Origin of the sequence: Xanthomonas sp. LMG 8993, from assembly GCF_009835065.2 — a bacterium.
In the GTDB taxonomy this organism is placed as follows: domain Bacteria; phylum Pseudomonadota; class Gammaproteobacteria; order Xanthomonadales; family Xanthomonadaceae; genus Xanthomonas; species Xanthomonas arboricola.
The window spans coordinates 346,029-461,371 of sequence record NZ_QVIF02000002.1 but is presented as its reverse complement, the minus strand read 5'-3'; the positions used below and the strand labels follow the sequence as shown (position 1 = coordinate 461,371).

87 protein-coding genes, 1 tRNA gene and 3 pseudogenes (2 of these 91 cut by a window edge) are annotated in these 115,343 nt (G+C 67.0%); 43 read left to right on the top strand and 48 right to left on the bottom strand.

Features of this window, described 5'->3' with window-relative positions; genetic code table 11:
* The 6 genes and pseudogenes from DYQ94_RS05085 to DYQ94_RS05060 all read left to right on the top strand — a co-directional run.
* Positions 1 to 603, top strand: partial view of a glycoside hydrolase family 3 C-terminal domain-containing protein gene (locus tag DYQ94_RS05085; protein ID WP_126966182.1) — the final stretch only. The gene continues 2,067 nt to the left of window position 1, outside the view; the window shows 603 of its 2,670 coding nt (coding positions 2,068–2,670); its start codon lies beyond the left edge, outside the window; the stop codon is at positions 601 to 603.
* A 46-nt stretch (positions 604 to 649) separates the two neighbouring features.
* Positions 650 to 816, top strand: a pseudogene (locus DYQ94_RS05080) (6-phospho-beta-glucosidase); the annotation flags it as partial.
* Positions 817 to 1,050: 234 nt separating this feature from the next.
* Positions 1,051 to 2,511, top strand: a complete 1,461-nt coding sequence (locus tag DYQ94_RS05075; protein WP_154832432.1) for a glycoside hydrolase family 125 protein — start codon at positions 1,051 to 1,053, stop codon at positions 2,509 to 2,511.
* Positions 2,512 to 2,644: 133 nt separating this feature from the next.
* Positions 2,645 to 4,987: a GH92 family glycosyl hydrolase gene (locus tag DYQ94_RS05070; RefSeq protein WP_160954751.1), complete on the top strand. Its 2,343-nt coding sequence runs from the start codon at positions 2,645 to 2,647 to the stop codon at positions 4,985 to 4,987.
* A 49-nt stretch (positions 4,988 to 5,036) separates the two neighbouring features.
* Positions 5,037 to 6,878: a glycoside hydrolase family 35 protein gene (locus DYQ94_RS05065; RefSeq protein WP_160954752.1), complete on the top strand. Its 1,842-nt coding sequence runs from the start codon at positions 5,037 to 5,039 to the stop codon at positions 6,876 to 6,878.
* 323 nt (positions 6,879 to 7,201) lie between these two features.
* Positions 7,202 to 7,417, top strand: coding sequence for a hypothetical protein (locus DYQ94_RS05060; RefSeq protein ID WP_016904393.1), 216 nt, complete (start codon positions 7,202 to 7,204; stop codon positions 7,415 to 7,417).
* Between the two features lie 72 nt (positions 7,418 to 7,489).
* On the opposite strand, the gene DYQ94_RS05055 is transcribed toward DYQ94_RS05060, so the two are convergent.
* A complete protein-coding gene (locus tag DYQ94_RS05055; RefSeq protein WP_126966186.1) occupies positions 7,490 to 7,819 on the bottom strand; it encodes a RebB family R body protein in 330 nt (109 codons plus the stop codon).
* A gap of 407 nt (positions 7,820 to 8,226) precedes the next feature.
* On the opposite strand from DYQ94_RS05055, the gene DYQ94_RS05050 reads away from it, so the two are divergent.
* A complete protein-coding gene (locus tag DYQ94_RS05050) occupies positions 8,227 to 9,339 on the top strand; it encodes a sialidase family protein (protein WP_126966187.1) in 1,113 nt (370 codons plus the stop codon).
* A 992-nt stretch (positions 9,340 to 10,331) separates the two neighbouring features.
* On the opposite strand, the gene DYQ94_RS05045 is transcribed toward DYQ94_RS05050, so the two are convergent.
* The 3 genes from DYQ94_RS05045 to DYQ94_RS05035 form a co-directional block, all read right to left on the bottom strand.
* Positions 10,332 to 11,063, bottom strand: a complete 732-nt coding sequence (locus tag DYQ94_RS05045; protein WP_160954753.1) for a copper homeostasis protein CutC — start codon at positions 11,061 to 11,063, stop codon at positions 10,332 to 10,334.
* A complete protein-coding gene (locus DYQ94_RS05040) occupies positions 11,060 to 12,124 on the bottom strand; it encodes a glycosylasparaginase (protein ID WP_046346022.1) in 1,065 nt (354 codons plus the stop codon). The genes DYQ94_RS05045 and DYQ94_RS05040 overlap by 4 nt, the downstream gene beginning before the upstream one ends.
* Before the next feature lie 590 nt (positions 12,125 to 12,714).
* Positions 12,715 to 12,978 (bottom strand): hypothetical protein, encoded by a 264-nt coding sequence (locus tag DYQ94_RS05035; protein ID WP_237474913.1) that lies wholly within the window; start codon positions 12,976 to 12,978, stop codon positions 12,715 to 12,717.
* Positions 12,979 to 13,039: 61 nt separating this feature from the next.
* Here DYQ94_RS05035 and DYQ94_RS05030 point away from each other — a divergent pair, with 61 nt between their 5' ends.
* The 3 genes from DYQ94_RS05030 (at position 13,040) to DYQ94_RS05020 (ending at position 16,796) form a co-directional block, all read left to right on the top strand.
* On the top strand, positions 13,040 to 14,524 hold the full coding sequence (locus tag DYQ94_RS05030) for a vWA domain-containing protein (protein WP_237474914.1): 1,485 nt from the start codon (positions 13,040 to 13,042) through the stop codon (positions 14,522 to 14,524).
* 29 nt (positions 14,525 to 14,553) lie between these two features.
* On the top strand, positions 14,554 to 15,126 hold the full coding sequence (locus tag DYQ94_RS05025; RefSeq protein WP_024940204.1) for a sigma-70 family RNA polymerase sigma factor: 573 nt from the start codon (positions 14,554 to 14,556) through the stop codon (positions 15,124 to 15,126).
* A gap of 1,208 nt (positions 15,127 to 16,334) precedes the next feature.
* Entirely contained in the window at positions 16,335 to 16,796 is a 462-nt protein-coding gene (locus DYQ94_RS05020; protein WP_146009950.1) for a hypothetical protein, read from the top strand.
* A 45-nt stretch (positions 16,797 to 16,841) separates the two neighbouring features.
* Here the strand turns inward: DYQ94_RS05020 and DYQ94_RS05015 are convergent, their stop codons facing one another.
* The 9 genes and pseudogenes from DYQ94_RS05015 to pilG all read right to left on the bottom strand — a co-directional run bounded on the left by DYQ94_RS05015 (position 16,842) and on the right by pilG (position 30,144).
* On the bottom strand, positions 16,842 to 17,414 hold the full coding sequence (locus DYQ94_RS05015; RefSeq protein WP_102580834.1) for a GNAT family N-acetyltransferase: 573 nt from the start codon (positions 17,412 to 17,414) through the stop codon (positions 16,842 to 16,844).
* Between the two features lie 235 nt (positions 17,415 to 17,649).
* Entirely contained in the window at positions 17,650 to 18,126 is a 477-nt protein-coding gene (locus tag DYQ94_RS05010; protein WP_024940325.1) for a chemotaxis protein CheW, read from the bottom strand.
* A 35-nt stretch (positions 18,127 to 18,161) separates the two neighbouring features.
* Positions 18,162 to 19,349, bottom strand: coding sequence for a chemotaxis protein CheB (locus DYQ94_RS05005; protein WP_102251500.1), 1,188 nt, complete (start codon positions 19,347 to 19,349; stop codon positions 18,162 to 18,164).
* A gap of 7 nt (positions 19,350 to 19,356) precedes the next feature.
* Positions 19,357 to 21,765 (bottom strand): annotated as a pseudogene (locus DYQ94_RS05000) (hybrid sensor histidine kinase/response regulator); the annotation flags it as partial.
* A 252-nt stretch (positions 21,766 to 22,017) separates the two neighbouring features.
* Positions 22,018 to 26,643, bottom strand: a pseudogene (locus tag DYQ94_RS04995) (Hpt domain-containing protein); the annotation flags it as partial.
* Between the two features lie 113 nt (positions 26,644 to 26,756).
* Positions 26,757 to 28,793 carry a methyl-accepting chemotaxis protein gene (locus DYQ94_RS04990; protein WP_016904289.1) on the bottom strand — a complete coding sequence of 679 codons (2,037 nt, stop codon included), beginning with the start codon at positions 28,791 to 28,793 and terminating at the stop codon, positions 26,757 to 26,759.
* A gap of 39 nt (positions 28,794 to 28,832) precedes the next feature.
* A complete protein-coding gene (locus DYQ94_RS04985) occupies positions 28,833 to 29,363 on the bottom strand; it encodes a chemotaxis protein CheW (RefSeq protein WP_003482487.1) in 531 nt (176 codons plus the stop codon).
* Positions 29,363 to 29,725, bottom strand: a complete 363-nt coding sequence (locus DYQ94_RS04980; protein WP_024940328.1) for a response regulator — start codon at positions 29,723 to 29,725, stop codon at positions 29,363 to 29,365. Before DYQ94_RS04980 ends, DYQ94_RS04985 begins: the two co-directional genes overlap by 1 nt.
* A 17-nt stretch (positions 29,726 to 29,742) precedes the next feature.
* Positions 29,743 to 30,144 carry a twitching motility response regulator PilG gene (gene pilG, locus DYQ94_RS04975; RefSeq protein WP_024711139.1) on the bottom strand — a complete coding sequence of 134 codons (402 nt, stop codon included), beginning with the start codon at positions 30,142 to 30,144 and terminating at the stop codon, positions 29,743 to 29,745.
* Positions 30,145 to 30,382: 238 nt separating this feature from the next.
* Between pilG and gshB the strand changes: the two genes are divergently transcribed.
* Complete coding sequence (gene gshB / locus DYQ94_RS04970; protein WP_102256063.1) at positions 30,383 to 31,333, top strand: glutathione synthase; 951 nt, start codon at positions 30,383 to 30,385, stop codon at positions 31,331 to 31,333.
* Positions 31,330 to 32,205: an energy transducer TonB family protein gene (locus DYQ94_RS04965; RefSeq protein WP_065032655.1), complete on the top strand. Its 876-nt coding sequence runs from the start codon at positions 31,330 to 31,332 to the stop codon at positions 32,203 to 32,205. Before gshB ends, DYQ94_RS04965 begins: the two co-directional genes overlap by 4 nt.
* 85 nt (positions 32,206 to 32,290) lie before the next feature.
* Here the strand turns inward: DYQ94_RS04965 and DYQ94_RS04960 are convergent, their stop codons facing one another.
* The 5 genes from DYQ94_RS04960 to mrcB all read right to left on the bottom strand — a co-directional run bounded on the left by DYQ94_RS04960 (position 32,291) and on the right by mrcB (position 39,195).
* On the bottom strand, positions 32,291 to 33,205 hold the full coding sequence (locus DYQ94_RS04960; RefSeq protein ID WP_160954756.1) for an ADP-ribosylglycohydrolase family protein: 915 nt from the start codon (positions 33,203 to 33,205) through the stop codon (positions 32,291 to 32,293).
* A complete protein-coding gene (tsaB, locus tag DYQ94_RS04955; RefSeq protein ID WP_160954757.1) occupies positions 33,202 to 33,921 on the bottom strand; it encodes a tRNA (adenosine(37)-N6)-threonylcarbamoyltransferase complex dimerization subunit type 1 TsaB in 720 nt (239 codons plus the stop codon). The genes DYQ94_RS04960 and tsaB overlap by 4 nt, the downstream gene beginning before the upstream one ends.
* A 29-nt stretch (positions 33,922 to 33,950) precedes the next feature.
* Positions 33,951 to 35,957 carry a DNA repair helicase YoaA gene (yoaA, locus tag DYQ94_RS04950; protein ID WP_024940333.1) on the bottom strand — a complete coding sequence of 669 codons (2,007 nt, stop codon included), beginning with the start codon at positions 35,955 to 35,957 and terminating at the stop codon, positions 33,951 to 33,953.
* Between the two features lie 255 nt (positions 35,958 to 36,212).
* Entirely contained in the window at positions 36,213 to 36,737 is a 525-nt protein-coding gene (locus DYQ94_RS04945) for a tetratricopeptide repeat protein (RefSeq protein WP_160954758.1), read from the bottom strand.
* A gap of 13 nt (positions 36,738 to 36,750) precedes the next feature.
* Entirely contained in the window at positions 36,751 to 39,195 is a 2,445-nt protein-coding gene (mrcB, locus tag DYQ94_RS04940; protein ID WP_102251495.1) for a penicillin-binding protein 1B, read from the bottom strand.
* A 239-nt stretch (positions 39,196 to 39,434) separates the two neighbouring features.
* On the opposite strand from mrcB, the gene DYQ94_RS04935 reads away from it, so the two are divergent.
* Positions 39,435 to 41,537: a glycosyltransferase gene (locus DYQ94_RS04935; RefSeq protein WP_160954759.1), complete on the top strand. Its 2,103-nt coding sequence runs from the start codon at positions 39,435 to 39,437 to the stop codon at positions 41,535 to 41,537.
* 60 nt (positions 41,538 to 41,597) lie between these two features.
* Here DYQ94_RS04935 and DYQ94_RS04930 read toward each other — a convergent pair whose 3' ends face one another.
* Together DYQ94_RS04930 and DYQ94_RS04925 are read right to left on the bottom strand one after the other, a co-directional pair.
* On the bottom strand, positions 41,598 to 43,112 hold the full coding sequence (locus DYQ94_RS04930; protein ID WP_160954760.1) for a hypothetical protein: 1,515 nt from the start codon (positions 43,110 to 43,112) through the stop codon (positions 41,598 to 41,600).
* Between the two features lie 212 nt (positions 43,113 to 43,324).
* Positions 43,325 to 45,508 (bottom strand): RelA/SpoT family protein, encoded by a 2,184-nt coding sequence (locus DYQ94_RS04925; protein WP_160954761.1) that lies wholly within the window; start codon positions 45,506 to 45,508, stop codon positions 43,325 to 43,327.
* Between the two features lie 290 nt (positions 45,509 to 45,798).
* On the opposite strand from DYQ94_RS04925, the gene pqqA reads away from it, so the two are divergent.
* The 9 genes from pqqA to DYQ94_RS04880 all read left to right on the top strand — a co-directional run bounded on the left by pqqA (position 45,799) and on the right by DYQ94_RS04880 (position 55,259).
* The gene (gene pqqA, locus DYQ94_RS04920) at positions 45,799 to 45,879 is read left to right on the top strand and encodes a pyrroloquinoline quinone precursor peptide PqqA (protein WP_002812057.1); all 81 of its coding nucleotides are present in this window, start codon (positions 45,799 to 45,801) and stop codon (positions 45,877 to 45,879) included.
* A 66-nt stretch (positions 45,880 to 45,945) separates the two neighbouring features.
* On the top strand, positions 45,946 to 46,845 hold the full coding sequence (gene pqqB, locus DYQ94_RS04915; protein WP_160954762.1) for a pyrroloquinoline quinone biosynthesis protein PqqB: 900 nt from the start codon (positions 45,946 to 45,948) through the stop codon (positions 46,843 to 46,845).
* Complete coding sequence (pqqC, locus tag DYQ94_RS04910) at positions 46,842 to 47,594, top strand: pyrroloquinoline-quinone synthase PqqC (protein WP_039515257.1); 753 nt, start codon at positions 46,842 to 46,844, stop codon at positions 47,592 to 47,594. Before pqqB ends, pqqC begins: the two co-directional genes overlap by 4 nt.
* Entirely contained in the window at positions 47,591 to 47,869 is a 279-nt protein-coding gene (pqqD, locus tag DYQ94_RS04905; protein ID WP_104576437.1) for a pyrroloquinoline quinone biosynthesis peptide chaperone PqqD, read from the top strand. The genes pqqC and pqqD overlap by 4 nt, the downstream gene beginning before the upstream one ends.
* A complete protein-coding gene (pqqE, locus tag DYQ94_RS04900) occupies positions 47,866 to 49,005 on the top strand; it encodes a pyrroloquinoline quinone biosynthesis protein PqqE (protein WP_160954763.1) in 1,140 nt (379 codons plus the stop codon). Before pqqD ends, pqqE begins: the two co-directional genes overlap by 4 nt.
* A 62-nt stretch (positions 49,006 to 49,067) precedes the next feature.
* On the top strand, positions 49,068 to 49,580 hold the full coding sequence (locus tag DYQ94_RS04895) for a hypothetical protein (protein WP_054591015.1): 513 nt from the start codon (positions 49,068 to 49,070) through the stop codon (positions 49,578 to 49,580).
* A gap of 60 nt (positions 49,581 to 49,640) precedes the next feature.
* Positions 49,641 to 51,158: a PhoPQ-activated pathogenicity-related family protein gene (locus tag DYQ94_RS04890; RefSeq protein ID WP_160954764.1), complete on the top strand. Its 1,518-nt coding sequence runs from the start codon at positions 49,641 to 49,643 to the stop codon at positions 51,156 to 51,158.
* 330 nt (positions 51,159 to 51,488) lie between these two features.
* On the top strand, positions 51,489 to 52,523 hold the full coding sequence (locus DYQ94_RS04885) for a glucokinase family protein (RefSeq protein WP_160954765.1): 1,035 nt from the start codon (positions 51,489 to 51,491) through the stop codon (positions 52,521 to 52,523).
* A gap of 102 nt (positions 52,524 to 52,625) precedes the next feature.
* Positions 52,626 to 55,259, top strand: coding sequence for a TonB-dependent receptor (locus DYQ94_RS04880; protein WP_160954766.1), 2,634 nt, complete (start codon positions 52,626 to 52,628; stop codon positions 55,257 to 55,259).
* 200 nt (positions 55,260 to 55,459) lie between these two features.
* Here the strand turns inward: DYQ94_RS04880 and hrpA are convergent, their stop codons facing one another.
* Positions 55,460 to 59,590, bottom strand: a complete 4,131-nt coding sequence (gene hrpA, locus DYQ94_RS04875) for an ATP-dependent RNA helicase HrpA (RefSeq protein ID WP_160954767.1) — start codon at positions 59,588 to 59,590, stop codon at positions 55,460 to 55,462.
* Positions 59,591 to 59,680: 90 nt separating this feature from the next.
* On the opposite strand from hrpA, the gene DYQ94_RS04870 reads away from it, so the two are divergent.
* From DYQ94_RS04870 to DYQ94_RS04850, 5 genes are all read left to right on the top strand, one after another.
* Positions 59,681 to 60,238 carry a Dps family protein gene (locus DYQ94_RS04870; RefSeq protein ID WP_024939933.1) on the top strand — a complete coding sequence of 186 codons (558 nt, stop codon included), beginning with the start codon at positions 59,681 to 59,683 and terminating at the stop codon, positions 60,236 to 60,238.
* 394 nt (positions 60,239 to 60,632) lie between these two features.
* Entirely contained in the window at positions 60,633 to 62,429 is a 1,797-nt protein-coding gene (recQ, locus tag DYQ94_RS04865; protein WP_039519542.1) for a DNA helicase RecQ, read from the top strand.
* 138 nt (positions 62,430 to 62,567) lie between these two features.
* A complete protein-coding gene (locus DYQ94_RS04860; protein WP_046343838.1) occupies positions 62,568 to 63,050 on the top strand; it encodes a hypothetical protein in 483 nt (160 codons plus the stop codon).
* A gap of 78 nt (positions 63,051 to 63,128) precedes the next feature.
* Positions 63,129 to 63,533, top strand: coding sequence for a response regulator (locus DYQ94_RS04855; protein WP_039816233.1), 405 nt, complete (start codon positions 63,129 to 63,131; stop codon positions 63,531 to 63,533).
* A gap of 155 nt (positions 63,534 to 63,688) precedes the next feature.
* Positions 63,689 to 64,459, top strand: a complete 771-nt coding sequence (locus tag DYQ94_RS04850) for a hypothetical protein (protein WP_260326066.1) — start codon at positions 63,689 to 63,691, stop codon at positions 64,457 to 64,459.
* A gap of 1,143 nt (positions 64,460 to 65,602) precedes the next feature.
* On the opposite strand, the gene DYQ94_RS04845 is transcribed toward DYQ94_RS04850, so the two are convergent.
* On the bottom strand, positions 65,603 to 66,313 hold the full coding sequence (locus tag DYQ94_RS04845; RefSeq protein WP_016904347.1) for an rRNA pseudouridine synthase: 711 nt from the start codon (positions 66,311 to 66,313) through the stop codon (positions 65,603 to 65,605).
* A gap of 117 nt (positions 66,314 to 66,430) precedes the next feature.
* Here DYQ94_RS04845 and DYQ94_RS04840 point away from each other — a divergent pair, with 117 nt between their 5' ends.
* From DYQ94_RS04840 to DYQ94_RS04830, 3 genes are all read left to right on the top strand, one after another.
* Positions 66,431 to 66,637: a hypothetical protein gene (locus DYQ94_RS04840; protein WP_016904346.1), complete on the top strand. Its 207-nt coding sequence runs from the start codon at positions 66,431 to 66,433 to the stop codon at positions 66,635 to 66,637.
* 519 nt (positions 66,638 to 67,156) lie between these two features.
* Positions 67,157 to 69,325, top strand: coding sequence for a methyl-accepting chemotaxis protein (locus DYQ94_RS04835; protein ID WP_065032677.1), 2,169 nt, complete (start codon positions 67,157 to 67,159; stop codon positions 69,323 to 69,325).
* 443 nt (positions 69,326 to 69,768) lie between these two features.
* Positions 69,769 to 70,134, top strand: a complete 366-nt coding sequence (locus DYQ94_RS04830) for a hypothetical protein (protein WP_126966247.1) — start codon at positions 69,769 to 69,771, stop codon at positions 70,132 to 70,134.
* A gap of 90 nt (positions 70,135 to 70,224) precedes the next feature.
* Here the strand turns inward: DYQ94_RS04830 and DYQ94_RS04825 are convergent, their stop codons facing one another.
* The gene (locus DYQ94_RS04825) at positions 70,225 to 70,650 is read right to left on the bottom strand and encodes a GNAT family N-acetyltransferase (protein ID WP_016904343.1); all 426 of its coding nucleotides are present in this window, start codon (positions 70,648 to 70,650) and stop codon (positions 70,225 to 70,227) included.
* Between the two features lie 26 nt (positions 70,651 to 70,676).
* Positions 70,677 to 71,300 (bottom strand): LysE/ArgO family amino acid transporter, encoded by a 624-nt coding sequence (locus DYQ94_RS04820; RefSeq protein ID WP_160954768.1) that lies wholly within the window; start codon positions 71,298 to 71,300, stop codon positions 70,677 to 70,679.
* 103 nt (positions 71,301 to 71,403) lie between these two features.
* Between DYQ94_RS04820 and DYQ94_RS04815 the strand changes: the two genes are divergently transcribed.
* The 3 genes from DYQ94_RS04815 to DYQ94_RS04805 all read left to right on the top strand — a co-directional run bounded on the left by DYQ94_RS04815 (position 71,404) and on the right by DYQ94_RS04805 (position 73,323).
* Complete coding sequence (locus DYQ94_RS04815; RefSeq protein ID WP_126966248.1) at positions 71,404 to 72,297, top strand: LysR family transcriptional regulator ArgP; 894 nt, start codon at positions 71,404 to 71,406, stop codon at positions 72,295 to 72,297.
* Between the two features lie 228 nt (positions 72,298 to 72,525).
* A complete protein-coding gene (gene queC / locus DYQ94_RS04810; RefSeq protein ID WP_039519526.1) occupies positions 72,526 to 73,200 on the top strand; it encodes a 7-cyano-7-deazaguanine synthase QueC in 675 nt (224 codons plus the stop codon).
* Positions 73,201 to 73,247: 47 nt separating this feature from the next.
* Positions 73,248 to 73,323, top strand: a tRNA-Lys gene (locus tag DYQ94_RS04805).
* A gap of 226 nt (positions 73,324 to 73,549) precedes the next feature.
* Here the strand turns inward: DYQ94_RS04805 and DYQ94_RS04800 are convergent.
* A complete protein-coding gene (locus tag DYQ94_RS04800) occupies positions 73,550 to 73,873 on the bottom strand; it encodes a hypothetical protein (RefSeq protein ID WP_160954769.1) in 324 nt (107 codons plus the stop codon).
* Positions 73,870 to 74,085, bottom strand: a complete 216-nt coding sequence (locus DYQ94_RS04795) for a hypothetical protein (RefSeq protein WP_126966249.1) — start codon at positions 74,083 to 74,085, stop codon at positions 73,870 to 73,872. Before DYQ94_RS04795 ends, DYQ94_RS04800 begins: the two co-directional genes overlap by 4 nt.
* 524 nt (positions 74,086 to 74,609) lie before the next feature.
* Between DYQ94_RS04795 and DYQ94_RS04790 the strand changes: the two genes are divergently transcribed.
* Positions 74,610 to 75,476 (top strand): aldo/keto reductase family oxidoreductase, encoded by an 867-nt coding sequence (locus DYQ94_RS04790; protein ID WP_126966250.1) that lies wholly within the window; start codon positions 74,610 to 74,612, stop codon positions 75,474 to 75,476.
* A 204-nt stretch (positions 75,477 to 75,680) separates the two neighbouring features.
* Here DYQ94_RS04790 and queE read toward each other — a convergent pair whose 3' ends face one another.
* From queE to aspS, 17 genes are all read right to left on the bottom strand, one after another.
* Positions 75,681 to 76,364 (bottom strand): 7-carboxy-7-deazaguanine synthase QueE, encoded by a 684-nt coding sequence (gene queE / locus DYQ94_RS04785; RefSeq protein ID WP_024939946.1) that lies wholly within the window; start codon positions 76,362 to 76,364, stop codon positions 75,681 to 75,683.
* A 42-nt stretch (positions 76,365 to 76,406) separates the two neighbouring features.
* Entirely contained in the window at positions 76,407 to 77,225 is an 819-nt protein-coding gene (gene ybgF, locus DYQ94_RS04780) for a tol-pal system protein YbgF (RefSeq protein WP_024939947.1), read from the bottom strand.
* A 6-nt stretch (positions 77,226 to 77,231) separates the two neighbouring features.
* Entirely contained in the window at positions 77,232 to 77,750 is a 519-nt protein-coding gene (gene pal / locus DYQ94_RS04775; RefSeq protein WP_016904129.1) for a peptidoglycan-associated lipoprotein Pal, read from the bottom strand.
* A gap of 57 nt (positions 77,751 to 77,807) precedes the next feature.
* Positions 77,808 to 79,127, bottom strand: a complete 1,320-nt coding sequence (gene tolB, locus DYQ94_RS04770; RefSeq protein ID WP_024939948.1) for a Tol-Pal system beta propeller repeat protein TolB — start codon at positions 79,125 to 79,127, stop codon at positions 77,808 to 77,810.
* Positions 79,128 to 79,403: 276 nt separating this feature from the next.
* Positions 79,404 to 80,441 (bottom strand): cell envelope integrity protein TolA, encoded by a 1,038-nt coding sequence (gene tolA, locus DYQ94_RS04765; RefSeq protein ID WP_024939949.1) that lies wholly within the window; start codon positions 80,439 to 80,441, stop codon positions 79,404 to 79,406.
* Entirely contained in the window at positions 80,431 to 80,880 is a 450-nt protein-coding gene (gene tolR, locus DYQ94_RS04760; protein WP_016904126.1) for a protein TolR, read from the bottom strand. The genes tolA and tolR overlap by 11 nt, the downstream gene beginning before the upstream one ends.
* Before the next feature lie 235 nt (positions 80,881 to 81,115).
* Positions 81,116 to 81,895 carry a protein TolQ gene (gene tolQ / locus DYQ94_RS04755; RefSeq protein WP_016904125.1) on the bottom strand — a complete coding sequence of 260 codons (780 nt, stop codon included), beginning with the start codon at positions 81,893 to 81,895 and terminating at the stop codon, positions 81,116 to 81,118.
* 11 nt (positions 81,896 to 81,906) lie between these two features.
* Positions 81,907 to 82,365 (bottom strand): tol-pal system-associated acyl-CoA thioesterase, encoded by a 459-nt coding sequence (gene ybgC, locus DYQ94_RS04750; protein ID WP_024939950.1) that lies wholly within the window; start codon positions 82,363 to 82,365, stop codon positions 81,907 to 81,909.
* A 52-nt stretch (positions 82,366 to 82,417) separates the two neighbouring features.
* Entirely contained in the window at positions 82,418 to 83,458 is a 1,041-nt protein-coding gene (ruvB, locus tag DYQ94_RS04745) for a Holliday junction branch migration DNA helicase RuvB (RefSeq protein WP_126966251.1), read from the bottom strand.
* Between the two features lie 39 nt (positions 83,459 to 83,497).
* On the bottom strand, positions 83,498 to 84,616 hold the full coding sequence (locus DYQ94_RS04740) for an SMI1/KNR4 family protein (RefSeq protein WP_104542740.1): 1,119 nt from the start codon (positions 84,614 to 84,616) through the stop codon (positions 83,498 to 83,500).
* A 2-nt stretch (positions 84,617 to 84,618) separates the two neighbouring features.
* Entirely contained in the window at positions 84,619 to 86,526 is a 1,908-nt protein-coding gene (locus DYQ94_RS04735; protein WP_039514603.1) for a potassium transporter Kup, read from the bottom strand.
* Between the two features lie 52 nt (positions 86,527 to 86,578).
* Positions 86,579 to 87,163 (bottom strand): Holliday junction branch migration protein RuvA, encoded by a 585-nt coding sequence (gene ruvA, locus DYQ94_RS04730; protein ID WP_016904121.1) that lies wholly within the window; start codon positions 87,161 to 87,163, stop codon positions 86,579 to 86,581.
* Between the two features lie 157 nt (positions 87,164 to 87,320).
* The gene (gene ruvC, locus DYQ94_RS04725; RefSeq protein ID WP_016904120.1) at positions 87,321 to 87,845 is read right to left on the bottom strand and encodes a crossover junction endodeoxyribonuclease RuvC; all 525 of its coding nucleotides are present in this window, start codon (positions 87,843 to 87,845) and stop codon (positions 87,321 to 87,323) included.
* Between the two features lie 112 nt (positions 87,846 to 87,957).
* Positions 87,958 to 88,686 (bottom strand): YebC/PmpR family DNA-binding transcriptional regulator, encoded by a 729-nt coding sequence (locus DYQ94_RS04720; RefSeq protein ID WP_024940614.1) that lies wholly within the window; start codon positions 88,684 to 88,686, stop codon positions 87,958 to 87,960.
* A gap of 75 nt (positions 88,687 to 88,761) precedes the next feature.
* On the bottom strand, positions 88,762 to 89,439 hold the full coding sequence (locus DYQ94_RS04715) for an alpha/beta fold hydrolase (protein WP_425519006.1): 678 nt from the start codon (positions 89,437 to 89,439) through the stop codon (positions 88,762 to 88,764).
* 235 nt (positions 89,440 to 89,674) lie between these two features.
* Positions 89,675 to 90,202 (bottom strand): GNAT family N-acetyltransferase, encoded by a 528-nt coding sequence (locus DYQ94_RS04710; RefSeq protein ID WP_126966252.1) that lies wholly within the window; start codon positions 90,200 to 90,202, stop codon positions 89,675 to 89,677.
* A gap of 397 nt (positions 90,203 to 90,599) precedes the next feature.
* Positions 90,600 to 92,366: an aspartate--tRNA ligase gene (gene aspS / locus DYQ94_RS04705; protein ID WP_126966254.1), complete on the bottom strand. Its 1,767-nt coding sequence runs from the start codon at positions 92,364 to 92,366 to the stop codon at positions 90,600 to 90,602.
* A 157-nt stretch (positions 92,367 to 92,523) separates the two neighbouring features.
* Here aspS and DYQ94_RS04700 point away from each other — a divergent pair, with 157 nt between their 5' ends.
* Positions 92,524 to 93,291, top strand: a complete 768-nt coding sequence (locus tag DYQ94_RS04700; protein ID WP_104568106.1) for a DUF3011 domain-containing protein — start codon at positions 92,524 to 92,526, stop codon at positions 93,289 to 93,291.
* Between the two features lie 84 nt (positions 93,292 to 93,375).
* On the opposite strand, the gene DYQ94_RS04695 is transcribed toward DYQ94_RS04700, so the two are convergent.
* Entirely contained in the window at positions 93,376 to 93,669 is a 294-nt protein-coding gene (locus DYQ94_RS04695; RefSeq protein WP_016904137.1) for an FmdB family zinc ribbon protein, read from the bottom strand.
* A 452-nt stretch (positions 93,670 to 94,121) separates the two neighbouring features.
* Between DYQ94_RS04695 and DYQ94_RS04690 the strand changes: the two genes are divergently transcribed.
* The 3 genes from DYQ94_RS04690 to DYQ94_RS04680 all read left to right on the top strand — a co-directional run bounded on the left by DYQ94_RS04690 (position 94,122) and on the right by DYQ94_RS04680 (position 100,956).
* A complete protein-coding gene (locus DYQ94_RS04690) occupies positions 94,122 to 95,366 on the top strand; it encodes an MFS transporter (protein WP_126966255.1) in 1,245 nt (414 codons plus the stop codon).
* Between the two features lie 801 nt (positions 95,367 to 96,167).
* A complete protein-coding gene (locus DYQ94_RS04685) occupies positions 96,168 to 98,579 on the top strand; it encodes a TonB-dependent receptor (protein ID WP_126966256.1) in 2,412 nt (803 codons plus the stop codon).
* A 226-nt stretch (positions 98,580 to 98,805) separates the two neighbouring features.
* Positions 98,806 to 100,956 carry a phosphocholine-specific phospholipase C gene (locus DYQ94_RS04680; RefSeq protein WP_126966257.1) on the top strand — a complete coding sequence of 717 codons (2,151 nt, stop codon included), beginning with the start codon at positions 98,806 to 98,808 and terminating at the stop codon, positions 100,954 to 100,956.
* A gap of 153 nt (positions 100,957 to 101,109) precedes the next feature.
* On the opposite strand, the gene bla is transcribed toward DYQ94_RS04680, so the two are convergent.
* On the bottom strand, positions 101,110 to 102,003 hold the full coding sequence (gene bla, locus DYQ94_RS04675) for a class A beta-lactamase (RefSeq protein WP_126966258.1): 894 nt from the start codon (positions 102,001 to 102,003) through the stop codon (positions 101,110 to 101,112).
* 100 nt (positions 102,004 to 102,103) lie between these two features.
* On the opposite strand from bla, the gene ampR reads away from it, so the two are divergent.
* Positions 102,104 to 102,979, top strand: a complete 876-nt coding sequence (gene ampR / locus DYQ94_RS04670; protein WP_126966259.1) for a LysR family transcriptional regulator AmpR — start codon at positions 102,104 to 102,106, stop codon at positions 102,977 to 102,979.
* A gap of 18 nt (positions 102,980 to 102,997) precedes the next feature.
* On the opposite strand, the gene DYQ94_RS04665 is transcribed toward ampR, so the two are convergent.
* Together DYQ94_RS04665 and DYQ94_RS04660 are read right to left on the bottom strand one after the other, a co-directional pair.
* The gene (locus DYQ94_RS04665) at positions 102,998 to 103,498 is read right to left on the bottom strand and encodes a YcxB family protein (protein WP_046343867.1); all 501 of its coding nucleotides are present in this window, start codon (positions 103,496 to 103,498) and stop codon (positions 102,998 to 103,000) included.
* A 50-nt stretch (positions 103,499 to 103,548) separates the two neighbouring features.
* Positions 103,549 to 105,465: an ABC-F family ATP-binding cassette domain-containing protein gene (locus DYQ94_RS04660; RefSeq protein ID WP_126966260.1), complete on the bottom strand. Its 1,917-nt coding sequence runs from the start codon at positions 105,463 to 105,465 to the stop codon at positions 103,549 to 103,551.
* A gap of 177 nt (positions 105,466 to 105,642) precedes the next feature.
* Here DYQ94_RS04660 and DYQ94_RS04655 point away from each other — a divergent pair, with 177 nt between their 5' ends.
* From DYQ94_RS04655 to DYQ94_RS04640, 4 genes are all read left to right on the top strand, one after another.
* Entirely contained in the window at positions 105,643 to 108,027 is a 2,385-nt protein-coding gene (locus DYQ94_RS04655; RefSeq protein WP_126966261.1) for a TonB-dependent receptor plug domain-containing protein, read from the top strand.
* A 237-nt stretch (positions 108,028 to 108,264) separates the two neighbouring features.
* Positions 108,265 to 108,690, top strand: a complete 426-nt coding sequence (locus DYQ94_RS04650; RefSeq protein WP_160954771.1) for a VOC family protein — start codon at positions 108,265 to 108,267, stop codon at positions 108,688 to 108,690.
* Positions 108,691 to 108,964: 274 nt separating this feature from the next.
* Positions 108,965 to 111,352 carry a TonB-dependent receptor plug domain-containing protein gene (locus tag DYQ94_RS04645; protein ID WP_126966262.1) on the top strand — a complete coding sequence of 796 codons (2,388 nt, stop codon included), beginning with the start codon at positions 108,965 to 108,967 and terminating at the stop codon, positions 111,350 to 111,352.
* A gap of 314 nt (positions 111,353 to 111,666) precedes the next feature.
* On the top strand, positions 111,667 to 114,066 hold the full coding sequence (locus DYQ94_RS04640) for a TonB-dependent receptor plug domain-containing protein (protein WP_126966263.1): 2,400 nt from the start codon (positions 111,667 to 111,669) through the stop codon (positions 114,064 to 114,066).
* A gap of 193 nt (positions 114,067 to 114,259) precedes the next feature.
* Here the strand turns inward: DYQ94_RS04640 and DYQ94_RS04635 are convergent, their stop codons facing one another.
* Positions 114,260 to 115,343, bottom strand: the 3' portion of a protein-coding gene (locus DYQ94_RS04635; protein WP_126966264.1) for a cytochrome P450. It continues 110 nt past the right edge of the window; 1,084 of the gene's 1,194 nt are visible here — the last part of the coding sequence; its start codon lies off the right edge, out of view — the gene reads right to left on this strand; its stop codon occupies positions 114,260 to 114,262.

Genomic DNA, 115,343 nt, shown 5'->3' with positions numbered 1-115,343 from the left:
GCCGATGCGATCGTGGCGGCGTGGTATCCGGGCCAGTCAGGCGGCACCGCGATCGCGCGCATGCTGGCCGGCGACGACAACCCCGGCGGGCGCCTGCCGGTCACGTTCTATCGCTCCACCAAGGACCTGCCGCCCTACGTCAGCTACGACATGAAGGGCCGCACCTACCGCTACTTCAAGGGCGAGCCGCTGTTTCCGTTCGGCTACGGCTTGAGCTACACCAGCTTTGCCTACGCCGCGCCGCAGCTGTCCACTGCAACCCTGCAAGCCGGCAGTCCGTTGCAGGTGACCACCACCGTGCGCAATACCGGCACGCGTGCCGGCGACGAAGTGGCGCAGGTGTATCTGCAATATCCGGATCGCCCGCAGTCTCCGTTGCGCAGCCTGGTCGGCTTTCAGCGTGTGCATCTGAAGCCCGGCGAGCAGCGCACGTTGCGCTTCACCCTGGATGCGCGCGCGTTGAGCGATGTGGATCGCACCGGGCAGCGTGCGGTGGAAGCCGGCGATTACACGCTGTTTGTCGGCGGTGGCCAGCCCGGCACCGGCGCGGCTGGCGAGGCCGCAGCGTTCTCGATCTCGGGGCGTTCGCCGTTGCCGAAATAAGTGCGGCATCTGCGCAACATGCAACAGGCGTCGGCTGTCATGGCCGGCGCTCGGCGGCAGCCACCTGGACGCCTGCAAGGCGTTGCTGATCCGCCCGGCGATCGGCACGTAGCCCGTCGCGGCGCATGCTGGCCGAGGTGGTCCGGGCGGCATGCGCAGGACGATGGCCACTGCGCGGGGCCGGCGCACTGGCGCGGGCATGCGGCCGGTTGAAAGCCGGTGCCGCGCGACCGCCGAGGACGCGGACCAGCCACTGCCGCCATGGCCGCAGGCCATGCGTACGGCGCCGAATTGTGCGGGCGCACTATGCACATTCGGCGCACACGTTGTATGGTCATCGGGAATTGGTCATGCAGAGGTCTCATCATCGGCCCGGCACCAGATGCCGCCGCTGCAAGGATGTCCGCTGCGTCGACCGCTTGCTGAAATCCCAGGGAGCTCCAGGTCATGCACACCCGCCGCGACATCCTTCAGTTGCTGGGCGCCAGCGCGGGCGCCGGCCTGCTCGCCGGCGCATTGCCCGCCTTCGCCGCCCCCGTTGCCGGCACCTCCACGGCTGCCGGCAACTTCGTCAGCAAGCGCCCGCCCAAGGCGCAGCGCCGCTTCGTCAGCAAGGCGGTCGAGCAGCAGATCGTGCAGATCAAGGCGCGCATCGCCGACCCCGAGCTGGCCTGGCTGTTCGAAAACTGCTACCCCAACACGCTGGATACCACGGTGGAAACCGGCACCCGCAACGGCAAGCCGGACACCTTCGTCATCACCGGCGACATCCACGCGATGTGGCTGCGCGACTCCTCCGCCCAGGTGCACCCGTATGTGCCGCTGGCCAGGCGCGACCCTGCCTTGCGGCGCATGTTCCATGGCCTGATCCAGCGCCAGGCCGCCTGCATCCGGCTGGACCCGTACGCCAACGCCTTCCTGCCCGATGGCCAGACCCAGCGCCTGAAGTGGTCGCTCAACGACATCACCGAGATGAAGCCCGGCGTGGGCGAGCGCAAGTGGGAAATCGATTCGCTGTGCTACCCGATCCGCATCGCGCACGAATACTGGCGCGCCACCGGCGATGCCGCCCCGTTCGACGACGACTGGCGCGCGGCGATGCAGGTGGTGGTCAGAACCTTCCGCGAGCAGCAGCGCAAGGACAACCGCGGCCCCTACGTGTTCCAGCGCCCCTCGCCGTTGGCGACCGAGACCCTGGTGCTGGAAGGCTACGGCCAGCCGACCCGGCCCAACGGCATGATCCACTCGATGTTCCGCCCCTCCGACGATGCCTGCGTGTATCCGTTGTTCGTGCCGGCCAACCTGTTCGCGGTGGCCTCGCTGCGCCAGCTGGCGACGATGAGCACGGCCCTGCATCGCGATGCCGCGTTCGCCGCCGACTGCACCGCGCTGGCCGACGAAGTGGAAGCGGCGACACGCAAGTTCGGCCAGCAACGCGACGCCGATGGGCAGGCCTACTGGGCATTTGAAGTGGACGGTTACGGCAACCAGTTGTTCATCGACGACGCCAACGCCCCCGGCCTGCTCAGCCTGGCCTACCTGGGCTGCTGCGACCGCGCCGACCCGGTGTTCCTGCGCACGCGCCAACTGGCCTGGAGCGAACGCAACCCGTATTTCTCGCGCGGCAGCGCGGCCGAAGGCGTCGGCAGCCCGCACAGCGGCATGGGCACGATCTGGCCGATGTCGATCATCCAGTACGCGCTGGTCAGCGACGACGACGCACAACTGCGCCAATGCCTGCAGTGGCTCAAGACCACCCATGCCGGCACCGGCTTCATGCACGAGGCCTTCGACAAGGACAACCCCAGCAGCTTCACCCGCGACTGGTTCGCCTGGGCCAACACCTTGTTCGGCGAACTGATCATTGACCTGCACCAACGCAAACCCCAGCTGCTGCGCAGCGCCTGATTTTGCGAAGGGCCCGCCCTTCCAACGTGGAACTGCAGAGCTTGATCTTCCCTTCTCCCGCCGGGAGAAGGTGCCCGAAGGGCGGATGAGGGTACGGCCCGCCCCACTTCGTGACATCCAAGAGCACATCACCATGGCAACACGACGCGGTTTTCTCCAAGGCGCCATCGCGGCGGCACTGTTCGGCAGCGCCGGCCTCTCCGGGCTTGCACGCGCACGCGCCGGCAACTATGCACTGCCGGCCGATGCGCGCACCCGCGCCGAGCTCACCCGCCACGTCGATGTGTTCATCGGCACCGGCGGCCATGGCCACACCTTTCCCGGTGCGACCCTGCCGTTCGGCATGGTGCAGCTGAGCCCGGACACCTACAACGCGGTGTGGGATTCGTGCTCCGGCTATCACGAGTCCGACGGCTCGATCATGGGCTTCTCGCACACGCACCTGTCCGGCACCGGCATCGGCGACATGCTGGATTTTCTGCTGGTGCCCGCCACCGGCGAAGTGAAACTGGTACCAGGCGCACTCGACGCACCGGACAGCGGTTACCGCTCGCGCTACGACCATGCCGACGAAGCCGCCTCGCCCGGCTATTACCGCGTGCGGCTCAAGGACAGCGGCGTACATGCTGAACTCACCGCCACCGCACGCGCCGGCCTGCACCGCTACCACTTCCCCAAGGGCAAGCCGGCGCATGTGCTGCTGGATCTATGCCACGGCATGCAGGACAAACCCGGCATCCCCACCCGCATCACCGACGCGCAACTGCGCGTGGTCGACGACCGCACGCTCACCGGTGGCCGGCGCGTCTATCAATGGGCGCAGGGGCGCTACATCTATTTCGCGATGCGGCTGTCGCGGCCGTTCAAGCAGGTGCAGCTGTACAACGAAGACCAGCCGCTGGCCGCAGGCACGCGCAACGTGGACGGCGTGCACCTCAAGGCCGCCCTGCACTACCCAGATGCCTCAGACGCACCGCTGCTGATCAAGGTCGGCATCTCCGCGGTTAGCGCCGACAATGCGCTGGCCAACCTGGATGCGGAACTGCCCGACTTCGACTTCGCCCGCGTGCATGCGCAAGCCGTGGCCGCCTGGGAAAAGGAACTGGCACGCGTACGCATCGACAGCGATGACGACGCGCAACGCCGCATCTTCTACACCGGCCTGTATCACAGCCTGCTCGCGCCCACCCTTTTCAGCGATGTGGATGGCCGCTACCGCGGCATGGACCTGCAGATCCACACCGCCCCCAAGGGCTATCACAACTACAGCACCTACTCGCTGTGGGACACCTACCGTGCCGCGCATCCGCTGCTCACCCTGGTGCAACCCGAGCGCGTACCGGACCTGCTGCAATGCCTGGTGCGCGGCGCCAACGAATGCCCGGACGGCGTGGGCATCTGGCCGCTGCAAGGCGTGGAAACCGGCTGCATGATCGGCTACCACTCGGCGGTGGTGCTGGCCGAGGCGCATGCCAAGGGTTTCACCGGCATCGACTACACCGCCGCCTGGCCGGCCTACCGCAAGCGCGCCATGGACGACACCACCCATGGCCTGGCGTACTACCGCAAGCTCGGCTATATCCCCGCCGACAAGGTGGACGAAGCGGTCAGCCGCACGCTGGAATACGCCTACGACGACTGGGCCTGCGCGCATCTGGCGCAGGCCGCCGGTGCCACCGACGATGCACGCGCACTGCGCGAACGCTCGCGTAACTACCGCAACGTGTTCAATCGCGACAGCGGCTTCGTGCAGGCGCGTCTGGAAGACGGTAGCTGGGGCACGCCGTTCGACCCGCGCGGCATGGGCCATATCAGCAAATGGCGCGATTTCACCGAATCCAACGCCTGGCAGGCCAGCTTCCTCAATCAGCACGATCTGTACGGTTACATGGACCTGTACGGTGGCCGCGACGGCTTCGTCGCCAAGCTCGACGAGCTGTTTTCCACCAGCTCCGAACTGCCCGCCGATGCGCCACCGGATATCGACGGCCTGGTCGGCCAGTACGCGCACGGCAACGAGCCCAGCCATCACGTCGCGTATCTGTTTGCTTACGCCGGCCAGCCGTACAAGACCCAGGCGATGGTGCGCCGGCTGCTGCGCGAGCAATACCACGACGCGCGCAATGGCCTGTCCGGCAACGAGGACTGCGGGCAGATGAGTGCCTGGTTCGTGCTCAGCGCGCTCGGGCTGTATGCGGTGGACCCGGTCAGCGGCAACTACGTCCTCGGCAGCCCGCTGTTCAAGCGCGCAGAACTCGATGTCGGCAACGGCCGCACGCTGCGCATTGTCGCCAACAACAGCAGCGCGCAGAACGTGTATGTGCAGGCGCTGAGCTGGAACGGCAAACCGACCAACCGCAGCTGGATGCGGCATGCCGACCTGGCCGCTGGCGGCACGCTGGAATTCACCATGGGTGCCAAACCGAACCTCGCCTTCGGCGCGAACAAGGGGGATCTGCCGCCTTCGTTTGCTTGATGTTTGTCCTTACTCGTCACTCGTCACTCGTTACCGCCGAGAATCGCCCATGTTGCGCAGCACCCTCAGCCCCTTCGTCCTGGCCCTCGCGCTAGCGCTTCCCGTCGCCGCCAGTGCCGCCGACACCCACACCTGGCCCAGCTTCGGCACCCAGGGCACGCAGTTCGTGCGCGACGGCAAGCCGTACCAACTGCTCTCCGGCGCCATCCATTTCCAGCGCATCCCGCGTGACTACTGGAAAGACCGCCTGCAGAAGGCGCGCGCACTGGGCTTGAACACGGTGGAGACCTACGTGTTCTGGAACCTGGTCGAGCCGCAGCAGGGCCGGTTCGACTTCACCGGCAACAACGACGTGGCCGCGTTCGTACGCGAGGCCGCCGCGCAAGGCCTCAACGTGATCCTGCGGCCCGGCCCCTACACCTGCGCCGAGTGGGAAGCCGGCGGCTACCCCGCCTGGTTGTTCGGCAAGGACAACATCCGCGTGCGCAGCCGCGACCCGCGCTTCCTCGCCGCCAGCCAGGCCTATCTGGATGCCGTGTCCCAACAGGTGCGTCCGCTGCTCAATCACAACGGCGGGCCGATCATCGCCGTGCAGGTCGAGAACGAATACGGCTCCTACGACGACGACCATGCCTACATGGCCGACAACCGCGCCATGTACGTCAAGGCCGGCTTCGACGACGCCTTGCTGTTCACCTCCGACGGCGCCGACATGCTCGCCAACGGCACCTTGCCGGACACCCTGGCGGTGGTGAACTTCGCCCCCGGCGAGGCCAAAAGCGCGTTCGACAAACTGATCAAGTTCCGCCCTGACCAACCGCGCATGGTCGGCGAATACTGGGCCGGCTGGTTCGACCACTGGGGCAAGCCGCACGCCAGCACCGACGCCAAACAACAGGCCGAAGAGCTCGAGTGGATCCTGCGCCAGGGGCATTCGGCCAACCTCTACATGTTCATCGGCGGCACCAGTTTCGGCTTCATGAATGGTGCCAATTTCCAGGGCAATCCCAGCGACCATTACGCCCCGCAGACCACCAGCTACGACTACGACGCCATCCTCGACGAATCCGGCCGCCCCACCTCCAAGTTCGCGCTGATGCGCGACGCCATCGCCCGCGTCACCGGCGTGCAGCCGCCCGCGCTGCCCAAGCCGATCGCGATCGCGGCGCTGCCGGAGACGCCGCTGCGCGAATCCGCCTCGCTGTGGGACAACCTGCCCGCGCCGATCGCCATCGACACCCCGCAGCCGATGGAGCACTTCGGCCAGGACTACGGCTACATCCTCTACCGCACCACCGTCACCGGCCCGCGCAAGGGGCCGCTGTACCTGGGCGAGGTGCGCGATGTGGCGCGGGTGTATGTCGACCAGAAGCCGGTCGGCAGTGTCGAGCGCCGGCTGCAGCAGGTCGCCACCGATGTGGATATTCCGGCCGGCCAGCACACGCTGGATGTCCTGGTCGAAAACAGCGGCCGCATCAACTACGGCCCGCGCATGGCCGACGGCCGCGCCGGGCTGGTCGACCCGGTGCTGCTGGACAACCAGCAGCTCACCGGCTGGCAGGCCTTCCCGCTGCCGATGCGTTCGCCCGACAGCATCCGCGGCTGGACCCGCACCCCCGTTGCAGGCCCGGCCTTCCATCGCGGCACGCTGCGCATCGGCACACCGACCGACACCTATCTGGACATGCGCGCTTTCGGCAAGGGCGTGGCCTGGGCCAACGGCGTCAACCTGGGCCGCCACTGGGCCATCGGCCCGCAGCGGGCGTTGTATTTCCCGGCGCCGTTCCAGCGCAAGGGCGACAACGCCGTGGTGGTGTTCGACCTGGACAGCACCGCCAAGCCCGGCGTGCGCGGCCTGCAGCAGCAGGTGTGGATCACGCCGAAGGAGTAACCGGCACGCGGGTGGCGGGCCGCTGGCGATCGCGCACCGGCCTGGCCCGGCGTAGCGATCGAAAGCCGCACGCCCATGCCCACCGACGCCCAAACCAACCGCCAGGCAACCCGCCGGGCGCCCCCGGAGCGACGCCCCTTCAGACCGCCGCGCGCCCGCCGCTATCTGGAGGTCCGCTGCCCGCGCAGCGTCTGCTACCAATTGTGGTATCGGACCGATCGCATTCCAGGCAAGATCACCGGCTCACGCCGTTGTGGAAGGCAGTGGCGCATTCCCGTCGTCCTATCGGGCGACGGTCAGATCGTGAGTTCCAGGAGCGTTTCATGTCGTCGTCCACCGTTACGCAAGACCCTGTCTCCGCGGTTCCGGAGCAGACCCAGCACGCCTTCGCCGAACACGTCCACAGCAAGCCCGCGCCCAGCCAGCCGATCGGCAGCACCGAAGCGGCGCACCTGATGACCTTCCTGTGCCAGACCCACTCGGCCAAGCAGCCGCAGATCCTGTTGCCGCCGCAGGCGCGCGACGACGACGCGGCCTGAGTGCGACGACGCTCGCGTCAGCAATGGCAATAGCAACATTGGCGACAGCACTGCCGCTGTCGCCAGCCGCCGTTATTTGCCGGTGTTGAACGCATTGAGCACGGTGAGCAGACTGGTCAGATTGTCGGCGACACCCGCCTGCGCGACCTTCGCGACATCCGCCGCCGAGGCGGTCGTATCAAGGCTGTAGATCTGCATCACGCCCTGGTTGGTGGCGGCCTGCGACAGGGTGTTTTGCTGCTGTTGTACCGATACCGCGTTCTGAAACAGGATGTCGGTCGAATGCGCCATGCTCTGGTAGATCGTGCTCGTCGCCATTGCAGGCGCCTCGCCAATGACCTTGACGTTGGACTGCGTGACAGCATCGGTGATCTGGTCGTTGACTGATGTTGGAAAAGCCATACGTGTGCTCCTGAGTGGACGGATACACGGCGCTGCGCGTTGTTGCACGCCAATCGGCCCTGACAGCCGGTCGCAGCTGTTTACCGCGTCGCAGTGCGCCGACCAAACACCAGGCACACCGCACACCGTGTCATCTCGATAACGGCCTGCTCGCGCACGACTGAATCCTCGCAACGCCGCTTCGCGATGGACGTCGCAGGCGCAGCAAAGTCCTGCGTCATGGCGGTGTGCAGGGTCAACGCGGTCAGGCCGAGTGCGGCCAGCCAGCGCAATGGGGAGAGCGGGTGTCATGACATCGCGGCGCCTCGCAGTGGTCGGTGACCACGGCCGCCTGGGATGACCGGGGAACATGGTATTTAATAGATAATAAATAGGTATCTTTAAAATCCGCACAGGACTTCACCACGATGCTCCCGTCACGCCTGCTGACCTGCCTTGTTGCGAGCCTTGCCGCCTGCGCAGTTCAAGCCGAATCGCCCATGCCGACGCCCTCACCCATCGTGCTCAGCGAGTTCATCGCCGACCCGGCACCGACACCGCAGGCGCACGCCTCCACGCTGCTGGAAACCCGCGACGGCACGCTGCTGGCGGCCTGGTTCGGCGGCGCGCACGAGGGAGCGGCCGATGTCGGTATCTGGCTCGCACAACGCGGCGCGCAGCACTGGCAGTCGCCACGACGCATCGCCGATGGCGCGCACGCAGGCACCAATGGCGCCGCGCTGCCGGCCTGGAATCCGGTGCTGTTCCAGTCCGGCACCGGCCCGGTGCAGCTGTACTACAAGCTCGGCCCAAATCCGCGCGATTGGTGGGGACTGCGCACCACTTCCGATGACGACGGTGCGCACTGGTCGCCGTCGCAGCGCCTGCCCGACGGCATTCTCGGCCCGATCAAGAACAAGCCGGTGCAATTGCCGAATGGACGCATCCTTGCGCCCAGCAGCAGCGAAGACCGCGGCTGGCGCGCGCATCTGGAATGGAGCGACGACGACGGCGCGCACTGGCAGCGCGGTATGCCGCTCAACGACCCGAGTGTGATCGGTGCGATCCAGCCCAGCGTATTGCTGCACGCAGACGGGCGCGTGCAGGTGCTCGGGCGCAGCCAGCAGAACAGGTTGTTCAGTACCTTCTCGCAGGATGGCGGCCTGCATTGGCAACCGATGCAGTTGCTGGATGTGGAGAACCCCAACTCCGGCACCGACGCGGTGATGCTGCGCGACGGCCGCGCCCTGCTGGTCTACAACCCCGGCATCGCCGGCAAGGACTGGTGGGATGGTCGCGGCACGCTTGCGGTGGCGCTATCGACCGACGGCGTGCATTGGCAACGCGCCCTCACGCTGGAAAACAGCGCAAAAGACGAGTTCTCCTATCCGGCGGTGATCCAGACCCGCGATGGTCTGGTCCATATCAGCTACACCTGGAAGCGCCAACGCATCAAGCATGTCGTCCTGGATCCGACACGACTCGGCAGCGAGGCAGATGACATGAGATCGCCGCAGTCATTGCCCGGAAGTGTGCAATAGGTCGAACGGTCGAGGGCGCGGTGCCCTCGCCGCTTGCGGGATACGCCGTAGACCCGTCCACTGGGGGCTCGGTGGCGGCATCCATGCCGTCACACGATCCCTCAACCGGCGAGGACACCGCACCAGAGAGTTGGTCGATTGCTTTGTTTAAAACCTTGCGCACCGACCATCTCGGCTGGTCCTTGCCCGCTCACCGTCGCGGGACCTTACGCGGCATGGATGCCGCGTAAGAGCCTACATGGACGTACTTGCGGCGTGTCCCGCGAGGGTGGGCGGGCAAGGGCCCTGCAACCAAGCACCAGATCAGACGCTTTGCTTTCGCTGCTTCCACAGTGCCTCGTCTGCGCTCAACACAACATGCTCTTGAGCTCGGCCGCCGTTTCAACGCAGCAAAGCTTGGTGGTCGTGCACACAAGCAACTCGCCGACCGCCGCTCCTGCTCTTGTCCACGCACGCCGACCATCTCGACAGGTCATTGCCCGCCCACCGTCGCGGGACCTTACGCGGCATGGATGCCGCGTAAGAGCCTACAAGGACGTACTTGCGGCGTGTCCCGCGAGGGTGGGCGGGCAAGGGCCCTGCAACCAAGCACCAGATCAGACGCTTTGCGTTGGCTGCTTCCACAGTTACCCGTCTGAGCTCAACACAACATGACCTCTTGAGCTCGGCCGCCGTTTCAACGCAGCAAGCCTGGTGGTCGTGTGCTGATAGAACTGCACAAGCGACTCGCAGACCGCCGCTCCTGCTCTTGTCCATGCATACCGACCATCTCGGCAAGTCCTTGCCCGCCCACCGTCGCGGGACCTTACGCGGCATGGATGCCGCGTAAGAGCCTACAAGGATGTACTTGCGGCGTGTCCTGGGATGGTGGCGGGCAAGGGCCCGGCAGCCAAGCTACAGCTCACATGCCACGTCTTCGCTTCACCTAAATTGCCCCGCCCCAGCGTGCAAAAAGGTCCAGCTCACGTGCTCCACAATCGGCACACAGCGCCTCACAGCTCTTGCAACACCCCCACGATCTGCCGCACACGCGCCACATCGGTACGCTGGTAGTCGCCGCCCAGATCGGTGATATACGCGTGCGGCGCATGCACCTGCGCCGCAACCGGCCCACGTGAGGAAGCATGGAATTCGCGCGCGCCGGTGTTGGCGCGCAGCGCACGCACATTGCTTTCGGACACGCCCGCACCCGGCATGATGCTGATGCGGTCGCCCGCCTGCCGCACCAATGCGGCAATGGTGTCGACACCTTCAAGCGCGCTCGCACGCGCACCGGAGGTCAGCACGCGCTCGCAGCCCAGCGTGATTGCATCTTCCAGCGCGCGCGACGGATCGGCACTGACGTCGATCGCACGATGAAAGGTCACGCCCAGCGAACCGGCTGCGGCGATCAACACCCGCATCGTGCCCATGTCGACCTGCCCGTGCGGATCCAGCGCGCCCAGCACCACGCCATCGCAGCCCAGCCGCACGCATTGCTCCACATCGCGCCGCATCACCTCGACCTCCGCCGCGTCGAAAACGAAGTCGCCCACGCGCGGACGGATCAATACGTATAGCGGAATCTGCAATCGCTCACGCACCACCGCCAGCGTGCCGAGGGATGGCGTCAGCCCGCCGCCATCCAGGCCCCCGCAGAGTTCGACCCGCATCGCACCGCCTTCCTGCGCCGCCAATGCCGACCCCACCGAATCGGCGGCCACTTCCAGCCCCAACGCACTCATGCTGCAGGCTCGGTGGTGTAGTGGCTTTCGCCGGGCACCAGCAGATCCTGCCGCTGCGCATCGCAGACCGCGTAACTGAAACCCTTCTGGATCGCGAACGCGCCCACCTCGCCGCGCTTGTTCATCGCCAGAAATCCTACCTGCAAGGTGCGGGTGAGTTCGGGCTTGCGCCGGATCAGCCGCATCACCACCTCGCGGCAGGCATCGGCCGGCGATTTGCCCTGGCGCATCATTTCCACCACCGCAAAACTGCCGACATTGCGTATCACCTCTTCGCCGACGCCGGTCGAGGTCGCACCGCCCACCTCGTTGTCCACGTACAGGCCCGCTCCAATGATCGGGCTATCGCCAACCCGGCCGTGCATCTTCCACGCCATGCCGCTGGTGGTGCACGCGCCGGACAGGTTGCCGTGCGCATCCAGCGCCAGCATGCCGATGGTGTCGTGATTGTCCTTGCCGCCTGGCAGCTTCGCATCGCGCCAGGCGCGGTTTTCGATATTGGCTTCCGGCGAATACTTCGAGGTCTTCAACCACTCTTTCCACGCCGCTTCCGAGCTGGGCGTGAGCAGCTTGGTCTGCGGAAATCCCTGCTCCAGCGCGAACTGCCGCGCGCCATCGCCGACCAGCATCACATGCGGGGTTTTTTCCATCACCGCGCGCGCCACCGAAATCGCATGCACCACATCTTCCAGCGCCGCCACCGAGCCGCAATTGCCCAGGTGATCCATGATGCAGGCGTCCAGCGTCACCCGGCCGTCGCGGTCCGGATAGCCGCCCAGCCCCACGGTGGGATTGCTCGGATCCGCTTCGGGCACGCGCACGCCGGCTTCCACCGCATCCAGTGCGATACCGCCGCTGCCAAGGATTTTCCAGGCCGCCTGATTGGCGGCAATGCCGAAATCCCAGGTGGAAATCACCCGCGCCGCGCCGCGCGGCAGCGCGGTAACGCGTCCGGCCGTGCCGGCACCGGCGGCCGCCTGCGCACGTGCGCCCCACCCGGCCAGGCCGGAAGCGATCGCACCAAGCGTGGCGCTCTTGAGGAAGTGACGACGTTGGATCATCCGGGCGAACTCCATGCAGGAAGAAGACAGGCAACCGCACTGCGCGGCCACAGCCTTCCATCATGCGGCAGCACCGCGCGCGGATAAACCGCCTTGCGGCGCCCAGCAGTGCGGATTCGCGCATAACGCGCAGCACTCACTGTAAAGCCCCTCTCCCACAGCGGCGAGAAGGCACGGCTTACGCGCCACTGGCGCGCGTGCCTTGGAGCGCCCGCGCTGCTGGCGCGGGCCGGGACGCAGAGCGGAGGTCGGGGTGAGGGTACGGGGCGAACGGCACCGCCCTGCACCGCCGTGCCCTCATCCGGCGCTAGGCGCCACCTCCTTCCAATGGGAGAAGGGAAGCATCAAGCCCCTCTCCAACGGGAGAGGGGTTGGGGTGAGGGTACGAGGCAAGTGATGCCCATCGCCCAACCCTCCCCAGCGGGCACTGCACCGCAGCACTCAGCAGCGATCGAAAAAAATCTTCACCCCAGTTAACCCCGTTTGCCGCACTGGCCCGTTTAGTCAACAGAGGCGCAGTGCACGGCGACCTCGGGCTGTCCGTTGTTCACCCATCCCTCTTCGCCACGCAAAGGATTCCCCATGCCCCGTCACAGCCTTCTTGCGCTCGCCTTGCTGCTGAGCGCCTGCTCGCACGAGCCGACCGAACCGAACAGCGACAGCTCGCGCGCCACCGTGCTACCTGCCACCGCGCAGCCATCGCCACCCACCGCTTCGACACCCGCGCAGATCGAGGGCAGTCTCGCAGCGCCTGTCCCCGCCCACCCCATGCAGCCGCCGTCTGTGCCGAGTCCAGCACCGGCACCATCGCCATCCGCGATGCCGATGCCGATGCCGATGCCAGCAGCGCCCATCGCACTTGAGGCCTCCGTTGCACAGCGGGCGCCAAGCGCCAAGTGGGCCGCACCACGCCCAATGCTCGACAACCGCATGCCGATGCCGCTGGTCCTGCCGGCGCCGGCCGAAGACCGCGAAACCTATCAAACGCTGCGCGACAACCCGATCGTGCAAACCGCGGCGAATCCGGTGTCCACCTTCAGCATCGACGTGGACACCGGCAGCTACAGCAATGTGCGGCGCTTCCTGAGCGCAGGCACGCTGCCGCCGGTGGACGCCGTGCGTGTGGAAGAGCTGATCAACTACTTCCGCTACGACGACCCCGCACCCACCAACGGCCAACCGTTCGCCGTGCGCACCGAACTGGCGCCCACGCCCTGGAACAACGACAGCTTGCTGCTGCGCGTCGGCATTGCCGGCCGCGACATCGCCACCGCCGATCTGCCGCCGGCCAACCTGGTGTTTCTGGTCGATGTCTCCGGCTCGATGGACTCGCCCGACAAACTGCCGCTGCTGCAATCCTCGCTCAAGCTGCTGGTGCGGCAGTTGCGGGCGAAAGATCGCATCACCCTGGTGACCTATGCCGGCAACACCGCAGTCGTGCTGCCGCCCACGCCCGGCGACCAGCAGGGCCGCATCATCGAAGCCATCGACAGCCTGCAATCGGCCGGATCCACCGCCGGCGCCAGCGGCATCGAACTGGCCTACAGGGCTGCCCAGCAAGCCTATCTGCGCGGCGGCATCAACCGCATCCTGCTCGCCACCGATGGCGACTTCAATGTCGGGGTCACCGACTTCGATCAGCTCAAGGGCATGGTCGCCGAAAAGCGGCGCTCCGGCGTGGCGCTGTCCACGCTCGGCTTCGGCACCGGCAATTACAACGACACGCTGATGGAACAGCTGGCCGATGCCGGCGACGGTGCCTACGCCTACATCGACTCGTCGCTGGAAGCACGCAAGGTACTGACCCATGAGCTCGGCGCCACGCTGGCCACGATCGCGCGCGACGTCAAGATCCAGGTCGAATTCAATCCGGACACGGTCAAGGAATATCGCCTGATCGGCTATGAAAACCGCGCACTGCAACGCGAGGACTTCAACAACGACCAGGTCGATGCAGGCGAGATCGGCGCCGGCCACACCGTCACCGCGCTGTATGAAATCACCCCGACCGATGGCCACGCATCGGTGGACCCCCTGCGTTATGCCAACACCGCCACACCTCGAAAAGTGCGTGCAATCGACAACGAACTGGCGCACGTCAAACTGCGCTACAAGCTGCCCGATGCACAACGCAGCCAGTTGCTCGACACGGTGGTCCGCAGCAATCAGCGCCGGGCCTTGAACGCCACCAGCGATGCCTTCCGCTTTTCCGCCGCAGTGGCCGGGTTCGGTCAGCGCCTGCGTGGCGGCACTCAGCTGCACGGCTGGGATTATCCGCAGGTACGTGCCCTGGCCGCGGCCAGCCTGGGCAGCGACCGCTTCGGCTACCGCGCCGATTTCCTGCAGATGGTGCAGCAGGCCGACGCACTGAGTAGCCGGCCAATCGCAACCACCGACTGATGCGCGCGGCACCTGCCTATACTGCGCGCATGCAACCTGCCGACCTTGCGCATCTTCCCGACGAGGAGCTCATGCTCCTTGTCGCCAATGGCTTTGTCGAACAGCCGGCCACCGAGTTGTTCACGCGTCACAACCGCGCGCTGTTCAACTTCCTGGCCTGGTTGTGCGAAGGCAACCTGAGCGAAGCCGAAGACCTCGCGCAGAAGACCTGGGTCAAGCTGATGACCCGCTGCAGCGACTACCGCCCCGGGCAGGCCGCCTTCACCAGTTTTCTGTTCCAGATCGCGCGCAACGGCTGGATCGACACTCGCCGCAGCGCCTCTCACAGCACCTCGGTGGCGCTGGACGACGCGCATCTGCAGCTGCCCGATGACGATCTGTCGACCGAGCAGTTGGCCATGCTCGGCCAGCAACACCATCGCGTGCGCGCTGCGGTGATGGCATTGCCCGACGCACAACGCGAGGTGGTGGTGCTGCGCTTTTTTGCCGAGCTCGGCGTCGAAGAAATCGCCCAGGTGATCGGCGAAGGTTTCGAGACCGTCAAGAGCCGGCTGCGCTATGCATTCGCAAAGTTGCGCCTGAGCCTGGACGCGACCCGATGAGCCAGTCCTTCGATCGGTTTGTCGCCGGCAGCGATGGCCTTGCCGCACTGCTGCGTGCACTGCCGGCGCATACGCCGCCAGCGTCGATGCAGGCGTGGTTCGCACAGGCCGCACGCAACGCCGATGCCGAACGTGCGGCAGTGCATCCACCGCAGGACACCTTGCAGTTCGAAGCACCCGCCACGATGGCGGCGATGTTTGCGGCGGCCGCCGCGCAGGCGGAGCAGGCGCAGGCCGTACGGCGTGCTGCCGTGCAGGCGCGTCTGGCACAGGGCCAACCTATCGATCAGGCCGGGACGACGAACCTGGGCGAGTCCGCGCGTGCGTGGATTGCCGCGCAACCGCTACACGCCGATATGGCAGAGCTGCGTCCGACCGCAGACGTGGCCGCAGCATCAGCTGCGTCGCTGGCTACGGCGGCACCGGCATCTGCGGAGGAGGCCGGAGCTGCATCTGGAGTCGCATCGCGCGCGCTTCCTGCGCCCGACTTTGCGTCCACATCCGCATCCACCTCCCATGCGGCGCAGGCGCAGGCGCAGGCGCAGGCATCAGCAAACACAGCAAGCTCAAACCCCGCCCCTGCCGGCAACCCAGCCGCCCGCCGGCGCAGCAGCCGTCGCCCGCGCTGGATGCCGACGCTGGCCTTCGCTGCATCGCTCACCCTGGTGGTCGGCATCGGATTGCAGTGGCAGGCCGGTCAGCCCTCTGCGGAAGCGCCGGCAGCAGCTGCAGTCGGGACGGCAGTCGTCGAACCGTCGACAGTTCACCCAGCCAGGCGCGCGCCTGAGCAGGTCGATCCCGGCGCAGGCCATGCGTTGGTTTTGCCCGCAGTGCCGGCACCTGCGGATGCCGAAGTCCCCGAAACCGCAGCGCGCCCGAGCGCGGCAGCGCCCTCCCCGCCGCCAGCGCCGTCAGCCCTGCCATCGCCCGCCTTGGCCCCGGAACCAGTCAGTGCAGCGGCGCCTGTAGCGCCTGCGCCTTCAGTCGACTCCGCACTCGCCGCCGAACCCACGCCAGGCACTGACCTGCAATCTGCCGACGCGCAGCCATCTGCGGCGCCTGCGCCAGCTCCGGCTCCAATCGCCGCACTCCGCGAGGATGCGTCGGCAAGTGGCTCGCTCGCAGCCAGTGCCCGGCGCAGCGCGCCTGCAGCACTTGCCCCCATCCCGCCCTCGCCAGCACCGGCATCACTGCCGGCCCCACCGCCGTTGACCGAGCAGGCGCAGATCGTCATCAGCGCAACAGACGGCACGCTGCAATCACGCGCGCCTGGCGCAGGCCAGCCTGCACCGCTGCGTGTGCTCCATGCGCCGTTGGCGCAGACGGACGCCGCCCGCGCAACACCGCCAACCAGCCAACCAGCCTTCAGCACCACGGCGGTTGACGCCGGGATGTCTCGAGCAAAATCTGCCCCGGTGCGCATCGCGCCGATTACGCGCGCCATGTCGCCGGCCGACTGGCTTGCGCGCCACGCCGCCGCTGACGATCCCGCGCCGGCTCGGATCCGCATCCTGGCCGCCACACCCGATGCACCCGAGGTGCAGGACTGGGCCAACCGACTGCGCGAGCGCCTCCGGCAACGCGGCTGGTCAACACAGGTGGAGGTCTTGCAGGATGCAGGGCTCGAAGCCGACCAGCTGCGTGTCGAGCCGCTGACCGCCACCCCCTAGGTCACCGCACATCGGGCATCGCTGTACCCGCCTGTGCAACCGGGCTCACGCACCCGCCGCCGGATCGTCGCCGCGCAACCTGCTGGTCAACACATGGTCGCGCCAGACGCCGTTCAATTGCAGGTAACGGCGCGCATAGCCTTCGATCTGGAAGCCCAGCCGCTGCAGCACGCGCGCACTGCGCAGGTTGTCGGGGACGTATTGCGCCATCACCCGATGCAGGCCAAGCGGGCCGAACGCAAACCCGATGCCCTGCGTGGCCGCCCACTGAATCAGGCCGCGCCCCTGCTGCTGCGCATCCAGGCCATACCCGAGATGACAGCCCTGGAAGGCACCGCGCTGGATCTGGGTGAAGCCGACCGTGCCGATCACCTGCGCATCGCGCAGCAACACCAGTTGCAACTCGCGCTCGCCCGGCACCGCGGTGCGGTAGGCGATGCTCAGCCGGCGCCAGCCCTCGGTGGTGTAGAACGCTGGTGGCCGCAGCGGCATCGCCGCGGCCAGATGCGCGCGATTACGGCTGTGGTAATCGGCCATCGCGGCCGGATCGACGATGGCCAGATCGCACAGCAGCACACCGTCGGCGTGCTCGACCGGCGCGAAGACGGGAAGACTCATGACAGCCGCGGGCGCGCCTTGCGCGCGGCGTGCGAGTTGTGTGGAGCAGGCTGACACATACGGATCACGCCCCCGCAAACGGTTGCCCTACGGCAGCAAGACATCCCAGCCATCTGCCGTGTCGGCATGCACTGCACGCAGCAAGGCGGCGCTCGTCCGGGCAGCGCAGCGCCTACCCGATCCTCATCTCGACACTGCCCGCAACCGGGCAGCGTCGTCGCCCGGCAATGGCGCTTTAGGCGGCGACCGCCGCAAGCGCCTGCGCAACCTGTGCCTCGATCGCATCCAGGTTCGGCAGCAATGCGCTCTGCTCGCCCAGCAGCACGCGCATGTGCACGCCGTCGGGCAGCGCATCTTCAGAGGCATCGGCCAGCAGGCCGTCGCGCGGCACCGAGATCAGCTGCGGGAACGAGGCGGTGAGCAAGGCGAAATACGGCAGCACCGGATTGCCGCCCAGCGCCTTGAGCACGATCACCTTGTTGTTGACCGCCGTAGGCTCCTCGCCCATGCCGCTCAAGCGCGCGAACGACAGCAGCGGCACCTTCCAGCCGTACCAGTCGATGCGCCCGACCACCCAGCGCGGCATCTCGGCCATCGGCTCGACCGCCACCCGCGACATCACCTCGGCCACCGTGGCGTTGGGCAGCAGCACGCGCTCCTGGCCGGCCTGGATCAGGACGCCGCGGATTTCGTCATTGTTGGCGTAGCTCATCGCACCTGTTCCGTTCTTGAGAGGAAGCGCCCGGCTTATGCCGGCCAGCGCTGCGCCAACGCCTGCGCCAGCTGCGCAGGGTCGCCGGTCAGAATGCCCTGGCGCGCCAGACGCGCCGCCGCGGCCGGGTCGTAACAGCCGTCGGCGGATTGACCGGCCAGCCAGCCGCCCTGCTCGGCCAGCGCCAGCGCGGCCTCGACCAGCGCCTCGTTGGCACCGCTGAGCATCAGCACCGCACTGTCGGTCGGCGGCAACGCGGCCACCAGCCCGGCCGGATCGGCCTGCGCGACAAACGCCAGCGCGCCGGCATGTTGCTGCACGCCGATGTCGTCGGACAGCACGTAGACCTTGCCCGCTGCGATCACCTGGCCGGCTTCGCCCAGTTCGACCGGCAACGCCGACACGCGTCCCATCTGCCGCACCAGGTTGCCGTACTGGCCGCCATCCAGGGTCATGCGCACCAGCACGGCGCGCGGAAACTCCGGCGGCAGCGCGGACAGCAGGCGACGGATCGCATCCGGGCCGCCGATACCGGCCAGTACCAGCACAGCACCGGTGGTGTCACCGGCCTGATCCAGCTCCACCAGCGACAGTCCGCCGGTCGACAACGCGTCCATGTTCAATTCGGCACGCGGGCGCACCACCACCGCGACCTCGTCGACCAGGCCCCAGGTACTGGAATCGCCCAGCGTCAGGCCCGGCGTGTCGGCCGCAGCTGCGGCCTCGGACGTGTCCGCGTCACGTGCGAACAAAGCATCGCCGGGCACGCTGTCGAACGCATGCGCGGCTGCCTGCAGATGCTGGTCCAGCTGCAGGTCCGAATGCTGCCGCGGCGCCAGTTCCAGGCCCGGTTCGGGCTGCAGCGACGGCTCGCTCTCGGTGCCTGGCGGCAGTACGTCGGCATGGCCATGCAGCTTGGCGGCCAGATGGCGCACCCAGCGCTGCGCTTCCCAGCCCTCGCGGCGCACGGTCAGCTCGGCCTCGTCGAAGATCACCGTGACGCCGGGCATGTTGAAGGCCGGCTCCAGCGCTTCGAGCGCGTCTTCGATCGACGGCTCCAGCGCGACCAGCACCGCCACCGGCTCGGCATCGCGCAGCATCTGCACGTCTACCGCGGAGGGCTCGTCTTCCAGCACCACGTGGGCGCCGGCCAGGCCGAGCGCTTCACGCAGGCGCTCGCGCGCCTGCCCGGGCCGGCCCAGCAGGGCGACCGGAGTTCCCATTGCGCCATTATTCTCGGACACGGGCGATCCCCAGCAGGTCATACACGTTTCGCATCAGATCCAACTCTTGGTAAGGCTTGCCCAGGTAACGTTGCACGCCGATCTCGAAGGCGCGCTGGCGATGCTTCTCGCCGCTGCGCGAGGTGATCATCACGATCGGCACCGCCTTGAAGCGCGGGTCGGCACGCATCGCGGTCGCCAGCTCGTAGCCGTCCATGCGCGGCATTTCGATGTCCAGCAGCATCAGGTCGGGCACGCGCTCCTGCAGCAGTTCCAGTGCCTCGACACCATCGCGTGCGGTGGTGACATCCAGATTGTGGCGTTCCAGCACGCGGCTGGTGACCTTGCGCATGGTCAGCGAATCGTCCACCACCATCACCAACGGCACCTGGCGCTGCGATTCGGCCGGGGTTTCCGGCGCCGGACGCGCCGGCTGGCTGAGATAGCGGCGCACCAGCGGGGCCACGTCCAGGATCACCACCACGCGGCCATCGCCGGTGATGGTGGCGCCGTAGATACCCGGCACCGAAGCGATCTGCAGGCCCACCGGCTTGACCACGATTTCGCGGTTGCCCAGCACCTGATCGATCGCCACCGCCGCGCGCAGGTCGCCCGCACGCACCAGCAGCAACGGCACCTGTGCCTGACCATCGGCACGCGCGGCGGCCTGGCCGACCAGCGAGCCAAGATCGTGCAGCACGTACTCCTCGCCGGCGTAGTGGTAGCCGCCCTCGCCCGACTCGTAACGGCTGCGCGAGATGCGGCCGATACCACTGACCGACGCCACCGGCACCGCGAAGGTGGTATCGCCGATGCGCACGAACACCGCCTGGGTGACCGCCAGCGTCTGTGGCAGGCGCAGGGTGAAGGTGACGCCCTGGCCGCGCACCGAGTGGATGTCCACCGAGCCGCCGAGCTGACGCACTTCGTTGCGGACCACGTCCATGCCCACGCCACGGCCGGCCAGCTGGCTGACCTGCTCGGAGGTGCTGAAACCGGAGGCGAAGATCAGCCCATCCAGTTCGGCCTCGCTGAGTTCCTGGCCGGGTTCGATCAGGCCGCGCTGCTCGCCGCGGCGACGGATCGCCTCGCGGTCCAGCCCGGCGCCGTCGTCGGCCACTTCCAGCACGATTTCCGAGCCTTCACGGCGCAGACGGATCGCGATGCTGCCCTCTTCCGGCTTGCCCGCGTCGCGCCGTTGCTCCGGCGCCTCCAGGCCATGCGCCACCGAGTTGCGCAGCATGTGTTCCAGCGGCGCGACCATGCGGTCGAGCACGTTGCGATCGAGCTCGCCCTGGGTACCTTCCAGCAGCAGATGCACCTGCTTGCCGGTATCGGTGGCGGCCTGGCGGACCACACGGCGCAGACGCGGCACCAGGCCGTCGAACGGCACCATGCGCGCACGCATCAGGCCGTCCTGCAGCTCGGAGCTGACGCGCGACTGCTGTTGCAGCAGGCCGTCGTATTGGCGCGAGAGATCTTCCAGCACGCCCTGCAGACCGCCCAAGTCGGCGGCCGATTCGTTCAGCGCGCGGCTGAGCTGCTGCAGGGTGGAGAAGCGGTCCAGTTCCAACGGATCGAAGGTGCGATCGCCCTGATCCTGCTCGCGCTGATAACGCGCCACGATCTGCGCTTCGGTTTCCAGATCCAGACGACGCAACTGGTCGCGCAGACGGGCGTTGGTGCGATCCAGTTCGCCCATGGCGCCGCGGAAGGCGCCCATCTGCTGTTCCAGCCGCGAGCGGTAGATCGCCACTTCGCCGGCGTGATTGACCAGGCGGTCGAGCAGGTCGGCACGCACGCGCACCTGTTCCTGCTGCGCGCGCGGCAGCAGTTCTTCCTCGACCTGGCCGTCGACCGGGATGGGCGCCGACAGCGGTGCCGGTTCCACCGACGCCTTGGCGATCGCACGCACATCGGCGTCGCTGGGCTCTGCGGCATTGCGGCCACGGGTACGGGTTTCGAAGGCTTCCACCAGGTCGGTCGGCATCGCCACGGCGCGGTGCATGCCGGTGCGGGTCAACAGCTGATGCAGGCGGTCGAAGCCGCGCTCGAACAGGCGCACGTCGTCGCGGTCGATGTCGGTCCGGTTGGCCGCCACCGCTTCGAGCAGCGATTCGATCGCATGGCCGAGGTCGCCGATGGCGTTGATGCCGGCCATGCGCGCGCCGCCCTTGAGCGTGTGCAGGTCGCGCTGCAGTCCGTTGAGGACCTCGCGGTCTTCCGGCACTTCGCGCATGCGGGCGATCAAACCATCGCAATGGTCGAGCAGGTCGCGGCCTTCCTCGACGAAGATGTCGACCAGTTCGCCATCGAGCTGGTCGAAGTTGAGCGGGCCGGTATCGAAGGCTGCGCCCACGTCGCTGGCGGCGCTATCGGCCGCTGCGGCGTCTTCCACCGGCGCGCTGAAGGCCACGGCTGCGACGGCGTCGTGTTCGCTTGCGGAATCGGTAGATTCGACTTGCTCTGCGTGTCCGACCTGTTCGGCGTGCTCGGGATACTCGACTTGTCCGGTGTATTCGCCTTGCTCGGGATGCTCGACAGCATCCGTTGCGTTGGCAGCCTCGAGCGTCGCGTCTGCGTCTGCGTCTGCGTCTGCGTCTGGATGCTGCGCGTGAACCTCGGCATCGGCATGGGTGTCCGCCTCGGCGTCAGCAACGACGTCCGAATGCAGCTCCGGCGCAATGTCCGACTGCGGATCACCGGTCTCTTCGACCTGATCGGCCACCTGCGCCATCTCGAAGGCTTGCACCGATTCGATGGTGTGTTCGGGTAGCGCTTCCGCAGCCGGCTGTACGTCCGCAGCGTGGTCTGCGTCTGCGGCCCGTTCCACCGCTGCAGTCTGTTCTGTCTCTGTCGCCTGCTCTGCTTCAGCCTGCTCTGCTGCTGGAGTCTGCTCTGCTTCTGCAGCGCGCTCAGCTTCCGCAACGTGCTCGACTCCGTCGGCATGCGCGTGCGCGTCCAGGTGTTCCTGCTCGTCCGAATCGCCGTGCGCTTCCGATTGCGCAGCCTCGTTCGTATGCACAGGTTCCTGCAGGTGCACCTGCTCGCCCGACAGCGCATGTTCTTCGGAAAACGGATGCTCGCCCAACTGCGCGGTGTCTTGCACCTGCAACTGGTCGCCAAGCTGCGCGTCGGCATCCTGCGGCAACGCGGCATCGCTGTGCTGCGCTGCCTCGTCGGCGGGCGGCTGCGCGTGCGCACCGATAGCCTCGTCGTGCGGGGTGGACACGTGGTCGCCCTGCCCGGTCGACTCGCCGTCCAGCGCCGCGCTGTCTGGCGTCCCGTCTTCGCCGGTCGCCGCATGCGTGTGGTCGGCCAGCGGGGCCTGCGCATGCACCGCTTCCAATGCCTCGATGGTCTCGACAGGCGCTTCGTCCGTGGACGCCGCGTCATCGCTCAATGCAGCGTCGGCATCCTGCGCGCTTGCCTGGCCCTCGCGCTGCTCGAGCTTCTCGTGCTCAGCAGCGTGCTCGCCCGGCGACTGCTGCTCGGCCTCTGCACGCTCGGCAGCAAGCTCCCCGGCTTCGGGTGCGGCGAGCGTCTGCGCATCGCCCAATGCGGCTTCCGCGTCGGACAACTCGTCCACTGCCACGTGCTCGCCAGCTTCCGGCACGTCGCCTGCATGCGCATGCGACGCCGCCTCGACATGGCCGGCCTGCTGCAATCCGGTCGCATCCCAGGCATCGGCGTCGACCACCGGCTCATCGGCCGGCGTGTCGTGCGCATCGACGCCAGGCGACTCGGCTTCGGCTTCGTGCTGGTGCTGGGCAGCATCGCCATGCGACGCCTCGGCGAGCTGCTCCGCTCCCGCATCGGAGGCGACTGCATCCCCGGCCGGGGCCTGCGCAGTCTCGACCGAATCAGCAACCTGCTCCTGCTCCAGCGCAGCAACCTCAGCCGTCTGCGTCTGTTCGTGCGGTGCCGGTGCGTCCAGCGCAAGCGACGAGGTGTCTTCGGCCTCGGCCTCGGCCAGCTCGTCCACCGCGATCGGTGCGTCGGCATCGGCGTGCGCATCGGCATCCGCTGCGTCATCGGCGGCATGCACGGGCGCGCTGTGATCGCTCGTATCCGACGGCAGCCCGCTGGCGTCCAGATACTGCGACAGATCCTGCGCGCCGGTCAGCTCGACCGCCGACTCGCTGCTGACCGCCATCTCGCCCGGCGCATCCAGATCTTCCAGCTCGTCCAGGAACGCCTGCGGTGGCCACTGCGCTTCCGGCAGCGTCTCCACCAGCGCGCGCAGGCGTTCGCTCAACGGCGCAAACGACGGAATCAACGGCGCATCGGCGCGCAAGGCGGTCACGGTGGTGGCGATTGCCGACGCCGTTGCGGCAATGGCGTCGATGCCCTCCCGCGAGGGGAGCAGCGACGCGGCAAGCAGACGCTTGACGTAGCTCTCGGCCGGCGTCGTCACCAGCGTGATTTCCGGCACGTCGGTCATCGCAAACGCGCCACTCATGGTGTGCACCGCGCGCAGCAATTCTTCGCTCGCCAGCTGCGGCTCGGCCTGGTTGGCCTGCAGCCATGCGTTGACGGTTTCCAGGTGGGTGGCGACTTCGGCTTCCAGGATCTCGCGCAGCACGCTGTCCACCGAGGCCGGTGTGCCACCGGTCGCCGCGAACACGCCTGCCGCTGCCGGAATGAAGGCGACATCCGCGGCCACCGGCGTTGCCGGCGCGGCCACGTAATAGACTTCTTCGCCCGCGGCCACGCGCTCGGCAACTGCCTGGATGTCCGGCAGATCGGCGCTGATGCGGCCCTGGTCGCGCAATGCGGCGTTGAACTGCGGCAGCACTTCGTAGGCCAGCTCGACCATCGCCACCACCGCCGGGCTGGCCGGCCGCGAGTTGTCGAGCACGCGGTTGAGCATGCTCTCGATCTTCCAGCTGAACTCGCCGAGCACCTGCGCGCCGACCAGGCGACCGCTGCCCTTCAAGGTGTGGAAGACGCGGCGGATCGGGCGCAGGTTGTCCTGGCTGTGTGGCGCGGCACGCCAGACCGGCAGCAGCTGACCCAGATTGACCAGCTCTTCGTCGAATTCCTCCAGGAATACGTCGCGGATGTCGTCGTCGATATCGCTGTCGCCAAAGCCGCCGAAGATGCCGGCATCCGCACCGGCCTGGGCCGGTTCGCTCACTGTCGGCTCGGGCGCTGCCTTCGCAGTCTGACTGTCGGCATCGGTCGTGTGCTGTACCTGCGGACGCTGCACATCGAACTGCGCGGCGGCCGCGTCGAGCTGGGCCAAAAACGCCGTCGATGCGGCGTCCAGTTCGAACTCGCTGACCACCGCCTGCTGCACGCGCGGTGCGCTCTGCTCGGCGGCGTCGTCGGCCGGGGCTGGCTGCGGTTCGGGCGCGGAGTCGACGAACGGGTCGTCCAGCTCTTGCGGCGCCACGGGTGGCAGCGGCGGTGGCGAAAACGCATCCTCGATGCTGGTCTGCGCGCGGCCGGTCTGGGCCTGTGCGATGAAGTCCAGCGGTGCCTCGCTCTGGTCGGCATCGCCCGGCAACTCGATCTGCTCGATCTGCAGCGGCGCCGGTTCGGCAACCGCCGGCGTGGCGCTGTCGTCCTGCTCCAGCGCACTCAGATCCACGGTGTAGCTGACCTGCGCGGCATCGGCCGACACGCTGCCGTCCTGCTCGGCCAACACCGGGTCGAACACCGAGGTGGCGATCGGTGCGGCGTGCTCGGTGGTTTCCAGCTGCCAGTCGCCGGGCGCCTGCGCGCCATCGTCGGACAGGTCCAGCGGCGCAACCGTAAACGGCACGTGCGCCTGGCCGGAGACGGTTTCCTCGGCGGCGACCGGGTCGAACGAAAACACCGTGTCGGTAGCGGCAGCGCCGGTGTCGTGCACCACGCTGGCGGCGAACGGCGCCTCGACCACGGTTTCGTTGGCCCATTCAAGCGACGGCGTCGGCGCAGCGTCGTTGGCCGCCAGCGCCGGGGCAGCGGCCTGATGCGCGAGCGATGCGGCGAGCTGCTCGGCCACGCTGCCCGGCTGGTCGGCACCGACCGGCAGGTCGGACGGCTGGCCCGAGGGCAGCGGCCAGTAGCGCAGCGTTTCCAGGCTGTTGCGGGTGATGTCCAGGATTTCCTCGCGGCCGGGACGGCGCTCGCGCAGGGCTTCCAGGTAGTACTCCAGGCTGGCCATCGCATCGGCCAGGGTGTCCAGCTGGCGCCCGCTGGGCACGCGCTGCTTGCCGATCAGTTCCAGATCGACATAGCGGCGCACGCCTTCCAGGTAATCGGCCGCCTGCGGCAGCTCGAGGATGCGCAGCGCACCGCCGACTTCGCCGAGCAGATGCGGCACGTCGGCCAGGCGGGCGTGGTCCCAGTTGGTCTCGATGAAGGCGACGAAATGCTCGCGCGCCGCACCGAAATTGGCGATCGCTTCCTGTGCCAGCACGTCCACCGTGCGCCGCACTTCCGAGGAGGTGGCGCTGTTGCTGGCTTCATTGCCGTCGCCGACATCGGCGCCCAGGCTAGCGACCTGGTCATCCAGCGAGGCATCGACATACAGCAGCGCGCCGGCGATATCCAGCAGCACGCCTTCGTCCATCTGCACCTGGCCGTCGACCACGCGCGCCAGCGCATCGCGCTGCTGCACGACCACATTGCGCGCCACGCCCAGGCCCATCATGCCCAGGGTGTCGGCAACGCTGCCGAGATCCTTGACCTGGGTCTGCAGCTCGGCGATCTCGCCGCCGGTACGCAGGTGCAGGTCCAGCGCGTCCTTGACGCGCAGCAATTCTTCCTTGACCGCGTTGCCGACGGTGTCGAGCAACTCGCGATTGCGCCCGCTCAGGCTGCCGCGCGCGTGATCCAGCTCGGCCTCGGTGGCGACGCCGGCCTGCGGATCGAACGCGAACAGCACGCTTTCGCTCAGACCGGGTTGACCACGCGTGGCACGGATTTCGTTGAGCAGCGGCAGCAGCACGATCGGAATGTCGCGGTGACCGTTCTGCAGACGCTCCAGGTAATCGGGCAGCAGCACGGTGCCGCGCATCAGCATGGCGCAGGCTTCGTCGCGGTCGGCCACCTCGCCGACCTGCACCGCCTGGGCCAGCAGCTCGAGTTCTTCGGCCACCATCGCCGGGGCGTACAGCTCCACCATGCGCAAGGTGCCCTGCACCTGGTGCAGATAGCCGGCGCAGAAGCGCATCCGACTGGTGTCGGACGGTTCTTCGGCAAAGTACTCGATCTCGTTGCGCGCCTGGCGCAACGTCTCGTCCAGCTCCGGCTTGACCCAGCCCAGCGCGGCGTGACTCATCGCATCGCGAAGCGCACTCATTGCAGCCCCCTGCCTAAGGCCGGGGTACCGCCGAGGCGGCCACCGGTCTGTTCCTGCATCGACGTAACGCTACTACGCGCCATCTGCTGATCCTTTCCCGTTCCGCGTCGTGCTCACGCCGGCAGCTTGAAGTCGGCGACCGAACGGCGCAGATCGGCAGCGAGCTGAGCCAGGTTGCCGATCGACTCGGCCGTCTGCTCCGCACCCTGCGATGTCTGGCTGGTGATCTGACGGATCACGCCCATGGTCTGTGTGATATCCGTCGCTGCGGCCGACTGCTGGTGCGCGGCGATGGAGATGTTCTTGATCAGGTTGTTCAAGGCGTTGGACACGCGCTCGATTTCGGTCAGCGCGGTGCCGGCGTCTTCGGCCAGGCGTGCACCGGACACCACTTCGGAGGTGGTCTGCTCCATCGAGCTGACCGCCTCGTTGGTATCGGCCTGAATGGTCTGCACCAGGCCTTCGATCCGCCGGGTCGCGCCGGAGGTGCGTTCGGCCAGGCGCTGCACTTCGTCGGCCACCACCGCGAAACCGCGACCGGCCTCGCCCGCCGAGGCGGCCTGCACCGCGGCGTTGAGCGCCAGGATGTTGGTCTGCTCGGAAATGTCGTTGATCAGTTCCACGATCGAGCCGATCTCCTGCGAGGATTCGCCCAGGCGCTTGATGCGCTTGGAGGTTTCCTGGATCTGGTCGCGGATCTGGTCCATGCCCTGGATGGTCTCGCGCACCACGCCGGCACCTTCGGCGGCGATCACCACCGAGCGCTGCGCCACTTCGGCCGACTCGGTGGAGTTGCGCGACACCTGTTCGATGCTGGCGGCGATTTCGCTGATGCGCTCGGAGGCGGTGGTGATCTGGTTGGCCTGCTGGCCGGCGGCGTCGGCCAGCTGCATCGCGGTGGCCTGGGTTTCCTGGGTCGACACGGCGACCTTGGCCGAGGTGTCGTTGATCGTGGTCACCAGGTGGCGCAGCTCATCCACGGCGTAGTTGATGGCGTCTGCAATCGCGCCGGTCATGTCCTCGGTCACCGAGGCCTTGACGGTCAGGTCGCCCTCACCGAGCGAGCTGATTTCGTCCAGCAGCCGCATGATCGCCTGCTGGTTGCGGCTGTTGAATTCCACCTGCGCCTGGTAACGCACGTCCTGCTCGCGCGAGCGTACCCGCACCGAGCTCCAGACAAAGCCAATGATCGCCAGCAGCGCCAGCAGGCCGGACACCACGCCCAGCCAGAAGTTCGGAAACAGGCGCGTGTCGCGCACCGAGCCGAACGCCGAGAACGCATCGAACAGCTTCTTGCTGTCGTCCAGCATCTTGTTCGAGCCGGCGGTCAGCGCGGCGGCCGAGGACTGCGCGGCGAACAGGTTGCGCGAGCTGGCCAGGATGGCGTCGACGTCCTTCTTCATCGTCGCCCACTGCGCCTGCGACTGCTCCAGCGCCGACAACGCGGCCGGGTTGCGCACCGCGGCGATGCCCAGTTCGTCGTTGCCCGCGCGCAGGCCTTCGAGCATCTGCGTGAACACCACCGAGTCGCGTGCCAGCGCATCGCCGGAGGCGGCGGCATTGGCGCCACCGGCGCGCATTTCGGTCACCCGGCGCGCCATGGTGCCGGCGACCACGACCTGCTGCAGCGTGTTGTAGATCTGCGAGGCGGGCGCGCCGCTGACCGTCATCGCGCGCACCACTTCGTTCAACTGCGCCTGCAGCTGCGGCACGCTGCCGGAGAAGCGTTCGGCGTTGCCGGACAGACCGAGCACCGCCGGTTCGCTGGCGATGACCTGATCGGCGTTCTTGCTCAGCGGCACCCAGGTTGCCTTGAGCTGTGCCATCGAGCTGGCGACCGAGCCTTCCTGGCCGTAGCGGCCATCCAGTTCGCTGACCGTGCTGTCGATGCGCGCCTTGGTCTCCTTGAACGCGGCAAACGCCTTGGGGTCACCGGAGACCGCTTCGCGGCCCTGGTTGGCCAGCTGCTGCGACAGCACCTGCAGATCGGCCGCGCCGGTGCCGGCACCGGCCAGGCGACTGCCCTGCCAGGTGGCGACGCCGGTATTGGCGCCGAACACGATCATCGACAACACCAGCAAACCAAGCCAGAAGCTGGTGCTGACGCTGCCGAGCTTGTTGGTCTTGCGGGCGTCCGGGGCGGTACTCATGGTTCGACCTCGATCTGTATGACGTGGCGGGGTCGCGGCTTAGGCCGCGGCCTGCCGGAATTCAGGAGTGCGCGACAGCAACGCCAGGGAGAACACACCCCAGTCCTGCGTCTCGTTGCGGAAGGCACGGTCGATGAAGTGGGCATAGCGGCCTTGCGCCAACTCGCCGGGTTCGACCGCCTGGACCTGCTCGAAGCTACGCTGGCCGTACAGCTCGTCGATGGTCAGCGCGACGTCGCCGCCGCTCTGGCGCATGATCAGCACGCGCTGGCCTTCCTGCAGCACCGTCCGCCGGCCCTCCAGGAACTGCTTCAGATCGATCACCGGGAACAGGTTGCCGCGCAGGTTGCCCACGCCCAGCAGCCAGGGCTGTGCGCCCGGCACCGGAGTGACCGGCGGCATCGGCACGATTTCCGCGACTTCGCGGAAATCCGAGACCAGCCGCCGGGTGCCGACGCGATAGCCGACGCCGCGCCAGATGTCGGCCGAGAACTGGCGTTCCGGCAGCGGCGTAGCGTGCGCAAGACTACGACGCTCGTAGTCTTCGAGAATGTCGAATGGAGAACGCATCAACGCACCAGTTGTTTGATGCGGGCGATCAGATCGTCTTCGCGCGGCGGCTTGACGATGTAGTCGCTGGCACCTTGCCGCAAACCCCAGGCCTTGTCGGTTTCCATGCCCTTGGTGCTGACCAGCAGCACGGGGATGTCCTTGGTGGCCTGGTCGCGCGCCAATGCACGCGTTGCCTGGAAACCGCTCATGCCGGGCAGCACCACGTCCATCAGCACCAGATCGGGCGCCTGGCTGCGAATCAGCGCAAGTCCCTCTTCGGCATTGTCGGTGGCGACGACCGTATGGCCTGCTTTTTCCAGCCATTGACTGAAGACTGCCCTGTCGGTGGGCGAGTCCTCGATCAATATAATTCGAGCCATGTTGCCTTTCCCCCTGGTCAGGCGTGGACGTACGTGCGAATCGCGCTCAGTAGTTCTTCACGGGTGAACGGCTTGGTCAGATATTGCTCGGAGCCGACGATGCGGCCGCGTGCCTTGTCGAACAGGCCGTCCTTGGACGACAACATGATCACCGGCGTCGACTTGAAGAGCTGGTTGCCCTTGATCAACGCGCATGTCTGGTACCCATCCAGACGCGGCATCATGATGTCGACAAAAATGATCTGAGGTTGCTGGTCGGCAATCTTGGCCAGTGCCTCGAAACCATCGGTCGCTGTCACTACTTCACAGCCTTCCCGCTTCAGCAGCGTTTCGGCGGTGCGGCGAATGGTCTTCGAATCATCGATCACCATCACCTTCAGTCCTGCGAGTTCCCCACCCGCAGCAATGTTTTCAGTCATGCAAATATCCCCGGACGCGCGACGCTTCTTCCCTGCCGGCGTCGCTACGAAACTGCATGTATATCCCAAGACCCGCATTGACTGTCAAGGGTACGTTGCCGGGGGCCCGCCAGGCGGACGTTCCGACCGTGTGCAGCTGCGGGCCGAGCGGCAAGTCGCGCATTCACGACCGGCCGGGCGCGCCATCGCCACCGCTTGAAGTTACCATCGGCAGCCTGTTCTAAAGGTTTAGCTCCCCATGTCGCTCGACGTCGTCGTGGTGATGGATCCCATCGCCTTCATCAAGATCGCCAAAGACACCACCTTCGCCATGTTGCTGGAAGCGCAGCGGCGTGGTCACCGCCTGCAGTATGTGCGTCCGGGCGGACTCAGCCTGCGCGAGGGACGCGCGGTGGCACAGGTCGCACCCCTGAGCGTGCGCGAGGACAAGGCCGGCTGGTTCACCCTGGGCGAGTTCGCCGAACTGGAATTCGGCCCCGGCCAGGTGGTGCTGATGCGCAAGGACCCGCCGGTGGATGCGGAGTTCGTCTACGACACCCAGGTCCTGAGCGTGGCCCAGCGCGCCGGCGCGCAGGTGGTCAACGACCCGCAGGGCCTGCGCGACTACAACGAGAAACTGGCCGCATTGCTGTTTCCGCAGTGCTGCCCGCCGACCCTGGTCAGCCGCGACTCCGCCGCGCTCAAGGCGTTCGTGCTCGAACATGGCCAAGCCGTGCTCAAGCCGCTGGACGGCATGGGCGGGCGTTCGATCTTCCGCAGCGGCACCGGCGACCCCAACCTCAACGTGATCCTGGAAACGCTGACCGACGGCAATCGCAAGCTGACCCTGGCGCAGCGCTTCATCCCCGACATCAGCGCCGGCGACAAGCGCATCCTGCTGGTCGATGGCGAGCCGGTGGACTACTGCCTGGCACGGATTCCGCAGGGCGACGAATTCCGCGGCAACCTGGCCGCCGGCGGACGTGGCGAAGGCCGGCCGCTGTCCGAGCGCGACCGCTGGATCGCCGCGCAGGTGGGCCCGGAAATGCGCCGCCGCGGCATGCGTTTCGTCGGCCTGGACGTGATCGGCGATTACCTGACCGAGGTCAACGTCACCAGCCCCACCTGCGTGCGCGAGCTGGATGCGCAGTTCGGCCTGAACATCGCCGGGCTGCTGTTCGACGCGATCGAGGCCGGCGCGGCGCAATGAGCGCGGCCGCGGCACTGCCGGCTCCCATGGACGAGCGCCGCCGGCTGACCGCGACGCTGGTGATCTCGCTGCTGCTGCACGGCGTGCTGATCCTGGGCGTGGGGTTTGCGGTCAGCGAGGACGCACCGCTGGTGCCGACGCTGGATGTGATCTTCAGCCAGACCAGCACCCCGCTGACGCCCAGGCAGGCCGATTTCCTGGCACAGGCCAACCAGCAGGGCGGCGGCAATCACGCCACCGCGCAACGCCCGCGCGACAGCCAGCCCGGGGTGGTGCCGCAGGACCGCAGCGGGCTGGCACCGCAGGCGCAGCGTGCGACCACGCTGCAGGCGCCGGAGCCGACCCAGACCCGCGTGGTGGCCAGCCGCCGCGGCGAGCAGGCCGTGCCCACCCCGCAGCCGAATCCGCAGACCGACCTGCCCTCGCCCACCGATGCGCAACGCGTGCAGCGCGACGCGGAAATGGCCCGGCTCGCCGCCGAGGTGCATCTGCGCTCGGAGCAATATGCCAAGCGCCCCAATCGCAAGTTCGTCTCGGCCAGTACCCGCGAATACGCCTACGCCAACTACCTGCGTGCGTGGGTGGACCGCGCCGAGCGCGTCGGCAATCTCAATTACCCGGACGAGGCGCGCCGGCGCCGACTCGGCGGCAAGGTGGTGATCAGCGTGGGCGTGCGCCGCGACGGCAGCGTGGAAAGCAGCCGCGTGCTGGTCTCCAGCGGCACCCCGGCGCTCGATGCGGCAGCGCTGCGGGTGGTGCAGCTGGCGCAGCCGTTCCCGCCACTGCCCAGGACCAAGGACGACGTGGATATCCTGCAGGTCACGCGCACCTGGCTGTTCCTGCCCGGCGGCGAGCTGCACGACGATCGTTGAGCCGTCGCGCGTCCCGACAGGGACGCGTCTTTCTGCGGCATGCCTTCCCGGCGGCCCGCGTTGCCCAGTGCGTTGCGGGCGGCCTTTATGCGGCCTGCGCGGCTGCGTACAGCCGGTCGGCCAGCTCGACGATCGCGTCCGCATCCTGCACGCGCGCGCGCCAGGCGGCGGGAATCCCGTCGATGCCATGGAATGCACCGGCCAGCTGACCGCAGATGGCCGCGGTGGTGTCGGCATCGTCGCCCAGGTTGGCCGCACGCAGCACCGCATCGGCGAACGTGTCGGTGGTGGCGAAGCACCAGAGTGCCGCCGACAGCGCATCGACCACATAGCCAGTGCCGCGGATCCGGGCGGCGGGAACTGCCGCATGGTCGCGCACCGACAACGCACGCAGCGCCGGTGTCGACAGCCCTTCGCAGCGGGTCTGCAACACCTGCTGGCGCTGGCCACCGAGCAACGCGGCACGCAACTGGAAGGCGAACAGCCGGCAGGCATCCAGCGCTTCGTCGGCGGCATGCGTGGTGCGCGAACTGTCGGCGGCGCGCTCGCCCAGCTCGGCGGGGCGATGCGCGTAGTACATCGCCACCGGCGCCAGCCGCATCAGCGAGCCATTGCCGGCCGAGCGCGGATCGGTGCTGCCGCTGAAGGCCGGGCCGCCATCCAGATAGCGCTCCAGTGCCTGCCGCACGGTCGCGCCGATATCGAAGCAGCTGCCGGTGCTGCTGAGATAGCCGTGCTGGTACCAGTTGCAATAGCGGTTCATCTGGTCGGCGGCGTCGAAGCCCTGCCGATACAGCAGGCTGTGCGCCAGGCACAAGGCCATCGAGGTGTCGTCGGTCCACTGGCCGGCGCGCAGCGCGAACGGGCCGCCGCCGCGCATGTCGTCGATCGGCGTGAAGCTGCCCGGCGTGCAGAATTCCAGCGTGGTGCCGAGCGCATCGCCCACCGCCAGGCCCAGCAGGCAGCCGCGGAAACGCGCGCGTTGCAGGTCGTCGGTCATGGCGCGGCGCCGGTGGCCTTGGCTGCGCGTGCGGCCTGCTGCTCGAGCAGGGTCAGCGCCACGTTGTCGCGCAGATACGCCGGTTCCACCCGCTCCGGCGCCACGCCTTCGCCGCGCAGCAACGCCGGCACGGCCAGCGTGAGCAGGTCGGCGGCATGCGGCAATGCGGCGGCATCGATACTGCTCAGCCGGGTCGCAAATCGTTGTTGCAGCACTGCCTCGGCAGCGGCGAACCCGCTGCCGACACCGGCAAAGCGCTGCAGCGTGTCCGGCACGACGCATTCCTGCGGTGCGCAGACCACTTCCGGCATCAGCTCCCGCAGCGTATCGCCAGCGCGCGCGAAGATGCCGGCATACACCTCGCCCATGCGCGCATCGATGCAGGCCAGCACCTGCGTCGCCTCGGCGGGCGCGCGCAGGGCCAGCACCTGCAGCGTGGACACCGCCAGCACCGGCACGTCCAGGCCCAGCGCGATGCCCTGCGCAATGCCGATCGCCAGCCGCACACCGGTGAAGGCGCCCGGGCCACGACCGACCGCAATCGCGTCGAGCTGGCGGCGCGCGATGCCGGCGTCGGCCAGCAGTTGCTCGGCCCATGGCAGCGCCAGTTCGGCATGGCGACGCGGCGCCAGTTCGAAGCGCTCCAGCACGCGGCCATCCACATGCAGTGCGACGGAACAGGCTTCGGTGGAGGTCTCGAACGCGAGGACTTTCATGGCAGGACCGCAGGCAGGAAGGAGAAAGCTCAGTCGTCGCCAAACGGCAACGCGAGCACGCCATTGTCGCCCACCGGCTCGGCGACGCCAAAGAACGCGCGCACGTCGCCGATCTCGCGGGTGCGCGCAAACGGCGGCAGCGACTGCATGAAGGTGCGGCCGTAGCCCTTGTTCACCAGCCGCGGGTCGCACAGCACCAGCACGCCACGATCGGTCTCGCTGCGGATCAGCCGGCCCACGCCCTGCTTGAGCGCAATCACCGCCTGCGGCAACTGCTCGTCGCGGAACGGGTTGCCGCCGTCGCGGCGGATCGCATCCAGGCGCGCTTCGAACACCGGGTCGTCGGGTGCGGCGAACGGCAGCTTGTCGATCACCACAACGCTCAAGGCATCGCCGACCACGTCCACGCCCTCGCGGAAGCTGGCCGAGCCCAGCAGCACGCCGTTGCCGGAAGTGCGGAAACGCTGCAGCAAGGTGGCACGCGGCGCCTCGCCCTGCACGAACAGCGGCCACGGCGCGCCGCGCAATGCGTCGGCCGCTTCGCGCAGCGCGCGATGCGAGGCGAACAGCAGGAACGCGCGGCCATTGGAGGCATCCAGCACCGGCATCAGCGCCGCGATCAGCGCCGTGCCGAATCCGCGTGCGGCAGGATCAGGCAGGTGCGGCGGCAGGTAGCACAGTGCCTGGCGCGCCCAATCGAAGGGACTGGGCTGCAGCAAGGTCACCGGATCGCTCAGGCCCAGGCGCTGCGCGATGTGGTCGAACTCGCCGCCCACCGCCAACGTGGCCGAAGTGAACACCCAGGCCGCATGCGATTTTTCGCGGTGCTCGCGCAGCGGGCCGGACACATCCAGCGGCGTGCGCTGGCAGCGGAACCCGCGCGGGCTGAGCTCGTACCACAGCACATCGTTGTCGACGGTCTCCGGCAGCTCCTGCTCGAAATCCGGCACCGGCGCGTCCTCGCCCAGCCACCGCGACAGCCGCGCCAGTGCTTCCTGCGCACGTGCACAGCAGCCATCGAACCCGGGCGAGGCCTCGCGCAACGGCAGCAGGGCCTCGCCCAGCCGCGCCAGCGACGACAGCACCGCATCGAAACCCTCGCGCACCTGCGGCTTGGCCAGCGCACGCCATTGGGTGCCGCGTGACGGCAGGCCCTCCATGCCCGCACGCAGGCCGCGCAGAGCCTCGTCCAGGGCGAGGATCGGCTCCTGCAGGCTGGCCTGCGCACCGGCAACCAGGCGCGCTTCGACCATGCAGTCGCGCGCCAGTTCCTGCCACGGCCGCATGCCGAAACTTTCCCCGAAGAAGTTCGCCGCCAGCTCCGGCAGCTGATGCGCTTCGTCGATGACGAAGGCCTGCGCGCCGGGCAGGATCTCGCCGAAGCCTTCCTGCTTGAGCGCCAGATCGGCCAGCAGCAGATGGTGGTTGACCACCACCAGATCGGCCGCCTGCGCGCGCTGGCGCGCCTGCACCACAAAACACTCGCTGTAGAACGGGCATTCGGTGCCCAGGCAGTTGTCGACGGTGGAGGTCACCAGCGGCAGCAGCGGTGAGTCGTCCGGCAGGGCTTCCAGCTCGGCCATGTCGCCGAACTGGGTACGCCCGCTCCAGGCCACGATGCGCTGGAACTGCGAGACCTGCTCGGGCGTGGCAAAGCGCGGCTCACCGCGCGCCTGCTGGGTGCGGTACTTGCACAGATAGTTCGCGCGGCCCTTCAGCAGCGCGCTGCGCAGGCCGATGCCGAGCGCGGCGCGCACGCGCGGCAGGTCGCGATGGAACAACTGGTCCTGCAATGCGCGTGTGCCGGTGGAGACGATGGTCTTCAGCCCCGACAGCAATGCCGGCACCAGGTAGGCGTAGGTCTTGCCGGTACCGGTGCCGGCTTCGGCCAGCAGCACATCGCGGGCCTCGAACGCCTCGGCAATGGCGCCGGTCAGGCGCAACTGCGCGGCACGCGGCGCGAACGCATCGAGCTGACGCGCGAGCGCCCCGCCCTCGCTGAGCGCCTCGATGCTGGCAGTGGCAAGTTGGGACATGGGACCGGAAGCTGGAGCAGGAAGCGCGACAGCCTAGCGCGTGCGCGCTGCCGCTGCCTGGATTGCGCCGGTGGGCCGGTGGCGGCACTGGCCGCGCAGCCGGCGTTTACGCGTCAGGATGCGCCGCGTGGCGCCGCTGGCGGTCGCGCGCGGGAACGAATGGCTCGCGTCGAGCAGATGCGCGCAAGTGATAGGCCGCACCACATGCGTGCCGCGCCTGTCGTGCGGCAGGCGCAGCCGGCGGTGTGGCCGTGCTCAGTAGCGCTTCACGCCCGGCACCGTGCACCCGGCAATCTGCGATTTGGCCGAAGCGGCGTTTTCCTTCTCGCCACGCGCCAGCCGCGACTGCTCGATGGTGGCCCAATGCCGGCGGCACAGCGGCCCGGTCTTGGAGCCCAGCTCAATGGCCTGTTTGGCGAAACGCTCGGCGGCGGGCCAGTCGGCCTGCAGCACCGCCACTTCGGCACGCTCCTGCAGGATGGCGGGATCGCCGGAAACCAGGCCCACCGCCTGATCCAGCGACGCCGCCGCGCCGGCCAGGTCGCCGGTCTGGCGCTTGCTCTTGGCGGTCTCGCGCAGGTCGTCCACCTGCGGGTCGCGCAATGGTTGTACCGACAGCTCGGTATCGTCGACGCCGGCCTCGCGTTCGATCAGCAGCAGCCGCTGTGTCGGCGTGGTCGGGTCCACCGGGGCCGGCGGTGGCGCAGGCGGCGCGCTGACGCAGGCGGTGAGTGCGGCAGACACGCCAGCGAGGGCAAGCAAACGGTGCAGTCGGTTCATCGGGTCACTCCAGTCAACGTGCAGGTGCAGCCGCGGCGGGTGCCGGCGCGGGGTCTTCCGGCTTCTTTTCCAGACCGAAGAAGCGACGCCAGCCACCACCGCTGGATTGCTCGGCCGGCGCGGATGCATCGCCGGGCACGCCTTCGATCGACGGTGCATTGCCGGCACAGGGGGCGTAGGCCGGCGTGAAGCCGACCACGAACGGGAACTGGCGCGCGCCCGGGCAGCCGGCATCGGTCACGCCGGTACCGGCCGCGTCCACCCACTGCCAGTCCAGGCCCTTGCCGCTGACCTTCAACGGCGCACTCGGCAGCCGCGCGAAGATGCTCGACCATACCCGCATCGCGCCGGTGGCGCCGTACAGGCCGGTCTGCTCGTTCTGGTCGTTGCCCATCCAGATCACCGCCAGGTGGTCGCCGGTATAGCCGGCATACCAGCTGTCGCGGCCGTCGTTGGACGTGCCGGTCTTGCCGGCCGGCGACAACCGGCCCAGGCCATCGCCCAGCAACTGCCGCGCAGTGCCGCCGCTGACCACCTGCTGCAGGGCGATGCTGATCAGGTTGGCCGCCACCGAATCGCCCTCCTGCGCCGGCGCCGGGGTCTTGTCGTAGCGCTTGAGCAGCTTGCCCTGCGGATCGAGCACGCCGCGCACCGCGTGCAGCGGCTGGATCTCGCCACCGGCGGCCAGGAACTGATACAGCTGCGCCATGCCGTACGGGCTCTGGTCGGTGGCACCGAGGATCAGCGAGGGATTGGTATCGGCCTTGATGCCGGCCAGTACCTGGATCAGCTGCGCGATGCGCTCCGGGCCGACCTGCATGCCCACGCGCACCGTGGCCTGGTTGTAGGAATGCGCCAGCGCATCGATCAGCCGCACCGTGCCGTGACTGCGGTTGTCGGAATTGCCCGGCGACCAGGTCTTGCCGCGGCTGAGCTGCACCGTCACCGGTGCATCGTCGACCCAGCTGGACAGCGCCCAGCGGTCCGGCGAGGCCAGCGCCAGCAGGTAGACGAACGGCTTGAGCAGCGAGCCGACCTGCCGCTGCGCTTCGACCGCGCGGTTGAAGCCCGGCTTGGCCACGTCGCGGCTGCCGACCACCGCCAGCACGTCGCCGTTATGCACGTCGGTCAGCACCAGGCCGGCCTGCAGCGGTGGGCGCTTCTTGTTGTCCAGCCGCTTGATAGTGCCGGTCACCGCGCCTTCGGCATAGGCCTGCGCGGACGGCGACATGCCGGTGAGCACGCTCATGCCGGCGCCCTGCAGCACGCCTTCCGGGTAGTCGTGCGCCAGCTGGCGCCGCACCAGGTCCACATAGGCCGGGAAGCGGTTGGCCGCGACCAGGCCCGGCTCGGTGGGCACGCCCAGCGGTGCGGCCAGCGCGCGCTTGTATTCGGCCGCATCGATCAGGTTGTTTTCGTGCAGCTTGCCCAGCACGAAATTGCGCCGATCCAGCGCGCGCTCCGGGTTGCGTCGCGGGTCGTAGTAGGACGGCCCCTTGACCAGCCCGATCAGCAAGGCGATCTGCTCGGTGGTCATCGAATTGAGCTCGCGGCCGAACCACAGCTCCGCGCCCGAGGACACGCCATGGATCGCCTGCCCGCCGCGCTGGCCCAGATAGACCTGGTTGAGATAGGCCTCCAGGATGGTGCGCTTGTCGTAACGCGCCTCCATGATCACTGCGTAGAGAATTTCGTTGAACTTGCGGGTGACGGTCTGTTCCTTGCCGATGCCGAGCAGGCCGCTGCGCGCCAGCTGCTGGGTCAGGGTGCTGGCGCCCTGGCGAACCTGGCCGCCGGAGCGCGCCATGATCCACGCCGCACGCACCATGCCGCTGAGATCGATGCCGTGGTGGCTGTTGAAGTCGCGATCCTCGACCGCCTGCAGGCCGGTGACCAGCAGCTCGGGCACTTCTTCCATGCGCACCAGGCGGCGCTCTTCCTGCTTCTGTCCGTACAGCGTGGCGATGCGCGCCGGGTCCAGCCGCGCACTCTTGAGCGCCTTGCGGTCGCTGGCGTCGCGCAGGCTGGCCACGCGCCCGCCGGAGAGGCTGACTTCCACCCGCCGCGCAGGCACGCGCCCATCCACATCGATATAGCCGCGGCTGGCGATGGTGAAGCGGCTGCCGTCCTGCTGGTAGGTGCCGGCCAGCTTGGCTTGCCCGTCGTCACGGTACGAGGCGGCGTCCAGCTCGGTCTTCAAGGTGGCCGCATCCAGCGCATTGCCCGGTGCCAGCACCAACGGCCGCCCGTACACGCGGGTCGGGATCTGCCAACGCAGCTCGCCAAACCGCTGGGTGACCTGCTTGTTCAGATACACCGTGTAGGGAATCAGAAAACCGAGCGCCAGCGCGAATGCCGCAAAGGCCCAGACAATCAGCCTGCGTTGCCAGCGGGAACCTTGCTCGGTGGAGTCGTCCTCGAAATCGTCGGGAGCGTCGTTGTCGTGGCGTCGGGGCACAGGAATGCGAGAATGTAGAGTCCGGCGAGTCTAGCGCAGCGCTGTCGTGGTTGTGGCCGGCCGGCCCCTCTGACTTAAGAGCGGCTAACAAAACGGCCACGCTCACCGTCAGCGGGCACGGACCGTCTCCGGCATCTGCGGGTACCCTGCGTCCCCTGCGCTTGCCTTGCGCCGTCCTCGCCGCCTGACGACTGCTCGCCGGGTTTTCTTCGTCACGCCACGTCTGGAGTTCCAACGGAATGTCGATGTCACTGGCCGATGCACGCTATCTGTTCAATCGCGTGCTTGGGCTGATTCACCGCAGCGTGGCGAGCATGCGCACACGCGGCTGGCGCGCCACCTGGCAGCGCATTCGCGTGCATACGCAGGCACCGCCGGTGGCGCTCGGCACGCCGCTGTGGTTGCCGGAGGCCGCACCGTTTGCCGCGTTTGCGGTCCCGCACAGCGACACCCCGCGCGTGACGCTGGTGATTCCGGTCTACAACCACATCGCGCACACCCTGGCGTGCCTGCGCGCACTGGCGGCGCATCCGCCGCTGCTGGAGGTGGAGATCATCGTCGTGGACGACGGCAGCAGCGACGCCACGCAGGCGCAGCTGCCGCAGGTGCAAGGGCTGCACTACCACCGGCGCGCCAGCAATGGCGGTTTCATCGCCGCCTGCAATGACGGCATCGCACTGGCGCGCGGCGACTACGTGGTGCTGCTCAACAACGACACCATCCCGCAGCCCGGCTGGCTGGATCGGCTGATCGACACGTTTGCCCAGTACCCCGGCGCCGGGCTGGTCGGCGCGCAACTGGTGTACCCGGACGGCCGCCTGCAGGAATCCGGCGGCGTGGTGTTCGCCGACGGCAGCGCCTGGAGCTACGGTCGCTTCGAATCGGCCGACGACCCGCGCCATGCCTATGTGCGTGCGATGGACTACTGCTCCGGCGCGGCGATCGCGCTGCCGCGCGCGTTGTTGCAGACGCTGGGTGGGCTGGATCGCCGCTACATGCCGGCGTATTACGAAGACACCGATCTGGCGTTTGCGGTGCGTGCCGCCGGCTACCGGGTGCTGGTGCAGCCGGCCAGCGTGGTGGTGCATGACGAGGGCACCAGCAATGGCACCGACACCCGCACCGGGGTGAAGGCGTACCAGGTGCGCAACCAAGGCGTGTTCGCCGACAAGTGGCAGCAGGCGCTGGCAATGCAGTTGCCGGTCGGCACGGTTCCCGGCCCTGCGCTGCTGCACCGTGGCCAACGTCAGGTGCTGATCCTGGACGAATGCGTGCCGCAACCGGATCGCGACTCGGGCTCGTTGCGGCAGTTCAATCTGATCCGCCTGCTATGCGAAGAGGGCGCGCACGTGGTGTTCGTGCCGACCCGCCGCGAACACGCCGGACGGCACACGCAGGCACTGCAGCAGCTGGGCGTGGAAGTCTGGTACGCGCCGTTCCTGGACGGCATCGGCAGCTGGCTGCGCACGCACGGCCCGCGGTTTGCGGTGGTGCTGCTGGTGCGTCACCACGTTGCGCATGCCTGTCTGCCGCTGCTCAGACAGTACGCGCCGCAGGCGCGCACCCTGTTCGACACCGTCGATCTGCACTACCTGCGCGAGCGCCGCGGCGCCGAGCTGGCCGGCGATGCCAACCTGTTGCGCGCGGCCGAACGCACACGCCTGCGCGAGCTGGAGATCATGGCCGCCACCGATGTCACGCTGCTGGTCTCGGCGGCCGAACAGGCGCAGCTGCAGGCGGACGCACCGCAGATCCGCACCGCCCTGCTCTCCAACCTGCATGAGGTGGCCGGTAGCGGCCGCCGCTTCGAGCAACGCCACGACCTGGTGTTCGTCGGCGGCTTCCGGCATCCCCCCAATGTGGATGCGGTGCAGTGGTTCATCAGCGCGATCTTTCCGCAGGTGCGCGCGCAATTGCCGCAGGTGGTCTTCCACTGCATCGGCGCGGACATGCCGCAGGCACTGACACTGCTGGCCGACGAATGCCCCGGCGTGCAATTGCACGGGCATGTGCCGGATCTGCTGCCGTTCATGGAGAACGCACGCATCGCGGTAGCACCGCTGCGCTTCGGCGCCGGCGTCAAAGGCAAGATCAACCTGAGCATGGCGCACGGGCAGCCGGTGGTCGGCACCACCTGTGCGGTGGAAGGCATGCATCTGCGCGACGGTGAGGATGTCTGCGTGGCCGATGACGCCGATGCCTTCGCCGCGGCGATCGTGCGCCTGTATCGCGATGCGGCGCTGTGGCAACGCCTGGCCGACAACGGATTGCACAACGTGGCCCGGCATTTTTCGCTGGATGCGGCGCGTGGCACGGTGCGCGCGCTGTTTATCGCGGAGTGAGTGCGCGCCGGGCGCTCGGGGATGGCGCTGTGAGTGGCGCCGTCGAGAACAACCGCTGCGTCAACGCTGCTCGGTCACGGCCTTGACCCGGCGCGTGAACTCGGCCAATTCCGGCAGCCCAGGATCCAGCTGGTGCGCCTCGTCCTGCGCGCGTCGTGCAAAGGCGGCGTCTTCCTGTCCCAGGCGTTCGCTGCCCACCGCAACCCAGCGTTGCGCAAGCCGTCGACGCGCGCCGGCCAGTGCATCGCCGTTGGGCGTCAGCGCCTGCCAGGCATCCAGACAGCCGCGCGCGGCACGCAGGCGGTTGTTGCGTAGCTCGTCCTCGAAGCAGCGCTGACTGGCCGGCACCACACGTGCGGCCGCCTGCAGCACGCGTGGATCGCGCGGCGCCAGCGCCTGCGCGGCACGCACCGCGTCGTAGGCACTGGCGCCGGGCGGCGTCATCCACTGCTGCTGCGCTTCGGCAGCTGCCACCCGTTGCAGCAGCGCGCGCAGGCGGCGCTCGCGGGTACCGCGCGACAGCCCGGTCTCGGGGCTGCGCTGGGCATCGCGTGCACGCGCAATCGCCTGCTCGGCCTGCGCAATCGCGGCGGCGCCGGGCAGCAAGGTCTTGGCTTCCTGCAGCGACTGCAGCGCGGCGTCGAACTGGAAGTCTGCCGCCTGCCGGCCGGCTTGCGCGGCATATTCGCCTGCCACCTGCTCCAGCCCACGCTGGGCGGCCGCATCCGCCGGCTCGGCTGCCAGCACTGCGGTGAAATCGCGTGCGGCCGGTGCCAGCCGGCCACGCCGCAACAAGCCCTGCGCGCGCTGACGGCGCTGGTCCAGCACACGGTGGTAGTGGCCCTCGGTCAGCGGTACATCGGCATGCCCGGCGTCATAGCGCTTGGCCGCGGCCAGCAGCATCGCCGCATCGGCCAGCGCATCGCGCGCCAGGGCCTGGCGTGCCTGCGCCAGCAGATCGGTCAGGGCGTCCTCGCGCCCTTCCAGCGCATCGGTGCGGTCCGGTGCCAGGGTCAGGATGCGCTGGTACAACGGCAGCGCGCTGTCCGGGCTGCCATCCAGGCGCCCTTGCTGTTGCGCGGACACCGCCTGTGCGAATAAGGCGTCCAGGCCGGCCCGACGCGCCTGCAACTGCCGCAGGCGCAGTGCCACCGGTGCGATCTGCGCCTGCGGCACCTCCAGCGCGCCCGCCAGCGTCAGCGCACGCTGCGCAGCAGCGGCATCCCCGGCCGCAATCGCCGCGCGCGCCTGCACCACGGCGGCGGCACCGGTGCGCGCCAGCCCGGCACGGGCTTCGCCGCGATCGCTGTCCAGCGCAAGCGCAGCAGCGAACAGTTCGCGCGCGCCGTTGCCATCGGCCGCACTGAGATGGCCGCGCGACAGCGCCGCATCGCCCCGTTGCAGCAGTTGCTGGATACGCGTGTCCGGCCACAGCCAATCGGCCAGCGGCTTGCGCAGCACGACCGTGGCCAGCAAGAGACACGCGCACAACGCCAGCACCACGCGCCATAGCGCGCGGCTGCGCAGTGGTGCCCAGAGGCGAGGCGATCTTGCCCAGCGCGGAAGCGGGAGCATGCGGTGGCGTCCGTCCTTGGCGCGACCTGACGGGGACGCGTTCACCCCGTCATGGTAGCTGTCTGCTGCGAAGACGATGTGGGCTTGGGGGAATCGGGAATCGGGAATCGGGATTCGGGAAGCGGGATTCGGGAAGCGGGAAGCGGGCACACCTTGCTTGCTGTGGGTGCCGCCTGTTTCAAGGCGATGGGCGCCGGCGGGCTGGGGCGCACTCAACCGAGTCGCCGCACCTCGTTTACGCCGGGCAAGGCATCCAGTTTGCCGAGCAGACTGGACAGCTGGTCGTAGTCGCTGACCTTCAGGCGCAGGCGCAGTTGCGCCCTGCCGGTGTCGCGCACGTTGTCGCTGTTGATTTCCAGCACGTGCGCGTCCTCCTGCGCGATCAGGTTGGTGATGTCCTTGAGCAGCCAGCGGCGGTCGACCGCGCGCACCTGTACATCCACCTCGTAGCCGCTGCCGGCCTGGCCCCACTCCACCGGCAACACCCGCTGCGGATGCGCCGCGGCCAGACGCGACAGTGCCGCGCAATCGGTGCGGTGCACGGTGATGCCGCGGCCGCGGGTCAGATAGCCGGCGATCGGCTCGCCCGCCACCGGCTGGCAGCAGCGCGCCAGCTGCACCAGCAGATTGCCCACGCCCTGCACGGTGAACTTGGATTTACCCAAGCCCTCGCGGCGCGCGGTGGGCCGTGGCGGCGCCGGCACCGCCGGCTGCGAAGCGGCCCGCTCGGCTTCCAACAGCGCACGGCTGACCTGGTTGGGCCCGGTATCGCCCAGCGCCACCTGGATGTACAGATCGTCGACATTCTCGGCGTGGAACTTGCGCGTGGCCACGCCCAGATCGGCGTGCTGCAGGCCCAGCCGCTTGAGCTCGCGATCGAGCAGATCCTTGCCGGCCTGTACGTTGCGCGCGCGGTCGAGCTTGTGGAACCACGCGCGCACCTTGTCGCGCGAGCGCCCGCTGGCCAGAAAGCCATTGGACGCCAGCAACCAGTCGCGGCGTGGGTCGGCCTCCTTGGCGGTCATGATCTCCACCCGGTCGCCGCTGCGCAGCCGGTAGGTCAGCGGCACGATGCGGTCGTTGACGCGCGCGCCGCGGCAGCGATGCCCGACCATGGTGTGCACGTGATAGGCGAAATCCAGCGGCGTGGCGCCTTGCGGCAGATCGATGACCTCGCCCTTGGGGGTCAGTGCATACACGCGGTCTTCGATCAGCTCGGCGTCCAGCGCACCGGCCAGTTCGCCGTGGTCGCCTTCCTGCACCTGCTCCAGCAACTGGCGCATCCACAGGATCTTGCGGTCGAAGGCTTTTTCGCCGCCCTTGCCGCCTTCTTTGTATTTCCAGTGCGCGGCCACGCCGAGCTCGGCCTGCGCATGCATCTCGTGGGTGCGGATCTGGATTTCGATCGTGCGCCCTTCCGGGCCGACCACCGCGGTATGCAGCGAGCGGTAGTCGTTGGCCTTGGGCCGGGCGATGTAATCGTCGAACTCGCTCGGCACCGGTGCCCACAGCGAGTGCACCGCCCCCAGCGCGGCATAGCAGGCGGCCACGTCATCGACCATCACCCGCACCGCGCGGATGTCGTACAGCTGGTCGAAGGACAGGCGCTTTTTCTGCATCTTCCGCCAGATGCTGTAGATGTGCTTCGGCCGTCCGCTCACCTCCGCGCGCAGGCCCTGCTGGGCCAGCGTCGTCGACAGGGTGCGCTTGACCGCGTCCAGATAGCGCTCGCGCGCCACGCGGGTTTCGTCCACCTCGCGGGCGATGCGGCGGTAGGTGTCCGGCTCCAGATGCCGGAACGCCAGGTCTTCCAGCTCCCACTTCACCTGCCAGATGCCCAGCCGGTTGGCCAGCGGCGCATGGATGTCGCGGGTGAGCTGGGCCAGTGCGCGGCGCTGCTCTTCGCTCAGGCGGTCGGCCACGCGCATGCGCGCCAACTGCCGCGCCAGCAGGATCGGCACCACCCGCAGGTCGTGGATGATGGACAGCAACAGCCGCCGCAGACCTTCGCTGTTGCGCCCGGCCTCGCGACCGGCATGCAGGGCCCAGACCTGGTCGGCCGCATCCAGCCCGTCCAGCAGGCCTTCGACCGCCACCCGGCGCTCGGCCGGCTGCCATGGCAGGCCGGCGATCGCGCCGCGCAACGCCGGCAGGTCGAACAGCAATGCCGCAATCAAGGTGGCCTCGTCGGCGGCCAGCAACGCCAGCGCGTCCAGCGTATCGGCCAGCAGCGTCCAGGCCACGTCCTCGCTCGGCGCCGGCAACTGCTGCCAGGCCTGCGCCAGGGCATCACGCAGATCTGGCGCGATCGACGCGATGGCGGGACGCTGCAGCAAGGCATGCAGGCGCTCGAATGAGGAACTGGTCACAGCGGTGGACACGGCGATGGGCAACAACGGGGGGCTGACAGCTACGGTAACGTGCGCGTCACCTTCTCCACAACGCGCAATCGCTGCATCGTCGGCGCGATCCCGCACGCTTGCGCTTATGGTCGGTTCACCCGCCAACGTCTTGATTCGCAACCGCTGTGCGCCGCTTGTGCCGCAACGCTGCAGGCCAATCGGCACGCTCAATCGGGTTTTTACGTGCTTTTTACAACTCGCCCAAACCGCCTGCCTATCCTCCAGTGGCGTTGTCGCTGCGTCCTGCCGCGGCCACGTCATTCCAACCAACTGCGAGGTAGCCGATGAAGACCTGGAAGAAGCCTGTCGTTCGTGAAGTCAATTGTGGCGCCGAGATCAACTGCTACGTCTCCGGCGAATTCTGAGCTCACCTGCCGCCCCTCCTCCCGATGCATGACCGGCAATCGCCGGCAGATAGGTAACAGTTCTCCATGCGCATCATCGTTCTGGGATCGGCGGCCGGCGGTGGGCACCCGCAGTGGAATTGCCATACCCCTGCCAGCAGGCGGGCATGGCAACAAGCCGATGGTGCCCAGCGTCGTACCCAGGCCAGCATCGCCGTCAGTGCCGATGGCCAGCGCTGGGTCCTGATCAACGCCTCCCCCGACTTCCGTCAACAAATCCTTGCAACGCCCGCACTCTGGCCGCAGCGCGATTTGCGGCATTCGCCGATCGAAGCGGTGCTGCTGACCAGCGGCGAGATCGACCATATCGCCGGATTGCTGTCGATGCGCGAGAGCCAGGCGTTCTCGCTGCATGCCAGCAGCCGCGTGCTGGACCTGCTGTCGCAAAACCCCATCTTCGATGCGGTCAACTCCACCTACGTGGAGCGCCAGCCGTTTGCGCTGGACACGCCGGTGTCGCTGCTGGGCCTGCAACTCACGCCATTCTCGGTGCCCGGCAAGGTACCGCTGTTCATGGAATCGCGCAGTGGCGGCGACCTGGCCGGCTCCAACGAGGAAACCCTCGGGCTGACCATCGACGATGGCCAGCACCGCGTGCATTACATTCCCGGCTGCGCGGCGATGACCGATGCACTGCGCGCGCGCCTGCAAGGCGCCGAACTGGTGTTCTTCGACGGCACGCTGTGGCGCGACGACGAGATGGTGCAACTGGGCATCAGCCAGAAGACCGGCCAGCGCATGGGCCACATGAGCATCGACGGCCCCGACGGCACGATTGCCGCGTTCGCCCCGCTGGAGGTGGCGCGCAAGATCTTCATCCATCTCAACACCACCAATCCCGTGCTCGACACCCACTCGCCGGAGTACGCCAGCGCGCGTGCCAGCGGCTGGGAAATCGCGCACGACGGCCTGGAGATCACCCTGTGACCACCCTGCTCACCCCGGACCAGCTGGAAGCGGACCTGCGTGCCATCGGCGCCCGCCTGTACCACGACCAGCATCCCTTCCATGCGCTCCTGCACGAGGGCAAGCTCGATCGCGGCCAGGTCCAGGCCTGGGCGCTGAACCGCTTCGAATACCAGCGCTGCATTCCATTGAAGGACGCCGCGATCCTGGCGCGCATGGAAGACCCGGCGTTGCGGCGGATCTGGCGGCAACGCATTCTCGATCACGACGGCAACAGCCCCAGCGATGGCGGCATCGCGCGTTGGCTGCACCTGACCGACGCGCTCGGCCTGGAGCGCACGCTGGTGGAATCCGGCCGTGCGCTGCTGCCCGGCACCCGTTTTGCGGTGCAGGCCTACCTGCAGTTCGTGCGCGAAAAAAGCCTGCTCGAGGCAATCGCCTCCTCGCTGACCGAGCTGTTCGCCCCCAACATCATCGGCCGGCGCGTGGCCGGCATGCTCAAGCATTACGACTTCGTCTCGCCCGAAGCGCTGGCCTATTTCGAGCATCGCCTGACCGAGGCGCCACGCGATTCGGATTTTGCGCTGGACTACGTCAAGCAGCACGCCGATACCGTCGAAAAACAGGCCCTGGTCAAGGCCGCGCTGCACTTCAAGTGCTCGGTGCTGTGGGCGCAGCTGGATGCATTGCACGTGGCCTACGTCGCCCCGGGCATCGTGTGGCCAGATGCGTTCGTGCCCGACCGCGACGCCGGCCGGGCCGCGGCGTGAGCAGCATCACCCGCGACAGCCAGCCGGCCCTACGCGCAGGCGTGCGCCTGCAGCACGACCGCGCGCGTGACCAATGGGTGCTGCTGGCGCCGGAACGCGTGGTCGAGCTGGACGAGATCGCACTGGTGGTGGCGCAGCGCTACGACGGCACGCGCTCGCTGGCGCAGATCGCGCAGGAACTGGCAGGCGAATTCGATGCTGACGCGGCCGATATCGAGATTGATGTGATCGAACTCACCGCCACGCTGTATCAGAAGCGTCTGCTGCGGCTATGACCATCGCCCCGCCGCCACTGTCGGTACTGCTGGAGCTGACCCATCGCTGCCCGTTGGCCTGCCCGTATTGCTCCAACCCGATCGCGTTGGCGGCGCTGCGCGAGGAAATGGACACCGCCGGCTGGCGCTCGCTGCTGCAGCAGGCCGCCGACATGGGCGTGCTGCAGGCACACTTTTCCGGCGGCGAGCCGATGCTGCGCAAGGACCTGCCCGAGCTGGTGGCGCATGCACGTGCGCTCGGGCTGTACAGCAACCTGATCACCTCCGGCGTGGCCGGCGGCGAGCCGATGCTGGACCAGTTGCAGGCCGCCGGACTGGAGCATGTGCAGCTGAGCGTGCAGGACGTCGACCCGGCCGGTGCCGACCGTATCGCCGGCTATCGCAACAGCCTGGCGAAGAAGCGCGAGTTCGCCGCCGCCGTGCGCGCGCGCGGCCTGCCGCTGACGCTCAATGCGGTACTGCATCGCCATAACGCCGAGCGCGTGCCCGGCATGATCGCGCTGGCGCTGGAATGGCAGGCCGAACGCATCGAAGTGGCGCACACCCAGTACTACGGCTGGGGCCTGCGCAATCGCGCCGCGCTGATGCCCAGCCGCGAGCAGCTGATGGCCACGATTGACGCGGTGGAAACCGCCCGCCGCGAGCTCGGCGACCGCCTGGCGATCGACTTCGTCACCCCCGATTACTACGCCCGCCAGCCCAAGCCGTGCATGGGTGGCTGGGGCCAGCGCTTCGTCAATATCTCCCCGCGTGGCGATGTGCTGCCCTGCCATGCGGCCGAAACCATCGACGGCATGCGCTTTGACAACCTGCGCGAGCGGTCGCTGGCCGACATCTGGAACAACGGCGAGGCCTTCGTGCGCTTCCGCGGCACCGCCTGGATGCCGGAGGTCTGCCAGGGCTGCCCCAAACGCGAGATCGACTGGGGCGGCTGCCGCTGCCAGGCGCTGGCGCTCAGTGGCGATGCCGCCACGCTGGACCCGGTCTGCGAACGCTCGCCGCGACACACCGAGGTACGCGCCACCGCCGAACGCGAGGCCGCCGCCCCGCCGCCGGAGTTCGTCTACCGCCGCCCCGGCCGCCCCGAACGCTTGGCATCGGCCAGCACAGAGGCACGAGCCGCCGACGCGCCATAGCCGGCTGCGTCATGCGCGGGCTAGCGTCTACACTAGCCGCCTTTCCTGATCGGATGGCATCCATGTCGCTCGCGCGCCGCATTCCCTTGCTGGTCTGCCTGACCCTCGCCCTGAACGCCGCTCCGGCCCTCGCGCAGCGCGCGGTGCAGGGCGACCTGCAGTCGCAGATGAGCGCCGAACAGTTCAAGGCCGCCGGCCTGGACAAGCTCGATGCCGGAGAACTGGCCGCGCTCAACGACTGGCTGCAGGGCAAGGTCGCCAAGGAAGCCGCGGTCGTGGTCGAACAAGCCAAGGAAGCCGGCCGCCAGGAAGTGATCGTCAAGAACCGCGGCTTCTTCGATTTCGGCAGCAACGAGCCGATCGAGAGCAACATCGTCGGCGAGTTCAAGGGCTTTTCGAAGGGGCGCGTGTACACCCTGGCCAATGGCCAGGACTGGGAGCAGACCGACGCTGCGACATTGTCGGGCGTGCGCAAGGCGTCACCCAAGGTCAAGATCAAGCCGGGTCTGGTCGGCGTGTGGTATCTGCAGATCGAGGGCTACAACACGCAGGCCAAGGTGCGCCGGGTCAAGTAAGCGCGTCCAGGCATTGCCGGCCCGCCACCGCAGCCTGAGCAGGCCACCCGGAGAACACGCATGCGTTGGATGCCATGTTGCAGCCTGGCATTGCTGGCGTCGCTGGCCTGGTTCGCAGGCGTTGCGCCTGCCGATGCGGCCACTGCGCCCACCCTGTCAGCGCAGCAGTGCGCCGATGCGCCCGAGGTCGGCATCGACCAGGCGCTGGTGTGCTATCACGATGCCATCGAGCGCCAACCGCTGGTCTACCGGCGCGTGGCCACCCGCACGGTGGACGGTGTCGAAAGGCGCGATTACCTGCTGACCTCGCAGCAGTGGTCGCCGGAGGAGCTGGTGCAGCCGGCCAGCTGGCAGCACGATGTGGCGATCTACGTCCCGGCAGATGCGTTGCCGACGCGTGCGCTGCTGATCTCCACCAATGGCACCCGCCAACCGGCCGATGGCGGCGCGCCACAACCGCCCAGCGAATTGCCACCCGAGGCCCTGGCCGCATTGGCGCGGCGCAGCCGCACCGTGGTGGTCGCGCTCGGCGATCTGCCCAGCCAGGCACTGACCTACCGCAACGATGGCACGCCGCGCCGCGAGGACGACAGCGTCGCCTACAGCTGGTCGCTGTTCCTGGCGTCGCCGCAACGACGCAAGACCATGCCGCTGCACGTGCCGATGGCCGCGGCGATCGCGCGCACCATGAGCCTGGCCGAACGCGAATTGGCGCCGTTGCAGATTCATCGCTTCCTCCTCGCCGGCGCCTCCAAGCGTGGTTGGGCCAGCTGGCACGCCACCATCGCCGATGCGCGCGTGGAGGCCGTGGTGCCGTTCGTGATCGACATCCTCAATCTGCCGGCCGTGCTCGAGCACATGTCCCGGGCCTATGGCGGCAACTGGCCGATCGCATTCGGCGCCTACGCCAGGCAGGCAATCACCGCACAGCTGCACACGCCGGCATTTGCGCAGCTGGTGCAACTGCAGGACCCGCTGAGTTATCTGCACACGCCGCAGCGCAAACGCCTGGCCGTGCCCAAGTACATCGTCAATGCCAGCGGCGACGATTTCTTCCTGCCGGATAACACGCAGTTCTTCTACGACGCGCTGCCCGGCAGCAAGGCGCTGCGCATGGTGCCCAACAGCGCGCATAACGGCATCCGCGCTTCCATCGTCGACAGCCTGGTGCCCTTCGTGACCCGGCTGCAGCAGCAGCGTGCATTGCCAAAGGTGCGCGATTCCCTGCACACAGGCGAACACCCGCAGATCCGCTTCCAGTCGTCCGAGCGCCCTGCGCAGTTGCGTCTGTGGCAGGCCCGCAACCCGGCGGCGCGCGATTTCCGCTATGCCTGCGGCATTCGTTACAGCGCCACGCCGATCGCGCCTGCACGCGGCAACACGGTGTCGGTACCGGTGCAGATTCCCGACGCTGGCTGGAGCGCGTACTTCGTCGAGGCCACCTACGCGGACGGCTTCGTCGCCACCAGCCAGACCTACGTGCTCGGCAAGCAGCGCTATCCGACGCAGGCGCCACCCACCGACGGTGCGGCCTGCAGCACCTTGCCAGGCGCTGCCTCTGCGGCGGCTGCGCGCTGAGCTGGCGACTGCGCGAGCGCTGACGCAATCAGGCTGGCGGTAGCCACCGTCGAAGCAGTGTCGATGTCACGGAGCGATGCCAGCGCCGCTCAGTGTCCAAACGGCGACAACAGACGCGACCGTTGCGACAGCGTGGTGGCGCGTGCGCACGCTTCCGCACTGCGCAATCACACCCATGCAGACAGCCCTGAAACGGGCGATTTTGCACTCGAGTCCGCCAGCAAGATCGATCCAACCCGACTGAACCATTGACATCGTTGTCACCAACTTCTACACAGGCCGCTACTCGCCGATCGCATTGGCCGCTCGGACGACTCCAAAGGACTGCACGTGGCTGCGACTTCGCGTTCTGCTCTCGCTTCTGGCTTGCCCACCGCACCGGTTGCCGCCGGCTTCATCGCGGCCGACGTGGGTGGCACGCATGTGCGGGTCGGCCACATCGCGCGGGCAGGTACTGCTGCGACCGAGCTGTCGCATTACCGCACCTACCGCTGCGCCGAACACGCCAGTCTGGACGCCATCCTTGCCGACTTCCTGCAGCCACGGCACGACGTCGAGGCGGTGGTGATCGCCAGTGCCGGGGTCGCGCTGGACGATGGCAGCTTCATCAGCAACAACCTGCCGTGGACGATTTCGCCTGGCCGCATTCGCGCCGCGCTTGCCGTGCCCAGCGTGCACCTGGTCAACGATTTCGAAGCGGTGGCTTACGCCGCACCGCTGATGGAACAACGTGCCGCGCTGCAACTGAGTGGGCCGACGCCGCGGCATGCACGCGCCAGCGGCCCCATCCTGGTGGTCGGCCCCGGCACCGGGCTGGGTGCGGCGGTCTGGATCGATGCCAGGCCACGCGCGATCGTGCTCGCCACCGAGGCCGGCCAGGTCGCCCTGGCCAGCAACGACGAGATGGAACTGCAGGTGCTGCGGATCCTGCTGCGTGGCGAGCGCTATCTGCCGCTGGAACATGTGCTGTCCGGGCCAGGCCTGCTGCATCTGTACAACGCCCTGTGCGAACTGCAGGGCGCCACGCCCCGCCATCAGCTACCGGCCGCGATTACGCATGCCGCGCTGCACGAAGACGATGCATTGGCACGCGATTGCCTGCAGGTCTTTTGCGCCATCCTGGGCAGCGCGGTCGGCGACATGGCGCTGGCCTACGGCGCCGCCGGCGGCATCTATCTGGCCGGCGGCTTTTTGCCGACGATCGGGCCGTTCCTGCAGAACAGCCGTTTTCGCGAGCGCTTTCTGGCCAAAGGACGCATGCGCGCGGTACTCGAACGCATTCCGGTCAAGCTGGTCGAGCACGGGCAACTGGGCGTGCTCGGCGCGGCCAACTGGTATCTGCAACACCACGCTGACCTGACGTAAGCGATCCACCACGCGCCCGGTCCCGAGCGCGCGTCTGCAAGACCCCGCATCCGGCGAGCAGCAGCCCGCCGTCCATCCCCGTGCGTGATGAGGAGAGACATCATGAAATACAGCACCACCCTGCTGTCCAGCGCGATCGCGTTGTCGCTGGCATTCGCCGCCCAAGCCCAGGACGCAGCCGACCAGGCCACCGATCTGGATGCCGTGCAGGTGGTCGGCATCCGTGCCAGCCTGGAAAAATCGCTCGATACCAAACGCAACAACGCCGGCATTTCCGAAGCCATCACCGCCGAAGACATCGGCAAGTTTCCAAGCACCAACGTGGCCGAGGCGCTGTCGCAGATTCCCGGCGTCACCCTGGACCGGCGCTTTGGCCAGGGCGAGCGGGTCAGCATCGACGGCACCGACCCCAGCCTCAATCTGTCCTTCCTGGACGGCCACCCGGTGGCGCAGGCGATCTGGCTCTACGGCGAACAACCCAGCCGCGGATTCGACTACACCTTGCTGGCGCCGCAGATCCTGGGCCGCGCGGAAATCCTCAAATCCTCCGAAGCGCGCCTGACCGAAGGCAGCCTGGGCGGCACCGTGTTGATGCACACCCGGCAACCGCTGGACCTGGACGTCAACGAGGTGGCCGCCTCCATCGGCTACAGCTACAGCGCGCAGGCCAGCGAGGGCAAGCCGAACGCGGCGCTGCTGTATAGCTGGAAGAACGCGGCCGACACCTTCGGCATCGCGGTGTCGGCGCAGCATTACGAAGAACGCGTCGATCGCCGCGGCATGGAAGTGTTCGGCTACGCGCCGGCCAGCACCTTCGCCAATGCCGCAGGCGGCGTGCCCGCCGATGCGGACGTGCCCAACTCCATCAACGCGGCCTGGTTCCAGCAGGATCGCGAGCGCGACAGCGCCGTGGTCAACCTGCAGCTCAAGCCCAGCCAGGCGCTGGAATTCAACCTCAGCGGCCTGTACATCAACGAGAACTTCGACAACTACAACCAGTCGATGTACAGCTTTTTGACCTGGAATGCCGGCACGGTAGCGGCGGTGGACCAACTCGGCGGCCTGCGCAACGGTGTGGTGACCAGCGGGCATTCCGGCGCCAATGCCGACCCGCTCGGCGGCACCGTGATCTACGACAACAACGTGCGCGAATCGGAAGTCACCACCAAGGGCCTGGACCTGCGCGGCGCATTCCGCGGCGATGGCTGGGGATTGAATGGGCAGGTGGGCCAAAGCAGATCCGAGAACAAGGACCTGTCGCAGTATTTCATCGAGCCGTTCTACAACGGCGGCTTCAGCTGGGACACGCGGCGCGGCATCCGTTTCGACGATCCGGCGCGCGCGCGCGATCCGGCCAACTGGGGCTCGGCTGGCGGCTGGTTCGGCAATAACGGCATCTTTTCCACCGAAAGCAAGGACACCTACGGCCAACTCGATCTGAATCTGCAGTTCGACAGCGTGTTCAACCAACTGCTGCTGGGCGTGCGCCATGGCAAGCATGAGGAGCGCTTCGAGCTCAACGTCTATGGCGGCGTGACGCCGGGCACGCTGGCCGACGTAGGCACCATCGGGCTGACCGATCTGCAGGAGTTCTATCCGGACCACGGCCGGCATGTGCAGGCAGGCCGCAACAACGTGCTGAACTGGATCCGCAACAGCCCGGTCGACTACGGCGCGCCGGATCCGGCCAGCTACCTCAACAACACCTGGGCGCTGCAGCAGACCAATAACGCCGCCTATGCCCAGTTGAACTTCTCCGGCGGCGGCCTGCGCGGCAATCTCGGGCTGCGTTATGTCGATTCGAAAACCGAGGGCAGCGGCTTCGTCTACAGCGGCACGCCCACACTGCAGAACGCCGACAGCCTGTGGCAGACACGTACGCGCAAGGAGGATTTCCTGCTGCCCTCGCTCACGCTCTCCTACGAGGCCGCCGACGATTGGGTGTTCCGCTTTGCCGCGGCCAAGGTGATCGCCTGGGCACCGTACAACCAGATGGTCAACAACACCTTCCTCAACGACACCACGCTGACCGGCAGCGGCGGCAATGCCGAGCTGTCGCCGTACGAATCCTGGAACTTCAACCTGTCGGCCGAGTATTACTTCGCGCAGCAGTCGGTGGTGGCGTGGTCGCTGTTCTACAAGAAGATCGACAACTACATCGACACCAGCGCCAGCGTGGAGCGCCAGTACAACGCGCTACGCGATACCGCGCCGCAGAGCTGGGCGCAGTTGCTCGGCAGCAACGGCTGCAGCGCCGATGGCTATTGCGATTACAGCATCCAGCGGCCACGCAATGCCGGCGATGGCAAGGTCAAGGGCTTCAACATCGCGTTCCAGCAGCCGTTCGGCGACAGCGGCTTCGGTTTGACTGCCAACTACACCTACGCCAATGGCGAAAACAACACCGGCGATGCCCTGCCCTACCAGTCGCGCAACAGCGTGGCAGTCAGCCCGTACTACGAAAAAGGCCCGCTCAACGCACGGCTGACCTACAACTGGCGCGACAGCTATCTGGCCGGCGGTTACGTGGCCGGCGCCGCGCCGGCAAGCGTGGATGACTACGCCGAACTCGGCGCGAGCATCGGCTATGCGTTCAGCCCGAACTGGTCGCTGCAGGTCGACGCGCAGAACCTGCTGGACGAGCAATACCTGCAGTATCTCGGCGACACCGACCATCTGGCCGGCCGCTACAGGAGCGGGCGCCGCTACATGGCGAGCCTGCACATGAAGTTCTGACAGCGGCTGGCAACCGGACGGCGCGCACCGCCAGGCGGTGCGGCCGATATCCGGAACCGGCATGTACCGGGTGTACACGCCGGTTCCGCGCATCGCCCACGCCCAGCTGACCACTGCGCGCTGGGTCGCGTTCACCGCTCAAGGCGCAGTGCTTGGCCTGAGTGACCAGTCGGTGGCAGGACCAGCGCCTCCGGCACCAGTCAGTTGCGCAACGCGGCCACCCGCTGTGACAGCTTCTTCGCCGACACGCCCGACTTGGCACCCAGCTCCTGCGCGAATACCGATACGCGCAATTCCTCCAGGTCCCAGCGCAGCGACTGCCATTCATCACGTTGCTGCAGACCACGCGCAGCCGCCTGGTCCAATGCATCCACGAACGGCTTGAGTTCGAGCATGCGCGCCTGGTCGCGGGCCGGGTCGCGTTTGGCGCGCTCGGTCCGCAGGATCATCGCCTTGAGATAGCGCGGGTAATTGGCCAGCGCCTCAGCCGGTGTTTCGCGCAGGAAGCCGGCGTGCACCAGCGCACGCAGCTGCTGCTCCATATCGTCCAGGTTGCCGCGCGCCCAGCCCATCAACGGCGCTTCCAGCAGGGGCTTGAGCTCGGCCACCGCAGCGAGAATGCTTTCGGCCAGCTTCAGCCGTTCCATCGCCTCGCCGAACAGGCGCTTGATCGCCTCATCGCGGCGCTGGGCAAAGGCACCGGGGTCGCGGATCGCGCCCAGACCATCGGCCAGCACCGCGTTGAGCGCGGCATCGACCAGATCGCCGCGCAGGCGCTCCTGCGACTCGATCGCCGCGTACAGCAGCCCGGTCTTGGGCGACACCGGCAACTGCTTGCGCGCCTGCTTGATCTTGTCGGCCAGCGCGATTTCCAGCAGCCGGCGCACGCCGCGCGGATGCGCCTGCGCCGCCTCATTGCGGTCGGCAAAGATGCGCAACGCCGCGTCGTCGCCCTGATCCACCAGCGCCGGATAGGCCGGCACGCCGGCTTCGCCGGCAACCTGTTCGGGAATCGGCGTGGACGGAAAATCGCGCAAGCCCTCGGCAGCCAGCGCGCGCCCTGCACGCGCGGCGAAGGCCTGGCCGGCACGCTCGCCAAAGCGGGCGCGCAATCCGTCCAGATCGCGCGACTCGGCCAGCACTTTGCCGTCGTCATCGCGCAGCCGCAGGTTCATCAGCAGATGCGTGTCCAGCGACTCTTCGTCGAAATCCAGCGCCGCCACCTGCGTACCGGTGGTCTTGGTCAGAAAGCGCGCCAGCTCGCCGCGGATGTCGTCGGCCGAGGCGATGCTGTAGGCCTCGTAGAACGCGCGCCCGAAATCCGGGGCCGGCACATAGTTGCGCCGCTGCGCCTTGGGCAGGCTGCGAATCAAGGCCGATGCCTTGTCGGCAACGAAGCCCGGCGCCAGCCACGACAGCCGTGCCGGATCCAGCGCGTTGAGCAGGTGTAGTGGCACGTCCAGCGTCACGCCGTCATCGATGGCGCCCGGCTCGAAGCGGTAATGCAGCGGCAACCGCGCATCGCCCAGCGGGAAATACTTCGGGAAACGATCGGCCTCGCTGCCTTCGCCCGGCAACAGGTCGTTCAATGTCCAGTGCAGGCTGCGGCGCTTGTCCGGCGGCAGAGTTTTCCACCACGCATCCAGCCCGCTGGCCGAATGCAGTTCGGCCGGGATGCGGTCCAGGTACCAGCGCGCCTGCCAGTCCTCGTCGGCCACGATGCCTGCGCGGCGCAGCTTGGCTTCTTCTTCGCGCGCCTGTTCCAGCACCTTGAGGTTGTCGGCGATGAACGCCGCACGCGTATTGATCTCGCCCGTGACCAGGCCCTGGCGTACGAACAGGTCATGCGCGCCGGCCGGATCGATCTTGCCGAAATGGACCGGCTTCTTCGGTGCCAGCACCAGGCCGAACAGGCTGATCTGTTCGGACGCCACCACCTGCCCCTGCGCACGCGACCAATGCGGGTCGAAGTGCTTGCGTGCCAGCAGATGTCCCAGCTCGGCGATCGCCCAGTCCGGCTCGATCGCGGCATTGGTCATGCCCCAGACTTTTTGCGTATCCAGCAGCGTGGCCGCCAGAATCCACGGCGGCGGCTTGCGTGCCAGTGCCGAGCCGGGGAACGGCACGAACCGGCGTTGCCGCGCGGCGAGAAAGTCGCCTTTTTCGGTGCGATGGCCGATCTGCGTGGGCAGGCCGGCCAGCAGCGCGCGATGCAAGGCCTGATACGCCGCTGCACGCTCGCGCTCGCTGGTGCGTGCCGCCGCTTCGGCCGCTTCGGCCTGCCTGGCGGCAGCAGCAGAGGCGTGTTGTGCAGGTGGCGCGTTCGGATCCGGCTTGCCTTCGCGTGCCAGCCGCGCAGCGCGATGCAGCTGCCCGCGCGTGGGCCGGTTGGCGTTGTGCCCATCCTCGCGCGCAGGCGCGCTGGCACCGGCCAGCAATGGTGCCAGCATCGCGGTGGCCGGCTCTTCGCTCCAACCCAGCTCTTCGCACAACAGGCGCAGCTGCCGATGCAGCTCGCGCCATTCGCGCATGCGCAGGAAGCCGAGAAAATGCCGGTTGCACCAGTCGCGCAGCTTGGACTGGGTGAGATCTTCGTGCACCTGTCGGTAGGCCTCCCACAAGCGCAGGATGCCGACGAATTCCGAGCGTGCATCGGCAAACAACGCATGCGCGTTGTCGGCCGCTTCGCGTGCCTCGGGCGGGCGCTCGCGCGGATCCTGGATGCCCAGGAAGGCGGCGATGATGATCATCTCGCGCAGGCAACCATGCTGTTGCGCAGCCACCAGCATGCGCGCCAGCTTGACGTCCACCGGCAGGCGCGCCATCTGGCGGCCGGTCGCGGTCAGGCGGCGGTTGCCGTCGATCGCGCCCAGTTCGAGCAACTGCTGCCAGCCATCGGCGACCGCACGCTCGTCAGGCGCTTCCAGGAACGGGAAATCCTCGATCCGCCCCAGCCCCAGTTGCAGCATGCGCAGGATCACGCCCGACAGCGACGAGCGGCGGATTTCCGGATCGGTGAATGCCGGCCGCGCGGCAAAGTCCGCTTCGGCATACAGGCGGTAACAGATGCCCTCAGCAATGCGCCCGCAGCGGCCCATGCGCTGGTTGGCGCTGGCCTGCGAGATCGGCTCGATATGCAGGCGGTCCAGCTTCTGGCGCGGGCTGTAGCGCTTGATCCGCGCAAAACCTGGGTCCACCACGTAACGGATGCGCGGCACCGTCAGCGAGGTCTCGGCCACATTGGTGGCCAGCACCAGGCGCCGACGCGGCCCTGGGTTGAACACGCGGTCCTGGTCGGCCGCCGACAGCCGCGCGTACAGCGGCACCACTTCGGTTTCGCGGTACTTGCGCCGTTCCAGCGACTGGTGCGCATCGCGGATCTCGCGCTCGCCGGGCAGGAACATCAGCACATCGCCACGCGGATCGACGCGGGTGATCTCGTCGATCGCCGCCACGATCGCATCGTTGACGGTGCGTTCGCCATCGCGGCCATTGCCACGCTCGCCGTCGCCAGTGTCGTCGGCCCCGCCGGCCTCGCCTTCGAGTGGCCGGTAGCGCACTTCGACCGGGAAGGTGCGGCCTTCCACATTGATCACCGGCGCATTGTCGAAATGCTGGGCGAAGCGCTCGGTATCGATGGTGGCCGAGGTGACGATCAACTTGAGATCGGAGCGTTTTTGCAGCAACTGCTTGAGATAGCCGAGCAAAAAATCGATGTTGAGGCTGCGCTCGTGCGCTTCGTCCACGATGATGGTGTCGTAGGCCGACAACCAGCGGTCGCTGGCGATCTCGGCCAGCAGGATGCCGTCGGTCATGAACTTGATCCGCGACTGCTCGCCGACCCGGTCGGTGAAGCGCACCTGGAAGCCCACCGTGGTGCCCAACGGCGTCTTCAGCTCCTCGGCCACCCGCGCCGCCACCGCGCGCGCGGCGATCCGGCGTGGCTGGGTGCAGCCGATCATGCCGGCCGCACCACGCCCGGCCGCCAGGCACAGCTTGGGCAGCTGGGTGGTCTTGCCCGAGCCGGTTTCGCCGGCGATGACAACCACTTGATGGTCACGGATCAGCGCGATGATGCGCTCGGCCTCGCGCGCGATCGGCAGTTGCTGATCCAGCGTGATGGCCGGCTGCTGCTCGGCGCGCGCCTGGCGTTGCGCCTGCGACGCCGCCAGCGCCTGCTCGAACGCCGCGCGCACCTGCGGGTTGCCGGGCTTGCCTTGCCAGCGCGACCATAGACCGAGCAGCCGGCCCCGGTCGCGGCTCATCGCGCCATCGACGGCGCGGCGGCGCTCACGCAAGGTGTTGGCAAGGTCGGTGTCGATAGCGCTCATTGATGGAAAAATGTGAAAGATTGAATGACAACAGATCCTTTAGCCTGTCTATTGTGACCCGATATCAGGTTCCTCAGGAGGACCATTCCCATGTCCAAGAAAAAGAACGCCAACAAGCCCGTCGTCATCAATGAAGCAGCGGGTGCACTGCCGGTCGCCGCAGCATCGGCGCCACACATCGATATCGGGATCAAGGACGGCGATCGCAAGCAGATCTCCGACGGTCTGGCCCGCTACATGGCTGACGCCTTCACCTTGTATCTGAAGACCCACAACTTCCACTGGAATGTCACCGGGTCGATGTTCAACTCGCTGCACACCATGTTCGAGACCCAGTACACCGAGCAGTGGGCCGCGCTGGACGAAGTGGCCGAGCGCATCCGCGCGCTGGGCTACAACGCACCGGGCTCCTACAGCGAGTTCGTCGCCCTGACCTCGATCCCGGAAGAACAGGGGCTGAGCGACAGCGCCGACTGGCGTGAAATGGTGCGCCAGCTCGTCAGCGGCAACGAGGCGGTCTGCCGCACCGCACGCAAGGTGCTGGGTACCGCCGACGACGCCGGCGACGATCCGACCGTGGACCTGCTGACCCAGCGCCTGCAGACCCACGAGAAGTACGCCTGGATGCTGCGTTCGCTGCTGCAGTAATCCCCTGGGCTTCACCCCTGCGGGTTTGCCCAAGGCTTCGCTGCGCCGAAACCTTGGGCTCCTGCTCCATAAGCTAGACACAGAGCCCCTCTCCCCTCGGGAGGAGGAGGCACTGCTGGCGCGCCATGGGCGCGCGTGCCTTGGAGCGCCCGCGCCGCAAGCGCGGGCCGGGGCGCGAGGCGGGGCTTGGGGTGAGCGTACGGAGCGAAGCTCCAGTCGCCTTAAGCAACGCTCGGCCACCGGCCATTTTCCACGCCGCACGCCCCTACCCGACAACGCCCGCATCAGCACTCGTGGGCGCACCCGCCACATCGCGGCAATCCCCGACGCACCATTGCGCAACACCGCCGGCCTGACACCGACCAGGGCTTGACCCGCGCGGTATCCTAAGCGGATGTCTTCCCCCGCCCACGAACTGCTCAGCCGCGTCTTCGGTTACGACGACTTCCGCGGCCCACAGCAAGCCATTGTCGAACACGTCGCTGCGGGTAACGATGCCCTGGTGCTGATGCCCACCGGTGGTGGCAAGTCGCTGTGCTATCAAGTGCCGGCGCTGTTGCGCGACGGCATCGGCATTGTGGTCTCGCCGCTGATCGCGCTGATGCAGGACCAGGTCGAGGCCTTGCGCCAGCTCGGCGTGCGCGCCGAATTCCTCAACTCCACGCTGGACGCGGAGAACGCCCAGCGGGTCGAACGTGCTCTGCTGTCGGGCGACCTGGACCTGCTCTACGTCGCCCCGGAGCGCCTGCTGAATCCGCGCTTCCTGTCCTTGCTGGAACGCAGCCGCATCGCGCTGTTCGCCATCGACGAGGCGCATTGCGTCTCGCAATGGGGCCACGATTTCCGCCCCGAATACCGCCAGCTCACGGTGCTGCACGAACGCTGGCCGCATATCCCGCGCATGGCGCTGACCGCTACCGCCGATCCGCCGACCCAACGCGAGATCGCCGAACGCCTGGACCTGGTCGACGCGCGCCACTTCGTCAGCTCCTTCGACCGCCCCAACATCCGTTACACCGTGGTGCAGAAGGACAACGCGCGCAAGCAGCTGCAGGAGTTCCTGGGCCGCCACCGCGGCTCTGCCGGCATCGTCTATGCGATGTCGCGGCGCAAGGTCGAGGAGACCGCGCAGTATCTGTGCTCGCAGGGATTCAACGCCCTGCCCTACCACGCCGGCCTGCCCGCCGAGGTGCGCGCGGAAAACCAGCGCCGCTTCCTGCGCGAGGACGGCATCATCATGGCCGCCACGATCGCCTTCGGCATGGGTATCGACAAGCCGGACGTGCGCTTCGTGGCGCATGTGGACCTGCCCAAATCGCTGGAAGGCTACTACCAGGAAACCGGCCGCGCCGGCCGCGATGGCGACCCCGCCGAGGCCTGGCTCTGCTATGGCCTGGGCGATGTGGTGCTGCTCAAGCAGATGATCGAACAGGGCGAAGCGGCCGAGGAGCGCAAGCGGCTGGAGCGCGCCAAGCTCGATCACCTGCTCGGCTACTGCGAATCGATGCAATGCCGCCGCCAGGTGCTGCTGGCCGGCTTCGGCGAGACCTATCCCAAGCCCTGCGGCAACTGCGACAACTGCCTGACGCCGGCTGCCGCCTGGGACGCCACGGTGGCCTCGCAGAAGGCGCTCAGTTGCGTGTACCGCAGCGGGCAGCGCTTCGGTGTGGGCCACCTGATCGACATCCTGCGCGGCAGCGAGAACGAGCGCATCAAGCAGCTCGGCCACGACCAGCTGAGTACCTACGGCATCGGCCGCGACCTGGACGAGCGCACCTGGCGCGGGGTGTTCCGCCAGCTGGTGGCAGCCAGCCTGCTGGAGGTCGACAGCGAGGGCCACGGCGGGCTGCGCCTGACCGATGCCAGCCGCCAGGTGCTCAAGGGCGAGCGCCAGGTGATGATGCGGCGCGAGAACCCGGCTGCCGGGCGCGAGCGCAGCGCGCAGCGGACCGGCCTGCCGGTGCAGCCGCAGGATCTGGTGCTGTTCAATGCCTTGCGCGGCCTGCGCGCGGAGCTGGCCAAGGAGCAGAACGTGCCGGCCTTCGTGATCTTCCACGACAGCACGCTGCGCAATATCGCCGAACAGCGGCCGACCAGCATCGATGCACTGTCGCGTGTCGGTGGTATCGGTGGCGGCAAACTGGCCCGCTATGGCGCGCAACTGATCGAGATCGTGCGCGAGCAGGGCTGATGCAACGGCATGTGTCATCGCGGTGGCGGCGCTGGCACAAAAATCCGCAGAATCGACAGCGCGCATTCAATCAGCCATTGCTAGTTTCACAAGGCGATCTGGCACGCGCTGTCAGTCCCTCTTGAGTAGAGTCCACCCATGAAACGCAGCCTGCTTGTCCTGGCCACTCTGTTTGCCGCCGGCAGCGCACTTGCCCAGGCCGGCGAGAGCAGTGCCGAGCCGGGGTCGGCGCGGTCGCTGGACCTGAGCGTTCCGCAAGCCCCGGTGCAGTACCGCTCCGACCCGGAATACAGCACCGACCCGCCGGGCACCTTCTACGGCGACAAGAGCGGCCCCAAGCCTGCGCTGAGCCGCCCCAGCGCGGCCTCGCTTGCCGCCGAACGCGCCGAGCAGTGCCAGGGCAAGCTACATGGCGCGGTCGAAACCGGCATGGGCTATTCAAACCGCGGCGGCAACAGCAACTGGCAGGCCGTCAACCTGAATTCCTGCAAGACCTATTACGACGACGACGGCAAGGCACACCAGATCGGCGTCAGCATCAGCGTCGGACGCGGCGAAGGCGCTTTGTTCGGGCCGCGCTACGGCCCCGGCGGCTATGGCCCCGGCCCGTTCGGCTGGTAACCGTACGGCTCCGTCTGCGTTGACAGAGGGTTCACTGCCGCATCGCTGAGAATGTGGCCTGCCTTACGAGACGTGCTCATGTCACAGAACAAGGAACGGCCAGTTGTATTTGTCGTCGAAGATGGCGATGGCACCCGACAACTCAGCTGCCTTGTACTGGAAAGCTATGGTTTTACCTGCCGTAGTGCAGGCTCGGTCGAAGAGGCGCTGACCCTGATCGAAAGCGACCCACGCGTGGATGTGCTGTTTTCCGACATCCATTTCCCGGGCGGGCTGACCGGCGTGGACCTGGCGCTCAAGACGGCGCACGCGCCCTACAACCTGCCGGTGCTGCTGACCTCCGGCCTGGCGGTCGAATATGTGGAAGAGATCCTGCCGGACGGCGTGGCCTTCCTCGAAAAGCCCTATACCCCTGAGCAGTTGTTGAGCGCGATCCGCAGCGTGATGGCCAAGCACCGGGTGCTCTCCACCCCGGTTGCATGACGCAGACGGTCGCGACTGGACGGCGACCCATAATCCCGGTATGAAGTGGCGGCCGGCGCGATGCGTCGGCATTGGGGATTGATCACGACACGGTTGTGCCAGGGACGCGGCGCCATGCCCACCTGGCCCGACCATGTCTTACGCCAGGGGACAACATGAAACACCTAGTGACCGCAGCCATTGCCATGGCTGCGTTGAGCGGTTGCGCGACGGTCATGAACGACGCGACCCAGCCCATCCGTGTGGATACCAAGACCGCCGACGGGCACGTCATCGCTGGCGCCGACTGCGCGCTCAGCAACGACAAGGGCCGGTTCACCCTGAAGTCCGGGCAGACCGTGCAGGTACATCGGTCCTCGCGCGATCTGGAGGTCAGCTGCGTGCTGCCCGGTCAGCGCGATGCCGCCGGCCGCTCCATCTCGCGCGCCAACATCGGGATCTGGGGCAACATCCTGATCGGCGGCGCGATTGGCGCCATCGTCGACCACAGCAAAGGGACCGGCTACACCTACCCGAGCTGGATCCAGCTGGTATTCGGACAGACGCTGAGCTTCGACCGCCACCGCGAGGACCGCGGCCAACCGTTGCAGGGCGACAACGCACAAGGGCGCGCTGTCGCAGCAACCGATTCCAGCGGCGGCAATTCGCCCGGCGGAGCGATCACGCTGCCGCTGGCAGGCGATGTCGCCCCGCCTGCACCGGCCAGCGCAGCAGCACCAGCCGGCAACGCCGCAGCCACCGTTGCACCTGCAGGCCCGGCGATGTCCACCGAATCGGCCATGACGCGCGCGCAGGGCATCAGCACTGGCCTGAGTTGCGGCGCGGTGCAGGCGCGCAGCGCCACGCGCTTCACCGCCAGTTGCACTGGCGGCAGTACGGTACAGATCGATTGCGCCGGCTTCCGCTGCAGCGCGAGCTTCCCGTGACCTGACAAGGCTGCGCCCGGGTGCGGGTGCAGCCGGACCGCACGACACTTGTCGGGGATGACCCGACAAGCTGTCGGCGCGGCCCCGATTTACGTGATGCACACCTCATTTAGACTGCAGCCACCGGACGCGAGGCCTGTTGGGCCGCTCAACTCGCGGGGCGCTGAGCACGCCCCTGCCGGGACATTGCCGGCACCGGGCAAGCGGCTCCCACATCGTGGTGAGTTGTTCGTCCATCAGCCTGGCTGCGCGCGCTTTACTCGGACAAAGAGTCATTCGCGCAGGCGCAGACGGCTCACTTGGGTTTGCAGTCGAACTGCTCGGTGACACGCCAGCCCTGTGTCCGAGCTCCAACGTCACGAGCTCCAACCTGCAGCTCGATCTGTCCTGCAGCTCGATTTGTGCTGATGCTCATCGTGGCTGAGCTCAAGCGCCGGCGTTGCATGCGCATCAAATTGATCACCTGCACAGCGATCTCCAAACGCTGCTGCCTATGCGCTTGTGACTTGAGACTTATCGGTTTGCCGTTGCCGCCAGCACAGCATCATTGCGCCGGTATCTCCACGGCAGCACCGGCAGGCAGATGCCGAGCAAGCGCGCTCGCAGCTATAGCGTGCTCTTGCGCGGATGGCGATGCACCGCTGCTGCCAGGGACGAATGCAGTGTATTTCACGCCATCAAGCAGGCCGCTCGCTAGGCTGATGTCAGTGCAGCACTTGGCTGCGAAGACTTTCAGGAAATTCCCATGGGCGACAATTCGTTTCTGTCACCGGCCTTCGTCATTCTGGTTATCGGCGTGATTGCCGTGGTGTTCTGGCTGGTGACCCGCGCCAAGAAGAAGCGCAACAAGAAGTAAGCAACACAGGAAGCGCGCCAGACATCGGGATGCGACATATCCCGCGCTCGATGCGCACTTACCCTGAGTTGCTGATATCGGGCGCCGGTCCAGGCCGGCCTCTGCCTGGCACGGCTAACACACACTACTTCCCGCGTAACAGCGCAGCAGTGCTAACGCTGTCTGGAAAACGAGGCCCCGCAGCGACATCGCTGCGTTCAGGCTGCGCGGCATTTGATGCACATGTCGTGTCACCAGCATCGGCAGACGACCGCGTTGCGGCTAGGCGCGCAGAAAACCGACGCCGATCAAAACCGCTCGCCTGTCGGCAGATAGCGCCACTCACCGATGGCCAGCTTGCCCAGCGATACACGGCCCACGCGCAGGCGTCGGATGCTGACCACCTCCAGCCCCACCTCAGCGCACATGTAACGCAGCTGGCCGGGTTGCACATGCTTGATCGCGAACCGCAGGCGCTCCTCGTTCTGCCAGCTCACCTTGCAAGGCGACAGGCTGCGCTGCTGATACACCAGACCATGAGCAAGCCGCGCCATGCCATACGGGCGCAGCTCACCACGCACCTCCACCAGAAATTCCTGTTCGATCGAGGTCGCATCGGCACTGAGCCTGCGCAGCACGCGGCCGTCCTGGCTCAGCACCAGCAAGCCGCTCGCCTCGTCCTCCAGCGGCAGCGGCGCGTTCAAGCGCAGGAAGTGCCGCTTCAGCACCCGCATTTCGAGCTGGTCCAGTGCGCTGCGCGTTGCCGGCGTGGCCAGTGCCAGCGCCGCTTCGGCGCTCATGCCTGCCGGTTTATGCAGCAGCAGCGTGGCAGGCTCGGCAGCTGCGAGCACGGCGTCTTCCGCCAGCGTCACCTGCGCTGCAGTGGCCAAGGCTTGCGGCTCTTCGACCACGGCCCCGTCCACACTGACCCAGCCGCCTTCGATGTATTGCTGCGCCTCGCCACGCGAGCAGCCGAACAGCGCGGCCACGCATTTGTCGAGACGGATCGGATCGGACATCGGGCGAGCTCGGTTTCAGGGCACGGCAGTGTACGTGCTGGGTCGATGGATGCGTGAGGCCGGCTTCTGCACCGCCCGACAACATGGGAAACTGGGCGCTCACACAGGAGATTGCAGATGTTCATCAAGTTCGGCACCACCCGGGTCCGCCTCAACCATATCTCCGTCATCAGCGACCCCTTCAATGCAGGCGAAAACTTCGGCTCGTATTGCCACTCGGTCCGGGTCGGCCTGCTCTCCGGCGAGGAAATCTTTGCACGCTTCAATACCGAAAGCGGCGCCGAGCAGCTGCATGCAGAGGTGCTCGCTGCACTGGAAGGTTGAGCGCAAGACCCACAGTGCCGTCACGCGCGTGATGCCTCACGCGCGATGGGCGTTGCCGGCAGAGCAGCCAGCACGTGCGGGCCCGCAAATCGCTCGCGGCAACGTGGGCTTGTCGCACCGCATCACGGCCGATCCAAGCAGCTGAGCACTCGGCAGCAATGGCGCCGCCGCTGCTTGAAGACAAGCGCATTGCCGGTATCGCGACACGGGATGAATTGCACCCTGTCCCAGCAACGTCCTTGCTCTGGGTGCATCGCCACCTGTCATCAGAACGTCGGAAAATCGTTCCGCCGTTGGCACGCTTCGATCCAGCCATAACGCAATAAACAAGCAATTTCTGCGCGCATGTCAGGCCGCTGCGGACGGCTGTCGGGAAATTTCTTCCATACGATGAATTCAATATAAGTAATTTCAAATATGAGTCTTTAGCTCGTCGCGATCCGGCCGCTAGCTGGGGCAAGACGCTCTGGTGGATGACCCATTCATCGAGCCCCTCAGTTGCACTACTTGGATGCGGTCATGAATACATATCTGCAACGCCTCAATGTCGGCCGCCGCTTGGGCATGGCCTTTGGCATCTTGATTCTATTGTCGGGCCTGCTTGTGGCCACCGGCCTGGTCACCATGTCCAACGCGCGTTTCGAACTGGACACCATCGTCAACAGCAACATGGAGAGGATCCAGCTGTCCTCGGAAATGCTCGACGCCAACACCAACGTGGCAATCGGCCTGCGCGACATCGTCATGGTCGCTGGCGACGCGGCCAATCGCCGTGCGATGGACATGATCGAGAAGAACCGCGCACGCTACAAGCAGGCACACGACGCCCTGGCCGCACTGCCCAGCAGCGTGCCTGAAAAACAGGCGCTCGACCTGGTGCAGGAAAAGCGCGACATCTCGGTCAAGCTCAATAACCAGATTCTCGAATACGGCCTCCGCGACCAGAACCAGGAAGCGCAGGCCTTGCTGCAAGGCGACGCCGCAGCGGCCATGGATGCGCAGCAGACGGCGATCCGCGAGAACGCTGCATTGGAGCGCCGCCTCAGCAAGGATGCCTATGCGGCCGCGGTTGCATCGATGCATCGAGGGAAGATCACCCTGGCCACCGGCGGCATTGCCGCACTGGTCATCAGCGGCCTGCTCGCATGGCTGATCACTCGCAGCCTGACCCAGCCGCTCAGCCAGGCCACACGCACCGCAGAAGCCATCGCGGCCGGCAACCTGCACAACGATGTGCACACCAACGCCAACGATGAAACCGGCCGTCTGCTCAAGGCCATGGACAAGATGCAGCTGCAGCTGCGCAACCTGATCACCGCGCAAACCGACATGGCCAGGCATCATGACAACGGCCAGATCAGCTTCCGCATCGATGCGGCAGCATTCCCGGGCGACTATGGGCGCATGGCCAACGACACCAACCTGCTGGTTGCCTCGCACGTGGCAGTGCAGACCGATCTGGCACGCATCATGGGCCGGTATGCGGTTGGCGAACTCTCCGAAGACATGCAGCCGCTGCCCGGCGAAAAGGCCGTTTTCAGCGACACCATGTCGCAGGTCAAGCTCAACCTGTCGGCGATGAACCACGAGATCAAGCATCTCGCCCAGGCCGCCGCCAATGGCGACTTCAGCGCGCGCGGCGATGCCGAGCGCTTCCAGTTCGACTTCCGCATCATGGTCGAAAGCCTCAACCACCTGATGTCCACGGCCGACGGCAATCTGCAGTCGCTGTCGTCGTTGCTGCAGTCCATCGCCGCTGGCGACTTGACCGCACGCATGAGCGGCGAATTCCGCGGCGTGTTCGCACAGATGCGCGATGACGCCAACACCACGGCCAGCCAGCTGGCGCAGATCGTCGGCAACATCCAGGAGTCGGCCGTGTCGATCAACTCCGCGGCCAGCGAAATCGCCGCCGGCAACCAGGACCTGTCGCAGCGCACCGAACAGCAGGCAGCCAACCTCGAAGAAACCGCAGCATCGATGGAAGAGCTGACCTCCACCGTCAAGCAGAATGCCGAAAGCGCACGCGAGGCCAACCAGCTGGCGATCGGCGCCGCACGCGTTGCCTCGCAAGGTGGCGACGTGGTCGGCAAGGTGGTGGACACCATGACCGGTATCGAAGCCTCGTCCAGGAAGATTGCCGACATCATCAGCGTCATCGACGGCATCGCCTTCCAGACCAATATCCTGGCCTTGAACGCAGCGGTGGAAGCCGCGCGCGCCGGCGAGCAAGGCCGCGGCTTTGCCGTGGTGGCCTCGGAGGTGCGCACGCTCGCGCAGCGGTCCTCCGGCGCCGCCAGGGAGATCAAGGACCTCATCGACGACTCGGTGCAACGCGTGGCCGAGGGTTCGGCACTGGTGCACAGCGCCGGCAAGACCATGGGCGATGTGGTGGCCAGCGTGCAACGCGTCACCGACATCATGGGCGAGATTTCTGCAGCCTCGCAGGAGCAGTCGGCCGGCATCGAGCAGGTCAACCAGACCATCACGCATATGGACGAAACCACCCAGCAGAACGCTGCGCTGGTGGAAGAAGCCACGGCCGCCGCGCGCGCGATGGAAGAGCAGGCGGTGCAGCTCACCGATGCGGTGGCGATCTTCAAGATCGACGCACGCCAGACACGGCAGGCCGCCTCGCGCGTAGCGGCACCGGTCGCACAGCTGCTGAGCAAGGTCCGCAACGCCTGAGCCAGCAGCCGGCACTGCGCCGTCGACCGGTTGTCGGTGCAGGCACGCTGATGCAACACCGCGGATGTGCCCGCAGCCATTGATGCCATCGCACACGCAGAAAGCGCCCGCCAGGGCGCTTTCTGCGTTTATCCCGCACGCTCACCGGCATTCGGCGCAGACAGCTCAGGCACCCGCAACGCGCGCGCAGTGCCCACAAAACAACCTGGAAAACAAGCACGCAAACCACTCAAAAGCGCTTGTTTCCAGCGCGATGCCTGGTTACGCTGCGCCGGTCGAAAGAGAGCAGGCCGGATGGTAGCCCGGCCACCGTCTGCAGCGCAGGCGGCATCTTAGCCATCGGTACCCACGACATCCGCAGCCGGCGATGCCGGCACTGCAGGTGTGTCCGTGCGTGCTCTCGTCACCGCTCGGCACGCCTTCTCAATCAGGAAGGATCACCCGTGAACACCAGCATCGACAGTCATGATCTGCACCGCTCAATCAACGACGAGCATGCCAACGTGCATGCTTGCGCATACGCAGGGGACGCAGACGCAAAGCCATACGACGATGCCTTATCGCACTGGCACCAAGCCCCTCTCGACGCACGCGTGATCTGGCGGCGGCAGCTCATGCTCCAGGATGGCATGTCGGTGCTGTTGGCAGCCTGGCAGATGCCGCATTCGCTGCGCTGGGAGTGGGAAGCCATCGACCTGCTGCAGGATCGGCACCTGTGCGGCGGCAACTGCGATTCATCGCTGGCGGCAATGCGCGCTGCCGATGCCTGGCCGGCACTGTGCGGTGACGAGGTCGCAGTGCTCGCCTAACATCATGCAGCGCGGCAGCGCGTTGAACCATCCTTCTGCCACGACGCAGTGCCATGCCGGTACGGCCGCGCAATAGCTGACCCACCGCGGCTAGCGCGTGTAGAGACCGGGACGATAGCGTTCCATCAGCGACTGCGGAGCCAGCGGCGGCGTGAAGCCGTAGCGCGCATAGAGACCATGCGCATCGCTGGTGGCCAGGCTGAAACGGCGCAGCCCCTGCAGATCGGGGTGCGCCATGACCGCATCCATCATTGCCTTGCCATAGCCCTTGCCCTGGTGCTCGGGCAACACGAACACATCGCCCAGATAGGCGACGGTTGCGTAGTCGGAAACCACCCGCGCAAAGGCCACCTGCCCGCCCTGCAGAAACCCGCCGAAGCACAGCGAGTTGGCGATGGAGCGCTGTACTACCGCAAGCGGAATGTCCCTGGCCCAGCTGCTGTGCTGGGCCAGGTAGCGATGGACCAGCGCAACATCGAGTTCGGAGTGATCGGTGGAAACGCGCAGCGGCGACATGACAACAGCTCCGGCAACAGTGGGCCTCAGGGTAGCGCCTGCGCAGGCAGCAGCAACAGTGCGCACAGCACCAGCATGAATCCTGCGATCACCGCATCCAGCACACGCCATGCGCGCGGATCGCGGAAGGCCGGCTGCAACAAGCGCGCGCCATGGCCCAAAGCGGAAAACCACGCGATGCTGGCCAGGCACGCACCCGACGCGAATGCCCAGCGCAGCTGGCCCGGGTAGCGCGCGGACAGGCTGCCCAGCAGCAGCATCGTATCCAGATAGACATGCGGGTTGAGAAAGGTAAATGCCAGGCACGCCAGCATGGCGCGCTGCCAGCGTTGCGCACCCGCCTGCGACGGCGCCAACCCGCTGGTGCCACGCCAGGCCCTGCGTGCAGCCAGCGCGCCATATGCCACGAGAAATGCAGCTCCCGCATAGCGAAGTCCCTGCAGCAGCTCCGGCCATTGCGTCACCAGCACGCCGATCCCGGCTACGCCCAGCACGATCAGCGCGATATCGCCGAACGCGCAGATCGCCACCACCAGACCGACATGCTGGCGCTGCAGTCCCTGCCGCAGCACGAATGCATTCTGCGCACCGATGGCGATGATGAGACCTGCGCTGGCGATAAAGCCAGAGATTGCGGCTTGAAGGAACACGAGCACCTCCCGGATCACAGGCGCCAATGCTGGGCGTTCCGCTGCAATTAGGAAAACTAAATCTTCTGTATCCTGCTTAGAACTTCTAATCCCGCCGAACGCCATGGATCTTCTGCATCCGCAACTGGCCGCATTCGCTGCCGTTCTCGAGGAAGGCAGCTTCGACGCCGCTGCGCGGCGGCTGTCGGTGACGCCGTCGGCAATTTCGCAGCGGGTCAAGGCACTGGAAGACCGGCTCGGCCAGGTGCTGGTGATCCGCAAGGCCCCCTGCCGCCCTACCCCGGCCGGCGAGCGCCTGCTGCGCCGGGTGAAGCCGATGCAGGTCCTGGAATCCGAAGCGATCGCCGACTTCCTTCCCGGCGACAGCAGCGCCGGGCATCCGCGCACGCTGGCCATCGCCGTCAACGACGACTCGCTGCAGACCTGGTTCCTGGCGGCCCTGTCGGCGCTGCACCGGGAGCACGGCGTTCTTTTCGATGTGCAGATGGACGACCAGGACCACACCCTGGAGCTGTTGCGCTCCGGGGCGGTGCTCGGTGCCGTCACCGCCGAGCGCAAGCCGCTGCAGGGCTGCAATGTGCAGGCGCTGGGAGTGATGCGTTACCACGCCATCGCATCGGCCGCATTCGTTGCGACGCATTTCAAGCAGGGCTTCAGCGCAGCGGCCCTGGCCCACGCACCGATGCTGGTGTTCAACCGAAAGGACACGCTGCAGACCCGCTTTGTCCGCCGCATCACCCGCACGCAGGTGGCGCCACCGATCCACTACCTGCCGACCTCGACCGGTTTTGTCGAAGCGGCCGCACGCGGCCTCGGCTGGTGTCTGGCACCGGAATCGATGGTCGTGCCTGCCGTGCGCAACAGGCAGGTGGTCATCATCGACCCAACACGCTGGCTCGATGTGCCGCTGTACTGGCAATGCGCGGCAGTGCGCTCGCGCGCCTTGCAGCAGCTGGGCCAGGCCCTGCGCAAGGCCGCGGCTGCGAGCCTGCGCTGAGACCGGCCGTGCCGCACCGTCGCTGGCAAAACACGATACCCAGGCGCGCAGCTGCCGGCAGGCTGTCGCACCGGATTGACGTGCAGATGCGGTCGCTACCCTGCCCGCGCGCACCTGGCACAGCCGCGTTTCCCGGCATCCCGCTGCCGCCGCAGCGACAGCCGGGTCGCCGTGCCACGCCGAGCCTGCTAGCCTTTCCGCCTATTCCGTTGTGATTGCCGATCCGTCATGAAAAAAGCCGTTGTTCTGTTGTCCGGGGGCATGGATTCCGCTGCCGTCATCGCGCTTGCGCAGGAGCAGGGCTTTGCCGTGCATGCCTTGAGCGTGCGCTACGGCCAGCGCCATACCTCCGAGCTGGACGCCGCCGCGCGCGTGGCCGCGGCGCAGGGCGTCATCGCGCACAAGGTGGTGGACGTGGACCTGCGCAGCATCGGCGGCTCGGCGCTCACCGACGACATCGACGTGCCCGATGCCGGTGGCGACGGCATCCCGGTCACCTACGTGCCGGCGCGCAACACCATCATGCTGTCGCTGGCACTGGGCTGGGCCGAGGTGATCGGCGCCAACGACCTGTTCTGCGGCGTCAACGCGGTCGATTATTCGGGTTACCCCGACTGCCGACCCGAATTCGTGCGCGCCTTCGAAGTGCTGGCCAACCTGGCCACCAAGGCAGGCGTGGAAGGCGCCGGCCTGCGCGTGCACGCACCGCTGCAGTTCCTCAGCAAGGCTGACATCGTGCGTGAAGGCGTGCGCCTGGGCGTGGACTTCGGCCTGACCGTGTCCTGCTACCGCGCCGACGCCGACGGACGCGCCTGCGGCCACTGCGACGCCTGCCGCCTGCGTGCCGCCGGTTTCGCCGACGCCGGCGTCGCGGACCCCACCCACTACGCCATTTCGCCTTGACGCCGCTGTAGGGTAGAATGCGCACCCCGGCGCACTGCCGGGACAGTGGGCCGTTAGCTCAGTCGGTAGAGCAGAAGACTTTTAATCTTTTGGTCGATGGTTCGAATCCATCACGGCCCACCAATCAAATCAGCAACTTGAAGAGCGCCGAAGGCGCTTTTTTTGTGCCCGCCGGAAGTTGCCGGGACCTGCGTCGCCAGGGACCCGTGCGTCACGGCTGCGGAGTCGGATGGCATGCACCATCTGCCGCAACTGGCCCGCCGCCGTCAAAGCCGGCTTCTCCCCTGCAGATCGCGCGTCATCTTGCAGGTCGTGGGCCCGGCGCAGGCGGCGGTGGCGTTCTCGCTGATCACGTGGCTCCCGCCTTCTGGATACGCGATTGCACGCGCCGCGTTCGTCGCGCAGTTCCAGCGGCGCGTGCCTGCTTGCGCAGCCAGCTGAGGACGTCCACTGCAGCGTCCACACGCATGCAGACATGCAGGCGGCCCAGCACAACGCTCTGCGCATCGCCGCCCGGCAGGATCTCGTCAAAGCCGGTGGCTTCGCAGGCGATCAGGACCGGCGAGGCATCGGGCTGCGCGTCGGAATGCAGCATGGCCAGCACATAGCCCTGCATCATCTCGAAGCTAAGGACGACGCCCGTGCAGACGCGGAACTGTTTGCCCAGGCTCATTGCTGCAGCTCCGTCACCGCGCTATCGACGCTAGCGATTGCATCGGCGCCGGCAAGCGTGAGCGCAAGCACAGCTTTGTTTACGACGTCGGGACGCGCATTCGGGCTTCGCCCGGCGACACGCGTCGCTTCGAGGGCATTGGAGATCGGCCCCACATCATGGACGACCTGGTACGCCACAGACGTGGGTGCTTCATGGGTGTCGTGAGACATGCTGGATTCCTTTTGTGTTTTGGAATCCGCCACCCAGACGCCAATCGGGGTGGCGGACGGTACGCGGTTGGCGTGCCGGCCAAAAGGACCCGGTGGGCCTTGCGGCCCCCGCGCACCGCCCGCCATAAAACTGGCCGGCATGCGCCCGCGACGATGCGGGCGATAAAAAAGCGCCGTGCATCGATCGATGGGCGCTGGTGCGCCTTTTGGTTCGGGACGCCAATCCCGGTCGCCGATTGTGCGGCGACGTTGGCATACTCGCGCCGCCGCTTGGCGCCTGTCAACGCAAAACGCGCAACGCGGCGGCTTCGGCTGCGAAGAAACGCGGCGAAAGCACTGCCCGCGTAGCCAGCAAAACCTGAAACTCCAGCACATCCCGCCGGACGATCGGCCCGGGGCGCTGCGGCTGCACCCATATGCCACAAGCCCTGGCGGCAGTGAACTGGCGCCGCGGCAAATGCGAATTCACATGCCGCGCCACGTTTCCTATCGTTGTTGGCTCAACGACACGCGAGCGCCATGCCATGACCAACATCGAAAAAGCCGGAACGTTTCTGCTTGGAGACCGCAAGCTCACCCGCATCGGCTACGGCGCAATGCAGCTCGCGGGGCCTGGCGTGTTCGGCCCGCCCAAGGACCGCGAAGGTGCGTTGGCGGTGCTGCGCGAAGCCATCGCGCTGGGCGTCAACCATATCGACACCAGCGATTTCTACGGGCCGCACATCACCAATCAGCTGATCCGCGAGGCACTGCATCCCTACCCGCAGGAATTGACCATCGTCACCAAGATCGGCGCCGCGCGCGGCACGGATGGTTCCTGGCTACCTGCCTTCTCGCCGCAGCAGCTGGTCGAGGCGGTGCACGGCAATCTGCGCAACCTGGGGCTTGAAACGCTGGAGGTGGTCAACCTGCGCGTGATGTTCAAGACGCAGGAGCCGGCTGAAGGCTCGATCGCCGAGCAACTGGAAGCCTTGATCAAGCTGCAGCGCGATGGCCTGGTGCGGCACATCGGCATCAGCAACGTCACCGCGACGCAGGTAGCCGAGGCACGCGCCATGACCGACATCGTCTGCGTGCAGAACATGTACAACATCGCGCATCGACACGACGACGAAATCATCGACACACTCGCGCGCGACGGCATCGCCTACGTGCCGTTCTTCCCGCTCGGCGGCTTCTCGCCATTGCAATCGTCCACGCTTGCGGCTGTTGCCCAGCGCCTGGCCGCAACCCCGATGCAGGTGGCACTGGCGTGGCTGCTGCAACGCTCGCCCAACATCTTGCTGATTCCGGGGACCTCGTCGGTGGCACATCTGCGCGCCAATCTGTTCGCGGCGGAACTCAAACTGCCGGCCGATGCCGTCGAAGAATTGAACAGGATCGCCGCGTAAGCGCAGACGGCGGTGTCCTGGCTCGCCTTGCACGGGGGACCGTAAGCAGCCAACGAAGCGTTGCGGGTGGTCGTCAGGTGGGTGCGGACGGCATGCCGGCAATCGCAACGGATGCGTGACACACGCCGATTGCGGGCAACCGGCCGCGCCCTGCCTTTCTTGGGTGAGCGCGGTCGCTCTATCGCCCGGGCTTAGCGCTCGGGCCTAGCGCCCAGGCTCATCGTTCCACAGCAGCTTGTGCAGCTGCATCTGGAAGCGCACCGGCAGACGATCGGCCACGATCCAGTCGGCCAGCTCCCGCGGCGTGACTTCGCTCTTGCTGGGCGAAAACCACACCGTGCAGCGGCGGTCCAGCGCATGCGCGGCGACAATCTCGCGCGACCATTCATAATCGGCGCGGCTGCAGATCACGAACTTGATCTGGTCGCGTGCGGTCAGCAGCGGCAGATTCTCCCAGCGATTGCGCTGTTCCTCGCCGGAGGCGGGCGTCTTGATGTCGACCACGCGCGAGACGCGCGGATCCACGGCCGACACGTCCAATGCACCGGACGTCTCCAGCGAGACATCGAAGCCGGCATCGCACAGTTTCTGCAGCAGCACCAGGCAGCGCTTCTGCGCCAACGGCTCGCCGCCGGTCACGCAGACATGGCGCACGCCGTGGCTGGCCACCTCGGCGACGATCGCATCGATGTCATGCCATTCCCCGCCGTGGAAGGCGTAGGCGGTATCGCAGTAATGGCAGCGCAGCGGGCAACCGGTCAGACGCACGAACACGGTAGGCCAGCCGGCGGCCTCGGCTTCGCCCTGCAGGGACAGAAAGATTTCGGTGATCTTCAATCGCGGCAACGGCGACTGGACGATCTCGCTGGGGACGGCGGCGGCGTTCATTGGCAAAGTATGCGTCACGCCCGAAGGCGCGCACGCGCGGGCTCAGCGCAGTTGCTGGCCGAGACGGATGGACTGCAGACGTTCCTGAGCCACGCGCGCTGCGTCGGAGCCGGGATACTGCGATGCGACCTGCTGCAAGGTCTGCTGGGCCTGGTCGTTCTTGCCTTCGCCATACTGCGACAGGCCAAGCTTCAACAGGCCGCCAGAGGCCTTGTCATGCGTGGGATAGCGGCTGACGAGATCGCGGAACTGCGCCTCGGCCAGCTGGAAATTTCGGGTGGCGTAGTAACTCTCGCCCAGCCAGTACAAGGCATTGGGGGTGTAGACGCCGTTTGGATACAGCTCCAGAAAACTCAGGAACAACTGCGAGGCATCGTCGTACTTGCCGTTCTTCAAGGCATCGAAGGCGACGTTGTAGGCAGTGCGCTCCTCGTTGCTGACGGCCAGGGTGCCTGGGTCGCCGTGCACGCTGGGCGGCTTCTCGGAAGTTGCCGCCGCTGCAGGCCGCGCGGCCGGAGCCGGGGCGGGTGTGACGCTGCCGGTGGGAGATGGCAATGGCGGGGTTGCGCCACCTGCACCTTCCAGCCGATTCAGGCGTCCGTCCAGGTCCAGATACTGATCCTTGGACTGCTGCTTGAGTTGTTCGTTGTCGTGCTGCAGCTGCTCCACGGTCGCTCGCAAGCCCTGCAGGTCCGAACGCGCCTGCTGCAGCTGGTTGAGGAGATCGTTGTTGGCCTGGCTGTTGGCCTGCTGCTGCTCAAGAACGGCAACACGATCAGCGAGACTGGCTCGCTGCGCGTGTGCCGGCGCGGCGACCACAAGGGCCGCCGCGACGAACAGGGATGTCACTCGAAAGCGCATCGCTTCTTACTGAGCCGTGTACACGATTTCGACGCGACGGTTCTGCGACCAGCAGCTTTCGCTGGTTTCGGTGCAGACCGGACGCTCTTCGCCGTAGCTGACGACGGTCAGCTGGCTGGCGGAACCGCCGGCAGCCTGCAGCGACGACGACACGGCATTGCCGCGACGCTCGCCCAGACCCATGTTGTACTCACGCGAACCGCGCTCGTCGGCATTGCCCTGCAGGGTGATGCGCGAGGAAGGACGGTCACGCAGGTACTTGGCGTGGCACGCCATGATGGCCTGGAATTCCGGCTTCAGGGAGTCCTGATCCAGATCGAAGTAGACGACGCGCTGGCGCAGGCAGGCATCGGTATCCAGGTCGCCCGGGCCGTACAGGCCAGAGGTGGACGGGCCGGTGGGAACGGAGGAACCAGCGGTGGTGTCAGTCGCAGGAGGCGGAGTTTCCTTCACCTTCTTCGAACAACCGGCCAGCACGGCAACGGACAACAGGGAGACAAGCAAGACGCGGGTGGACTTGTTCATGGGATACCTATGGAGGCTCTGGGCCAATGAGTGGTTTAACGCAGCGAAATATTAACATTAATGCGCGGTTCGGTAAGGCCCCCACGAAGGTTCTCTCACATCTCCATCCGCCAGGACCAAGCGCTGGCGGACACGAGCGTCGGCGGACACGGCGTAGAGCACGCCACGACCACCTTCACGTGCGGCGTACAGCACCATGCTGGCGTTCGGCGCAAAGCTCGGCGACTCGTCCAGCGACCCCGGCGAGAGCGTGCTCCAGCTCGGCGAACCCAGGCTGCGGTCCATCATGGCGATGCGGTAGCTGTTGCCGCTGCCCTGTGCCACGGCGATCTTCTTGCCGTCGAACGAGACGCTGGCGGTGGCGTTGTAGTTGCCCTGGAAGGTCACGCGGTTGGCGCTGCCGCCGCTTGCGGCCACCTGGTAGATCTGCGGACGACCGCCGCGGTCGGAGGTGAAGTAGATGCTGCCGCCGTCCGGCGCCCAGGTCGGCTCGGTGTCGATGCCGAAGTGATTGGTCAGCTGAGTCAACTGCTTGCTGCCCAGATCCATGACGTAGATTTCCGGGTTGCCGCTGCGCGACAGTGCCAGCGCCAGGCGGCGGCCGTCCGGCGAGAACGACGGCGCACCGTTGATGCCGCGGAAGCTGGACACCAGCTCGCGCGCGCCGGTGGCGATGTCCTGCAGGTAGATCGAGGAATTGCCGCGCTCGAAGCTCACATAGGCCAGCTTCTTGCCGTCCGGGCTCCAGTTCGGCGACAGCAGTGGTTCGGCCGAGCGCACGATGGTCTGCGGGTTGTAGCCGTCCGAGTCGGCCACCATCAGCGCATAGCGCATCGCGCCGCCCTTGCCGCTGGCGGTCACATAGGCGATCCGGGTCCAGAACGCGCCACGCACGCCGGTGATCTTTTCGTAGATCGCGTCGGCCATCTGGTGCGAGACATCGCGCATCGCATTGGCACGTGCGGTCATGGCCAGGCCGAGCAGACGCTCGCCCTTGGCCACGTCGAACAGTTCGTACTCGACGCGGTAGGCGCCTTCGCCGGCATCCATCACGCGGCCGACCACGATGTAGTTCTGCTTGAGCGTACGCCAAGTCTGGAACTGCACTTCGGTGCCGCGGGTCGGCTTCTCGACGATCTGCGCAACCGGCAGCGTGCGGAACTGACCGGAACGGTCCAGGTCGGCGCCGACGACGGCAGACACATCGGTCTGCGGCGCAGTGCCGGAGCCCTGGTACGGCATGGGCACGACGGTGATCGGCGTCGCCGAAGCGCTACCGCCGACGATATCGATGGTGAGCCCTTGCTGTTGCGCGAGCGCGCTCAGCGGCAACAACAGGGCGGTCAAGGCAGCTAGCCAACGCAGCGGTTTTTTCATGGACGGCTCGGATCGGGCAGGAAAAGTGTGCAAGGGATACCAATCAGCGAGTGAACATACTCGCAATCGTGAACGAGACAGCGTGAAAATGAAGCGAGTGGTCGCCCACTGGGCATTCCGGCGGCCAGCGAGCGAGCTTGCGTGCGGTGGCGCAGCAATACTCACCCGCCGGAACTGCGCCAGGCAGTCGGCCACATCCCGCAAATCTACCTTCCTACGAGGGGCGCAGCGCAGGTCATGCTGCCGCGCCCCGACCATCCAGGATCAGGGGGATGACTAATCCTGGGGGGTGAACACAAACGTCAGGTTGCGCTGGAACACCGACTCGAACCCACGGTACGGCAATGGCTGCGCGCTCAGCACCGCTGCCTCGATCGAGCGCTGGCCGGCCTCGTCGTAAGGGCAACCCGGCGCCACCTTGGCCTCCATCACGGTGCCACCCGGCAACTGGCGGATGTTGATGCTGCATTTCTGGCCCGGCGGCACCGACGGCGGGCGCACCCACTGCGCCAGCACCTTCTGCTGGATCGCCGCGGCGTACTTGGCCGACAGATCGGTGTTGGTACCGCCCTGCCCTGCGGTCGGCTGCGCGGTGGCGGCGGCAGCCGACGAGGCCTGCTGCGCACGCGCGGCGGCGACCTGGCGCAGCTTCTGCTCGGCCAGCGCGGCTTCCTTGGTGGCCTGTTCGCGCTGGCGGCGGATGTCTGCGATCTTCTTTTCGCGTTCGGCATCGGCGGCAGCCTGCTGCGCTGCGGCCTGCTTCTTCTTGGCGTCGGCTTCTTCCTGCTGCTTGGCCAGGCGCAGTTTCTGCTCGGCCTCTTCCTGGCGTTTGCGCTCGGTCAGGTCGATCTGCTCCTGACGGCGCTTGGCCTCCTGTTCCTGCTTGGCCTTTTCCGCCGACAGCGCCAGCGCGTCGACGCGGTCCTGGTCGACCTTGTCCGGCTGCGCGACACGTTCCTGCGCCTGCGCCTGTTGCGGCGTGGGCGCATCCTGCGGACGCGGTTCGGGAATCGGCTGCGGCGGCGGCACGGTGTCTTCCGGTGCCGGTTCGGGCAGCGGTGCCGGCGGTGGCGGTGCCTCCACCGGCGTGGCCTTCAGCGCCTGGCGCGCAACGCGCGCTTCGGCGGCGGACACGTCCAGCGAGGCTTCCATGCTGGGGTCGCCCGCGGCCGGCTCGACCGAGCGTTCGGGCGACCACAGCCAGCCGGCGATGAACACCAGCGCGACCAGCACGTGCACGACCAGGGCCAGCACGACCGGCCGCAGCCAGCCATCCTCGCGCGCCGTCTGAGTGGGGAGTGCGTCAGCGTGCATCGCTGCCTGCAGTGCCGCCGGAGTCGGAGATCAGGCCGACCTTCTCGACCTTGGCCTGCTTGAGCACGTCGATGGCGTCCATGATCTTTTGATATGGCGCGGCACGATCGCCGGCCACGACCACGCGCGCGTCCTTGTCCTGCGCCACGATGGCGGCCAGTTGCGCCTGCAGCGCCGCCACGTCCATCGCCTGCGGCTTGCCCTTGGGCAGCTGCAGTGCGAGCTGGCCGTCGGCGGCAACCACCACCACGACCGGATCCTGCTTGCTCTCCAGCGCCTTGGCGCGCGAGCTGGGCAGGTTGACGTCGGTGCTCAGGGTCAGCAGGGGCGCAGTCACCATGAAGATGATCAGCAGCACCAGCATCACGTCGATATACGGCACGACGTTGATGTCGGATTTGAGCTTGCGCTTCTTACGGCGGGAAATACCGGAAATCATCGCGGAACGTTCCTATTGATCCCCCGCACATGGATGTGCGGGCTCTTGCGAGGGACTCGCCCATCCAATCCATCGCACATGCGTGTGCGCGCTGTCGCGAGGGGCTTGCCTGTCCAATCCCTGCGCCGCACCAGACGCGCATGTGCGAACGCCGCACCTGCCACGTCCACGCAGCGGGATGTGCGTGCCGTGACGGGGCATTCGCCTGGCTGCCGGCTGTCGCAGGGCACGCGCATTACTCGTCCGCGCCGGCCTGGCGCTGCAGGATCGAGCTGAACTCGTCGGCGAAGGTCTCGTAGCGCACCGACAGCCGTTCCACGCGGGTGGTGAAGCGGTTGTAGGCCCACACCGCCGGAATCGCCACGAACAGGCCGATGGCGGTGGCAAACAGCGCTTCGGAAATACCCGGTGCGACCGCAGCGATACCGGCCTGCTCGCCGCTGCTGACCATGTCGTGCATGGTCACCATGATGCCGAACACGGTGCCGACCAGGCCGACGTACGGCGCGGTGGAACCGATGTTGGCCAGCAATTCGAGATTGCGCTCGAGCTGGTCGACTTCACGGGTGAAGGCGGTGCGCATGGCGCGCTGTGCGCCTTCCAGTTGCACCCGCCCGTCCAGCCGGCGGCGGTCGCGCAGCCGCGAGAACTCGCGGAAGCCGCTCTCGAACATCGACTCCAGGCCGCCGACGGTGCGGTTACGGTCGGTGGCCGACGCGTAGAGCTTGGCCAGATCGGCGCCGGACCAGAAGCGGTTTTCGAACTCGTCCGCCTCGCGGTTGGCCTGCTTGAAGGCGCGCGCCTTGCGGAAAATGATCACCCAGCTGATGAACGAGCCGATCAGCAGCAGCAACACGATGATCTTGACCGGGATACTCGCCCGCAGAATCAGATCGACATAGTTGATGCTGCTGTTGTGCGCCACGCTGGCGGTCTGTGCCGCAGCGGCGGCAACGTCCTGCGGTAGTGCTTCCACTACCGTGTCCTGCAGGGCCAGGAGCAATGCAATCGACATCCGTTTGTTCCTCAGTAATCGGATTCTGGGGTTTCTAGAGCTTTCAACACGTCATACAGCGCATCGTCCATCCCGCGCGGGCGGAAGTCGCTGGTGCCGAGTGCGGCAATGCGCACCTCGGCGGTCAGCAGCACTTCGCCCTCGCGACGTACCGACTGCGCAAACAGCAGGCTGGCCCGTTTGCATCGCAGCAGTACCGCCGACACTGACAGCGCGTCGTCGAGCCGGGCCGGCTTGAGGAAATCCAGTTGCATCGAGCGGACCGCGAACACCAGATCGTGCTGCTGGCGCATGCGCTCCTGCCCGTAGCCGAGTGCGCGCATCCACTCCGTGCGCGCCCGTTCCATGAAAGCGACGTAGCGCGCATGGTAGACCACGCCCCCGGCGTCGGTATCTTCCCAGTACACGCGTGTCGGCCAACTGAATACAGGCGGGGATTGGGGAATCGGGAGTCGGGAATCGGCGGTCATGGGCACGGATTGTTGGTCGAGACGGCCTGGGCGCGCGATGAACGGAGCGTCATCAGAACAGGTCTCCCGGCTCGCCGATGCCCGGTGAGCGGTCGCGCGGCGGCTTCAGGCCCAGGTGCAGATAGGCCTTGGTGGTGACCATGCGGCCGCGCGCGGTGCGGATCAAAAAGCCCTGCTGGATCAGGTAGGGCTCGATCACGTCTTCCAGCGTGCCGCGCTCTTCCGACAGCGACGCGGCCAGCGACTCCACCCCGACCGGGCCGCCGTCGAAATGATCGACGATGGTGCGCAGCATGCGGCGGTCGAGCTCGTCGAAGCCTTCCGGGTCGACCTTGAGCATCTGCATCGCCGCCTGCGCCACCGGCAGGTCGATATGCCCTGCCGCCTTGACCTGGGCGAAGTCGCGCACCCGCCGCAGCAGCCGGTTGGCGATACGCGGGGTGCCGCGCGCGCGGCGGGCGATCTCGGCCGCGCCCTCGGGCGTGCAGTCGATGCCCAGGATCGCCGCCGAACGGATCACGATGCGGGTCAGTTCCTGCGGCGAATAGAACTCCAGCCGCTGCACGATGCCGAAGCGGTCGCGCAGCGGCGCGGTCAGCAGGCCGGCACGGGTGGTGGCACCGATCAGGGTGAACGGCGGCAGGTCGATCTTGATCGAGCGCGCGGCCGGGCCGTCGCCGATCATGATGTCGATCTGGAAATCTTCCATCGCCGGATACAGCACTTCCTCCACCACCGGCGAGAGGCGATGGATCTCGTCGATGAACAGCACATCGTGCGGCTGCAGGTTGGTCAGCAGCGCAGCCAGATCGCCGGCCTTCTCGATCACCGGGCCGGAGGTCGAGCGCAGGTTCACGCCCAGCTCGTTGGCGATGACATGACTGAGCGTGGTCTTGCCCAGACCGGGCGGGCCGAAGATCAGCACATGGTCCATCGCCTCGCCGCGCGCCTTGGCCGCTTCGATGTAGATCTCCATCTGCTCGCGCACCGGCTGCTGGCCCAGATAATCGGCCAGGCGCTTGGGGCGGATGCTCGCATCGGCGGCATCGTCTTCGCGGGTGGCACTGCTGGCGATGATGCGCTGTTCGGTCATCCCGCCATCTTCGCATGCCGCGTGCGGGCGGCGCAGCATCTAGCAATCAAGATCGGCCTGCCGCAGCACACTGAAGAACGCGTCGAAGCTGGGCGCGCGCCAGGTTGGGACCAGCCCCTCCCAGCGATCGAAATACACCACGTCCGGCTCGCACTGCGGGCCGCGCGCGCGATAGTCCAGGCACAACAGACAGTCAATGTTATGGCTTGACAGCACCAGCACCCGATCCAGGCCGGCGTGCAGGCAGGCCGCCGCGCTGAAGTCGTCGGGGTCTTCGAAGGCAGCGGCCAGATCCAGCAGGCTGCCGATCTTCGCCAGCGGCGACAGATACCGATCCACCAGCACGCATTCCCAATCCACGTAAAGATCGGAGGGAAAGCGGGTCCGCGGCACCCAGCACCAGCCGGTGTCGCCGCCGTCCTGGACACTGTAGAGCTGCTTGAACAACGCCGGCAGGCGCACGCCCAGGCGCGCTTCGGTGGCAGCCAACACAGAGGCGTCCGCAGCGGCCCCGCCGTCGTTCCAGTACCCGGCACCGCTCCAGAACGTGGTCAACGCGGGCGGCTGCGGCTGCCAACGCACCACATCCCCATCGTGCTTGGCCTGCAAGGCGGGCGACCAGTAGTGGACATCGACCAACTGCGACAGCAGAGCGTCCACGTTGGCGAACTCCGCAAGCCTGCGATTATTGCCTGCGTCGACATAGACCACGGTGGGCTCAACATCGGATGCGGAGTAGTCCAGGCACAGCGCGCGGCTGGGCGTGCGGTCATCGGCGGCAATGACGATCAGGCGGCCGTCATCGCTACCGGCAGCCAGACCGGCAAATGCGTCATCGCGGTAGTCCTCGCGAGCGCGCACCTGTGCGAAGGAAAACAATTCTGCACTGCCAAGCAGGCGTGCACGCGGGATCAGCCATTCGGCCTTGAGCCAGTTGTCCGGTTCCTCAAGCGACTGGCCACGCGCCATCTGCACAGCGCCGCCGTCATAGCGTGCATACAGGCTGCGCAGCCACGCCGGCAGACGTACACCGAGCCGCGCCTGCGCCGCTGCGATGGCGGCCTCGCTCGCCGGCACGCGCCCGAGGTTGAGCGCTTCGTCCCAGAAGGTGGCCAGGCTCGGCGAACGACCGTAGATCATCCACTTGAGCGCTGCCATGCTCAGATCTCCACTTGCGCGCCCAGCTCGACCAGGCGATTGCCGGGGATGCGGAAGAAGCCGGTGGCCGGGGCGGCGTTGCGATGCATCAGCGCGAACAGCTTGTCGCGCCAGATCGGCATGCCGCGGTTGGCGCTGGCCACGATGGTCTCGCGGCTGGCGAAGAAGGTGGTGTCCATCGGGTCGAAATGGATGCCGCCCTGGTCACAGGAACGCATCAGCGCCAGCGGCACGTCCGGCGTTTCCATGAAGCCGAAGCGCACATAGACGCGGTAGAACTCGTCGCCGATCGACTCGATTTGCAGGCGCTTGTCCGCCGGCGCGTACGGGATCGGCAAGGTGTCGACGTTGAGGAAGATGTTGCGCTCGTGCAGCACCTTGTTGTGCTTGAGGTTGTGCATCAGCGCATGCGGCACCACCATCGGGTCGGCGGTGAGGAACACCGCCATGCCCGGCACGCGCGCCGGCGGGGCCAGCATCAGGCCCGGCAGGAAGCTGTCGATGCGGATGCCGTCCTTGCGGATTTCCTCGCGCAGCAGCGCGCGGCCGCGGCGCCAGGTGCGCATCAGAGTGAACACCACGATGCCCAGCGCCAGCGGGAACCAGGCACCCTGCAACAGCTTGGCGCCGTTGGCGATGACGAAGGCCAGCTCGATGAAGAAGAACACCACGCACAGCGGCAGCACCCAGTTGCGCCAGCGCGGCCACAACGAGCGCGCCACCAGCGCCAGCAGCAGGGTATCGATCAGCATGGTCATCGACACCGAGATGCCGTAGGCCACCGCCAGATTAGTGGAACTGCGGAAGATCAGCACCAGCGCGATCACCATCACCATCAGCAGCCAGTTGATGCCGGGCACGTAGATCTGGCCGATGGTGGTGCGCGAGGTGTGCTTGATCAGCATGCGCGGGATGTAGCCCAGCTGCATCGCCTGGCGGGCCACCGAATAGGCGCCGGTGATGACCGCCTGCGACGCGATCACGGCCGCCAGCGTGGCCAGGATGATCATCGGATACAGCGCCCAGCCCGGCACCGCTTCGAAGAACGGGTTCTTCAGTGCGGAGGGGTGATTGAGCACCAGCGCGCCCTGCCCCAGGTAGTTGAGCAGCAGCATCGGCAACACGAAGAAATACCAGCCATGGCGGATCGGCTTGGCGCCGAAGTGGCCCATGTCCGCATACAGCGCTTCACCGCCGGTCACCGCCAGCACCACTGCGCCCAGGATGAACACCCCGTGCCAGCCGTGCTCCATGAAGAAGCGGATCGCCCACCAGGGATTGAAGGCCTTCATCACTTCCGGTGCGTCGACGATGTTCCAGGCGCCGATCGCCCCCAGCGACAGGAACCACAGGCAGGTGATCGGGCCGAACACCTTGCCGACCTTTTCGGTGCCGAAGCGCTGCACCATGAATACCACCAGCAGCACGATCACGGTGATCGGCACGATGAAGGGATGCAGGCTGGGCGCGGCGATTTCCAGGCCTTCGACCGCGCCCATCACCGAGATCGCCGGGGTGATCACGCCATCGCCGAAGAACAGCGAGGCGCCGAAGATGCCGAGAATGCCGACCACGTACGCCGAGCGCGACCCGCTGCGCAGGGTGCGCTGGGTCAGCGCCATCAAGGCCATGATGCCGCCCTCGCCCTCGTTGTCGGCGCGCATGATGATGGTGACGTACTTGAGCGTCACCGTGACCATCAGCGCCCAGAACGCCAGCGACAGCACGCCCAGCACGGTGTCGTGGTCGCTGGTCAGCCCGTAGTGCGGCGAGAACGCCTCCTTGAGGGTGTACAGCGGACTGGTACCGATATCGCCGAAGACGACGCCAATGGCGCCGATGACCAAGGCCATATGGCTATTGGCAGGCGCATGGCCGTGGCCAGCTACGGAAGTGGGGGTCTGGGACATGAAGTGGGCAGGGTATCGCCAAGTGGCGTGAAGGAGAGGAGGACGGCGCGGCCTAACGCAGCGCGGCCTGGAGGGCCTTGCGAATGACCGTGGCGACTTCGTCGCCTTCTGCCCCGGCCTCGCGTGCCATGCGTGCGGCCTCGGCCGGCTTGTAACCCAGTTGCTGCAAGGCCACCGTGGCTTCGGACACCGCATCCGGGCCGAGCTGGCCGGTGATCGGCGCGCCACTGCTGAAGTCGGCGGCGCGGTCGCGCAGCTCCACCACCATACGCTCGGCGGTCTTCTTGCCGATGCCGGGGATGCGGGTCAGCGCGGTGATGTCGCCACTGGTGATCAGCCGGGCGAACTCGTCCACGCTGACCCCGGAGAGCACCGCCAGCGCGATCTTGGCGCCGATGCCGGTGACCTTCTGCACGTCGCGGAACAGCCTGCGCTCGCCTTCGCGCAGGAAACCGTACAGCGACACGCTGTCTTCCTTCTGCGCGTAGTGGGTGAACAGGATCACGTCGCGGCCGACATCGGGCAGGTCGTAGAAGGTGCTCATCGGCGCCTCCAGCTCATACCCCACCCCACCGACATCGATCACCAGCCACGGCGGCTGCTTGTAGGCCAGCAGCCCGCGCAGGCGGCCGATCATTGGGCACCTCCAAGGAGATGCCGGGATTGGGCATTGGGGATTGGGGATTGGTTAGTTCCCTCGCGGCCGTTGACAACGGCCGCGTACAGCCCGATCAGCTCAGCGCGAACGAACCTGCCGTTGCCAATCCCCAATCCCGACTCCCGAATCCCGATTCTCATTTCTTGCGGCTCCAGGCCTGTTGGGTATTGACGCCCAGGCGCTGCGCGGTGGCGCGCACGTGGGCGTGAGTGATGGCGACCGCCAGTGCGTCGGCGGCGTCGGCCTGCAGCTTGCCTTTCAGGTTGAGCATGATGCCGACCATGTGCTGCACCTGCACCTTGTCCGCCCCGCCCTTGCCGACCAGCGCCAGCTTGATCTCGGTGGCAGCGTACTCGTGCACCGGCAGATCGCGCAGCACCACTGCGCAGATCGCCGCGCCGCGCGCGTGGCCGAGCTTGAGCGCGGAATCGGCGCTCTTGCCCATGAACACCTTCTCGATCGCCACTTCCTGCGGCCGGTAGGTCTCGATCACCTCGCCCAGCCCGTGCAGCAGGCGCTTGAGCCGCTGCGCGAAGTCGCCCTCGCCCAGCAGCACCAGCGGCGCATGATAGACATGCCGGCTGCGACCGCTCTCGTCGACGTCGATGATGCCGAGCCCGGTGCGCTGGGAGCCGGGATCGATGCCCAGGATGCGGGTCATCGAAACGCCGGGATTGGGGATTCGGGATTCGAGATTAGTGACGCACCTGCAGTGCGGCGATCGCATTGCTGTTGCGAATCCCGAATAACGAATCCCGCCATCCCGGCCATCATCAGGCGCCAAGCGCCGCTTGATCGACGTTCGAATAGACGTCCTGGACATCGTCCAGGTCTTCGAGCATGTCGAGCAGCTTGCGGACCTGCACGGCGGTGTCGCCGTCGACGGCGATGTCGTTTTCGGCGCGGAAGGTGATTTCGGCGTGTGCCGGCTCCAGGCCGGCGGCGGTCAGCGCCTGCTTGACCTGGGCGAAGGCGTCCGGGGCGGTCAGCACGTCGATGGCGCCGTCTTCCGGGTAGACCACCACATCGTCGGCGCCGGCTTCGATCGCCGCGTCGGTGAGGGTGTCTTCGTCGGTGCCGGCGGCAAAGCTCAGCACGCCCAGGCGCTTGAACATGAAGGCCACCGAGCCGTCGGTGCCCATGTTGCCGCCGCACTTGCTGAAGGCATGGCGCACGTCGGCCACCGCGCGCACGCGGTTGTCGGTCAGGCAGTCCACGATCACCGCCACGCCGCCGGGGGCGTAGCCCTCGTAGCGCACTTCCTCGTACTCCACGCCTTCCAGCTCGCCGGTGGCTTTCTTGATGGCGCGCTCGATCACGTCCTTGGACATGTTCGCCGACAGACCCTTGTCCACCGCCACGCGCAGGCGCGGGTTGTTGGACGGATCGCCACCGCCGCCGCGCGCGGCGACGCTGATCTCGCGAATGATCTTGGTGAACATCTTGCCGCGCTTGGCGTCGGAGGCGTTCTTGCGGCCTTCGATGGAGGGGCCTCTACCCATGGGTGGTTCCAGACTGGCTTGGATGACAGGGCGCGGATTTTACCTGATTGCTCGCCCGCACCGGGGCGGCGACGTTCAGCGGCGGAACCGGCCCTGGCGCAGGAAGCGCAGTACCTGCTGCGCGGCCTCGGGCGAGCGCAACAGGCCGCTGTGGCTGGCCTGCACCACGCAATGGTCGCGCAGCCCGGGCAGGCGGGTTTCGGCCAGTGCCACGGTGCCGTCCGAGCCGCCGTCCAGCGGCGCCAGCCATCGCCCCACCCCGCGCGCGACAGTGCCGGCGATCTGGCCGATCTCCGCCTCGCCCTCCCATTGCACGACACCGTGCTGCAGCAAGGCCGCGCTGCGCCCCAGCGCCCAACGCCCGCCGCGGCGGGCCAGGCCGCGCGCGGCGGCGCTGCCGCACAACGGCGAGCCCAGACAGACCACGCGGCGCACCGGCAATTCGGGCGCGGCGCGCAGGGCCTGCAGCGCGACCAGGCCGCCCAGGCTGTGGCAGACCAGCAATTGCGCGCCGGTCGCCTGCAGGCGTTCGATCAGCCGTGGCACGGCGCGTTCGGGTCCGCCGAGCACACTGGCGTAGCCGAACAGCGCCGGCGCCAGGCCCTCGGCACGCAGCCGGCGCGCGAGCGGCAACAGCCAGTGCGCGGTGTTCCAGATGCCGTGCACCAGCAGCACGTCGGCGGTCGCGGCGCTCGCCCGCTCACGCAGGATGCGTTGGGAGTGACCCGGGATGAACGAGGATGCGCCGGACACGGAGGTCATGACCGCGACTTGGCGCCGGCTTCAGGTGAGCGCGACGGCGTGCCGGATCTGCAGTGAGTCAGGTGCGCGCGAATCAACGCCACCCGCGCCGGGCCGGCAGACCGGCAACCGATGCGCGTGCTGGCCTGCAGGCGACCGAGGTGGGGATGGTGCCGGTGGCACTCAGCGTGGCCGGGCGCGGGCAACCGTGGTCGCACGCCGCGCCAGCCGGACATCGGCGCGCCGTTCAATCGGCCGCAATGCGCGGGGTGCGGCGCAGGATGAATTCGCGGTCGAGGATCTTGCCGACCGGGAAATCGTATTCGCCGACCTTTTCGAACCCGTAGCGGGCGTAGAAGCGCTGCGCGCCGAAATTCTCCGACCACACGCCGATCCACAGCGTGCACGGGCCGTCGCGCTCCAGCCAGTCCAGCGTGGTCTCGAACAGGCGGCTGCCCCAACCGCTGTTCTGGTAGTCCTTCAACAGATACAGCCGCTTGAGCTCACCGTCGCCGGGACGCACGTCCTGGTGCGGCAGCCCGCAGGGGCCGGCGGCAGCGTGGCCGACCAGCAGGTTGTCCATCTCCAGCAGCCAGATCGCATAGTCCGGATGCGCCAGCACGATGCGCGCGCGCTCGACCGCATAGGTCTCCTGCAGGAAGCCGTGCAGATCCTCCTGCGGGTAGAGATGCCCGAAGGTTTCGGTAAAGGTCTGCGCAGCCAGCAGCGACAAGGCTTCGGCATCGTCCGGTGTGGCGCGGCGGATGCGGGTCATGCGGGCGTCTCTTGCCGGGTGGACGTGGCAGCTTCGCGCATGCGGTGGTGGGGTCGCAAGCGGGGATTCGGGATTCGGGATTCGGGATTCGGGATTCGGGATTCGGGATTCGGGATTCGGGAATCGGGAATCGGGAATCGGGAATCGGGAATCGGAAGAGCATCTGCGATCCGATCCGCGTTTGCGGGCCGGCGCGGGTGTGGACTGCGCGCAGTGCGTTGTTGAGGGCGAGCGCGGAGCAAGGCCCTGCGTCGCGGCTGCGGCAGTCGCGGCCGCAGATGCGGGCATCGATCGTTGGGCGGGGGCGCGATGCGCCCGCGGCATCCCTGCACGCGACACGCTGCGCGGCGCAGCGTATCGGCTGCACGGCCACGCTGGGGTGGCCGTGGGTGGCAGGTCAGACCTGCTTGGGGCGTACCTGCACGTGCACTTCGGCCAGCTGATCGGCGGCGATCGGCGACGGGGCGTCGGTCATCAGGTCCTGTGCGCCGGTGGTCTTGGGGAACGGGATGACGTCGCGGATGGAATCGGTGCCTGCCATCAGCGCCGCGATGCGGTCGATGCCGAAGGCGATGCCGCCGTGCGGCGGTGCGCCGTAGTTGAGCGCATCCAGCAGGAAGCCGAACTTGGCGCGCGCTTCCTCGGCGCCGATGCCGAGCAGCTCGAACACCGCGCTCTGCATGTCCGGGCGGTGGATACGGATCGAGCCGCCGCCGATTTCGTTGCCGTTGAGCACCATGTCGTAACCGCGCGACACCGCCGTGCGGGCATTGGCGCGCAGGTCGGCGATGTCGTCCACCGCCGGCGCGGTGAAGGGGTGATGCAGGGCCACGTAGCGCTGCGCCTCCTCGTCCCACTCGAACATCGGGAAATCGGTGACCCACAGCGGCGCCCAGCCATCGGCGATCAGGTTGAAATCCTTGCCGGCCTTCAAACGCAGCGCGCCCATGAAGTCGGACACCTTGTTGTAGCCGCCGGCACCGAAGAACACGATGTCGCCGTTGCCGGCCCCGACGTGCTTGAGCAGCGCAGCGAAGGCCTGCTCGTCGAAGAACTTGGCGATCGGCGAGCTGACTTCGCCGCTCTCCGACAGCTTGACGTAGGCCAGGCCCTTGGCGCCGTACTTGGCGGCATGGGCGGCGTATTCGTCGATCTGCTTGCGCGACAGCGTGGCGCCACCGGGGATGCGCAGCGCGGCCACGCGGCCGTCGGCATCGTTGGCGGCGGCGGTGAACACCGGGAACTCGCTGCTCTTGACCAGTTCGGCCACGTCGACCAGTTCCAGCGCGATGCGCAGGTCCGGCTTGTCCGAGCCATAGCGACGCATCGCCTCGGCCCAGGTCATGCGCGGGAACTGCGCGGCCAGTTCGACGTCCACCACTTCGGCGAAGATGGCACGGATCATGTCTTCGACGAAATCCTGCACGTCGCGCTCGCGCACGAAGGCGAATTCCATGTCGAGCTGGGTGAATTCCAGCTGGCGGTCGGCGCGCAGCGCTTCGTCGCGGAAGCAACGCGCGATCTGGTAGTAGCGGTCGAAGCCGGCCACCATCAGGATCTGCTTGAACAGCTGCGGGCTCTGCGGCAAGGCGTAGAACTCGCCCGGATGCATGCGCGCCGGCACCAGGAAGTCGCGCGCGCCTTCCGGGGTGGCCTTGGTCAGGATCGGGGTTTCGATGTCCTGGAAATCGCGTGCGTCCAGGTGCCGGCGCAGCGCCTGCACCAGCTTGATGCGGGTGCGCTGCATGCGCTGCATTTCCGGACGGCGCAGGTCCAGATAGCGGTACTTCAGGCGCGTCTCCTCGCCCGGGTTCTCGTGCGCGTGGAACGGCAGCGGCGCGGCCTTGTTGAGGATGCTGATGCGGGTGGCGATCACTTCCACCTTGCCGGTGCGCAGCTTGTCGTTGACCGCGTGCCGCGCACGCACCACACCTTCGACCTGCAGCACGTCCTCGTAGCCAAGGCTAGCGGCCACCTTGAACAGCTCGGCGCTGGCGTCGTCGCCTGCGACCGGTTCGACCGTCACCTGCACGATGCCTTCGTGGTCGCGCAGGTCGATGAAGCACACCCCGCCCAGGTTGCGGGCCACGTCGGTCCAGCCGGCGAGAGTGACGGTTTGGCCGATCAAGGTCTCGTCGACCAGGCCGCAGAAGTGGGTACGCATCGAAAGCTCCGCTGAAAAACCCGACACAGGACAGCGCCGGAGAGCCGGATATTCTGGGGCCGGCGGGCGGCAGGAGCAAATCTGCTGGCGCTCATGGCCGCTTAAGTCAGTGCCCGGCTGAATAGGCGCCAGACCCTTCCGCACCAAGGACGCCACGATGCTGCGCACCGCCCTGCTGCTCTCCGGCTTCGGCCTGATCACCCTGACCGGCCTGCTGACCAGCGCGCCTGCCGCTGCGCAGGACCGCGGCTGGAACGGCCCCAGCATCACCTGCTCCAGCAACGACAACCGTCGCCGCGAGTGCGATACGCCGTTCCGCGGCCGCGCGGTACTGGTCGAAAACATCTCAGGCACGCGCTGCATCGAAGGCCGCAACTGGGGCAGCGAGCGCGGCCGCGTCTGGGTCGACAACGGCTGCCGCGCGCGCTTTGTCGATGGCCGCAACGGCGGCGGCTGGGGCGGCAACGGTGGACCCGGCGGCGGGGTGGCCGGCACGGTCCGCTGCGAGAGCAACGACCAGCGCCAGAAGATCTGCGACACCGGCTGGCGCCGCGCCATGCTGGTGCGCCAGCTGTCCAATACGCCCTGCGTGGAAGGCCGCAACTGGCGCCAGGACGGGGGCCGGATCTGGGTGGACGACGGCTGCCGGGGCGAGTTTGCACAGGCACGCGGCGGCGGCTGGGACCGGGGTGACGGCGGCTACGGTGGCCGCGACGACCGCCCGCGCAACGATTACGCCATCACCTGCGCCAGCGACGACCGCCGCCTGCGTACCTGCGGCTGGGATGGCCGCTATGGCCGCCCGGTGCTGACCCGCCAGCTGTCCGACACCCGTTGCGAAGAAGGCCGCAGCTGGGGGTACGACGAGCGCCGTGCGACGGTGTGGGTCAACGATGGTTGCCGGGCACGCTTCGAGGCGCGTTGAAGCAGCGAACAGGCGCGCCGCGCGCGGCTGGGTCCAGGGGTTGGGACGTCCGCCCTGCCAGCGGCTGCGGCGCGCTGGTCCGGCTCAGGCGGGGTCGGCCGCGGGCTTGGCAGCAGGCTTGCTCTCGGCGGCGGCCGCCGGCTTGGCATCGCCGCCGGCGCTGCTGCTTTCGGTGAGGTTTTTCTTCTTCTCGCCCGCCGACTTGAAGTCGGTCTCGTACCAACCGCTGCCGGACAGACGGAACGAGGGCGCGGTGATCTGGCGCTTGATCGTAGCCGCCGCGCAGGCCGGACAGGTCTGCGGATCGGGGTCGGCCATCTTCTGCAGGCGGTCGAAGGCGTGACCGCAGGTGGTGCACTGGAAACCGTAGATGGGCATGGCAGGATCAGCTGAAGACGATGCGGGGCGCAGATTCTAGACGGATGCGGGCAGGCAGGTGCAGTGGGCCGTCTGCGACCCTGCACGCGCGCGAACATCTTGCGGGTGAGAGACATCGATCGATGGTGGCTGGGTGGCGCTTGCGCGCCAGGTGCGCTCGCTCGACATCGCCGTTCCAATCGGCAGAAACACGAGGTCGGAGGGTCGCGCGCGTATCGAAGGTAGCAGCCTACGCATCGAGCAGTCATCAAATCGGCGTGATCTCGCGAACCGCGCAGAGAGATGAGGCGACCATCCCGCACGCCACAAACTCACGCTTTGCATCGGCCTGACCTCACACCGGCCGCTATCGAGAGCCACTGAGCCAGGTCGTTTCGATCAAGCCGCACAATCCGGGCTGCTACACTCGAACACGTGATCGACGCGCCTCTCCCCCCACGAGGACCGCATCCATGTTGCGGCTGACTGCCTTATTGCTGGGCGTTGCCCTGTTGCTAACCGGCAGCGGGCTGCTCGGCACCTTGCTTGCCGTGCGCGGTGGCCAGGCCGGTTTCGATGCGCGTGCGCTGGGCCTGATCATGTCCGGGTATTTCGCCGGCTTCTTTCTCGGCACCTTTTTCGCACCGCCGCTGATTCGGCGTATCGGGCATATCCGCGCATTCGCCTTTTACGCGGCGCTGGCGGCGATTGCCGTGTTGCTGCATCCGATCTGGTTGAACGCCTGGGGCTGGGGCCTGCTGCGCCTGGTCACCGGCGCGGCACTGGTCGGCCTGTACACGGTGATCGAGAGCTGGCTCAACGCCGAGCCGGACGCGCGTCGGCGCAGCCGGGTGTTCTCGGTGTACATGGCGATCAACCTGTCGGCGTTGGCGCTGGGCCAGATCCTGCTCACCGCAGGCGATGCGAGCGCACCGGCGATGTTCACGCTGACGGCGATCCTGATCTGTGCGGCGGTGATGCCGGTGATGGCCACGCGCCTGATTCCGCCCGAAGTGCCGCACGTCTCGCGGCTGCGCCTGAAAACGCTGTATGCGTTGGCGCCGGTGGCGACCATCGGCGCGGGACTGTCGGGCCTGGCGATGGGGGCGTTCTGGGGCTTGTTGCCGGTGTACGCCAACCGCATCGGGCTGGATGCCGATGGCGTGGCGATGTTCATGCTCACCGCCATCGTCGGCGGCGCGGTGTTGCAGTGGCCGATCGGGCGCATCAGCGATGGCCATGACCGGCGCATCGGCCTGGTCACGATCAGCGTGCTGGCAGCCGGCATTGCGATCGCCGCCGCGGTGCCGATGGTGCAGGCACAGGCAAACCTGCTGTTCGTGCTGTTCTTCGTGTACGGCGGGCTGGCGTTCTCGCTGTATCCGTTTGCGGTGGCGCACATGCTCGATTACCTGCCGCGCGAAGATCTGCTCTCCGGCTGCAGCAGCCTGCTGCTGGTGCATGGCGTGGGCGCAGCGATCGGTCCGGCCCTGGCCGGTGGCGCAATGCAGAAATTCGGACCTGCGGCACTGCCGGTGTATTTCGCGGCGATGCTGTTGGCGCTGTCCGGATTTACCCTGACCCGCTTGCTGCGCTTCACGCGCCGCCGCACCCATCCAATCTCCTTCCGCCCGATGTTGCGCACCACGCCATCGGCGCTGGAGTTGATGCCGGAAACACAACAGGCCGAAGCGGCGCCGCACACCAAGGGCGGCTGATACACCTGTTTCGCTGTCGTCGGTCGCTGCGCTGCTGATCAGGCGATATGCGGCGTTGCTGCAGAGGCCCCTTTGCCCGCCCACCATTGCGAGGGGCGCCGCAAGGCGAAGCAGCTGGTGGACGACTTTTTGGATGGATCAGTTGTCAAGCGGTTGATCTGCGGCCTGGCTGCAAGGCCCTTGCCCGCCCCCCGTCGCGGGACACGCCGCAAGTACGTCCTTGTAGGCTCTTACGCGGCATCCATGCCGCGTAAGGTCCCGCGATGGTGAGCGGACAAGGACCAGTCAAGGTGGTCGGCGTGCATGGTTAAGAGCAGTGCGTGATGCGCGTTGCTCGATAGTGGTGTGCCGCTCGAAACCCGACACACGTTTCGACAAGCGGCTTTTCACGCGGCCACCGACCAAATGTCTGGTGCGGTGTCCTTACCGGTTGCGGGACCCTTGGCGGCATGGATGCCGCCAAGGAGCCTCCATGGACGGATTCACGGCGTGTCCTGCAAGTGGTGAGGGCACCGCGCACTCGACTTACCAGGCTCTTGACCTGAGCACTTGAGTGCATCTACAACAACGCGACGATTCGAAATCGCTTGTCTTGAAGTGGAGACAACGCTGCAACACGAAACTCCGGGTGTCTTGCAACAGCGCGGCCCGGAAACATCCAGACAGCGCTGAATCGCCATCGTCCCGACGTTAGGACTTCCCAAGTCCATCTGGTGATCTCGGCCACACCTTTAGCGCGGTCATCATCACGCAATGCAAGCGCGGCAGTCTTTGCAGACCCTCCCCGCTTGTTGGATTGCAATGGATTCGACGTCCTCCTCGCGCGTGCGCCGTCCGGCCACGCTCGCCTTGTTGCTGGTTCCGCTCACCCTGCCCGCTTATGCGCAACAAGTCCCTGATGGCGCAGCGTCTGGCCCGGCTGCGGCCGAACCGGGCAGCGCTGGCGAACAGGTGTCCACGCTGGATCAGGTGCAGGTGGTCGGCCAGGCGATGACGTATTCCAAGACCAACGTCAGCAAGGAAATGCTGGACCGCCAGTTCGTGCTCGGCAGCGTCAACGATGCGCTCAACGAACTGCCCGGCGTGGTGGTCACCGAGGCCGATGCCTTCGGCTCGTCGGATTGGGGCACCCAGATCAGCATGCGCGGCTTTGTCAGCAATCGCGATACCCAGCAGATCGGCACCACCATCGATGGCGTGCCCAATGGCGGTTCGGCGTATGGCGGCGGCTCCAAGGCCAACCGTTTCATCGACATGCCGGACCTGGAAACGGTGGAAGTCAGCCAGGGCACCGCCGACATCGCCTCGCGCTCCAACGAAGCGCTGGGCGGCACCTTGAACTATCTCACCGGCGAGCCGCTGGAAGAGCAGCGCGTGCGCGTGATCGGCGGCATCGGCGACAACCAGGCGCGCAAGTATTACGCGCGCTACGACACCGGCCTGCTCGGGGGCAGCACACGCGCCTGGGTGAGCGGCTCGTCGGCACGCAACGACGACTGGATCGACGGCAGCGGCCACACCAGCCGCGATCATCTGGCCGGCAAGTTCGTCAGCATCCTGGACAAGTGGACCCTCAGCGGCTACGCCTCCTACGACGATGCCGACGAATCCGAATACACCAGCGTGACGCCCGAGCAGTTCGCGCGCGACCCCGAGCACGATCTGTTGACCGGCACGCTCACCGGCATTCCGTACCTGGACCAGAACTACCGCTCCGGCTCGCGTGCGCTGCGCAAGAATACCTTTGGTTATCTGCGCGGCGCCTTCGATGGCGGCAACGGCTTCAAGACCACGCTGACCGGCTATGCGCATCGCATGCAGGGCCGCGGCGACTGGATTCCGCCGTATCTGGTGGATGTCACCAACGATGGCGCCGGCGCGCCGGAATCCGAAGCGCGTGGCGGCAACACCGTGTACGCCGGCAGCGACCTGGGCAAGCTGTACTACCTCACGCCCGGCGGCGCGGCCGCGACCATGCTGGCCGGTTGCGCCGGCAGCGATGCGGTGCCGGCCGAATCCAACCCGGCCTGCTATCCGGCCGGCTCGGTGCCGGTGCAGTCGTATCGGCACAGCCACTACGACAACCACCGCGCCGGCGCGATGGCCGATGTGGAATGGCGCGCCGATCTCGGCGCCATCGACAACACCGTGCGCGCCGGCGCCTGGCTGGAGCGCTACGACCGCAGTGTCACCCGCGACTGGCATCGCCTGCTCAACGTCGGCACCAACATCAGCTTCGATCATCAGCCGTACTGGGTGCAGTTCAAGGACAACTACCAGACCGACGAGCAGATGTATTACGTCGAGGACGTGATGCGCTACGGCGCCTTCGCCTGGCGCGTGGGCGTCAAGCAGTTCTTCGTCGACCAGACCCGCGACCGCCGCATCGGCGATGCGCAGCATGTGGAATCGGATTCGCATTCGGACCCGCTGCTGTCGGCCGGCCTGACCTGGACCACACCGGTGCAGGGCCTGGAAGCCTTTGCCGGTTACTCGCAGAACTTCGCCGCGATTCCCTCCGGCGTGCTCGGCGAGACCGACCCGGTCGCACTGAGCCGCGTGCAACCGGAAACCGCCGACAACGTCGAACTCGGCCTGCGCCTCAGCCGCTGGCCGCTGACCGGCAGCGTGACCCTGTACGACATCCGCTTCGACAACCGCATCGTCTATGTGCCGGCCAACTTCGTCACCGGCATCGATTACCTGGGCGAAACCGACGGCGTGTACGAGAACTTCGGCGGCGTGCATGCGCGCGGCGTGGAAGCGGCACTGGGCTATGGCTGGGACAACGGCTGGCGCATCAACGGTGCCTACACCTACAACAAGGCCGATTACCTGGGCAGCGGCGACGCCGCACGCGATACCGCGCTGGAGATCACCCCGGGCGCGCAGGTGATCGGCCAACCGCGCAACACCCTGGTGATGTCGGCGGACTGGCGCGGCCAGGCGTGGCGCTTCGGTGTGTCCGGGCGCTATCTGGGCAAGCGCTACCTGGATGCCTCCAACCGCGCCGCACTCGATGGCGTGACCACCTTCGATGCCAACCTCGGGGTGGAACTGTCGCAGCTGTCGTCGCAGCTCAAGGGCCTGCAGCTGGCGCTCAACGTCAGCAACCTCACCGACAAACGCTACCTGGAAGGCGTGGACGGCAGCGACAGCGCCTTTATCGCCGCGCCACGCACGGTCGGGCTGACGTTGACGCTGGATCTCTAACGTCGGCGGCGTATGGCCGAGCTGCGCGGGATAGGCTTTGCGATGTGCTGGAGCGGATCGGGCTGAAGACACGCCACCCGATCCGCCCCCTGCATCGCCTGCCACGCAGGTGTAAACGGAGAGGATCGGCGGTGTTGCAAGCGCAAGACAATAAACCCGCTGACGCGTCGGTTACGCTCAGCCCGCTCCAACGCAGACAGGATGGGAACGCCAACCAGGTGACACGATGATCGACCTTCCCCGCCGCCGCGTTCTGCAGACCGGGCTTGCCAGTGCCGCCGCCGCGCTGCTGCCGCCCAGCATCGCGCGGGCCGCCGCCATCGCGCCGGACCGCCGCACCGGCACGCTGGAGGATCTGCAGCATGTGGTGATCCTGATGCAGGAAAACCGCGCCTTCGATCATTACTTCGGTAGCCTGCCCGGCGTGCGCGGGTTCGGCGATCGTTTTCCGATTCCCGCACCGCCGCTACCGGGCGCGCCCGCGCGCACGGTGTGGCTGCAGCCCAGCGAGGACGGCCGCCAATGGCTGACGCCGTTCGCGCTGGATACGGCAGCGCAATTCGGCTTCATGCGCGTGCAAGGCACGCCGCATAGCTGGGTGGATGCGCAACGCGCCTGGGATCACGGCCGGCTCGGCCACTGGGCCGCCGCCAAGCACAACCATGCGCTGGGCTATTACCGGCGCGCGGATATTCCGTTCCAGTACGCGCTCGCCGACGCCTTCACCATCTGCGATGCGTACCACGCCTCGATCCAGACCGGCACCAATTCCAATCGCGTGTTCCTGTGGAGCGGCGGCAACGACCCGCAGGCGCGTGCCGGTGGCCCGGTGATCGGCAACTCGCACGACAACTTTGCGGAGCTGGGCGGTTTCCCCGACTCCTACCGCTGGACGACCTACGTCGAGCAGCTACAGAACGCCGGCGTGTCCTGGCAGATCTATCAGGACATGCGCGACAACTTCACCGACAACCCGCTGGCGGGCTTCGCGCCATTCCGGCAGGCCTTCAATGCCGCGCCCGGGCACGATGCGCAACTGCGCGCGCGTGGCGTCAGCACGCGCGGTGTCGAGCAGCTGCGCGCCGATGTGCTGGGCGGGCAACTGCCATCGGTGAGTTTCATCATTGCCGATGCGGCCGGCAGCGAACATCCGGATCCGTCCAGTCCAGCGCAAGGCGCGGCCTACACTGCACGCGTGCTGGATGCGCTCACCGCCGACCCGCAGGTGTGGAGCCGCACCGCATTGCTGTTGATGTTCGACGAGAACGACGGCTTTTTCGATCACATGCCGCCGCCGGCGCCGCCGTCGCCGGACCCACGCGCGGCCGGCGGCCTTGCCGGCGCATCCAGCATCGCCACCGACGACGATTACCACCGCCACCCGGCACCGGGCGAACAGAAAGTGGATCTGCCCGAGCTGCGCGGCAGCCCCTATGGCCTGGGTCCGCGCGTGCCGCTGTACGTGATCTCGCCGTGGAGCCGCGGCGGCTGGGTGGACTCGCAGGTGTACGACCACACATCGGTATTGCGGCTGCTGGAACGCCGCTTCGGCGTGCCCGCACCGGAGATCACACCGTGGCGGCGCGCAGTCTGTGGCGACCTGGTCAATGCGTTCGATTTCCGCACGGCCGATGCGCGCCCGTTCGCCGCGGCGCTGCCCGATGTCAGCGCAACCGCAGCGCGCGCGGCAGCCCTGCGCGAACACGCACTGCCGCCCTTGCCTGCCGCGTTGCAACCGCCGCAGCAGCCCTTCGGTACACGCCGTTCGCGGGCGCTGCCGTATCGCCAAAGCGTGGAACTGGCAGCGTTGCCCGAGCGTGGCCAGGTGAGGCTGCGCATGTCCAACGCGGGTGCTGCGGTGGTCCTGCATGTCTACGACCGCTTTGATCTTGCGGCGATTCCGCGCCGTTACACCGTAGGGAGCGGCGCAGCAGTGGATGCCACGTGGACCACCGACGACGGCCGTTACGATCTGTGGTTGCTCGGCCCCAACGGATTCCATCGTCACTACCGTGGCGATCTGAGTGCACCGTTGCTGGTGACCGAGATCACCCAGGATGCAAACGATCCCGCGGCCGTGTTGTTATCGCTGCGCAATGCCGGCAGCACTGTCGTGCAGGTGGAGCTGCAACCGGCCGCATATTCAGCCGCGCAGCCGCACGAGCGCCTGAGCGTTGCACCCGGCACCACCGAGCGGCGCCGTTGGAAAGCGGCGGCAACTGGCGGCTGGTACGACCTGTGGGTGCACCACGACGGCGCAGCTCAGCGTCTGGCCGGACGTATCGAAACCGGTGCAGACAGCGTCAGTGATCCAGCCATGGGCGGGCCGGCGCGGCTGCAGCAAGACCTGCCTTTGCCGATCGGGGCACCCGGCTGAACCTTGCAGCCGGGCATGCGGTGAGCGCGCAGGCTGCTGCGTGCTCAGCATGCTTGCGCACGGTGCCGCTCAGTGCGCGTCGGCCGCATCCAGCATGCCAATCGTTCCCACTCACACGCGACATGGATCGCGGGAGGCAGCGGGTCGTTGCGCTCACCCCACGATGCTGTCGCGCACCGCGGCCGCCACTGCCTTCAACGCCGCGTCGCGCGCATCGCTGTCGACGCTGGCGCCATTCAAGTACGCGGTGAGCAGCAATGGCGCCTTGCCTGCCGGTGGCCAGATGATGGCGATGTCGTTGCGGGTGTCGCTGCCGTTGCTGCCGGTCTTGTCGCCGATCTTCCAGCCGCGCGGCAGGCCGGCGCGCAGGCAGGTATCGCCGGTGCGGTTGTCGATCATCCAGTCGGTCAGCTGCTTGCGCGAGGCCGGTTGCAGCGCGTTGCCGAGCAGCAGGGTGCGCAAGGTGGCGGCCATTGCCGCCGGCGTGGTGGTATCGCGCGGGTCGCCAGGGGCAAACCGGTTCATCTCCGGCTCGCGGCGGTCGCTGCGGGTGTGCGCATCGCCGATGCCGCGCAGGAAGGCGGTCAGGCCGGCCGGGTTGCCGACCAGCGGAAACAGCAGGTTGGCGGCCGGATTGTCGCTGTAGATCATCGTGGCCCGGCAGAGCTCGGCCACGCTCAGCGCCCCGCCGACATGGCGCTCGGTGACCGGGGCATGCTCGAGCATGTCGGAGGCGCGGATCGTTACCCGTTGCGCCAATGTCAGCTCGCCCCTGTCCACCCGCTGCAGTACCGCCGCAGCCAATACAAATTTGAAGGTGCTGCACATCGGAAAGCGCTCGTCTTCGCGCTGGCCGAGGCGCCTGCCGGTGGCGCTGTCGAGCAGGCTGATGCCCAGGCGGCCGCCGCTGCGGCGTTCGATCTCCGCCCACTGCGCCCGCAGCACATCGTCCACCGTCATCGCCGGCGTGAGTGCCCATGCAGGTCTGGAGGCCGCAAGCAGCACGCCCGCGCCGGTTGCGTACAGGAATTGTCGACGGTTCAACATGCAGCAGCCTCCAGGGAAGAGCCCGCAGTATCGGCGCATGCCGGCCACCGGACTATTGCGATGTTTCGATCCCTGGCATGAATTGAACTAATCTCTGTGCATGCCACGCCCCCGCCTCCCGCTCAACGCCTTGCGCGCCTTCGAGGCCGCCGCGCGCCACCAGAACCTGACCCGCGCCGCGAGCGAGCTGTGCGTCAGCCAGGCCGCACTCAGCCACCAGATCAAGGCGCTGGAGCAGCAACTGGGCAGCAGCCTGTTCCACCGCCTGCCACGCGGCGTGGCGCTCACCGACGAGGGCGCGGCGCTGGCACCGGTGCTCAGCGAGGCCTTCGACCGCATCGCGGCGACCCTGGAGCGCTTTGCCGATGGGCGCTATCGCGAGGTGCTCAGCGTCGGCGTGGTCGGCACCTTCGCCACCGGCTGGCTGCTGCCGCGATTGCCAGCGTTTCATGCCGCGCATCCGGAGATCGAATTGCGCCTCTCCACCCACAACAACCGGGTCGATCTGGCTGGCGAAGGGCTGGATCTGGCGATCCGTTTCGGCGACGGCGACTGGCAGGGCCAGATCGCCCATGCGCTGATGGAGGCGCCGTTTGCGCCGGTGTGCGCGCCCAGCATGGCGCGGGGCCTGCGCACACCGGCCGATCTGGCCCAGCTGCCGTTATTGCGCTCGTACCGTCTGGACGAATGGCCGCAGTGGTTTCGCGCGGCGGGCGTGGCCGAAGTCGCCGCACGCGGGGCGATGTTCGATTCGTCGTTGACGCTGGCCAGCGCGGCGGCCGCCGGTGCCGGCGTGGCGTTGTTGCCGTTGCCGATGTTTCGCCAGGATCTGGATGCCGGGCGCCTGGTCTGCCCGTTCCCGATCCAGATCGACGCCGGACGCTATTGGCTCACCCGGCTGCGCTCGCGCCCGGAAGGCGATGCCGATGCGCGATTGCGCGACTGGCTGACAACAGAGCAACAGCGCTCAGGTTGAGCGAGCCCGCCGCTGCGCTCAGCGGCGCGCGGATGCCGCGATCCCCTGCACCGCCACGCGGCGAAACGCCTCGTAGTGCGCCCTGTCGGCGAACCAGTGCGGGGCGAACAGCTCGAACAAGCGGTCGTTGTGATACAGCAGCAGCACCCGCTCGTTCTCGCGGTAGCGGATGTAATCGGACCAGGGCCGGCGCAGTCGCCCGTCTGCCCAGGTGATCTCCAGCCCGGTCTCGTCCCACGCAAAGGTGTAGGTATGCCGCAGCGCGGCCTGCTGCGCGTGCAGGCGTTTGATCTTCCGCGGCAAGCCCCAGACGTGCAACACCACCAGGCCGATCAAGCCGCCGCCTCCGGCACCGATCAGCATCGGGCCGATGATTTCGCCGGCCCCGATCAGTTGCAGCAACCCCGCCCCGATCAACAGCAGGACCACCAGGATCACGATCAATAGCTTGGCCGTCTGTCGCGCATGCAGGCGCTGCGCGGCCAGATGGTCTTCCAGACTGATGGTGGCGCTGATCATGTTGCCTACCTCCCTGTGCTTGGCCCCACGCGCATCGTAACGCCTGCGCGTTACGCGCCTTCGATCAACTCCATCCACGCCGCCTCGGCGGCGGCCAGCTGCTGCGCCGTGGCCTCACGGTCGCGGCCCAGCACCGCCATCTTGTCGGTGTCGGCATAGTTCGCCGGGTTGGCCAGCTGGCGGTCGAGCTCTGCCAACGCGGCTTCCAGCTCGCCGACGCGCTTTTCCGCGCTGGCCAGCTTGTGCGGGTTGACGGCTTTCTTCGGCGGCAGCGGCTTGGTCGGCGGCGGCGGGGTCGGCGCCACTTCGGCCATCTTCTGCTTGGTGCCCTGGGCGGCCGGGCGGCTGCGCAGCCAGGCGGCGTATTCGTCCAGATCGCCAGCGAACGGCTCGACCACGCCATCGGCCACGCGCCAGAAACTGTCGCAGACCAGGCCGATCAGATGGCGGTCATGCGAGACCATCACGATGGCGCCTTCGAAGTCGCTCAGCGCTTCGGCCAGGGCCTCGCGCATTTCCAGGTCCAGATGGTTGGTCGGTTCGTCCAGCAGCAGCACGTTCGGCTGCTGCCAGGCGATCAGCGCCAGCGCCAGACGCGCGCGCTCGCCGCCGGAAAACCCATCCACCACTTCGAAGGCGCGGTCGCCAGCGAAGTTCCATTTGCCCAGGAAATCACGGAACGCCTGATTGGCGCCATCCGGCGACAGCTCGCGGAAGTGATCCATCGGCGACTGGCCCTCGTGCAGCGATTCCACCGTGTGCTGGGCGAAGTAGCCGATCCGCAGATCCGGATGCGCACTGCGCTCGCCCGACAGCGGCTGCAGCTCGCCCACCAGCGTCTTGACCAGTGTTGACTTACCCGCACCATTCGGCCCCAGCAACCCGATCCGGTCACCCGCCTCCAATCCGAATCCGACATCGTGCAACACGGTAATCGCATCGCTGGACCCCAGCTTTTGCGATTCCCCATTCCCGATTCCCGATTCCCGCGGCGCAGCCGCATACCCGCACGCAGCGTGATTCAGCCGGATCAACGAAAACGGCAACCGATTGGGCTGGGCGAACTGGATGCGGAATTCGCGCTCGGCGCGTACCGCCTCGGTGCCGGCCATCTTGGCCAGGCGCTTCATGCGGCTCTGTGCCTGGGTGGCCTTGCTGGCCTGCGCCTTGAAGCGGTCGATGAAGCTCTGCAGATGCGCACGCTCGGCCTGTTCCTTGTCGTGGGCGATCTGCTGCTGACGCAGGTGCTCGATGCGCTGGCGCTCGAAATCGGTATAGCCGCCGACGTACAGCTTGGCGGTGCCGCCGTGCAGATGCAGCGTATGCGTGGCCACGTTGTCGAGGAACTCGCGGTCATGCGAAATCAGCAGCAAGGTGCCCGGGTACTTGAGCAGCCATTGCTCCAGCCACAGCACCGCATCCATGTCCAGGTGGTTGGTCGGTTCGTCCAGCAGCAGCAGGTCGCTGGGCATCATCAGCGCGCGCGCCAGGTTCAGGCGCACCCGCCAGCCGCCGGAGAACGAGGACACCGCGCGGTGATGGGTGTCGGCCGGGAAGCCCAGGCCGTGCAGCAACTTGCCGGCACGCGCCTCGGCGTCGTAGGCGCCGAGCTCGGCCATCTTCTGGTGCGCATTGGCGACCGCTTCCCAGTCCTCACGCGCAGTGGCTGCGGCCTCTTCCTGCAGGATCGCCGAGACCTCGATGTCGCCGCCGAGCACGAACGACAGCGCCGGATCGGGCAGCGACGGGGTTTCCTGCGAGACGCTGGCGGTGCGCACCTTGCCGGGCAGGTCGACATCGCCCTTGTCCGCTTCCAGTTCGCCCTTGACCGCGGCGAACAGGCTCGACTTGCCGGTGCCATTGCGGCCCACCACACCAACGCGGTAGCCGGCATGCATGGTCAGGTCGACGTTGGACAACAGCAGACGCTCGCCGCGTCGCATGGAGAAGTTGCGCAGGGAAATCATTGATGGACAGTCCGATAGAACGAAAAGGAATGAGCAGATGAGCAGCACTCCTGCGACGCCATTCTAGCGTTAACGAATAATTAGCGCCTTCGGGCTGGCCGTCGTTCCCTTCGCATCGCCGCGACCAGACCCCGCCCAGCCTTGCTGGTCCTGCCTGGACCCCCGTTCGGAGTTGTCATGAATTACCCGTTGTCCACGCTCGCAACCGCCGTCGTTGCGGCGCTGCTCGCCTCCCCCGCCTTCGCCCAGACCGCCACCCCGGCCAGCGCGCCCGCCAATACGCTCGATACCGTCATCGTCACCGGCACCCGCGTCTCCGACCGTACCGTGGCCGAGTCGCAGTCGCCGATCGACATCATCAGCGCCGAGTCGCTGCAGGCCACCGGCACCTCGGAGCTGGCCACCGCGTTGGCCCGCGCGCTGCCGTCGCTGAACTTCCCGCGCCCGGCCCTGAGCGACGGCACCAGCGCGATCCGTCCCGCGCAGCTGCGCGGCCTGTCGCCGGACCAGGTGCTGGTGCTGGTCAACGGCAAGCGCCGCCACACCTCCTCGCTGCTCAACCTCAACGGCACCATCGGCCGTGGCGCCGCGGCAGTGGACCTGAACACCATTCCGGTGGCGGCGATCGCGCGCGTGGAAGTGCTGCGCGACGGCGCCTCGGCGCAGTACGGCTCCGATGCCATCGCCGGTGTGGTCAACATCGTGCTCAAGGGCGCGGAGAAGGGCGGCAGCCTGCAGGCCGGCTTCGGCCAGTATTCGGCCGGCGACGGCAGCAACTACGAGCTGTCCGGCGACACCGGCGTGGCCTACGGCAACGAGCGCGGCTGGCTGCACGTGGCCGCCCAGCTCAACCAGCAGGACCCCACCGACCGCGCGCGCGGCTATGCCGGCGCACCCAGCGCCTCGCAGCCGGCCGTGGGCCAGAAGGCGTTCAAGATCGGCGACCCGGACGTGAATGCGCAGGCGGTGTCGGCCAATACCGAGTTCGCCTTCAGCGACAGCATCACCGGCTACGCCTTCGCCTCCGCCAGCAACCGCGACATCACCTCGTTCGCGTTCTTCCGCGCGCCGGGCAGCAGCCAGAACATCCTGTCGGTGTATCCGCAGGGCTTCCTGCCGGAAATCCAGACCTACGCCAAGGACCGCTCGCTGGTGGCCGGCGTGCGCGGTTCCACCGCTAGTGGCTGGGACTGGGATGCCAGCTACAACTACGGCTACAACAAGATCGATTTCCACACCCGCAACACCCTCAACGTCCGCCTGGGGCCGAGCTCGCCGACCTCCTTCTACGATGGCGCGCTGGAGACCACGCAGAACATCGTCAACCTGGACGTCAAGCGCGGCTTCGACTGGGGCCTGGCGTATCCGGTGACGGTGGCCTTCGGTGCCGAATACCGCAACGAGAAGTGGAACCAGTCGCCGGGCGAAGTGGGCTCGTATTTCCAGGCCGGCGCACTGGCCGGTGGCGCGCAGGGCTTTGGCGGATTCGCGCCCAGCGTGTCCGGGCGATACTCGCGTGACAGCTACGCGCTGTACGCAGATCTGGAAGCCGATTTCACCGACAAGTTCTCCGCCGGCCTGGCCGGGCGCTACGAAGACTTCAACGACTTCGGCAGCCAGGCATCGGGCAAGTTGTCCGGGCGCTATGCGTTCACCGACAAGATCGCGCTGCGCGGCACGGTGGCGTCGGGCTTCCGCGCGCCATCGCTGGCGCAGCAGTATTTCCAGTCCACCAGCACCACCTTCCTGGCCGGCAATCCGAACCCGTTCGAGATCCGCACCTTCCCGGCCGACAGCAACGTGGCGCGCGCGCTGGGCGCAGAGCCGCTGGATGCCGAGACCTCGCTGTCCTACAGCCTGGGCCTGGTGCTGCAGCCGACCGATGCGCTCTACCTCACCGTGGATGCGTACCAGATCGACGTGGACGACCGCATCGTGCTGTCGTCCAACCTCACCGGCACCGGCGTGCGTAACCTGCTCGAAGCGCAGGGCATCTTCGGCATCAACGGCGGGCGCTACTTCACCAATGCGGTGGATACGCGCACGCGCGGCGTGGACGTGGTCGGCAGCTACCGCTGGCAGCTCGCCGCCAGCAGCGTGGACCTGACCGCCGGCTACAACTATTCGGAAACCGAAGTGCGCAGCGTCGCCGCCAATCCGGCTGCGTTGTCGGCCAACGGGCTGAGCCTGGAGCGCATCGACCGCACCGAACGCGGTCGCATCGAGGAAGGCTTCCCGCGCGACAAGTTCCTGGTCAACGGTAGCTGGAACCTGGAGCACTGGACGCTGGCATTGGGTGCCACGCGCTATGGCAAGTACAGCACGCGTCCGGCCGCGGCGATCAACGACCAGACCTTCGGCGCCAAGTGGGTGGTGGATGCCTCGGCCAGCTACAAGATCGATCGCTGGACGCTGACCCTGGGTGCGGACAATCTGCTGGACGAGTACCCGGACGAGAACAACTTCGCCAACTCCACCAGCGGGCAGTTCCCGTACAGCAATCTGTCGCCGTTCGGCTTCAACGGTGCCTACGTGTACGGCCGCATCAACTATCGCTGGTAATCAAGACAGCGCTCCACACTGCTGCGGTGTTGCCACGCGTTGGTTGCTGACGCGCGCGGCACGACCGCATCCTGACGCCTGACCACACGCCCCGGCTTGCCCGGGGCGTGTGCGTTTTATCCGTTGTCCGTGCGGCGTTTGATGCAGCCATCCAGGCGCGGGCATCGATGCGCCGTGAAGAGCTGCCGGCGGCTACGGTGGTATCAACACCGCTTCCACCCTGCCGGAGCACCCACCATGGACGCAGCGCAGCTCTCACGTGGCCGCCTGATCGATCACCTGCATCTGGTCGTCCACGATCTGGCGGCGAGCCGACGTTTCTACCAGGCGGTGCTCGATGTGCTGGGCATTCCGATCGGTGGCGAAGGCGAGGGATTCTTCTGGGCCGACGAGCTATTCGTGTCCGATCGCGACACGATGGCGCAAGGCCAACTCACCGGCCGCCACCATCTGGCCTTCCAGGCGCACGACGTGGCCATGGTGCATGCATTCCATCAGACCGCCCTCGCCCACGGCGGTCGCGACAACGGCGCGCCGGGCGTGCGCCCCTATCACCCCAGCTACTACGCTGCGTTCGTGCTCGACCCGGATGGCAACAACATCGAAGCGGTGTTCCATGGTCCTGCGCAACGCAGTGCCGATGCGGTGCAGATCACGTTCTGATGCAGAAGTTTCATATCTCGTATCGATGTCCATGATGGTGCAGGCAAGCGGCTGATACCGCAGGTCTGGTGCAAACTACGCATCACTTTGGTGCACGATGACAACGATGGCAGTAGCACGTCATACATGACAGTTACTTGCGCAACGTAACCAAAATTTGACATGCGGTTACACGTGGTTAATGGTTGGGAACGCACCGCAGCTGCCGCAACGGACGCGGCCCGGGAGGGGGCCCCCTGCGATGCATCCGTTCCCCACTCGGAGTTGTCACCGCATGAATTGCAAGACCAGTCCACTCGCAGTTGCCGTTGTTCTTGCACTGTCGTTTTCCGCTTCAAACGCGTCCGCGCAGTCACAGGCTCCCACCCAGAAAACGCTCGATACCTTGATCGTGACCGGCACGCGCGTGGCCGATCGCACCGTGGCCGAATCGGCATCGCCGATCGACATCATCTCGCCACAGGCACTGGAATCGACCGGCACCACCGAGCTGGCTACCGCGCTGTCACGCGCGATCCCCTCGTTGAATTTCCCCCGCCCGGCCATCTCCGACGGCTCGGACGCAGTGCGCCCGGCGCAGCTGCGCGGCCTGTCGCCCGACCAGGTGCTGGTGCTGGTCAACGGCAAGCGCTATCACAGCACCGCGTTGATCAATCTCAACGACACCCAGGGCCGTGGTTCGTCGCCGGCCGATCTCAACACCATTCCGATCGCCGCAGTGGAGCGCATCGAAGTGCTGCGTGACGGCGCATCGGCGCAATACGGTTCGGATGCGATTGCCGGCGTGATCAACATCGTGCTCAAGGGCAGCGGCGAAGGCGGCAGCGTCAATGGCCGCTACGGCAAGTACAGCGCCGGCGATGGCGAGCAGTATCAGCTGTCCGGCGATGCCGGTTTCAGCTTTGCCGGCACCGGCAAGGTGCATCTGGCCGCACAGGCGGGACATTCGGACCAGACCAACCGCGCACTGCCATTCCAGGGCCGCGTGGAGCAGCGTTACGGCGATCCGGACATCGACCAGGGCGCGATCTCCTTCAATGGCGAATACAGCCCCACCGATTACCTGACCTTCTACTCGTTCGGCATGGTCAGCCGCCGCGAAGTGCTCTCCAACGGCTACTTCCGCTTTGCCGGCGACAACCGCAACCGCCCGGAAATCTATCCGGACGGCTTCCTGCCGCAGATCTACAACGTCAGCAAGGACGTGTCGTGGGTGGGCGGCTTGAAGACCTCCACCGAAGGCGGCTTGAACATCGACCTGAGCTACAACTACGGCCAGAACAATCTCACCTTCGATGTGCGCAACAGCTTGAACAACAGCCTGGGCCTGGCCAGCCCGACCGACTTCCATGCCGGTACGCTGGAAGTGACCCAGAACGTGCTCAATGCCGACTTCACCAGGACGCTCGACTGGGGCCTGGCGTATCCGGTCACGCTGGCCTTCGGTGCGGAATGGCGCGGCGAGAAGTTCAACCAGTCGCCCGGCGACGCGGCGTCCTCGGCCAATGGCGGCATTCCCTCTGCGGCAGGCACACTGATCCCGGGCGCACAGGTGTTTCCCGGCTTCAAACTCTCCGACGCCGGCTACTACAACCGCAACAGCCATTCGGCGTACGTCGATCTGGAAGCGGATCTGACCGAAAAGCTTTCGGCCGGTCTGGCCGGGCGCTACGAGAAGTACAGCGACTTCGGCGATACCGCCACCGGCAAGCTGTCGTTGCGTTACGCGTTCACCGACAAGGTGGCCGTCCGCGCCACCGCCTCCACCGGGTTCCGTGCGCCGTCGTTGCAGCAGCAGAACTTCCAGTCGATCGCCACGCAGTTCCTCAACGTGGCCCAGCCCAACGGCACGGTCACCGCGATCCCGTTCGAGATCGGCACCTTCCGTACCGACAACCCGGCCGCGATCGCACTCGGCGCCGAGCCGTTGAAGGCCGAGGAATCCAAGAACTACGGTCTTGGCGTGGTGCTGCAGCCGATCGAAAACCTGTACATCACGGTCGATGCGTACCGCATCGATATCGATGACCGCATCGTGCTGTCGGAAAACCTCACCTCCAATGCGGCGCGCAATTATCTGCAGGCCAATGGCTTCCCGGGCATCGGTGGCGGGCGCTACTTCACCAACGCGGTGGACACCAAGACCCAAGGCGTGGATGCGGTCGGCACCTATCGCTGGAACCTGGACGGCGGCAGCGCGGAGCTGACCTCCGGCTACAACTACAACAAGACCGAAGTGGAACGGGTCGCCGACAACCCGGCAGCGCTGGAAGCGATCGATCCGGGTGCGGTGCGCATCGGCCGCGCCGAACTCGGTCGCATCACCGAAGGCACGCCGCGCGACAAGTTCTTCCTGGGCGGCACCTGGTCGCCAGGCAACTGGTCGTTCACCGGCACCGCCACGCGCTGGGGCGAGTTCAGCACCTTCGGCACCAACGCCGGCAGCGACCAGACCTATGCGGCCAAGTGGACGCTGGACCTGGCCGCGTCCTACAAGTTGAACGACTGGAACTTCACCATCGGCGGCGACAACGTGCTCAACGAGTATCCCGACCGCCAGGAAGCCGGCCTGGGCACGCGCACCTACCTGCCCTACAGCAGCGCCTCGCCGTTCGGTTTCAACGGTGCGCTGGTGTACGCCAACGTGAGCTACAAGTGGTAAATCGCCGCGTGCCGGTCGGCAGCGACCGGCATGTCGATCGCCTCGTCCCGCCTCGCTGAGACGGGGCAGCACGCCCGCAGCATCGCTCGCCCTTTCCGATTGTCGCGAAAGGGCGAGCTCCCCCCCTTCTTTCGCAAGGATGCGCCACGCAGCACACGCTGCGTCGCAGTCTGCTGTCTTGCTGTGCACGTCGCCTTGCCAGCGCACACGCGCTGCGCGCAGGCAACCCGGGTCACGCAGTCCGCCGTCGTCTTCCCCCGGCAATGCGCGCAGCGCATCGCTGCGTCCACCATCCCATTTGAGTCTTCATTCCCATGCACACCTCCAACGCACTCTCGCTTGCGATCTCGGTCGCACTCACCGTCTGTACGTTCGCTGCCAGTGCGCAATCGCAGCCTGCCCAGCCGCAGAAAACCCTGGATACCCTGATCGTCACCGGTACGCGCGTCAGCGACCGCACGGTGGCCGAATCCGAATCGCCGATCGACATCATCACCGAGCAGTCGCTGCAGGCCACCGGCGCCACCGACATCGCCACCGCGCTGGGCAAGCTGCTGCCATCGCTGAACTTCCCGCGCCCGGCGATCTCCGACGGCAACGATGCCGCGCGTCCGGCCACGCTGCGCGGCCTGTCGCCGGATGCGGTGCTGGTGCTGGTGGACGGCAAGCGCTATCACACCTCCTCGCTGATCAACTACAACCCGTACGTCGGCCGCGGCTCGGCGCCGGCGGACCTGAACTCGCTGCCGATGTCGGCGATCGCGCGCATCGAAGTGCTGCGTGACGGCGCCTCGGCCCAGTACGGCTCCGATGCGATCGCCGGCGTGGTCAATATCGTGCTCAAGCATGGCGCCGATGCCGGCAGCAACAGCGTGTCGGTCAATGGCGGCATCATGGACAAGGGCGATGGCGAGCAGAACGGCATCGACGGCTCGGTCGGCCTGCCGTTCGGCGGCAGCGGCGGCGACACCGCGCCGGGCTGGGTACGGTTGTCGTGGAACTACCAGAACACCATGAGCACCAACCGTGGCGAGAACACCAACCGCGCCACCACCGTGCCGGGCACGCCCAATCCGGGCGGTGTGCCCTACCAGCGCCACGGCGACCCGGCCTCCACGTTCTATCAGGGGCTGGCAGCATTCGGCTACGCGTTCTCGCCCAACCTGGAACTGTACGGCCACCTCAGCATGAGCCGTCGCGAGGTCACCTCCAACGGCTATTACCGCGCCGCCGACAACACCGCGCGCAATGTGCAGGCGATCTACCCGAACGGCTTCCTGCCGCAGATCTACAACCCCACCAACGACCGCTCGGCCGTGCTGGGTTTGAAAGGCAGCACCGAGAGCGAATGGAACTGGGACGTGTCGGCCACCTACGGCAAGAACGACATGACCTTCAACATCCTCAACAGCATCAACACCAACCTGTACTACACCACCGGCAGCTCGCCGACCAATTTCAATTCCGGTGGCTTCGAAACCGAACAGGGCACGGTCAACCTGGACATCAACAAGTCCTTCGACTGGGGCCTGGCGTATCCGGTCAATGTGGCCTTCGGTGCCGAGCATCGCCAGGACCGCTACCAGATCACCGCCGGCTCGCCGGAGTCGTACTTCTTCGACCCCAATACCATCAATCCCGACGACGGCGCGCCGTATCCGGGCGGCGCACAGGTGTTCTCCGGCCTGGAGCCGACGGTGGCCGGCAAGTTCGGACGCCACAGCAATGCGGTCTACGCCAACCTGGAAGCGGACATCACCGACAAGCTGTCCGGCGGCATCGCCGGGCGTTATGAAAACTACAGCGATGCCGGCTCCACGCGTTCGGGCAAGCTGTCGGCGCGCTACGCCTTCAGCGACACCTTCTCGCTGCGCGGCACCATCTCCAACGGCTTCCGCGCACCGTCGCTGGCCCAGCAGAACTACGCCTCGGTGGTGACGCTGATCCAGAACGGCGAGCTGGTGCAGGTCGGTACCTACCGCACCTCCGACCCGGTCGCGGTGGCGCTTGGCGCCGGCCCGCTGAGCCCGGAGAAATCCACCAACTACGGCCTGGGCGCAGTGTGGCAGCCGACCGCCAGCTTCACTTCCAGCCTGGACGTCTACCAGATCCGCATCTGGGACCAGATCCTGTATTCGGACCAGCTGCAGCTGGCGCAGCCGATCGGCCAGGTGGCCGCGGTGCAGTTCTTCGTCAACGGCGCCACCAGCCGCACCCGTGGCGTGGACTGGATCAACAGCTATCTCGCCGACCTGGGCAGCTACGGCAAGCTCAATCTCAGTGCCAGCGCCAACTACAACAAGACCACGATCCTGGAACTGTCCAACCCCAACTTCGGGCGCGCCAGCCAGGGCCTGCTCACCGACGCCACCCCGCGCACCAAGTACATGGCGGCGGCGGACTGGACGCTGGGCGGCTTTGCGCTGAACTTCAACGCCACCCGCTACGGATCGATCAAGCGCATCAGCGACCCGGCCGATGGCAGCCAGGACCAGACCTACGACGCGCGCTGGTTGTTGAACCTGGCCGCCAGCCAGACCTGGAGCGCGTTCACCTTCACCGTGGGCGCGGACAACCTCACCAATCAGTATCCGACCAAGGCGCAGCTGACCACCGCCTACGACGACCGCGCCGGCGGCCTGCAGTATTCGTCGCTGTCGCCGTTCGGCTTCAACGGCCGCTACTGGTACGGGCGGGTCACCTACCGGTTCTGACCGGCGGGTTCGAGCGGATCTGACGATCGGTACATGCGTCCACGCAAACACCGCCGAGTGATCGGCGGTGTTTGTCGTTGTGGGCATCTCGATTCGCGTGCAGCGGCCCTGCGTCATCTGCCGCGGTGATTGCCAGCGCTATGACTGCCGCAACACTGCGTGCCGACCAGGCGCTGCGCCGCCTGGCCGCAGCTCACCAGGAGGCGAGCAGCGCGTCCACACCACGCAGGTTGGCGCGATCGTTCCAGCTCAGCGTGTCCAGCTGCTCCAGCCGAAGCGCCGGCAGACGCGCGAGCAGGCAGGCCAGCGCGGCTTCCATTTCGATCAGCGCCAGCCGGTTGCCCAGGCAGTGGTGGATGCCGCCACCGAACGACAGCGCGCGACCCTGCTGGCGGCGGATATCCAGCAGCTGCGGGTCGGTGAACTGCAGCGTGTCGTGATTGGCCGCGCCCAGCATCAGATACAGCATGGCGCCCTGGGGAACCGCCACTCCCTCGATCTCAAAATCCTGCAACGCCGTGCGCGTGGCGATCTGCACCGAGCTGTCGTAGCGCATGCATTCGAGCACTGCATTGGGCAGCAGGCTCGGGGTTTCCCGCAGCAGGCGCAATTGCTGCGGATGCCGATGCAGCGCGACCAGCGCATTGCAGATCATGTTGGAAGTGGTTTCGTGGCCGGCAAAGAACAGCAGGATCACGTTGGAGACGATCTCCTCGTCGCTCAGGCGGCGGCCGTTGTCCTCGGCCTGGATGAAACGCGCGATCAGATCATCGCCGCCAGCGCTGCGCCGTTGCGCGATCACGCCGTGGAAATATGTTGCCAGCTGGTCGTACGCAACGCTGGTCGCCTGCAGTTCTTCCGCCGTCATCATCGGATCGAAGACTTTTGCCAGCGCGCTGGTCGCGTGGCTCAACGCGGTGACATCGGCGGCATCGATATCCAGCATCCGGCAGATGATGGCGATCGGCAGCGGGAACGCGAACTCGGTCAGCAGATCGCAGTGGCCGTTTGCCTGAAAGGCATCGATCAACCCGGCAGCGGTATCGCTGGCCACTTCACGCATGGACTCCATCTGCCGCGCACCAAAGGCCTGTGTCATCAGTCCGCGCAGCTGGGTGTGCAGCGGCGGGTTGAGCAGCAGGAACATGCGGCTCATGCCCTGGAACAGCGGCAGGTGCACCGCCGCCTCGCCGTAACGTAGACGAATGCTTTGCAGATAGTCGCGGCCGACCCGGCGGTCGCTGAGCAGGCGATCGACCACGGCGTAACGGCCGGAC

Coding starts and splice junctions, on each gene's coding strand:
- DYQ94_RS05075 (WP_154832432.1), top strand. CDS start 1,051: ATGCACACCCGCCGCGACATCCTTCAGTTGCTGGGCGCCAGCGCGGGC.
- DYQ94_RS05070 (WP_160954751.1), top strand. CDS start 2,645: ATGGCAACACGACGCGGTTTTCTCCAAGGCGCCATCGCGGCGGCACTG.
- DYQ94_RS05065 (WP_160954752.1), top strand. CDS start 5,037: ATGTTGCGCAGCACCCTCAGCCCCTTCGTCCTGGCCCTCGCGCTAGCG.
- DYQ94_RS05060 (WP_016904393.1), top strand. CDS start 7,202: ATGTCGTCGTCCACCGTTACGCAAGACCCTGTCTCCGCGGTTCCGGAG.
- DYQ94_RS05055 (WP_126966186.1), bottom strand. CDS start 7,819: ATGGCTTTTCCAACATCAGTCAACGACCAGATCACCGATGCTGTCACG.
- DYQ94_RS05050 (WP_126966187.1), top strand. CDS start 8,227: ATGCTCCCGTCACGCCTGCTGACCTGCCTTGTTGCGAGCCTTGCCGCC.
- DYQ94_RS05045 (WP_160954753.1), bottom strand. CDS start 11,063: ATGAGTGCGTTGGGGCTGGAAGTGGCCGCCGATTCGGTGGGGTCGGCA.
- DYQ94_RS05040 (WP_046346022.1), bottom strand. CDS start 12,124: ATGATCCAACGTCGTCACTTCCTCAAGAGCGCCACGCTTGGTGCGATC.
- DYQ94_RS05035 (WP_237474913.1), bottom strand. CDS start 12,978: ATGGGCGCTGCTGGCATCGGCATCGGCATCGGCATCGCGGATGGCGAT.
- DYQ94_RS05030 (WP_237474914.1), top strand. CDS start 13,040: ATGCTCGACAACCGCATGCCGATGCCGCTGGTCCTGCCGGCGCCGGCC.
- DYQ94_RS05025 (WP_024940204.1), top strand. CDS start 14,554: ATGCAACCTGCCGACCTTGCGCATCTTCCCGACGAGGAGCTCATGCTC.
- DYQ94_RS05015 (WP_102580834.1), bottom strand. CDS start 17,414: ATGAGTCTTCCCGTCTTCGCGCCGGTCGAGCACGCCGACGGTGTGCTG.
- DYQ94_RS05010 (WP_024940325.1), bottom strand. CDS start 18,126: ATGAGCTACGCCAACAATGACGAAATCCGCGGCGTCCTGATCCAGGCC.
- DYQ94_RS05005 (WP_102251500.1), bottom strand. CDS start 19,349: ATGGGAACTCCGGTCGCCCTGCTGGGCCGGCCCGGGCAGGCGCGCGAG.
- DYQ94_RS04990 (WP_016904289.1), bottom strand. CDS start 28,793: ATGAGTACCGCCCCGGACGCCCGCAAGACCAACAAGCTCGGCAGCGTC.
- DYQ94_RS04985 (WP_003482487.1), bottom strand. CDS start 29,363: ATGCGTTCTCCATTCGACATTCTCGAAGACTACGAGCGTCGTAGTCTT.
- DYQ94_RS04980 (WP_024940328.1), bottom strand. CDS start 29,725: ATGGCTCGAATTATATTGATCGAGGACTCGCCCACCGACAGGGCAGTC.
- pilG (WP_024711139.1), bottom strand. CDS start 30,144: ATGACTGAAAACATTGCTGCGGGTGGGGAACTCGCAGGACTGAAGGTG.
- gshB (WP_102256063.1), top strand. CDS start 30,383: ATGTCGCTCGACGTCGTCGTGGTGATGGATCCCATCGCCTTCATCAAG.
- DYQ94_RS04965 (WP_065032655.1), top strand. CDS start 31,330: ATGAGCGCGGCCGCGGCACTGCCGGCTCCCATGGACGAGCGCCGCCGG.
- DYQ94_RS04960 (WP_160954756.1), bottom strand. CDS start 33,205: ATGACCGACGACCTGCAACGCGCGCGTTTCCGCGGCTGCCTGCTGGGC.
- tsaB (WP_160954757.1), bottom strand. CDS start 33,921: ATGAAAGTCCTCGCGTTCGAGACCTCCACCGAAGCCTGTTCCGTCGCA.
- yoaA (WP_024940333.1), bottom strand. CDS start 35,957: ATGTCCCAACTTGCCACTGCCAGCATCGAGGCGCTCAGCGAGGGCGGG.
- DYQ94_RS04945 (WP_160954758.1), bottom strand. CDS start 36,737: ATGAACCGACTGCACCGTTTGCTTGCCCTCGCTGGCGTGTCTGCCGCA.
- DYQ94_RS04935 (WP_160954759.1), top strand. CDS start 39,435: ATGTCGATGTCACTGGCCGATGCACGCTATCTGTTCAATCGCGTGCTT.
- DYQ94_RS04930 (WP_160954760.1), bottom strand. CDS start 43,112: ATGCTCCCGCTTCCGCGCTGGGCAAGATCGCCTCGCCTCTGGGCACCA.
- pqqA (WP_002812057.1), top strand. CDS start 45,799: ATGAAGACCTGGAAGAAGCCTGTCGTTCGTGAAGTCAATTGTGGCGCC.
- pqqB (WP_160954762.1), top strand. CDS start 45,946: ATGCGCATCATCGTTCTGGGATCGGCGGCCGGCGGTGGGCACCCGCAG.
- pqqE (WP_160954763.1), top strand. CDS start 47,866: ATGACCATCGCCCCGCCGCCACTGTCGGTACTGCTGGAGCTGACCCAT.
- DYQ94_RS04895 (WP_054591015.1), top strand. CDS start 49,068: ATGTCGCTCGCGCGCCGCATTCCCTTGCTGGTCTGCCTGACCCTCGCC.
- DYQ94_RS04890 (WP_160954764.1), top strand. CDS start 49,641: ATGCGTTGGATGCCATGTTGCAGCCTGGCATTGCTGGCGTCGCTGGCC.
- DYQ94_RS04880 (WP_160954766.1), top strand. CDS start 52,626: ATGAAATACAGCACCACCCTGCTGTCCAGCGCGATCGCGTTGTCGCTG.
- hrpA (WP_160954767.1), bottom strand. CDS start 59,590: ATGAGCGCTATCGACACCGACCTTGCCAACACCTTGCGTGAGCGCCGC.
- DYQ94_RS04870 (WP_024939933.1), top strand. CDS start 59,681: ATGTCCAAGAAAAAGAACGCCAACAAGCCCGTCGTCATCAATGAAGCA.
- recQ (WP_039519542.1), top strand. CDS start 60,633: ATGTCTTCCCCCGCCCACGAACTGCTCAGCCGCGTCTTCGGTTACGAC.
- DYQ94_RS04860 (WP_046343838.1), top strand. CDS start 62,568: ATGAAACGCAGCCTGCTTGTCCTGGCCACTCTGTTTGCCGCCGGCAGC.
- DYQ94_RS04855 (WP_039816233.1), top strand. CDS start 63,129: ATGTCACAGAACAAGGAACGGCCAGTTGTATTTGTCGTCGAAGATGGC.
- DYQ94_RS04850 (WP_260326066.1), top strand. CDS start 63,689: ATGAAACACCTAGTGACCGCAGCCATTGCCATGGCTGCGTTGAGCGGT.
- DYQ94_RS04845 (WP_016904347.1), bottom strand. CDS start 66,313: ATGTCCGATCCGATCCGTCTCGACAAATGCGTGGCCGCGCTGTTCGGC.
- DYQ94_RS04840 (WP_016904346.1), top strand. CDS start 66,431: ATGTTCATCAAGTTCGGCACCACCCGGGTCCGCCTCAACCATATCTCC.
- DYQ94_RS04835 (WP_065032677.1), top strand. CDS start 67,157: ATGAATACATATCTGCAACGCCTCAATGTCGGCCGCCGCTTGGGCATG.
- DYQ94_RS04825 (WP_016904343.1), bottom strand. CDS start 70,650: ATGTCGCCGCTGCGCGTTTCCACCGATCACTCCGAACTCGATGTTGCG.
- DYQ94_RS04815 (WP_126966248.1), top strand. CDS start 71,404: ATGGATCTTCTGCATCCGCAACTGGCCGCATTCGCTGCCGTTCTCGAG.
- queC (WP_039519526.1), top strand. CDS start 72,526: ATGAAAAAAGCCGTTGTTCTGTTGTCCGGGGGCATGGATTCCGCTGCC.
- DYQ94_RS04800 (WP_160954769.1), bottom strand. CDS start 73,873: ATGAGCCTGGGCAAACAGTTCCGCGTCTGCACGGGCGTCGTCCTTAGC.
- DYQ94_RS04795 (WP_126966249.1), bottom strand. CDS start 74,085: ATGTCTCACGACACCCATGAAGCACCCACGTCTGTGGCGTACCAGGTC.
- DYQ94_RS04790 (WP_126966250.1), top strand. CDS start 74,610: ATGACCAACATCGAAAAAGCCGGAACGTTTCTGCTTGGAGACCGCAAG.
- queE (WP_024939946.1), bottom strand. CDS start 76,364: ATGAACGCCGCCGCCGTCCCCAGCGAGATCGTCCAGTCGCCGTTGCCG.
- ybgF (WP_024939947.1), bottom strand. CDS start 77,225: ATGCGCTTTCGAGTGACATCCCTGTTCGTCGCGGCGGCCCTTGTGGTC.
- pal (WP_016904129.1), bottom strand. CDS start 77,750: ATGAACAAGTCCACCCGCGTCTTGCTTGTCTCCCTGTTGTCCGTTGCC.
- tolB (WP_024939948.1), bottom strand. CDS start 79,127: ATGAAAAAACCGCTGCGTTGGCTAGCTGCCTTGACCGCCCTGTTGTTG.
- tolA (WP_024939949.1), bottom strand. CDS start 80,441: ATGCACGCTGACGCACTCCCCACTCAGACGGCGCGCGAGGATGGCTGG.
- tolR (WP_016904126.1), bottom strand. CDS start 80,880: ATGATTTCCGGTATTTCCCGCCGTAAGAAGCGCAAGCTCAAATCCGAC.
- tolQ (WP_016904125.1), bottom strand. CDS start 81,895: ATGTCGATTGCATTGCTCCTGGCCCTGCAGGACACGGTAGTGGAAGCA.
- ybgC (WP_024939950.1), bottom strand. CDS start 82,365: ATGACCGCCGATTCCCGACTCCCGATTCCCCAATCCCCGCCTGTATTC.
- ruvB (WP_126966251.1), bottom strand. CDS start 83,458: ATGACCGAACAGCGCATCATCGCCAGCAGTGCCACCCGCGAAGACGAT.
- DYQ94_RS04740 (WP_104542740.1), bottom strand. CDS start 84,616: ATGGCAGCGCTCAAGTGGATGATCTACGGTCGTTCGCCGAGCCTGGCC.
- DYQ94_RS04735 (WP_039514603.1), bottom strand. CDS start 86,526: ATGTCCCAGACCCCCACTTCCGTAGCTGGCCACGGCCATGCGCCTGCC.
- ruvA (WP_016904121.1), bottom strand. CDS start 87,163: ATGATCGGCCGCCTGCGCGGGCTGCTGGCCTACAAGCAGCCGCCGTGG.
- ruvC (WP_016904120.1), bottom strand. CDS start 87,845: ATGACCCGCATCCTGGGCATCGATCCCGGCTCCCAGCGCACCGGGCTC.
- DYQ94_RS04720 (WP_024940614.1), bottom strand. CDS start 88,686: ATGGGTAGAGGCCCCTCCATCGAAGGCCGCAAGAACGCCTCCGACGCC.
- DYQ94_RS04710 (WP_126966252.1), bottom strand. CDS start 90,202: ATGACCCGCATCCGCCGCGCCACACCGGACGATGCCGAAGCCTTGTCG.
- aspS (WP_126966254.1), bottom strand. CDS start 92,366: ATGCGTACCCACTTCTGCGGCCTGGTCGACGAGACCTTGATCGGCCAA.
- DYQ94_RS04700 (WP_104568106.1), top strand. CDS start 92,524: ATGCTGCGCACCGCCCTGCTGCTCTCCGGCTTCGGCCTGATCACCCTG.
- DYQ94_RS04695 (WP_016904137.1), bottom strand. CDS start 93,669: ATGCCCATCTACGGTTTCCAGTGCACCACCTGCGGTCACGCCTTCGAC.
- DYQ94_RS04690 (WP_126966255.1), top strand. CDS start 94,122: ATGTTGCGGCTGACTGCCTTATTGCTGGGCGTTGCCCTGTTGCTAACC.
- DYQ94_RS04685 (WP_126966256.1), top strand. CDS start 96,168: ATGGATTCGACGTCCTCCTCGCGCGTGCGCCGTCCGGCCACGCTCGCC.
- DYQ94_RS04680 (WP_126966257.1), top strand. CDS start 98,806: ATGATCGACCTTCCCCGCCGCCGCGTTCTGCAGACCGGGCTTGCCAGT.
- bla (WP_126966258.1), bottom strand. CDS start 102,003: ATGTTGAACCGTCGACAATTCCTGTACGCAACCGGCGCGGGCGTGCTG.
- ampR (WP_126966259.1), top strand. CDS start 102,104: ATGCCACGCCCCCGCCTCCCGCTCAACGCCTTGCGCGCCTTCGAGGCC.
- DYQ94_RS04665 (WP_046343867.1), bottom strand. CDS start 103,498: ATGATCAGCGCCACCATCAGTCTGGAAGACCATCTGGCCGCGCAGCGC.
- DYQ94_RS04660 (WP_126966260.1), bottom strand. CDS start 105,465: ATGATTTCCCTGCGCAACTTCTCCATGCGACGCGGCGAGCGTCTGCTG.
- DYQ94_RS04655 (WP_126966261.1), top strand. CDS start 105,643: ATGAATTACCCGTTGTCCACGCTCGCAACCGCCGTCGTTGCGGCGCTG.
- DYQ94_RS04650 (WP_160954771.1), top strand. CDS start 108,265: ATGGACGCAGCGCAGCTCTCACGTGGCCGCCTGATCGATCACCTGCAT.
- DYQ94_RS04645 (WP_126966262.1), top strand. CDS start 108,965: ATGAATTGCAAGACCAGTCCACTCGCAGTTGCCGTTGTTCTTGCACTG.
- DYQ94_RS04640 (WP_126966263.1), top strand. CDS start 111,667: ATGCACACCTCCAACGCACTCTCGCTTGCGATCTCGGTCGCACTCACC.